105 protein-coding genes and 2 pseudogenes (2 of these 107 only partly in view) are annotated in these 114145 nt (G+C 65.6%); 63 read left to right on the top strand and 44 right to left on the bottom strand.

Annotation, left to right across the window (positions count from 1 at the left end):
• Positions 1–619, bottom strand: the 5' portion of a protein-coding gene (locus tag M3465_RS13385; RefSeq protein WP_249502268.1) for an HrpJ domain-containing protein. Its footprint begins 554 nt before the window's first position; the window shows 619 of its 1173 coding nt (coding positions 1–619); its start codon is at positions 617–619; the stop codon falls past the left edge of the window.
• Between the two features lie 129 nt (positions 620–748).
• Here M3465_RS13385 and sctT point away from each other — a divergent pair, with 129 nt between their 5' ends.
• Entirely contained in the window at positions 749–1606 is an 858-nt protein-coding gene (gene sctT, locus M3465_RS13380; protein ID WP_249502267.1) for a type III secretion system export apparatus subunit SctT, read from the top strand.
• On the opposite strand, the pseudogene M3465_RS13375 reads toward sctT, so the two are convergent.
• The 9 genes and pseudogenes from M3465_RS13375 to M3465_RS13335 all read right to left on the bottom strand — a co-directional run.
• Positions 1603–1842 (bottom strand): annotated as a pseudogene (locus M3465_RS13375) (helix-turn-helix domain-containing protein); the annotation flags it as partial. The gene sctT and the pseudogene M3465_RS13375 sit on opposite strands and share 4 nt — an antisense overlap.
• A gap of 12 nt (positions 1843–1854) precedes the next feature.
• Positions 1855–2427, bottom strand: coding sequence for a Crp/Fnr family transcriptional regulator (locus M3465_RS13370; protein WP_249502265.1), 573 nt, complete (start codon positions 2425–2427; stop codon positions 1855–1857).
• Between the two features lie 183 nt (positions 2428–2610).
• Positions 2611–4413: a sensor histidine kinase gene (locus tag M3465_RS13365; protein ID WP_249502264.1), complete on the bottom strand. Its 1803-nt coding sequence runs from the start codon at positions 4411–4413 to the stop codon at positions 2611–2613.
• A complete protein-coding gene (locus tag M3465_RS13360) occupies positions 4410–5084 on the bottom strand; it encodes a LuxR C-terminal-related transcriptional regulator (RefSeq protein ID WP_249502263.1) in 675 nt (224 codons plus the stop codon). The genes M3465_RS13365 and M3465_RS13360 overlap by 4 nt, the downstream gene beginning before the upstream one ends.
• Before the next feature lie 184 nt (positions 5085–5268).
• Positions 5269–5868: a DedA family protein gene (locus M3465_RS13355; protein ID WP_249502262.1), complete on the bottom strand. Its 600-nt coding sequence runs from the start codon at positions 5866–5868 to the stop codon at positions 5269–5271.
• 56 nt (positions 5869–5924) lie between these two features.
• Positions 5925–7754, bottom strand: a complete 1830-nt coding sequence (locus tag M3465_RS13350; protein WP_249502261.1) for an acetyl-CoA hydrolase/transferase C-terminal domain-containing protein — start codon at positions 7752–7754, stop codon at positions 5925–5927.
• Positions 7747–9819 carry a 3-hydroxyacyl-CoA dehydrogenase NAD-binding domain-containing protein gene (locus M3465_RS13345; RefSeq protein ID WP_249502260.1) on the bottom strand — a complete coding sequence of 691 codons (2073 nt, stop codon included), beginning with the start codon at positions 9817–9819 and terminating at the stop codon, positions 7747–7749. The genes M3465_RS13350 and M3465_RS13345 overlap by 8 nt, the downstream gene beginning before the upstream one ends.
• Positions 9819–11114 carry an acetyl-CoA C-acetyltransferase gene (locus M3465_RS13340; protein WP_249502259.1) on the bottom strand — a complete coding sequence of 432 codons (1296 nt, stop codon included), beginning with the start codon at positions 11112–11114 and terminating at the stop codon, positions 9819–9821. Before M3465_RS13340 ends, M3465_RS13345 begins: the two co-directional genes overlap by 1 nt.
• Complete coding sequence (locus M3465_RS13335) at positions 11111–13375, bottom strand: acyl-CoA dehydrogenase (protein ID WP_249502258.1); 2265 nt, start codon at positions 13373–13375, stop codon at positions 11111–11113. Before M3465_RS13335 ends, M3465_RS13340 begins: the two co-directional genes overlap by 4 nt.
• A gap of 213 nt (positions 13376–13588) precedes the next feature.
• On the opposite strand from M3465_RS13335, the gene M3465_RS13330 reads away from it, so the two are divergent.
• From M3465_RS13330 to M3465_RS13320, 3 genes are all read left to right on the top strand, one after another.
• On the top strand, positions 13589–13849 hold the full coding sequence (locus M3465_RS13330) for a DUF1289 domain-containing protein (protein WP_249502257.1): 261 nt from the start codon (positions 13589–13591) through the stop codon (positions 13847–13849).
• A gap of 25 nt (positions 13850–13874) precedes the next feature.
• Positions 13875–14297, top strand: a complete 423-nt coding sequence (locus M3465_RS13325; protein WP_249502256.1) for a hypothetical protein — start codon at positions 13875–13877, stop codon at positions 14295–14297.
• Positions 14298–14404: 107 nt separating this feature from the next.
• Positions 14405–14875: a Dps family protein gene (locus M3465_RS13320; protein ID WP_249502255.1), complete on the top strand. Its 471-nt coding sequence runs from the start codon at positions 14405–14407 to the stop codon at positions 14873–14875.
• A 42-nt stretch (positions 14876–14917) separates the two neighbouring features.
• On the opposite strand, the gene M3465_RS13315 is transcribed toward M3465_RS13320, so the two are convergent.
• Both M3465_RS13315 and M3465_RS13310 read right to left on the bottom strand, forming a co-directional pair.
• Entirely contained in the window at positions 14918–16075 is a 1158-nt protein-coding gene (locus tag M3465_RS13315) for a CaiB/BaiF CoA transferase family protein (protein WP_249502254.1), read from the bottom strand.
• Between the two features lie 3 nt (positions 16076–16078).
• On the bottom strand, positions 16079–17005 hold the full coding sequence (locus M3465_RS13310; RefSeq protein WP_249502253.1) for a hydroxymethylglutaryl-CoA lyase: 927 nt from the start codon (positions 17003–17005) through the stop codon (positions 16079–16081).
• Positions 17006–17175: 170 nt separating this feature from the next.
• Between M3465_RS13310 and M3465_RS13305 the strand changes: the two genes are divergently transcribed.
• The 3 genes from M3465_RS13305 to M3465_RS13295 are packed head-to-tail and all read left to right on the top strand — an operon-like array spanning position 17176 to position 20101.
• A complete protein-coding gene (locus M3465_RS13305; RefSeq protein WP_249502252.1) occupies positions 17176–18150 on the top strand; it encodes a Bug family tripartite tricarboxylate transporter substrate binding protein in 975 nt (324 codons plus the stop codon).
• Positions 18150–18587: a tripartite tricarboxylate transporter TctB family protein gene (locus M3465_RS13300; protein ID WP_249502251.1), complete on the top strand. Its 438-nt coding sequence runs from the start codon at positions 18150–18152 to the stop codon at positions 18585–18587. The genes M3465_RS13305 and M3465_RS13300 overlap by 1 nt, the downstream gene beginning before the upstream one ends.
• Positions 18587–20101: a tripartite tricarboxylate transporter permease gene (locus M3465_RS13295; RefSeq protein ID WP_249502250.1), complete on the top strand. Its 1515-nt coding sequence runs from the start codon at positions 18587–18589 to the stop codon at positions 20099–20101. The genes M3465_RS13300 and M3465_RS13295 overlap by 1 nt, the downstream gene beginning before the upstream one ends.
• Here the strand turns inward: M3465_RS13295 and tdh are convergent.
• Positions 20098–21126: an L-threonine 3-dehydrogenase gene (gene tdh, locus M3465_RS13290; RefSeq protein ID WP_249502377.1), complete on the bottom strand. Its 1029-nt coding sequence runs from the start codon at positions 21124–21126 to the stop codon at positions 20098–20100. The two genes, M3465_RS13295 and tdh, sit on opposite strands and share 4 nt — an antisense overlap.
• Positions 21127–21140: 14 nt before the next feature.
• A complete protein-coding gene (locus M3465_RS13285; RefSeq protein WP_249502249.1) occupies positions 21141–22328 on the bottom strand; it encodes a glycine C-acetyltransferase in 1188 nt (395 codons plus the stop codon).
• A gap of 222 nt (positions 22329–22550) precedes the next feature.
• Between M3465_RS13285 and M3465_RS13280 the strand changes: the two genes are divergently transcribed.
• Positions 22551–23420, top strand: coding sequence for a bifunctional allantoicase/(S)-ureidoglycine aminohydrolase (locus M3465_RS13280; RefSeq protein WP_249502248.1), 870 nt, complete (start codon positions 22551–22553; stop codon positions 23418–23420).
• Here M3465_RS13280 and bhcR read toward each other — a convergent pair.
• The gene (bhcR, locus tag M3465_RS13275) at positions 23401–24246 is read right to left on the bottom strand and encodes an HTH-type transcriptional regulator BhcR (RefSeq protein WP_249502247.1); all 846 of its coding nucleotides are present in this window, start codon (positions 24244–24246) and stop codon (positions 23401–23403) included. The genes M3465_RS13280 and bhcR overlap by 20 nt on opposite strands.
• Positions 24247–24414: 168 nt before the next feature.
• Between bhcR and bhcA the strand changes: the two genes are divergently transcribed.
• The 8 genes from bhcA to M3465_RS13235 all read left to right on the top strand — a co-directional run bounded on the left by bhcA (position 24415) and on the right by M3465_RS13235 (position 34323).
• A complete protein-coding gene (gene bhcA, locus M3465_RS13270) occupies positions 24415–25581 on the top strand; it encodes an L-aspartate--glyoxylate aminotransferase BhcA (protein WP_249502246.1) in 1167 nt (388 codons plus the stop codon).
• A 34-nt stretch (positions 25582–25615) separates the two neighbouring features.
• Entirely contained in the window at positions 25616–26566 is a 951-nt protein-coding gene (gene bhcB / locus M3465_RS13265) for a beta-hydroxyaspartate dehydratase BhcB (protein WP_249502245.1), read from the top strand.
• A gap of 23 nt (positions 26567–26589) precedes the next feature.
• On the top strand, positions 26590–27756 hold the full coding sequence (bhcC, locus tag M3465_RS13260; protein WP_249502244.1) for a 3-hydroxy-D-aspartate aldolase BhcC: 1167 nt from the start codon (positions 26590–26592) through the stop codon (positions 27754–27756).
• A 123-nt stretch (positions 27757–27879) separates the two neighbouring features.
• Positions 27880–28845 carry an iminosuccinate reductase BhcD gene (bhcD, locus tag M3465_RS13255; protein ID WP_249502243.1) on the top strand — a complete coding sequence of 322 codons (966 nt, stop codon included), beginning with the start codon at positions 27880–27882 and terminating at the stop codon, positions 28843–28845.
• Positions 28846–28908: 63 nt separating this feature from the next.
• The gene (locus M3465_RS13250; protein ID WP_249502242.1) at positions 28909–29421 is read left to right on the top strand and encodes an AmiS/UreI family transporter; all 513 of its coding nucleotides are present in this window, start codon (positions 28909–28911) and stop codon (positions 29419–29421) included.
• Positions 29418–30431: a type I glyceraldehyde-3-phosphate dehydrogenase gene (locus tag M3465_RS13245; protein WP_249502241.1), complete on the top strand. Its 1014-nt coding sequence runs from the start codon at positions 29418–29420 to the stop codon at positions 30429–30431. Before M3465_RS13250 ends, M3465_RS13245 begins: the two co-directional genes overlap by 4 nt.
• A 16-nt stretch (positions 30432–30447) precedes the next feature.
• Positions 30448–32727 (top strand): NADP-dependent malic enzyme, encoded by a 2280-nt coding sequence (locus M3465_RS13240; protein ID WP_249502240.1) that lies wholly within the window; start codon positions 30448–30450, stop codon positions 32725–32727.
• Between the two features lie 93 nt (positions 32728–32820).
• A complete protein-coding gene (locus M3465_RS13235; RefSeq protein WP_249502239.1) occupies positions 32821–34323 on the top strand; it encodes a nucleobase:cation symporter-2 family protein in 1503 nt (500 codons plus the stop codon).
• 35 nt (positions 34324–34358) lie between these two features.
• Here M3465_RS13235 and M3465_RS13230 read toward each other — a convergent pair whose 3' ends face one another.
• Together M3465_RS13230 and M3465_RS13225 are read right to left on the bottom strand one after the other, a co-directional pair.
• On the bottom strand, positions 34359–35393 hold the full coding sequence (locus M3465_RS13230) for an FUSC family protein (RefSeq protein WP_249502238.1): 1035 nt from the start codon (positions 35391–35393) through the stop codon (positions 34359–34361).
• A 9-nt stretch (positions 35394–35402) separates the two neighbouring features.
• Positions 35403–36500 carry an HlyD family secretion protein gene (locus M3465_RS13225; RefSeq protein WP_249502237.1) on the bottom strand — a complete coding sequence of 366 codons (1098 nt, stop codon included), beginning with the start codon at positions 36498–36500 and terminating at the stop codon, positions 35403–35405.
• A 128-nt stretch (positions 36501–36628) separates the two neighbouring features.
• Here M3465_RS13225 and M3465_RS13220 point away from each other — a divergent pair, with 128 nt between their 5' ends.
• From M3465_RS13220 to M3465_RS13175, 10 genes are all read left to right on the top strand, one after another.
• Complete coding sequence (locus M3465_RS13220) at positions 36629–37639, top strand: ABC transporter ATP-binding protein (protein ID WP_249502236.1); 1011 nt, start codon at positions 36629–36631, stop codon at positions 37637–37639.
• Entirely contained in the window at positions 37636–38733 is a 1098-nt protein-coding gene (locus M3465_RS13215; protein WP_249502235.1) for an ABC transporter ATP-binding protein, read from the top strand. Before M3465_RS13220 ends, M3465_RS13215 begins: the two co-directional genes overlap by 4 nt.
• Positions 38734–38789: 56 nt before the next feature.
• Positions 38790–40301 carry an ABC transporter substrate-binding protein gene (locus M3465_RS13210; protein ID WP_249502234.1) on the top strand — a complete coding sequence of 504 codons (1512 nt, stop codon included), beginning with the start codon at positions 38790–38792 and terminating at the stop codon, positions 40299–40301.
• 63 nt (positions 40302–40364) lie between these two features.
• Positions 40365–41312 carry an ABC transporter permease gene (locus M3465_RS13205; protein WP_249502233.1) on the top strand — a complete coding sequence of 316 codons (948 nt, stop codon included), beginning with the start codon at positions 40365–40367 and terminating at the stop codon, positions 41310–41312.
• Positions 41309–42208: an ABC transporter permease gene (locus M3465_RS13200; protein ID WP_249502232.1), complete on the top strand. Its 900-nt coding sequence runs from the start codon at positions 41309–41311 to the stop codon at positions 42206–42208. Before M3465_RS13205 ends, M3465_RS13200 begins: the two co-directional genes overlap by 4 nt.
• A 10-nt stretch (positions 42209–42218) precedes the next feature.
• Positions 42219–44006 carry a gamma-glutamyltransferase family protein gene (locus M3465_RS13195; RefSeq protein WP_249502231.1) on the top strand — a complete coding sequence of 596 codons (1788 nt, stop codon included), beginning with the start codon at positions 42219–42221 and terminating at the stop codon, positions 44004–44006.
• A gap of 1 nt (position 44007) precedes the next feature.
• Positions 44008–44760, top strand: coding sequence for a DUF1028 domain-containing protein (locus M3465_RS13190; RefSeq protein WP_249502230.1), 753 nt, complete (start codon positions 44008–44010; stop codon positions 44758–44760).
• 3 nt (positions 44761–44763) lie between these two features.
• On the top strand, positions 44764–45600 hold the full coding sequence (locus tag M3465_RS13185; RefSeq protein WP_249502229.1) for a sulfite exporter TauE/SafE family protein: 837 nt from the start codon (positions 44764–44766) through the stop codon (positions 45598–45600).
• Complete coding sequence (locus M3465_RS13180; protein ID WP_249502228.1) at positions 45597–46271, top strand: FadR/GntR family transcriptional regulator; 675 nt, start codon at positions 45597–45599, stop codon at positions 46269–46271. The genes M3465_RS13185 and M3465_RS13180 overlap by 4 nt, the downstream gene beginning before the upstream one ends.
• Before the next feature lie 73 nt (positions 46272–46344).
• Positions 46345–46887 carry an inner membrane-spanning protein YciB gene (locus M3465_RS13175; protein WP_249502227.1) on the top strand — a complete coding sequence of 181 codons (543 nt, stop codon included), beginning with the start codon at positions 46345–46347 and terminating at the stop codon, positions 46885–46887.
• A gap of 87 nt (positions 46888–46974) precedes the next feature.
• On the opposite strand, the gene M3465_RS13170 is transcribed toward M3465_RS13175, so the two are convergent.
• Entirely contained in the window at positions 46975–47925 is a 951-nt protein-coding gene (locus tag M3465_RS13170; RefSeq protein WP_249502226.1) for a DMT family transporter, read from the bottom strand.
• Positions 47926–48247: 322 nt separating this feature from the next.
• Between M3465_RS13170 and M3465_RS13165 the strand changes: the two genes are divergently transcribed.
• Positions 48248–48895, top strand: coding sequence for a DUF8692 domain-containing protein (locus M3465_RS13165; RefSeq protein ID WP_249502225.1), 648 nt, complete (start codon positions 48248–48250; stop codon positions 48893–48895).
• Here M3465_RS13165 and M3465_RS13160 read toward each other — a convergent pair.
• From M3465_RS13160 to M3465_RS13125, 8 genes are all read right to left on the bottom strand, one after another.
• Positions 48876–50522 (bottom strand): serine hydrolase, encoded by a 1647-nt coding sequence (locus M3465_RS13160; RefSeq protein ID WP_249502224.1) that lies wholly within the window; start codon positions 50520–50522, stop codon positions 48876–48878. The two genes, M3465_RS13165 and M3465_RS13160, sit on opposite strands and share 20 nt — an antisense overlap.
• Positions 50523–50815: 293 nt before the next feature.
• The gene (locus M3465_RS13155) at positions 50816–51859 is read right to left on the bottom strand and encodes a glycosyltransferase family 4 protein (protein WP_249502223.1); all 1044 of its coding nucleotides are present in this window, start codon (positions 51857–51859) and stop codon (positions 50816–50818) included.
• On the bottom strand, positions 51856–53424 hold the full coding sequence (locus M3465_RS13150; protein ID WP_249502222.1) for an ABC transporter permease: 1569 nt from the start codon (positions 53422–53424) through the stop codon (positions 51856–51858). Before M3465_RS13150 ends, M3465_RS13155 begins: the two co-directional genes overlap by 4 nt.
• Positions 53421–54221, bottom strand: a complete 801-nt coding sequence (locus M3465_RS13145) for an ABC transporter ATP-binding protein (protein ID WP_249502221.1) — start codon at positions 54219–54221, stop codon at positions 53421–53423. Before M3465_RS13145 ends, M3465_RS13150 begins: the two co-directional genes overlap by 4 nt.
• Entirely contained in the window at positions 54211–55206 is a 996-nt protein-coding gene (locus M3465_RS13140) for an ABC transporter substrate-binding protein (RefSeq protein ID WP_249502220.1), read from the bottom strand. Before M3465_RS13140 ends, M3465_RS13145 begins: the two co-directional genes overlap by 11 nt.
• 71 nt (positions 55207–55277) lie before the next feature.
• On the bottom strand, positions 55278–56249 hold the full coding sequence (locus M3465_RS13135; RefSeq protein WP_249502219.1) for a lysylphosphatidylglycerol synthase transmembrane domain-containing protein: 972 nt from the start codon (positions 56247–56249) through the stop codon (positions 55278–55280).
• Positions 56249–57859, bottom strand: coding sequence for a sulfatase-like hydrolase/transferase (locus tag M3465_RS13130; protein WP_249502218.1), 1611 nt, complete (start codon positions 57857–57859; stop codon positions 56249–56251). The genes M3465_RS13135 and M3465_RS13130 overlap by 1 nt, the downstream gene beginning before the upstream one ends.
• Positions 57856–58596, bottom strand: a complete 741-nt coding sequence (locus tag M3465_RS13125; protein ID WP_249502217.1) for a CDP-alcohol phosphatidyltransferase family protein — start codon at positions 58594–58596, stop codon at positions 57856–57858. Before M3465_RS13125 ends, M3465_RS13130 begins: the two co-directional genes overlap by 4 nt.
• Before the next feature lie 91 nt (positions 58597–58687).
• Between M3465_RS13125 and M3465_RS13120 the strand changes: the two genes are divergently transcribed.
• From M3465_RS13120 to M3465_RS13110, 3 genes are all read left to right on the top strand, one after another.
• Positions 58688–59245, top strand: coding sequence for a cytochrome b (locus tag M3465_RS13120; protein WP_249502216.1), 558 nt, complete (start codon positions 58688–58690; stop codon positions 59243–59245).
• A 72-nt stretch (positions 59246–59317) separates the two neighbouring features.
• Complete coding sequence (mdoH, locus tag M3465_RS13115) at positions 59318–60877, top strand: glucans biosynthesis glucosyltransferase MdoH (protein WP_249502215.1); 1560 nt, start codon at positions 59318–59320, stop codon at positions 60875–60877.
• Complete coding sequence (locus tag M3465_RS13110; RefSeq protein ID WP_249502214.1) at positions 60877–62364, top strand: OpgD/OpgG family glucan biosynthesis protein; 1488 nt, start codon at positions 60877–60879, stop codon at positions 62362–62364. Before mdoH ends, M3465_RS13110 begins: the two co-directional genes overlap by 1 nt.
• Here the strand turns inward: M3465_RS13110 and M3465_RS13105 are convergent.
• Complete coding sequence (locus M3465_RS13105) at positions 62361–63089, bottom strand: endonuclease/exonuclease/phosphatase family protein (RefSeq protein WP_249502213.1); 729 nt, start codon at positions 63087–63089, stop codon at positions 62361–62363. The two genes, M3465_RS13110 and M3465_RS13105, sit on opposite strands and share 4 nt — an antisense overlap.
• A gap of 98 nt (positions 63090–63187) precedes the next feature.
• Here M3465_RS13105 and M3465_RS13100 point away from each other — a divergent pair, with 98 nt between their 5' ends.
• The 4 genes from M3465_RS13100 to M3465_RS13085 all read left to right on the top strand — a co-directional run bounded on the left by M3465_RS13100 (position 63188) and on the right by M3465_RS13085 (position 67188).
• Positions 63188–64066: a DMT family transporter gene (locus M3465_RS13100; RefSeq protein ID WP_249502212.1), complete on the top strand. Its 879-nt coding sequence runs from the start codon at positions 63188–63190 to the stop codon at positions 64064–64066.
• A 27-nt stretch (positions 64067–64093) separates the two neighbouring features.
• The gene (locus M3465_RS13095; RefSeq protein WP_249502211.1) at positions 64094–65368 is read left to right on the top strand and encodes an NAD(P)/FAD-dependent oxidoreductase; all 1275 of its coding nucleotides are present in this window, start codon (positions 64094–64096) and stop codon (positions 65366–65368) included.
• A gap of 78 nt (positions 65369–65446) precedes the next feature.
• Entirely contained in the window at positions 65447–66385 is a 939-nt protein-coding gene (locus M3465_RS13090; protein ID WP_249502210.1) for a diacylglycerol/lipid kinase family protein, read from the top strand.
• Positions 66382–67188, top strand: coding sequence for a metallophosphoesterase family protein (locus M3465_RS13085; protein WP_249502209.1), 807 nt, complete (start codon positions 66382–66384; stop codon positions 67186–67188). The genes M3465_RS13090 and M3465_RS13085 overlap by 4 nt, the downstream gene beginning before the upstream one ends.
• 3 nt (positions 67189–67191) lie before the next feature.
• Here the strand turns inward: M3465_RS13085 and M3465_RS13080 are convergent, their stop codons facing one another.
• The 5 genes from M3465_RS13080 to M3465_RS13060 form a co-directional block, all read right to left on the bottom strand.
• Positions 67192–67926 carry an ABC transporter permease gene (locus M3465_RS13080; protein WP_249502208.1) on the bottom strand — a complete coding sequence of 245 codons (735 nt, stop codon included), beginning with the start codon at positions 67924–67926 and terminating at the stop codon, positions 67192–67194.
• Complete coding sequence (locus M3465_RS13075; RefSeq protein WP_249502207.1) at positions 67923–68858, bottom strand: ABC transporter ATP-binding protein; 936 nt, start codon at positions 68856–68858, stop codon at positions 67923–67925. The genes M3465_RS13080 and M3465_RS13075 overlap by 4 nt, the downstream gene beginning before the upstream one ends.
• Complete coding sequence (locus tag M3465_RS13070; RefSeq protein ID WP_249502206.1) at positions 68855–70018, bottom strand: ABC transporter permease; 1164 nt, start codon at positions 70016–70018, stop codon at positions 68855–68857. The genes M3465_RS13075 and M3465_RS13070 overlap by 4 nt, the downstream gene beginning before the upstream one ends.
• A 17-nt stretch (positions 70019–70035) precedes the next feature.
• A complete protein-coding gene (osmF, locus tag M3465_RS13065) occupies positions 70036–70950 on the bottom strand; it encodes a glycine betaine ABC transporter substrate-binding protein OsmF (RefSeq protein WP_249502205.1) in 915 nt (304 codons plus the stop codon).
• Positions 70951–71129: 179 nt separating this feature from the next.
• Positions 71130–71816: a helix-turn-helix domain-containing protein gene (locus tag M3465_RS13060; RefSeq protein ID WP_249502204.1), complete on the bottom strand. Its 687-nt coding sequence runs from the start codon at positions 71814–71816 to the stop codon at positions 71130–71132.
• 497 nt (positions 71817–72313) lie between these two features.
• On the opposite strand from M3465_RS13060, the gene M3465_RS13055 reads away from it, so the two are divergent.
• Both M3465_RS13055 and M3465_RS13050 read left to right on the top strand, forming a co-directional pair.
• Positions 72314–73642: an AAA family ATPase gene (locus tag M3465_RS13055; RefSeq protein ID WP_249502203.1), complete on the top strand. Its 1329-nt coding sequence runs from the start codon at positions 72314–72316 to the stop codon at positions 73640–73642.
• A 46-nt stretch (positions 73643–73688) separates the two neighbouring features.
• Positions 73689–74804 (top strand): ParB/RepB/Spo0J family partition protein, encoded by a 1116-nt coding sequence (locus M3465_RS13050; protein WP_249502202.1) that lies wholly within the window; start codon positions 73689–73691, stop codon positions 74802–74804.
• Positions 74805–75198: 394 nt separating this feature from the next.
• Here the strand turns inward: M3465_RS13050 and cas2 are convergent, their stop codons facing one another.
• The 3 genes and pseudogenes from cas2 to M3465_RS13035 all read right to left on the bottom strand — a co-directional run bounded on the left by cas2 (position 75199) and on the right by M3465_RS13035 (position 78393).
• Positions 75199–75543, bottom strand: a complete 345-nt coding sequence (gene cas2, locus M3465_RS13045) for a CRISPR-associated endonuclease Cas2 (RefSeq protein WP_249502201.1) — start codon at positions 75541–75543, stop codon at positions 75199–75201.
• A pseudogene (gene cas1, locus M3465_RS13040) lies at positions 75536–76267 on the bottom strand (type II CRISPR-associated endonuclease Cas1); the annotation flags it as partial. The gene cas2 and the pseudogene cas1, both read right to left, overlap by 8 nt.
• Before the next feature lie 215 nt (positions 76268–76482).
• The gene (locus M3465_RS13035) at positions 76483–78393 is read right to left on the bottom strand and encodes a hypothetical protein (protein ID WP_249502199.1); all 1911 of its coding nucleotides are present in this window, start codon (positions 78391–78393) and stop codon (positions 76483–76485) included.
• A gap of 582 nt (positions 78394–78975) precedes the next feature.
• On the opposite strand from M3465_RS13035, the gene M3465_RS13030 reads away from it, so the two are divergent.
• The 10 genes from M3465_RS13030 to phoB all read left to right on the top strand — a co-directional run bounded on the left by M3465_RS13030 (position 78976) and on the right by phoB (position 86927).
• Positions 78976–79407, top strand: coding sequence for a putative toxin-antitoxin system toxin component, PIN family (locus M3465_RS13030; protein WP_249502198.1), 432 nt, complete (start codon positions 78976–78978; stop codon positions 79405–79407).
• Positions 79404–79631: a ribbon-helix-helix protein, CopG family gene (locus M3465_RS13025; protein ID WP_249502197.1), complete on the top strand. Its 228-nt coding sequence runs from the start codon at positions 79404–79406 to the stop codon at positions 79629–79631. The genes M3465_RS13030 and M3465_RS13025 overlap by 4 nt, the downstream gene beginning before the upstream one ends.
• The gene (locus M3465_RS13020) at positions 79628–79846 is read left to right on the top strand and encodes a hypothetical protein (protein ID WP_249502196.1); all 219 of its coding nucleotides are present in this window, start codon (positions 79628–79630) and stop codon (positions 79844–79846) included. The genes M3465_RS13025 and M3465_RS13020 overlap by 4 nt, the downstream gene beginning before the upstream one ends.
• A 66-nt stretch (positions 79847–79912) precedes the next feature.
• Positions 79913–80971 (top strand): ATP-binding protein, encoded by a 1059-nt coding sequence (locus tag M3465_RS13010; RefSeq protein WP_249502195.1) that lies wholly within the window; start codon positions 79913–79915, stop codon positions 80969–80971.
• Between the two features lie 122 nt (positions 80972–81093).
• A complete protein-coding gene (locus tag M3465_RS13005) occupies positions 81094–82113 on the top strand; it encodes a substrate-binding domain-containing protein (RefSeq protein WP_249502194.1) in 1020 nt (339 codons plus the stop codon).
• 67 nt (positions 82114–82180) lie between these two features.
• Positions 82181–83365 carry a phosphate ABC transporter permease subunit PstC gene (pstC, locus tag M3465_RS13000; protein ID WP_249502193.1) on the top strand — a complete coding sequence of 395 codons (1185 nt, stop codon included), beginning with the start codon at positions 82181–82183 and terminating at the stop codon, positions 83363–83365.
• The gene (pstA, locus tag M3465_RS12995) at positions 83362–84699 is read left to right on the top strand and encodes a phosphate ABC transporter permease PstA (protein ID WP_249502192.1); all 1338 of its coding nucleotides are present in this window, start codon (positions 83362–83364) and stop codon (positions 84697–84699) included. Before pstC ends, pstA begins: the two co-directional genes overlap by 4 nt.
• A gap of 10 nt (positions 84700–84709) precedes the next feature.
• Positions 84710–85504: a phosphate ABC transporter ATP-binding protein PstB gene (pstB, locus tag M3465_RS12990; RefSeq protein WP_249502191.1), complete on the top strand. Its 795-nt coding sequence runs from the start codon at positions 84710–84712 to the stop codon at positions 85502–85504.
• Between the two features lie 11 nt (positions 85505–85515).
• Positions 85516–86238 (top strand): phosphate signaling complex protein PhoU, encoded by a 723-nt coding sequence (gene phoU / locus M3465_RS12985; protein WP_249502190.1) that lies wholly within the window; start codon positions 85516–85518, stop codon positions 86236–86238.
• A 5-nt stretch (positions 86239–86243) separates the two neighbouring features.
• Positions 86244–86927, top strand: a complete 684-nt coding sequence (gene phoB / locus M3465_RS12980) for a phosphate regulon transcriptional regulator PhoB (RefSeq protein ID WP_249502376.1) — start codon at positions 86244–86246, stop codon at positions 86925–86927.
• 315 nt (positions 86928–87242) lie between these two features.
• On the opposite strand, the gene M3465_RS12975 is transcribed toward phoB, so the two are convergent.
• Both M3465_RS12975 and M3465_RS12970 read right to left on the bottom strand, forming a co-directional pair.
• Positions 87243–89813 (bottom strand): membrane-bound PQQ-dependent dehydrogenase, glucose/quinate/shikimate family, encoded by a 2571-nt coding sequence (locus tag M3465_RS12975; protein ID WP_249502189.1) that lies wholly within the window; start codon positions 89811–89813, stop codon positions 87243–87245.
• Positions 89814–89973: 160 nt separating this feature from the next.
• The gene (locus tag M3465_RS12970) at positions 89974–90348 is read right to left on the bottom strand and encodes a hypothetical protein (protein ID WP_249502188.1); all 375 of its coding nucleotides are present in this window, start codon (positions 90346–90348) and stop codon (positions 89974–89976) included.
• 218 nt (positions 90349–90566) lie between these two features.
• On the opposite strand from M3465_RS12970, the gene hdhA reads away from it, so the two are divergent.
• From hdhA to M3465_RS12955, 3 genes are all read left to right on the top strand, one after another.
• Positions 90567–91334, top strand: a complete 768-nt coding sequence (gene hdhA, locus M3465_RS12965) for a 7-alpha-hydroxysteroid dehydrogenase (protein ID WP_249502187.1) — start codon at positions 90567–90569, stop codon at positions 91332–91334.
• 54 nt (positions 91335–91388) lie between these two features.
• On the top strand, positions 91389–92189 hold the full coding sequence (locus tag M3465_RS12960) for an SDR family oxidoreductase (RefSeq protein ID WP_249502186.1): 801 nt from the start codon (positions 91389–91391) through the stop codon (positions 92187–92189).
• Positions 92190–92384: 195 nt separating this feature from the next.
• Entirely contained in the window at positions 92385–92600 is a 216-nt protein-coding gene (locus tag M3465_RS12955) for a hypothetical protein (protein ID WP_249502185.1), read from the top strand.
• A gap of 72 nt (positions 92601–92672) precedes the next feature.
• On the opposite strand, the gene M3465_RS12950 is transcribed toward M3465_RS12955, so the two are convergent.
• From M3465_RS12950 to M3465_RS12935, 4 genes are read right to left on the bottom strand one after another with little or no spacing between them, the layout of a single operon-like run.
• Positions 92673–93875: a CaiB/BaiF CoA transferase family protein gene (locus M3465_RS12950; protein ID WP_249502184.1), complete on the bottom strand. Its 1203-nt coding sequence runs from the start codon at positions 93873–93875 to the stop codon at positions 92673–92675.
• Positions 93872–94648 (bottom strand): enoyl-CoA hydratase/isomerase family protein, encoded by a 777-nt coding sequence (locus tag M3465_RS12945; RefSeq protein WP_249502183.1) that lies wholly within the window; start codon positions 94646–94648, stop codon positions 93872–93874. Before M3465_RS12945 ends, M3465_RS12950 begins: the two co-directional genes overlap by 4 nt.
• A 30-nt stretch (positions 94649–94678) precedes the next feature.
• Complete coding sequence (locus M3465_RS12940; RefSeq protein WP_249502182.1) at positions 94679–95362, bottom strand: GntR family transcriptional regulator; 684 nt, start codon at positions 95360–95362, stop codon at positions 94679–94681.
• Complete coding sequence (locus tag M3465_RS12935; protein ID WP_249502181.1) at positions 95363–98245, bottom strand: FAD-binding and (Fe-S)-binding domain-containing protein; 2883 nt, start codon at positions 98243–98245, stop codon at positions 95363–95365.
• Between the two features lie 133 nt (positions 98246–98378).
• Between M3465_RS12935 and M3465_RS12930 the strand changes: the two genes are divergently transcribed.
• The 11 genes from M3465_RS12930 (at position 98379) to M3465_RS12880 (ending at position 108288) form a co-directional block, all read left to right on the top strand.
• Complete coding sequence (locus M3465_RS12930) at positions 98379–99566, top strand: pyridoxal-phosphate-dependent aminotransferase family protein (protein ID WP_249502180.1); 1188 nt, start codon at positions 98379–98381, stop codon at positions 99564–99566.
• A 33-nt stretch (positions 99567–99599) separates the two neighbouring features.
• Positions 99600–100580 (top strand): TRAP transporter substrate-binding protein, encoded by a 981-nt coding sequence (locus M3465_RS12925; protein WP_249502179.1) that lies wholly within the window; start codon positions 99600–99602, stop codon positions 100578–100580.
• A 98-nt stretch (positions 100581–100678) separates the two neighbouring features.
• Positions 100679–101221 carry a TRAP transporter small permease gene (locus tag M3465_RS12920; protein ID WP_249502178.1) on the top strand — a complete coding sequence of 181 codons (543 nt, stop codon included), beginning with the start codon at positions 100679–100681 and terminating at the stop codon, positions 101219–101221.
• Positions 101221–102501 (top strand): TRAP transporter large permease, encoded by a 1281-nt coding sequence (locus tag M3465_RS12915; RefSeq protein WP_249502177.1) that lies wholly within the window; start codon positions 101221–101223, stop codon positions 102499–102501. The genes M3465_RS12920 and M3465_RS12915 overlap by 1 nt, the downstream gene beginning before the upstream one ends.
• Positions 102502–102558: 57 nt before the next feature.
• Positions 102559–102978: a GlcG/HbpS family heme-binding protein gene (locus M3465_RS12910; protein ID WP_249502176.1), complete on the top strand. Its 420-nt coding sequence runs from the start codon at positions 102559–102561 to the stop codon at positions 102976–102978.
• 46 nt (positions 102979–103024) lie between these two features.
• On the top strand, positions 103025–104536 hold the full coding sequence (locus M3465_RS12905; RefSeq protein ID WP_249502175.1) for a malonate--CoA ligase: 1512 nt from the start codon (positions 103025–103027) through the stop codon (positions 104534–104536).
• A gap of 394 nt (positions 104537–104930) precedes the next feature.
• Entirely contained in the window at positions 104931–106379 is a 1449-nt protein-coding gene (locus tag M3465_RS12900; protein WP_249502174.1) for a cytochrome ubiquinol oxidase subunit I, read from the top strand.
• A gap of 3 nt (positions 106380–106382) precedes the next feature.
• Positions 106383–107414 (top strand): cytochrome d ubiquinol oxidase subunit II, encoded by a 1032-nt coding sequence (gene cydB / locus M3465_RS12895; protein ID WP_249502173.1) that lies wholly within the window; start codon positions 106383–106385, stop codon positions 107412–107414.
• A complete protein-coding gene (locus M3465_RS12890; protein ID WP_249502172.1) occupies positions 107414–107563 on the top strand; it encodes a DUF2474 family protein in 150 nt (49 codons plus the stop codon). The genes cydB and M3465_RS12890 overlap by 1 nt, the downstream gene beginning before the upstream one ends.
• An 81-nt stretch (positions 107564–107644) precedes the next feature.
• Positions 107645–107887 (top strand): type II toxin-antitoxin system Phd/YefM family antitoxin, encoded by a 243-nt coding sequence (locus M3465_RS12885; RefSeq protein ID WP_249502171.1) that lies wholly within the window; start codon positions 107645–107647, stop codon positions 107885–107887.
• Positions 107887–108288, top strand: coding sequence for a type II toxin-antitoxin system VapC family toxin (locus M3465_RS12880; protein ID WP_249502170.1), 402 nt, complete (start codon positions 107887–107889; stop codon positions 108286–108288). The genes M3465_RS12885 and M3465_RS12880 overlap by 1 nt, the downstream gene beginning before the upstream one ends.
• Positions 108289–108294: 6 nt before the next feature.
• Here the strand turns inward: M3465_RS12880 and M3465_RS12875 are convergent, their stop codons facing one another.
• The 3 genes from M3465_RS12875 to M3465_RS12865 all read right to left on the bottom strand — a co-directional run bounded on the left by M3465_RS12875 (position 108295) and on the right by M3465_RS12865 (position 110140).
• The gene (locus M3465_RS12875) at positions 108295–108495 is read right to left on the bottom strand and encodes a hypothetical protein (protein WP_249502169.1); all 201 of its coding nucleotides are present in this window, start codon (positions 108493–108495) and stop codon (positions 108295–108297) included.
• 3 nt (positions 108496–108498) lie between these two features.
• Positions 108499–108939, bottom strand: a complete 441-nt coding sequence (rnk, locus tag M3465_RS12870) for a nucleoside diphosphate kinase regulator (RefSeq protein ID WP_502846118.1) — start codon at positions 108937–108939, stop codon at positions 108499–108501.
• 277 nt (positions 108940–109216) lie between these two features.
• The gene (locus tag M3465_RS12865) at positions 109217–110140 is read right to left on the bottom strand and encodes a LysR family transcriptional regulator (RefSeq protein WP_249502168.1); all 924 of its coding nucleotides are present in this window, start codon (positions 110138–110140) and stop codon (positions 109217–109219) included.
• A 122-nt stretch (positions 110141–110262) separates the two neighbouring features.
• On the opposite strand from M3465_RS12865, the gene xdhA reads away from it, so the two are divergent.
• The 3 genes in view from xdhA to xdhC are tightly spaced (at most 14 nt apart) and all read left to right on the top strand, a layout consistent with a single transcriptional unit that may run on beyond the window.
• Complete coding sequence (gene xdhA / locus M3465_RS12860) at positions 110263–111720, top strand: xanthine dehydrogenase small subunit (protein WP_249502167.1); 1458 nt, start codon at positions 110263–110265, stop codon at positions 111718–111720.
• Between the two features lie 14 nt (positions 111721–111734).
• Complete coding sequence (gene xdhB, locus M3465_RS12855; protein WP_249502166.1) at positions 111735–114134, top strand: xanthine dehydrogenase molybdopterin binding subunit; 2400 nt, start codon at positions 111735–111737, stop codon at positions 114132–114134.
• Positions 114135–114138: 4 nt separating this feature from the next.
• On the top strand, positions 114139–114145 hold the beginning of the coding sequence (xdhC, locus tag M3465_RS12850) for a xanthine dehydrogenase accessory protein XdhC (RefSeq protein ID WP_249502165.1). Its footprint extends 812 nt past the window's final position; only the first 7 of its 819 coding nucleotides appear in the window; it begins with the start codon at positions 114139–114141; its stop codon lies off the right edge, out of view.

Here is a 114145-nt window from a genome sequence, read left to right as displayed (position 1 = left end):
GCGGGGTCGCGCCCAGCCCTTCGGCGGCGCGGGCGGCCTCAGGGGCGGCGGCGAACCCGGCGGCAATGTCGCGCGCCAGATCGGGTTGGCGCATCTCGGCGCGCAATTCATCGAGCAGCGCCAGATAGGCGGCGGGCGCGCCCGAGGTCGCGGCCACGTCGCGCACCGTTTCGAGCGCGGCAAAGCGATGCGCGATATCGCCGTCATATTCGGCCAGCAACGCGCGCAGATCATCGGCGCTTGGCAGATCGTTGCCCTTGGCACCGCGGCGAAAGAATTCCTCGAACTTGCTGAATTTCGCCACCAGATCGCGCAGCGCCTGGTCCTTGGGCAGGTTCGGCAGCTTGTCGAGATAGTCGGCAATCCGCCCCAACGCATCAAGGTCGGTGCCCGCGCCCTTGCGCACCTTGACCTTGTCAAGGTCCACCTTGGCGCGGTTCGACGCGGCCATGCCCAGTTCTTCGAGCGCGTCGGTGATATCGGCAGCGGCGGTCGAGACCATCACCGCCTCGCCCGATCCGCGCGCGCGTCCCGCCATGATCTCGGCCCCGACCGGAGAGGCGGCGTTATGGGTGGCGATCTGGGTCTGGATAACCTCGCGCGGGGCGGTGATGGACATGGGCGTTCCTCGGGCAGCGATGACTCGAACGCCCCTACCCTGCCCGGCCCGGCCACGCGCGGCCGTGTCGGTTGGCACAGCGCGGCCCGCCCCACGCGCTATGAACGCCCTATTCCGCAGGAGCCGCGCTTGGACCCGACAACCGCCCCGAATGACCTCGCCGCCGCGATGTCCACCGCTGTGATGATGTTTCGCGGCTTCGAAGGCTGGCTTCTGGGCTTTCTTCTGTGCCTGCCGCGCGCCTATGCGTTCATCGCCGCCTCGCAGCTTTTGCCGCCCACCGCCGTGCCGCGCCTTGCGCGCACCGCGTCGATCCTTGTGATCGCGCTGCCCATCACGCCCGTCGTAGCCCCGCAGGCGCAATCGCTGATCGAAGGCGAGGTGGCGCGGCTGCTGCTTTTCTTCGCCAAGGAATTCGCCATCGGCTTTGTCATGGGGTTCTTCGTGACATGGGTGTTCTGGGCGGTGCAGGCGGCGGGCGCCTTCATCGACAACCAGCGCGGCGCGGCCATCGCGGCGTCGATCGATCCGCTTCAGGGGCATGAAAGTTCACCCCTCGGGCTGCTGTTCAGCCAAGGGTTCATCACCTATTTCTTTGCCGTGGGCGGGTTTACCGTGATCGTCGGGCTGCTTTACCAGTCGTTTCAGGTCTGGCCCGTCACGCGCATGCTGCCCGTCTTTGCCGAGGATTTCCCGGCGACGATCTTTGCCCTGCTCGATCTGGGGATGCGGCTGATGTTCATCTATGCCGCGCCGATCATCGCGGTGATGTTTCTGGCGGAATTCGCGCTTGCGCTGGTGTCGCGTTTCGCGCCGCAGATGCAGGTGTTCATCCTCGCCATGCCGATCAAATCGGGCATCGCGGTGTTCCTGCTGATCTTCTATCTGCCGATCCTGATGCGCCACACGCTTGGCGAGGCAGGCGCGCTTGAAGGGTGGATGGCGCGGCTCTGGTCGATCCTGGAGGCGGGAACCGGCCTGCGTTAATCGAGGTTGATGGCGAGGTTATCCAGCCTCTCGCGATCCAGCACGATGATATGCCGATCCTCAAGAGCGAGGATGCCGTCCTTCTGCCAGCGGCGCAGGGTCTTGTTCACATTCTCCCGCGTGCCGCGCGCCATGACGCCCAGATCGCGCTGCGTCACTTCGGGGCCAAGGCACAGAACCCGCGATCCACGATAGGCCAGATCGTTGCCCATCGCATCGAGCAGACCGCCCAGAAGATAGGCGAGGCGCTAGCTCAGGCTGGGAAAATAGAGCGCGCGGGTGAATTGCATATGCTGGCGATAACGCTGCGCGACAAGCCGCGCGAGCGCCTGCCGCACCGCCGCCTGCGCCGCGCCCTCCTGCCGGATCCAATTCGCTTCGATCCCCATGACGCGCGCGGCGCCGATGGTGGCCGCGGTGTCGCAATGCGGCAGATCGTCGAGCAGGCCGGACTCGCCGAAGGTGCGCCCGGCGGAGATGATGTTGTAGAGCGTGACGAACCCATCCTCGCCAATATAGGTCAGCCGGATATGACCGCTCAGCAGGATATAAAGATATTCGGTCGCGTCTTCCTGAAAATAGACCACCGAATTGGCATCGAGATCGCGCATCCGCGCATTGGCCAGAAGCGCCGCGCCGACATCGTCGCCCAGACCGGAAAGATCGCCGAGATCGGTTCTTGCCAACACGTCCCGGTCACGCTCCTTGCGAAGCGATATGCAGGGCTGCGCAGGTGCGCTCTGGCAAGGCTCCCCGGCCCGCGCCTGAATGACGACCCCGCCATGCGGCGCGCTCCAGTCCCGTTTGCGTTCGCTGATCATATCCCGCCATTCCGCCCGTTCCCCGCGCGTGATCTTCCCGCCCGTCATCCGGGTCTTTTGGGTTCGCGCAAGTTCCGAGGATTATGCGATCGCGCTGCGGCGGTCTATCGATGGATCCATCGGGTTTCGGAAGAAAACATGCCGGGGATATTGATAATTATCATCAATCGGCGGCGCATATGCTCACCAACCCAAAAAGAGCCGGCTGCCGCGCCCGTCGCTTTCAAGCTGCAGCGTCGCGCCGATCGCCCTCGCCCGCACCCGCTGCGAGCGAAGCCCGTGCCCCCGCCGCCCGGCGGCGCTCACGTCGAACCCCTTGCCGTCATCGCACAGCAGGATATGCGAGCCGCCGGTGACGACGGTGATCCGCGTCGCGCCCGCATGTTTGACGACATTGGTGATGAACTCCTGCACGATGCGCAGAAGGTTGATATTGCAGGTCGGCGTCGGGTTCGGCAGGCGCGGGGTTTCCTCGACCTGCCAGTCGAAGCAGACCCCCTGCCGCTCCAGCATAGGCTCGATCCGCGCGCGCAGGGCGCCCAGCAGGCTGACCACATCGCCGGGATTGTAAAGACTGTCCACCATCAGCCCCAGATCGGTCTGTGCCTCTTCGAGAACCTCGCGCAGATGCGGATCGGAATGGGGCGATTGGCGCAGGCCTGCGAGCGCATTGGCCAGATGCCCGCCGACCCCGTCATGCAGGTCCATCATGATCCGCTGCCTTTCCTGCGCCAGAAGCGCCTCGCGCTCGCTGGCCTCCAATTGCCGGGCGGTCTGGCGCAGCGCACGGGTGCGTTCGATGATCCGCCCGCGCATCCGGTCCGACAGCGCCTCCTGATGGGCCAGCGCGGTGACAAGCTGCACCACGACGAGCCATCCGGTCACGAACATGAAGACCAGCGGCATGAACTGGCCCAACTGCATGTCCACGGGCGGCGGCGAGAGGTAGAGGAACATCGCGTCATGCACGGCTAGCGCCGCCGTGAAAGACGCCGCCCCGTAAAGCGTGGCGAAACGTCCACGCGTCGTGAACCGGCGGTCGCGGATCAGCGTTGCCAGAAGGTAAAGCGTGATCGCCAGCATCCCGCATTGCACCAGCCCCGACATGATGAGCAGATAGGGCTCCGGCGTCATCAGCATGACAGCAAGCGAGAGCACCGCATAGCCAAGCGTCACCTGCTCAGCCGTATCGGTGCGGCGCCGCAGGAAACGGCGGATGAAGCGATGCAGGCACGCGACGAGGAACGGAACCGTCGCTGTCCAGATCACCATCCACAGCGCGTCGGGGATCGGCGGGCTGGAGCCGAGATAGTGCAGGCTGAGCATCGCCGTCGCGGCACCGGCGAAGGCGGCCCAGTGATAGACCCGGTCGCGCCGCCGCACCACCGCCAAAACCGCCAGCCCGGCGGTGCACAGAAGCGCCAGCAACAGACCGAACCACGCGACATCCCCGGTCAACCGCGCCCGCAGCGCGTAGCGTTGCGCCAAGACCTGATCGGGACCGAACTGGAACGCTGCCAGCATCGGCGGAAACAGCGGCGCGCTATGAACGACGATGTCCAGCGTCGCGCGACCTTGCGGGAGTATTTCTTGCGGTAGGCGGGTATAGGCCGGCGTGCTCCAGTGCCAATAGGGGCCGCCCTCCGGGGCCGTCCGCAGCACCAGCGCGCCATCGAGATACACATCCAGCCCGTCGGCAAAGCGTGGAAAGTAGAGCGCCATCGGACCGGGACCGGGGTTCTGCGGTACCGGGGTTTCGACCCTGATCCGCAGTTTCGTCTCGACCGCGCCGGTCACCGGAAGCGCCACCGGCACGCCGTCGCACGGATCCTCCGGAAACGCGGTGCTGCACAGGATCGCGGTCTCGATGGACACCGCGCGGCGCGGTGCGTCCTCGTTCGGGCCGACCGCGATCAGCGCTGCGAGCATGATCGCGACCACCCCAAGCGACAGGGCAAGCCTGACGCAACAGGCAAGCGCTTTCATAACAGGCCCAACCGGGCTGCAATGGTGACAGCCTCGATATTGGAACGCACTTCGAGCTTGCGGTAGATCGCATTGATATGCGTGCCCACGGTGCTGACCGAAATACCCAGCCGCCCGGCCACTTCCTCGCGCTTGTAGCCGCGAGAAACGAGCCGCAGGATTTCCAGCTCGCGCCGCGTCAGGTCGGGCACCTCTCCCTCGGGCCTGGTGCCGGGCGCGCGCTCCACCAGCGCGAGCAGATGCCGCGCGACCTGGGGGCTGACCGGGCTGCCCCCCGCCAACACTGTGCGCACCACCTCGGCGGTGCGGTCCAACGCCTCGAACTTGAGCACATAGCCCCTTGCACCCAGACGGATCGCATCGACGACCTGCTGTTCCTCTCCGATCACGCTGATGACGATGGATTCGCAATCCCAATCGGCCGCCGCCACAGCGCGGACGATCTCCAAGCCCGACCCGTCGGGCAGGCCCATATCCGTCAGGACCACCCGCGGCCGCAGCCGCGCCAGAGCCTCCAGCCCCTCGGCCACGCCGCGCGCAGGCGGCGCGACAGCCATGTCGCCAGAGCCCTCGATCTGGCGATAGATCTGCTCGGCCGTCCGCTCGCGGTCCTCGACGATCAGGATCAAAGGCACGGCCCCGGACGTTCCGGGCGCTATCGCTTGAGACATGTTCGGACTCTGTCAGCCGGTTTCAACGGGGTCGAGTGTGATGCCTCTAGAAACCGGAAAGGTGGAGGGGATTCAAGCGGGAGATCGCTGCGCAGGACTCTAACCCGGCTTCAATTCGCTACCGAAGACGCGGGGTATGACGCCGGATCGCCCTGGGATAGCGGGCGGGCACCTTCGGTCGCGCCTAGCGCCGCCCTTTGCCGCGGATCAGACGAAGGACGTAAAGCCCGACGATGGCGATCAGGATGACATTCGTTACCGGGTTCAGCCAACCCGAAACCTTTTCGTATTGCGTGCCGAGGATATACCCCGCGCCGGTCAGGAAGCTGGTCCAGATCGCGGTTCCGGCGAGCGAAATCACCAGAAACCGCATGAGCGGCATGTTCGCGAAACCGGCCGGGACGGAGATGACCGTTCGGATCGCCGGCACCATGCGACCCCAGAAGACCGCCGAATCCTCGTGGCGCTTGAACTTGTCCTCGGCCTTCTCAAGGCTCTCGGTCGTCAGGGTGAGCCACCAGCCGTGCTTTTCGACGAATGCATAAATCCTGTCGCGGCTGAGCTTCTGGGCCGCGAAATACCACAGCCATGTGCCGGCCAGCGTGCCGATACTGCCGGCGATCACCGTCAGGATCGGGTTCAGCTCGCCGGTCTGCGACAGATACCCCCCGAGCGGCATGATGATCTCGGACGGGATCGGGGGAAAGACGTTCTCCAGGAGCATCAGAAAGGCAATGCCGAGATATCCGCCCGCTTCCACAATGCCGGTGAGCCAATCGAACATATCCCGCCTCTCGTCTTGTCCTGGCGGGATAACCTCTTGCGGCGGCGCGATGTTCCCTAGTCGCTTCGCCTCAGCGCGCCGCGTAGAGCGCGCGCGTCCAGGCTTTCGGAGACATGAGGCTTCGGGGCGAACCCCATGCGCTCCATCGCCTCGGCCTCGCGCGGATGGGGCCGTGCGGTCACCGATGCAGCGATAAGCCCCGCGAGTTGCCGTTTCGATCCCGAAGCGGCCTTGAGCCGCGACAGCGCCGGGAGCAGGAGCTGTTCGATCTCGTTGAAATCGGTGCCGAGCGGGAAAGACGGCAGGAGTTCCGTGAAAGGCCCAAGCCAGTCGCGCAGCGTTTCTGGCAGATTGTTGCGATGCGCCTCGGGGATACGATAGGACTGCGCGATCTTACCCGCGCGCTTTGCCTCGGCCAGAAGCTGCGGCTGGAACCGGCTGTCCGCGATGGCCAGAAGCCGGGCGATCACCGCCTCGTCGGTCTGGCCGCGCAGATCGGCGGCGCCGTATTCGGTGACGACGATATCGCGCATATGGCGCGGCACGGTCGTGACCGGCACCTGCCAGACGATGTTCGACGTGACCTCGCCTCCCGCCTCGCGCGTAGCGGGAAGCGTCAGCACCGCGCGCCCGCCTTCGAGCGCGAAGGCCTGTTCGAAGAAATTGAACTGCCCGCCGACGCCGCTCACCACCTGTCCGGGTTTCGCGGAATCGGACATCGCATCGCCCAGCAGGCTGACCTGCATGGCACCGTTGACGAAACGCGCCTCGATGCGCGCCGCGCGCTTGGACGCCTCATCGCCGTAAAGCGCGTTGGTGAAGCTGACGGGCATCATGTGGATTTTCCCGCGCCGCTCCTCGGGCATGTCGCGCAGGCGTTCATACATGGCGCGTGCATCGACGAAGAACCCGGCATGGATCGCCGCGCCATCCACCTCGCGCCGCAGGATACCTTCGTCTAGCAGCGCAACGAGGCCGCCGACGAGCATTTCGGTAACAGCGTAAAGCCCCGTTTTGAACGGCGCGACAGCCTCTCCGGTCAGCGGAAAGGGCGCGCTGTCCCAGACCGGGTTCAGCGCCGCCCGGTCGCGCAGTCGGAGCGCGTGGGCCACCGCATCGCCGATCGCACCGATGCCGATCTGCAGCGTTCCGCCATCCTCGATCAGCCGCGAGACATGCAGCGCGATGGCGTGGTTGCGCGGCGATACGGGCCGGCGCACCGCCGAGAAGAGTTCGAACTCATGTGGCGGCTCGAGCAGCATCTCGAACTCGCCGATATCGAGAACGGCGGTCCCGTCGAGGAACGGGAGGCGGTTGTTCACCTCTCCAACCGCCATGAAATCGAGCGCGCCATCGCTGCGCATATCGAACAGATCGGCGGAAATATCGGTGTTGCAGCTGAGCGAAATCTCGTCCCCCTGCCGGGGCATGAGCTGCGACAGCACGTTCGGCCGCTGCGCGATCAGCACGTCCCGCGCATGGGTGTAGTTGGCCGCGATATAGTTGCGCTGCGCATAGTCCACACCGAGCCATTCGCCGGCCTGAAAGAAGAACTCCGACACGCGGATATTTTCCGGCAACTCGCCCGATTTGATCAGATCGGCATAAAGCAGCGCGGGATAGGCGCCGAAGAGCCGGTCCATCGCCGGTTCGAGAAAGCGCCGTTCGAGATCGGACGAAGGGTCCGGCCGCATCAGCGTCAGCGCGGTGAAGATCGACAGGTCGAGCGACGCATCGTCCAGCGCGGCGCGCGTCAGCGCATTGACGAGCGTGACCGGCTTGCCCAGACCCAGCGGAAGGGCGAGCCGGACGGTGCCATCCATCCGCTCGAAAATCCGAGCCGCCATGTCGTCGGGGTCAGAGAATATCTGCGGCCTGTCAACCAAGTGCCCCCCATCCGTCATCCGGGGCAAACCGATCACCATACTTACCCTGCAACTCTTTCAACCTGCGAGGGATTTCGTCAACCCCCCGCGCATGAGCATAGTGCATCGGTCCGCCCCGGAACGGAGCCCAGCCGGTCGCGAAGATCATCGCGGCATCCACCTGGTCCTCGTCTTGCGCCACATCCTTGCGCAGCACCTCGACACATGCGTCGAGCATGGGCAGGATCAGACGGTCGGTGATGTCCTCGGGCAAGTCGCGATCCGTTTGGGGATGCGGTGTGCCGTCCGACCAGTCATAGAAGCCCTGCCCGCTTTTCTTACCAAGCTTTCCGGCATCGACCTTGTGCCGCAGATCACTTGAAATCTCTGCCATCGGCTTGTCGAGTGTCTCGCGGAGCGATTCCGCCACGTGCAAACAGATATCCAGCCCGACCTGGTCGGCGAGCGTGACCGGTCCCATGGGCATGCCGAACCGTAGCGCGGCGCTATCGATGACCTCCTTGGGAACGCCCTCGTCCATCAGCACCATCGCCTCCATGAGATAGGGCGTAAGCGCACGGTTGACGACGAAGCCGGGGTAGTCGGCGACCTTGGCAGGCAGCTTGCCTATGGCACCGCAAAAGGCGGCGAGCCGGTCTGCGGTGTTCTTGTCGGTTTTGGTGCCGCCCACCACTTCGACCAGATCGATCTGCGAAACCGGATTGAAGAAATGCAAGCCCGCAAAGCGCGTTTTTACCGGAGCGTGGGCGGCCAGTTCATCGACCGAAAGGCTCGACGTGTTGGTTGCCAAAATCGCGCCTTTCTTCATACGGTCCTTGAGCCCGTCATAGATCTTGCGCTTGATCTCGACGGTTTCCGGCGCGGCCTCGATCACCAGATCGGCGCGGGCGATGCCGTAGCCTTTCGGGTCGGGCATCAGCCGATCGAGTGCATCGCGCGTCTCAATGCGGCTGAGGTGTTTCTTTTCGCAAATATTGCCGGCCTGCTTGACCGCCTTGCCGAGCGGTTCGGTCTCCACATCGCCAAGCGTGACTGTCTTGCCCTTGATCGCCGCCATCGCCGCGATCTCGCCGCCCATCGCGCCGGCACCGATGACATGGACATGGGAAATCCCGTCCTCGCCGCGCCCGGCTTCCTTGAGCTTTTGCTGAAGGAAGAACACCCTGCGCAGGTTCTCCGATGTATCCGTCTTGAGCAGGGCGGCGAAACTCTCGATCTCGGCGCGCTGCATTTCCTTGCGGTCGTCGCCATGCTCTTCCCAAAGATCGATGAGCGCGTGCGGAGCCGGATAATGCTCTTTCGGAGCCTTCTTTTCGGTCTCGCTGCGCATCTTGCGGGCGACAAGCCCGCGCGCCTGATCGAAGGACAGCGCCTGCGCCTTGAGCCCCTGCGATTGCCTTTCGATCTCCCCATTCGCGGCCGCCCGGACCGCGGCGGCGACATGACGCTCGCGCACCACCGCATCGGCAATGCCGAGCGATTTGGCCTTCTTGGTATGTGCGGTCTTGCCCGTCAGCATCAGCGTCATCGCCTCTGTCGGATCGATCAGCGCGGGCAGGCGGAAGGTGCCGCCAAGGCCGGGATGCAGGCCAAGCTGCACTTCGGGAAAACCGAAGGACGCGCCATCGACCGCGATGCGGTAATCGCAGGCCAGCGCCAGTTCGAACCCCGCGCCAAGCGCCGCGCCGTGAACGACGCAGATCGTCGGGCAATTCAGCGCCTCGATCCGGTCGAGCACATCATGCCCCTGCCGCAGCAGATCCGCCGCGCCCTCATCCGACATCGCGTCGAAAGAGGTGATATCGGCCCCGGCGGCAAAGCCCTTCGGCTTGGCCGAGCGGATCACCAGCGCCTTGGGCAGATCGCTCTCCGCCGCGGCGACATGGGTTTCCAGCTCGCGGATCACCCCTTGGGAAATGGTGTTCGTGCCGGTCCCGGTCTTGTCGAGCACAAGCCAGAGGATGCCGTCCTCATCGGTGCCGCTGCGCCAGTTGCCTTCCGCCTCGCCCACCGGGCCAAGCTCGATCATACCGTCTTCGAGATAGCTCAGAACAGGTCCCGTCATCACACAGCCTCCAGCAACATTGCACCGCCCAGACCGCCGCCGATACATTCGGTCGCGATCCCGCGCTTTGCCCCGCGCTGCTTCATCGCGTTGGCCAGATGCAGCACGATGCGGTTGCCGCTCGTGCCGACGGGATGGCCCAGCGAAATAGCCCCGCCATCGACATTGAGCCGGTCGCGGTCGATCCGCCCGAAGGCGCCATCGAGCCCGAGCACCTCGCGGCAGAAACCCTCGTCGTTCCACGCGGCGAGGCAGGCGAGCACTTGCGCCGCGAAGGCTTCGTTGAGCTCCCAGAGATCCACATCCTCGACGCCCAGACCATTGCGTTTGGCGAGCGGGGTGGAGCACAGGACCGGCCCCAGCCCCATCACCGCCGGGTCGAGCCCGGCCCATTCGCTGTCCTTGATCTCGGCGATTGGCGTCAGCCCATGCTCCTCAACCGCCTGTTCGGAAGCGAGGATGCACCAGCTTGCCCCGTCGGTGATCTGGCTGGAATTGCCCGCCGTGACCTTGCCATAGGGCGGCTCGAAGACCGGCTTGGGCTTGGCGAGCCCCTCCATATCGCTATCGGGCCGCACGCCGTCGTCGTGCTCGTAAACCGTGCCGTCCCGCGCGAAGGCGGGCATGACCTCATTATCGAGCGTGCCATCCTCCTGCGCCGTGGCGAGCCGGTGATGGCTTTCCATCGCGTAGGCATCGGCGGTGCGCCGGTCGATCCCGAAGCGATGCGCCAGCACCTCGGCGGTCTGGCCCATGCTGAGTTCGGTGATCGGATCGGTCAACCCGCGCTCCAACCCGACGACGGGCTTGAAGAATTCCGGCTTGATCCCGGTCAGCATCTTCGCCTGCGCCATCGGCCCCTTTGCATTGTTCAACCGCCCGAACCATTCGACCGCCGATTGACGAAGCGTCAGCGGCGCATGGCTCAGCGCCTCCGCGCCGCCGGCAAGGATCATCTGGTGCGATCCCGAACGGATGTAGCGATAGGCGGTGTCGATGCTCTGCATCCCAGAGCCGCAATTGATCTGCACTGAAAACGCGACCGTTGTCTCCGGCAGCCCGAGCCGCAGCGCGGCGACGCGCGCCGGGTTCATCTCGTCCGCAATGACGTTGACGCAGCCGAGGATCACCAGATCGAAGGCCGCTTTGTCGAATGTCTGCCTTGCCAGCAGGGGCCGGCCCGCCTGCACCGCCAGATCGACGGGGGTGAAGGGGCCGGGCTTGCCCTGCGCCTTGAGAAACGGCGTGCGCGCGCCATCGACAAGGAACACGCGCTGCTCTTTCACATCGGTCATTCCGCGGCCTCCTTCGGATCGGTCTCGTAGGACGTGCGGTCATGCAGCGTGTAGTTCGGGAAATAGCGCAAGAGCTCTTCCTGATCGTAATCGTCCACCGCGACGACTTCGGCGACGAGACGGTTCATCGCCTGAATATCGTCCCATTCCGCATCGCTCAGGATACCGGCCTCGCACGCTTCCTGCGGGGTCTTGCGCGCCTCCCGCAGGCGCTTCATCACCGGTGCCATCTCGATCACCTTGGCATAGCATTCGTTGAGCACCATCACCCCGTCGCGGTTGCACCCATCGGCCAGCCGCCCGGTGATCCGGTCGCGCGTTGGCGATGGCTCGTAGATCAGATCGCTGCATTCTTCGGTCAACTCATCGCTCGGCGCGGGCTGCACATCGCCCGGCCATGTGAAAAAGCGCAGCACCCAGGCGGCGGGGCGGTTCGGCAGATTGGCGATCACATCGTTGAGCGAGGATTGAATCCGCGTGAACGCATCCTGCGCCGTGTATTCGAGCACCGGCAGATCGGCGCGCTGGCGACCCTCGTCCTCCCACCGCTTGAGCGCCGCCGACAGGATATACATCTCCGACAGGATGTCGCCCATCCGGCCCGAGATCATCTCCTTGCGCTTGAGCGCGCCGCCCAGCGTCAGGAAGAGGAAATCAGCCGTCAGCGCGTAGGCCGCCGACCATCGCGCAAGCTGCCGGTAGATCGGCGTCGCCTTGCCCGCAGGGGGCGCGGGCGCGAACCGTCCGCCGGTGATCGCCCGACCCCAGGAACGGAACAGCGTTTTCGTCGCGTGGCCGACATGCGCCCAGAAAGACTTGTCGAACATATCGAGCGATTTGTCCGGGTCGTCTTCCTGCAGCGCCAGCATGTTGTCGAGCATGTGAGGATGCGCGCGGATCGAGCCTTGCCCGAAGATGATGAGCGAGCGCGTAACGATATTCGCGCCCTCCACCGTGATCCCGATGGGCACGGCGCGGTAGAGCGGCAGAAGGTAGTTCGACGGCCCGTCGATCACCGCCTTGCCGGAATGCACATCCATTGCATCGTTGAGCGCCTCGCGCATCCGGTAGGTCGCATGGGCCTTCATGATCGCGGAAATCACGCTCAGCGCGCGGCCTTCATCCAGCCCCGCACAGGTCAGATGGCGCGCGGCATCCATCGCGTAGGCATCGGCCGCCAGCCGCCCCATGCGCGCTTGCACGCCGCCGAATTTGCCGATCGGCAGGTTGAATTGCTGGCGGATGCGCGCATAGGCACCGGTCGTATGGGCAGAAAGCGCAATTGCGGCGCAGCCCATCGAGGGCAGCGAAATCCCCCGCCCTGCGGCCAACGCACTCATCAGCATCATCCAGCCGCGCCCGGCATAATCCGGCCCGCCGATGATGTGATCGAGCGGGATGAACACGTCCTTGCCGGTGGTCGGCCCGTTCATGAACATGGTCGAGGACGGCAGATGCCGCCGCCCGGTTTCCACCCCGTCCAGATGCGTCGGCACCAGCGCGCAGGTGATGCCGATATCCTCTTCGCCGCCCAAAAGCCCGTCAGGGTCGCGCAGCTTGAAGGCCAGCCCCAGAACGGTGCAGAGCGGCGAGAGCGTGATATAGCGCTTGGCCCAGTTGAGCCGGATGCCCAGCACCTCCTCGCCGTCCCACTGTCCTTTGCAGACGATGCCCTCATCCACCATCGCGCTCGCGTCCGATCCGGCCTCGGCGCTGGTGAGGCCGAAGGCGGGCAATTCGGTCCCCTCGGCCAGACGCGGCAGCCAGTAATCCTTTTGCGCGTCCGTGCCGAACTGGTGCAGCAATTCCCCCGGCCCGAGCGAGTTGGGCACCATCACCGTCACCGCCGTGGCGACCGACCGGGTCGAGATGTAGCGCACGATCTCGGAGTGGGCGAAGGCCGAGAACCCGAGCCCGCCGTGGGATTTCGGAATGATCATCCCGAAGAATTTCTTCTCGCGCAGGAATTTCCAGACCTCGGCCGGGAGATCGCCATCCTCGTGATTGATCTTCCAGTCATCGACCATGCCGCACAATTCCTTGCACGGCCCGTCGAAGAACGCCTGTTCCTCCGCGCTCATCTGCGGCGCTTTCACGGCGCGCAATTTGGACCAGTCGGGGTTGCCCGAGAAAAGCTCGGCCTCCCACCAGACCTCCCCGGCATTGAGCGCCTCGCTCTCGGTCGAGGACAGCGAGGGCAACGCGCCCTTGGCCCATTTGTGAATCGGTTTCGTCAGGTATTTCTTGCGAAAATCGTTCATGGCATCCCCCTGATCGCAGAAACCCGTCAAAGGCAGTACAAGTTCCCGCTTTCAGTAGGGCGCAGGCCATAACGTCACGTCAAGCGCGCTATGCTTGGTTTCGGGCGTGGCGATGCGACCATTTGGCCTTGCGCGAAGGGGCATCGTTGCCGGAATGATCTTGACTATTTCTGTAGGATAACGATATTCGCCTTGAAACGTGGCGAGGTTTTCATGCCCAAGGTTCCCAGCCCCTGTATCGATGTCTGCAAGTTCAAGCGCAACGGGCACTGCATCGGCTGTTCGATGACCAAGGCGCAGAAATCCGCGTTCAAGGCGCTCGACAAGAACAAGCATCGCGCGGCTTTCGTGGAGCTTGTGATGGCGCAGCAAAGCGCGATGGGCCGCTATGCGCATTGGCCCGGCGCCTATGCCAAGAAATGCCGAAAAAAGGGCGCGGCCCTTCCCGGCGCGATGAAAGACGAGGCCGCGTGACCGGCGCGGCGAGAGGACCACTACGATGACGACAGCGCTCCGCAAACCCGAAACGCCGCTCGCGCTTCCCGATTATACCCCGGAGTTCGGCCGGCCGATTCTCGCCCATCTGCGCCATGTGGCGCGCGACGCACGGTGCAAATCCTATGTCGATCTTTTCGGAGCCTGCGCCGCGCTGTCGGGCAATCGCCAGATTGCGGCCAATGCCGCCTCCGAGGTGCTGATGCGCTGCCTGTCGCAGGCACTTGGCCGTCGGCCGGTGCTGTTCCGCGAGGGGGAGCGGGACACGTCTTTCGACGAGAAATGGCTGCTCGCCCTTGCGCGCGCTCTGAAACACGAGGACACGGCGAGCGCGACTTTCCTTCTCAATTCCCGCGTTCCCAAACATGCGCGGCGCAATCTGGTCTTTTTGCTGCGGAATGTGATCGACGGTTTCGAACAAGTTTAGAAAGATTCTAAATTGGCTTGCGTTGGGCGGCTGCGATGCCTAGATTGGCGTCAAGCCAGCCAGCTGCCGTGCCAGCCAGCCTCTAACTTAGATCATAGGAGCCGGACATGACCCAGACCGCACAATCGCTTTCCACCGATGCCGCCACCGCCATCGCCGATGCGCTTAACCAATGCGTCGCCGAAACGGCCGTGACGACGATGCTTGCACATAATTTCCATTGGAACGTGACGGGCATGGCTTTCGGGCCGTTGCACGAGCTGTTCCAGACGATTTACGAGGATCATTTCGTCGGGCAGGACGATCTGGCCGAGCGCGTCAAGGCGCTCGAAGCGCATGCCGAGGGCACGCTGGCCGGGATGCTCAAGCGCTCCAAGGTGGCCGAGGCCGAGGGAACGCCATCCGCGGAAGAAATGATCCGTCTTCTCAAGGAAGCGCAGGAAACGCTGGCCGAGACACTCGGCGGTGCCGGCGAGCTTGCCGCCAAGCATGGCGACACGCTGACCGAAGACCTTTGCATCGAGCGTGGCCGCACGCACGAGAAATTCGCCTGGATGCTGCGCGCGCATCTGCGCTGAGGCCCGCCTCCGGCACCGGACTGAAGGGTGATCGCCACGCGGTCACCCTTTTTTGTTTCGGCGCGCCTCTTCCAGTTCCCGCAGAATGGCATCGGTATGCTCCCCAAGCCGGGGCGCGATGCGGCGCAATTCGGGGCCGTTCCCGGATTGCTTGATCGGAAAGCCGAGGATTTTCATCGGCTCCCCATCGGGCGTTTCGGTTGCCAGCGCCATGTCGCGATGCGCGATCTGCGGATCGCTCAACAGCGCCTGTTCGACGGTCTGAACCGGCCCTGCCGGAACCCCGGCGGAGTTGAGCCGGGCGATCCAATCGTCGGTCGTTCCCGCGCGCAGGCGCGCCTCGACTTCCGCATTGATCGCAGCGCGGTGGCGCATCCGCGCGGCATTGCCTGCAAAGCGCGGATCGTCCAGCAAATCGCGGCATCCCAGGGTGGCGAAAAGTCGCTCCACCATCACGTCATTCGACGGGGCGATGGCGATATGCCCGTCCGAGGTTTCGAAAAGCCCGTAAGGCGCGACCAGAGGATGATCGTTGCCCGCACGCGGCAAGGGCTGGCCGGTGGCGAACACTTCGGTCGCCATATAGGCCAGAAGGCTCACCATGCTGTCGGCCATAGCCACATCGATGCTCTTGAACCGGCGCGTCTCGCGCGGCACGGCCAGCGCGGCGGCGATCCCGAGTGCGGCGTAAAGCCCGGCGGCCAGATCGCTGATCGGAATCCCCGAGCGCAGCGGCGGACCATCCGGATCGCCATTGGTCCACATGAAGCCGCTCATCGCCTGCGCGACGAAATCGAAGGCGGGGCGGTCGGCATAGGGGCCGCTCTGGCCGAAGCCCGAGATATGGCACGCGATCAGACGCGGATTGAGCGCCGCCAGCGCCGCGTCCGAAAGCCCCATCCGCGCCATCGTGCCGGGTTTGAAATTATCGACCAGCACATCGGCCCCGGCGATCAGCTCGCGCAGCACCGCCATGCCATCCTCGCTGCGCAGATCGAGCACGATGGAGCGTTTGTTGCGGTTGAAGGACGCGAAATAGGCGCTGGTCTCGCCGACCATGCTGCCCTGCCCGCGCAGCGTATCGCCTGCCGGTGTCTCGACCTTGATGACATCCGCGCCCAGATCGGCAAGCTGCTGCGTGCAGAACGGGCCGGAAATGACCCGCGTGAGGTCGATGACGCGAAAGCCGTGCAGCGACATGGATCAGCCGACCGCCCGTTCGATACCGTCCAGCGGTTGCGTGGCGCCGATGGGCGGCGCCTTGAGCAGGCGGCCCGGAAGTTCCCGGCCCAGCTGCTCCGACAGCCAGCGGCCATGTTCGACCAGCTTGCCCAGATCGAAGCCGGTCTCGTGGCCCTCGGCGTGCAGGAAATGCACCAGATCCTCGGTGGCGACATTGCCCGTTGCGCCGGGCGCGAAGGGGCAGCCGCCGATCCCGCCGAGCGAGCTTTCGTAGCGCGTGATGCCGAGCGACAGCCCGGCCATCACATTGGCCAGCGAAAGACCGCGTGTGTCGTGCAGATGCAGCACCAGCCCGACCTGCGGCAGCGCCTTTTGCAGCGACGAGACGGTGACGCTCACCTGGCTGGGAATGGCGGTGCCGATCGTATCGCCGAGCTTCATCTCCTCGAAGCCAAGATCGTGCAGGCCCCGCGCCACACGCAAGACTTGATCCAGCGGCGTGATCCCCTCGAACGGACAGCCGAAGGAGGCGGCCAGCGCTGCAACCGGCTTGCGCCCTTCGGTGCGGGCCAATTCGACGACCGGCTCCAGCCGCGCGATGGCCTCGTCTACCGAACAATTGCTGTTCGCCTGGCTATGGCTCTCGGTGACCGACAGGAAACAGACCCATTCCTGCGCGCGCGTCTTCGCTGCCCGCTCCGCGCCGCGCAGATTGGGCACCAGCGCCTGGAGAACCACATCCTCCGGGACATCGAGCCCGGCCAGCACCGCCTCGGCATCGGCCATCTGTGGCACGGCACGCGGGGAGACGAAACTCGTCACCTCGAACCGCCGCGCACCGGCATCGACAGCGCGGTGAATGAGTTCGATCTTGGTCTCCGTCGGCACCGGCACCGGCTCGTTCTGCAGCCCGTCCCGCGAGCCGACCTCGGTGATCTCGATCTTCATCTGGCGCCCCTCCCCGTTCGCGCGATCCTCGTTCCTGCGCCATAGCACAGCACGGGCGGCGCGGGAACTGCCCCGATAAATCCTTGCGAATGAACGCGCCCTCGCGCATTGTCCGGCCAGCCCCGCGCCAGACGGGGCGCCCATCGAAAGCGCAACCGGGAGGAAACACGATGCGCCTCATACCCCTCGCCTCTACCAGCCTCGGCCTGATCGCCGGCGCGTTCATCTCCGTCTCCGCAAGCACCGCCACTGCGGCCGAGTGCATTGCCCCCTCGAACCCCGGCGGCGGCTGGGATTTCACCTGCCGCACCATCGGGCGCATCCTGACCGAGCTGGACCTCGTCGAGGGCAATGTGCAGATCACCAACATGCCGGGCGGCGTTGGCGCGGTGACTTACGCGATGGTCGCCTCCGAACGGGCCGACGATCCCGAACTGATCGTCGCCACCTCGACCGTGGGCATCACGCAGATCGCGCAGGGCCGCTACCCGGCGCCGCTCGACGCGATGCGCTATCTTGCCATGCTGGGCGCGGATGTGGGCGTGATCGCCGTCGATAACGACAGCGAGATCCAGTCGCTCGAAGATCTGAACGAGATCATGGTGAACGATCCCGGCTCGATCACAACCGCCGGCTCGTCCTCCGCGGGCGGCTGGGACCATTTGCGCCTGCTGATGGTCGCTCGCGAGGCGGGACTGGAGAACCTCGGCGATCTGCGCTGGGTGCAGTTCGATGGCGGCACCGATGCCGTCACGCAGATGATGGGCGGGCAGATCGATGTCGTCTCCACCGATATCGGCGAAATTGCGGGCTTCATCGAATCGGGCGATATCCGCATCCTCGCCGCGCTTTCGGACGAGCCGATCCCGGCCTTCCCGGACATTCCCACCGCCAAGAGCCAGGGCATCGACGTGACCGGCTACAACTGGCGCGGGCTCTATACCGGCGGAGAGGTTTCGGACGAGGAATACCAGGAATGGGTCTCCGATCTCGAAACGCTCTACAATTCCGATCAATGGCAGCAGGCGGCAGTCGATTTCGGCCTGGTGCCGATCTGGCGCGGCGGCGATGAATTCGAAGCCTATGTGCGCGAGCAGCGCGATATCATGGAAGAGCTGTCACGCGATATCGGCGTCATCGAATAATGAGCATCAGACTGGCGGGCGCCGCGATCTTCATGGTCGCGGCGGTCTATACGTGGTTCGGCTCCGGCTATAGCGCGCCTTTCGGCGATGTGCTGGGGCCAAGCGTCTTTACCTTGATCGTCGGCATCCCCACGATGCTGCTCTCTGCATCGCTCGTGGCCTTCCCGTCGGGCCAGACCGATTGGCCGGACAAGAGCGGCTGGCTGCGGCAGGGCGCGGCACTGGCGATCCTCTTCGGCTATGCCGCGACGCTCAAGGGGCTGGGCTTTCCCATCGCCACCTTCTTTCTCATTGCGCTTCTGGGCATCACGCTCGGCGGCAAGCCGGTCAAATCGCTGATCCTCGGCGCGGTTATGTCGCTCTTTCTCTGGGCTCTGTTCGATCAGGTGCTGGGCCTACCGCTCGCCTTTCTCGGCGCGTATTTCGGAGGGCGCTGATGGAAACGCTCAACCTTCTGGCGGTCGGTTTTTCCGTCGCGCTGACGCCGCTGAATATCGCGCTTTTGCTGCTCGGCTGCTTTTCCGGCACGCTGATCGGCGCGCTTCCGGGGCTCGGGCCGGTCAATGGCGTGGCGATCCTCATTCCGCTCACATTCGCCTTCGGCTTCGATGCCACCTCCTCGCTGATTCTGCTCTCGGCGGTCTATTTCGGCTGCATGTATGGCGGGCGCATCTCCTCCATCCTGCTCAATATTCCGGGCGACGAGCCTGCGGTGATGACCACCCTCGACGGCTTTCCGATGAGCCAACAGGGCCGCGCAGCCGATGCGCTGGCGATCTCGGGCGTCGCCTCCTTTGTCGGCGCCACCATCGCGGTGATCGGCCTGTCGATGTTCGCGCCCCTGCTGGCGCGCGCGGCGATCTATTTCGGCCCGGCGGATTACTTCGCGCTTTATATCATGGCGTTCGCCACCATCGGCGGGGTCGCCGGCGTGGACCCGCGCAAGACGCTGCTGTCGGCGCTGATCGGGCTGATGATCGCGACTGTCGGGATCGATCCGATCTCGGGCATACCGCGTTTCACCGATGGCAATTACCATCTATATGACGGGATCGAACCTATCGTTGCACTGGTCGGGCTCTTCGCGATTTCCGAGATCCTGATGATGCTCGGCTCCCGCGCCGGAGAGGCGACGCGCGCGGTGCGGATCGATTCGTGGCTGCCGGATTTCCGGTCCATCCTCGCGACGCGGTGGGCAATGCTGCGCGGCTCGCTGATCGGTTTCGTCGCCGGGGTGCTGCCCGGCGCGGGCGCATCGCTCGGTTCGGTCATGTCCTATTCGATGGAGAAACAGGCCAGCGACAAGCACGGCACCTTCGGCAAGGGCGATCCGCGCGGCGTGGCGGCACCCGAGGCGGGCAACAACGCGGCATCGGGCGGCGCGCTGATCCCGATGCTGTCGCTCGGCGTGCCGGGATCGGGCACCACCGCCGTGATGCTGGCGATGCTGATATCGCTCAACGTGCAGCCCGGCCCGCTGCTGTTCGAACGCCAGCCGGAGCTTGTCTGGGGGCTGGTCGCCTCGCTCTACATGGCAAATATCGCGCTTCTGGTGCTCAACCTGCCGATGATCGGCCTGTTCACCCGGCTGATGGCGGTGCCGACATGGGCGCTCATGCCCATCGTCGCGGCGGTCAGTTTCGTCGGCGTCTTCTCGATCTCCAACTCGACCTTCGATCTGCAGGTGATGATCGCCTTCGGCATCCTCGGCTACCTGCTGCGCAAGTTCGACATCAGCCTCGTTCCGCTGGTGCTGGGCCTGCTTCTGGGCGGCGACATGGAGCGCAATCTGCGCCGTGCCATGTCGATCTCGGATGGCGATTGGAGCATCTTGATCGCCAGCCCGATCTCGGTCACGCTCTACGTGCTGACGGCAGGGTTCCTCGCGCTATCGGTCTGGCTCGCCCTGCGCGACCACCGGCGCGAGAAGGAACGGGCCTTGCTGGACTAGCGCCAGTTCAGCACGACCTTGCCCGATTGCCCCGACTTCATCGCGGCGAAGCCCTGTTCGAAATCCGCCATGTCGAACCGGTGGGTAATGACGCGGCTCACATCCAGCCCGTTCTGCAGCATGGCGATCATCTTGTACCACGTCTCGAACATCTCGCGACCATAGACGCCCTTTATCGTGATCGCCCTGAACACGATGCGCGACCAGTCCACCGGGGATTTGCCCGGCGGGATGCCCAGCAGCGCGATCTTGCCACCCATGATGAGCGCCTCGACCATCTGATCGAGCGCCTGCTGGCTGCCGGACATCTCCAGCCCCACATCGAAGCCCTGTTTCATGCCAAGCTCGCGGATCACATCGCGCAGATCCTCGCGGCTCGGATCGACGGTGCGGGCGCTAGGGCAGACCTCCGCCGCGAGCTGCAAGCGGCTCGGGTTGATATCGGTGATAACAATGTGCCGCGCGCCGGCATGGCGGGCGACGGCGGCGGCCATGATGCCGATTGGGCCGGCGCCGGTGATGAGCACATCTTCCCCCAGCAGATCGAAGCTGAGCGCGGTGTGCACGGCGTTGCCCAAAGGATCGAGGATCGCGCCGATCTCGTCGGGAATGTCGTCGGGCAGAGGCACGACGTTGAAGGCGGGAAGCCGCAGATATTGCGCGAAGGCGCCCTGCACGTTCACCCCAATCCCCCGCGTGCCCGGATCGAGATGGAACTTGCCCGACCGGCTCTGCCGGCTCTCGCTGCCGACCACATGCCCCTCGCCGGAACAGCGCTGCCCGATCTGAAGCCCGGTCACATTGCGCCCGATCTCCACGATCTCCCCGGCGAATTCATGTCCGGTGATGAGCGGCACCGGTACCGTCGCGGCGGCCCAGTCGTCCCAGTTCCAGATATGGATATCGGTGCCGCAGATGCCGGTTGCGTTGATGCGGATGAGCACATCGTCAGGTCCGATCTCGGGCACCGGCGCCTGCACCTTCCAAAGCCCCTCTTCGGGGCGCGATTTCTCCAGCGCGGTCATGGTGTTCGGAAGGCTCATGCGATCACCCCCAGGCCCTTGCCCGCGGTTTCGGACGCCGCCAAAGCGCGGTCAAGCTGATCGCGCGTCAGCGCGGCGTTCATCTGCGTGCGAATGCGCGCCTGCCCGTGCGGGACGACCGGGTAGAAGAAGCCCGAGACATAGACGCCTTCGTCGAACAATCGCGCCGCCATGTCCTGCGCCAGCTGCGCCTCGCCCAGCATCACGGGGATGATGGGATGCTCTCCGGGCAGCAGATCGAAGCCGAGCGCGGCCAGCCCGTCGCGCCAATAGCGCGCGTTGTCGAAAAGCCTCTCGCGCAGATCGGCCCCCTCCTCCACCAGCCGCAACGCCTCGATCCCGGCGGCGAGGATCGCGGGCGGCAGGGCGTTGGAGAAAAGATAGGGCCGCGAGCGTTGGCGCAGCAGGTCGATCACCGGCTGCGGCCCGGCGGTAAAGCCCCCGAGCGCACCGCCAAGCGCCTTGCCGAGCGTGCCGGTGACGATATCGGCGCGGGTGCCGAAATGATCGGGCGTGCCGCCGCCCTTCGGCCCCATGAAGCCCGTGGCATGGCAATCATCGACCATCAGAATGGCGTCATATTCGTCGGCCAAACGGCGCAATTCGGGCAGGTTGGCAAGCGTGCCATCCATCGAGAAGACGCCATCGGTCGCGATCATCACATGCCGCGCGCCCGCCTGCCGCGCTTCTTTCAGCCGCGCCTCCAGGGCCTCCATGTCGTTGTTGTCATAGCGATACCGCTTCGCCTTGCAGAGCCGGATACCGTCGATGATCGATGCGTGATTGAGCGCATCGGACACCACCGCATCCTCCGGCCCCAGAAGCGGCTCGAACAGCCCGCCATTGGCGTCGAAACAGGCGGCATAGAGGATCGCGTCCTCCATCCCCAGAAACGCCGCCAGCCGCTCTTCCAACGCACGGTGCAGATCCTGCGTGCCGCAAATGAACCGAACCGAGGCCATGCCGAAGCCCTTGTCCTCCATCGCATCGCGAGCGGCGCGGATAAGATCGGGGTGATCGGCCAGACCGAGATAATTGTTGGCGCACAGATTGATGACCTCGCGCCCCGCCACCGCGATTTCGGCCCCTTGCGGGGAGGTGATGAGCCTTTCGCGCTTCATCAGCCCGTCCTTATCGATTTGCGAGAGCGTGTCTTGAAGACGGCGCAGAAATGGGGCGGACACGGCGATTCTCCTTATGCGGCGCGCATCTTGTGTAACACGCGGCGCGGCGGTTTCCAGACGGGGCGAAACCCGCCGCCGGTGCGCTGAAATTATGCAGGAAATCCCATAAGCCGAACCTCAATTATCAAAGAAACCGATAAAGAGCTGTCGCGGCAATGAGGGTGGTCTGATCGCGCCGGCGCGCACATAGTCTGGACAACCCGTGAAACGATAGGATTCCCCATGTCCAAGACCTATTACGCCCCGACCGGCGGGCATCCCGGCCAGGATCAGCTTTTGACAGATCGCGCGATCTTTACCGATGCCTATGCGGTGATCCCCAAAGGCACGATGCGCGACATCGTCACCAGCTTCCTGCCTTTCTGGGACAAGACCCGTCTTTGGGTCATCGCCCGCCCCCTCAGCGGTTTCGCGGAAACGTTTTCGCAATATATCATGGAAGTCTCGCCCGGCGGCGGCTCTGACCAGCCGGAAAGCGATCCGGGTGCCGAGGGCGTGCTCTTCGTGGTCGAGGGCAGCGCCACGCTGACCGTCAACGGGCAGGAACATACGCTCGAAGAGGGCGGCTATGCCTTCATCCCGCCCAGCAGCGACTGGACGCTATACAACCGCACCGATGCCATGCTGCGCTTTCACTGGATTCGAAAGGCCTATGAGGAAGTGCCGGGCCTGCCGCATCCCGATGTGGTGATCTCCAGCGACAAGGAGATCGAGCCGACCGTCATGCCCGACACCGACGGCAAATGGGCGACGACGCGTTTCGTGGACCCGAACGATCTTCGCCACGACATGCACGTCACCGTCGTGACCTTCGAGCCGGGCGCGGTGATCCCGTTCCTGGAAACCCATGTGATGGAGCACGGGCTTTACGTTCTCGAAGGCAAGGCAGTCTACAAGCTCAACAACGATTGGGTCGAGGTCGAGGCAGGCGATTACATGTGGCTCCGCGCCTTCTGCCCGCAGGCCTGCTATGCGGGCGGTCCGGGCAAGTTCCGGTATCTGCTCTACAAGGACGTCAACCGGCACATGAACCTGCGCGCGCTTTCGGCGCCCGCGCGCGCTAGCGCATCGTTCAAGACTGCGGCGGAGTAACCTCACCGCCGATGGCATGCGACAATGCCCCTGCGGCCTCGCGCACATGGGCGCTCAGGCTTTCGATATTCTCCGGGCTGACACGGCTTGTCGGCCCGGATACGGAAATCCCCGCAACCGCGACCTGGCTCAGATCGAAGACCGGCGCCGCGATGCAGCGCATTCCGAGGTTCCGTTCCTGTTCATCCACCGAATAGCCTCGGGCCCGGATCGCCGCCAGGTCGGCCATCAGCGCGGTCGGGTCGGTGATCGTATGTTCGGTGAACGCCTCCAGCCTCCCGCCCGTCATCCGGCGCAGACGTGGCGCGTCCATCTCGGCCAGAAGCGCCTTGCCGATGCCCGAGGCGTGCAACGGCGACAGCGTGCCGGGCGGAAAAAAGGCGCGGATGCTGGCATGGGTTTCCACTTGGCTCAGGAACAGCACGGCGCCTTCCTTCTCGACGCCCAGATTGGCGGTCTCGCCCGTCGCCTCCATCAGTTGCCGCAGGATCGGCTGCGCGCGCTCCACAAGGCTCGACCGTCGCAGGAAACGCGCCCCGATGACAAAGGCGCGCGGCCCGATATGCCAAATCTGCTCGACAGGGTCGAACTCCACCAACCCGCGCCCTTCGAGCGTGACAAGGATGCGGTAGACCGTGGCGGGCGATTGGCCCATCTCGGCGGAAATCGCGCCGAGCGCCTTGCCCTGCGCTTCGCTCAGGTATTCGAACACCTCCATCGCGCGATCGAGCGATTTGATCGTGTTCTGGGCTGTCTTGTCGTCCCAATCCCGCGGTCTGCCCCGCGCGCGGCGCGGCGCCGCTCTGCCATTTTCTTGGGATTCCATAAGATGCCTGCGGTAATTTGTGAAAGACAAATTCATACTATGAAAAATATAAGAGCATGACAACGCGGGATTTTTCCAAACGGGGTAAAAATGAAAAACGATTTCAAAAAAATGTCCCTGTTCAGTGCCATCCGCTAGAAAGATGCCAACGACTTCAAGGAGATGGTCATGAGCTTCCAAAACCCCGTTTTCATTCCCGGCCCCACCAACATGCCCGAGCCGATCCGTCAGGCGTGCTACATGCCGACGATCGATCACCGCTCGCCCATGTTCGGCAAGATCCTGCATCCGGTGCTGGACGGCGTGCGCCGCATCCTGAAATCGGACAAGGCGCATATCTTCATCTTTCCCTCGACCGGCACGGGCGGCTGGGAAACCGCGCTGACCAACACGCTGTCCAAGGGCGACAAGGTCCTGGCTGCGCGCAACGGCATGTTCAGCCACCGCTGGATCGACATGTGCCAGCGCCACGGGCTTGACGTTCAGGTCGTCGAAACCCCCTGGGGTCACGGGCTGCCGGCGGACAAGTATGAGGAAATCCTCAAGGCCGACACGAACCACGAGATCAAGGTCGTTCTGGCCACGCATAACGAAACCGCGACCGGCGTGAAATCCGACATCGCGGCCGTGCGCAAGGCTCTGGATGCGGCGGATCACCCGGCGATGCTGTTCGTCGATGGCGTCTCCTCCATCGGGTCGATGGATTTCCGTTTCGACGAATGGGGCGTCGATGTTGCCGTGACCGGGAGCCAAAAGGGCTTCATGCTGCCCGCCGGCCTCGCCATCGTGGGTTTCTCCGAAAAGGCCCGCGCCGCGACCGAAACCGCCGATCTGCCGCGCACCTTCTTCGACATCCGCGACATGGAAAAGGGCTATGCCAACAACGCTTATCCCTACACGCCGCCCGTCGGGCTGATGCGCGGGCTGAAGCTGTCGATCGAGATGATCGAGGATGAAGGGCTGGAAAACGTCTTTGCCCGCCATCACCGCATTGCCACCGGCGTGCGCAAGGCCGTCGATGCCTGGGGTCTGGAGCTTTGTGCCGTCTCGCCCGAGGTCTATTCCGACAGCGTTTCCGCGATCAAGACGCCCGAGGGGTTCAACGCGACGGATATCGTCACCCGCGCTGCCGAGAAATACGGCATGGCCTTCGGTGTCGGTCTTGGCGAAGTTGCCGGCAAGGTGTTCCGCATCGGGCATCTGGGTTCGCTCACCGACGCGATGATGCTGTCCGGGCTGGGCGTTGCCGAAATGGTGATGGTCGATCTCGGTCTCGACATTAAGTTGGGCTCCGGGGTGGCCGCCGCGCAGGAATTCTACCGCCACGGCTCCTGAGCCCCGCAACGCACGCATCAAAGGACATTCGACAGTGTATATTCCCACCTACGATGACATGCTTGCCGCGCATGAGCGGATCAAGCCTCATATCAACCGCACGCCGATCCGCACCTCTGCCTATCTGAACGATCTGGTCGGCGCGGAACTGTTCTTCAAATGCGAGAACTTTCAGGAGCCGGGCGCCTTCAAGGTGCGTGGCGCCACCAACGCGGTGTTCGGCTTGGACGACGAACAGGCGAAAAAAGGCGTGGCGACCCATTCGTCGGGCAACCATGCCTCCTGCCTCAGCTATGCGGCGATGAAGCGGGGCATCCCCTGCAACGTGGTCATGCCGCGCACCGCGCCGCAGGCCAAGAAGGACACCGTGCGCCGCTATGGCGGCAACATCACCGAATGTGATCCTTCCACATCCTCGCGCGAGGAAACCTTCGCCAAGGTGCAGGCCGAAACGGGGGGCGATTTCGTCCATCCCTATAACGACCCGCGCGTGATCGCCGGGCAAGGCACCTGCTCCAAGGAATTCATCGAGCAGGTCGAGGGGCTCGACATGATGGTCGCGCCCATTGGCGGCGGCGGGATGATCTCGGGCACCTGCCTGACGCTCTCCAACGCCGCGCCGGAAATCGAGATCATCGCCGCAGAGCCCGAGCAGGCCGACGATGCCTATCGCAGCTTCAAGGCGGGGCATATCATCGCCGATGATGCACCCAAGACCATCGCCGACGGGCTGCTCGTGCCGCTGAAAGAGTTGACATGGCATTTCGTTTCGAACCATGTGACCGACATTCTGACGGTTTCGGAAGACGAGATCATCGACGCGATGAAACTCTCGTGGAAGCACCTTCGGATCGTGATGGAGGCAAGCTGCGCCGTGCCGCTCGCCGTCATTCTCAAGAACAAGGACCGGTTCGCGGGCAAGCGCGTCGGCGTCATCGTCACCGGGGGCAATGTCGATCTCGACAAGCTGCCCTGGATCAAGTGAACACAGATACGGGAGTCATTCCAATGAACGCACCTGCAAAATTCGACGACTACGAAGTCGGCTTCGACATCCCCGCCGTTCCCGGCATGGACGAGAAGGACATCCAGACGCCCTGCCTGATCCTCGATCTGGACGCGCTGGAATACAACATCAAGAAGATGGGCGATTACGCCAAGGCCCACGGGATGCGCCACCGCGCCCATGGCAAGATGCACAAATCCGTCGATGTGCTGAAGCTTCAGATGGAGCTGGGCGGCGCGGTTGGCGTGTGCTGTCAGAAAGTGTCCGAGGCCGAGGTCTTCGCGCGTGCCGGAATCAAGGAAATCCTCGTTTCCAACCAGGTCCGCGATCCCAAGAAGATCGACCGTCTGGCGCAAATGCCGAAGATCAGCGGCGGCGAAGTGATCGTCTGCGTCGATGACGTGGCGAATGTCTCGGATCTGTCCGAGGCAGCGCAGAAGCATGGCACCGAACTGGGCGTATTTATCGAGATCGACTGCGGCGCGGGCCGTTGCGGCGTGACCACGACGGAGGCGGTCGTCGAGATCGGCAAGGCCGTGCGCGACGCCAAGAACCTGAACTTCCGCGGCATCCAGGCCTATCAGGGCGCGATGCAGCACATGGACAGCTTCGAGGACCGTCAGGCCAAGCTCGACGCCGCGATTGCACAGGTCAAGGACGGCATCGAGGGCCTCAAGGCCGAGGGAATCGAGGTCGATCTGGTCTCCGGCGGAGGCACCGGCTCTTACTATTTCGAGAGCAATTCCGGCGTCTATAACGAACTTCAGTGCGGCTCCTATGCCTTCATGGATGCCGATTACGGTCGCATCCTCGACAAGGACGGCAACCGGATCGACGAGGGCGAGTGGAAGAACGCGTTCTTCATTCTCACCTCGGTGATGAGCCACGCCAAGGAAGACAAGGCCATTGTCGATGCGGGCCTCAAGGCGCAGTCGGTCGATAGCGGCCTGCCCTTCATCTATGGGCGCGACGATGTTGAATACATCAAGTGCTCCGACGAGCACGGCGTCGTGTCCGACCCCAAGGGTGTCCTGAAGGTCAACGACAAGCTCAAGCTGGTGCCGGGCCACTGCGATCCGACCGCCAACGTGCATGACTGGTATGTCGGCGTTCGCAACGGCAAGGTCGAAACCGTCTGGCCGGTTTCGGCGCGCGGCAAGGCCTACTGATCGGGCCGGGGCACGCGGCGTCGCGGCCCCATCCTGTATAGCGAAATCACGACACGCCGCCGTTTGGGCGGCGTGCCCGCCCCACCCGGTTCGGGGCGCATGGAACACCTATGGGAGAGAGAAATGCTGATAGTCCCCGAGCGCGAGATCGCCGATCTGATGACCCGCGAAGCCGCGTTTGACGCGGTGGAAAAAGTGTTCGCCGCGATGGCCGCGGGCGATGCCTACAACTTCCCCGTCGTGCGCGAGGCCATCGGCCACGAAGACGCGCTCTACGGCTTCAAGGGCGGGTTCGACCGCGCCGGTCTGACGCTGGGGCTCAAGGCAGGGGGCTACTGGCCCAACAACCTCGAAAAGCGCGATCTGATCAACCATCAGTCCACCGTGTTCCTGTTCGATCCCGACACCGGCCGCGCCAAGGCGATGGTCGGCGGCAACCTCCTGACCGCGCTGCGCACCGCCGCCGCATCGTCCGTGTCAATCAAGCATCTGGCCCGCAAGGATGCCAAGGTGATCGGCATGATCGGCGCGGGCCATCAGGCCACGTTCCAGCTTCGCGCCGCGTTGGAGCAGCGCGATTTCGAGAAGGTCATCGGCTGGAACTATCACCCCGAGATGCTGCCCAATATCGAGAAGGTCGCCGCCGAGGCCGGCCTGCCCTTCGAGGCGGTCGAGCTGGACGGGATGCAGGAGGCCGATGTCATCATCTCGATCACGTCCGCCTTCGCGCCCTCGCTGATGGCCGATCACGTCGCGCCCGGCACGCATGTCGCCTGCATGGGCACCGACACCAAGGGCAAGCAGGAAGTGGAGGCCGACCTCCTGGCCCGCGCCGCTGTCTTCACCGACGAGGTCGCGCAGTCGATCTCCATCGGCGAGGCGCAGCACGCGATCGAGCAAGGTCTGATAAAGGAAGCCGACATCGCCCAGCTTGGCGCTGTCATCAACGGCACCCACAAGGGGCGCACGTCCGACGACCAGATCACCCTGTTCGACGGCACCGGCGTCGGCCTGCAAGACCTCGCGGTCGCGGCTTCGGTCGTCGACCTGGCGGTGCAGAAGGGCATCGCGATCGAGGTGGATTTCTGAACACCCCGCCGCCCGGCGCGAACATCGCCGGGCCGCCTCACCGCATTTGGAATGTAACCCGAGATGATGCTACCGCTTTCCCTCCTGTTCGTCGGCGCCGTTCTGGTGCTCAACGGGCTTTGGATGACAGGCCGCATCGCGGATCGCGAGATCATCGTCATCAACCTTGTTACCGCCACCGTGACCGGCTGCGTCGCGCTCGTCACCCTGATCCGGGCGGAAACCGCGTCCGACATCCGCTCGGTCGCGCTGACGCTTCTGTTCACCGTCACATACCTTTGGGTCGCCGTGAACCGGATGAACGGGGCCGACGGGCGCGGGCTGGGCTGGTTCAGCCTCTTCGTCGCCATCTCCGTCCTGCCCGAAGCGGTGCAGACACTGGCATCGGCGCAAACCGCGATGCAGCTCTGGCTGGGCCTGTGCTGGCTGGCATGGTCTGCGCTTTGGCTTTTGTTCTTCCTCACGCTGGTGCCCAAATGGGTGCCCGAGCGGCCCACCGCATTGGCGACCCTGGCCAGCGGTATCCTGACGGCGTGGCTTCCGGCCATGTTCCTACTGAACGGAGCGGTGCTATGACCCGGCCCATCCGCATCGCCATCAACGGCTTTGGCCGCATCGGGCGCACGGTGCTGCGCCAACTGGCGACCGATCCCGCTCATGCCGATATCGAGATCGCCGCGATCAACGATATCGCGCCGCTCGACAGCTGCGCCTATCTCTTCCGCTACGACAGCGCCTTCGGCCCCTTTCCCGGCACCGTCACCACCGGGCGCGAGGTGCTGAACGTCGCCGGGCGGGCGATCCCGTTCTGGCACCGCGCCGATCTGCGGGGTGCCGATCTGCGGGGTGCCGATCTGCGCGATGTGGATGTGGTGCTGGAATGCACCGGGCGGGCCAAGACGCATGACATCGCCAGCGCCGGGCTCGATGCCGGGGCGCGCCGCGTGCTGATTTCCGGCCCGTCCAAGGCGGCCGAGGCGACCATCGTGATGGGCGCGAACGATCACGAGATCGGCGGCGCGCGCATCGTGTCGAACTCCTCCTGCACAACCAATGCCATCGTGCCGCTTCTGCGCAGCATCGATCTGGGGCTGGGAGTGGAGCGCGCGCATATCACCACCGTGCATTGCTACACCGGCAGCCAGCCGACCGTCGACAAACCCGGCCCCAATCTCGAACGCAGCCGCGCCGCCGCGGTGTCCATCGTGCCGACGACCACCAGCGCCGCCAGCGAGACGATCGAGATCCTGCCCGAGTTTCAGGGCCGCCTCAGCGTCGCGGCCGTGCGGGTGCCGGTGCTGTCGGTCTCGGCCATCGACGCGGTGTTCCAGATCTCCGAATCCCCCGACGAGCGGCTCGACGAATTCATCCGCGAGGCGTTTCAGGATTGCCACCTGATCGGGCTCAGCGACGAGCCGAACGTGTCCACCGACATGCGCGCGCGGCCGGAATCGCTGGTGATCGCGCTGCGCGAGACAAGGATCGTCGGCCACAAGCAGCTGCGCGTGTTCGGCTGGTATGACAATGAATGGGGCTTTTCGGCCCGTATGATCGAAATGGCCCGGCGGCTCGCCGGACGGCCTTAACGAGGAGGAGGACGTCATGGCCCTCGATGACGGAAAGAAAGAAACCGAACGACAGGCGGCGTTGAACTATCACGAATTTCCACGCCCCGGAAAGCTGGAGATCCGGCCGACCAAGCCGATGGCAACGGGCCGCGATCTGGCCCGCGCCTACAGCCCCGGCGTGGCCGAAGCCTGCACCGAAATCGCGGCCGATCCGGCGGCGATCACCCGCTACACCGCCAAGCGCAACCTCGTCGCCGTCATCACCAACGGCACGGCCGTCCTGGGGCTCGGCAATATCGGCGCAGCGGCCTCCAAGCCGGTGATGGAGGGCAAGGCCGTCCTCTTCAAGAAATTCGCCGGGATCGATTGCTTCGACATCGAGGTCGATGAACTGGACCCCGAGGAACTGGCAAAGGTGGTGTGCCGCCTTGAGCCCACATTCGGCGCGGTGAACCTTGAGGACATCAAGGCGCCCGATTGCTTCATCGTGGAGCGCTATTGCCGCGAGAAGATGAACATCCCGGTCTTTCACGACGATCAGCACGGCACCGCCATCGTGGTCGCCGCCGCCGCCACGAACGCGCTGCGCATCGCCGGCAAGAAACCGCAGGATATCCGCGTCGTCGGCATGGGCGCAGGTGCGGCCGGCGTGGCCTGCCACACGATGCTGCACAAGATGGGCGTTCCGGCCGAAAACATCGCCATCTTCGACAAGGACGGCGTTCTGCATCCGGGCCGCACCGATCTTTGCGCCGAACAGATGTTCTTTGCCAATGCCGACAAGGATCTGACCATCACCGAGGCGCTGAACGGCGCCGATATGTTCCTCGGCCTGTCCGGCCCCGGCCTGCTCAAACCCGAGAGCGTGCGCAACATGGCCGAGAACCCGATCATCTTCGCGCTGGCAAATCCCGTGCCCGAGATCATGCCCGATCTTGCGCGCGAGGCATCCCCCGGCGCGATGATCGCCACGGGGCGCAGCGATTATCCAAATCAGGTCAACAACGTGCTGTGCTTTCCGTTCATCTTCCGCGGGGCGCTGGATGTCGAGGCCAAGGACATCAACGACGAGATGAAGCTCGCCTGTGTCGAGGCGATCGCGGCGCTGGCCCGTCAGACCACCAGCGCCGAGGTCGGCGAGGCCTACAAGGGCGAGCGGCTGACTTTCGGCCCGGACTACCTGATCCCCCGCCCCTTCGATCCGCGCCTCTTGCCGACCATCGCGGTCGCGGTGGCGCGCGCGGCGATGGACTCCGGCGCGGCTGGCCGGCAGATCGATCTCGACGCCTATCGCCAGAGCCTCGAAGCGCAGGTGTTCAAATCCTCGCTCATCATGCGGGGCGTCTATGACGCGGCCCGCCAGTCCAAGCGCCGCATCGTCTTTGCCGAGGGCGAGGACGAGCGCGTGCTGCGCGCCGCGCAGGCGATGATCGAGGAATCGAGCGATACGCCCATCCTCGTCGGACGCCCCGACGTGATCCGCCAGCGGCTCGACCGCGAGGGGCTGTCGATTCAGCCGGGGCGCGATTTCGAAGTGGTGAACCCCGAAAGCGACGAGCGGTATCGCGAGTATTGGCAGAGCTATCACGCGCAGATGCAGCGCCGCGGCGTCACCCCCGATCTGGCCAAGGCGGTGCTGCGCACCAACACCACCGCGATTGCATCGGTCATGGTGCATCGCGGCGATGCCGATAGCCTGATCTGCGGCACCGTGGGCCAGTATCACTGGCATCTGAACTATGTCCGCCAGATGCTGGAGACGAAGACCGAAACGCCGGTTGCCGCGCTCTCGCTGATGATCCTCGACGAAGGCCCTCTTTTCGTCGCGGACACGCATGTCAATATCGAGCAGACCGCCGAGAGCCTGGCCGCGACGGTGATCGCCGCCGCGCGGCATGTCCGGCGTTTCGGTCTCGATCCGAAGATCGGGCTCTGCTCGGGCTCGCAATTCGGCAACAACGCCTGCAAATCCGGTCAGGTCATGCGCGGGGCGCTGGACATCCTCGATAGCGAAACGCGCAACTTTCAATACGAGGGCGAAATGCACACCGATGCCGCGCTCGATCCGGACCTGCGCGAGAGGCTGTTGCCGAACAACCGGCTGGAGGGGCGCGCAAATGTGCTCGTCTACGCCAATACCGATGCCGCCGGTGCGGCGCGGAACCTTCTGAAATGCGCCGCGGGCGGGCTGGAAGTCGGCCCGATCCTGATGGGCATGGGCAACAAGGCCCATATCGTCACCCCCGGCGTCACACCACGCGGACTTCTGAACATCGCGGCGCTCGCCGGCTCGGATGTCTCCAGCTACGGCTGACACGAAAATCCGGCGGGCGGCTCCCCCTGCCCGCCACCAACAACCCGCCATTCCGGAGCGTCAATCCGGGCCTCGAGGAGGAGGACTTATTGAATGACAACTGCAACAACCAACGTAAAAACCCGACATTCCGTCGATGAAATACTGCCACCGGCACGGCTGTTTACCCTCGGGCTGCAGCACGTCCTGGTGATGTATGCCGGCGCCATCGCGGTGCCTCTCATCGTCGGCCGTGTTCTGGGCCTCAACCCTGAACAGGTTGCGTTCCTGATTTCGGCCGACCTTTTCGTTTGCGGCATCGTGACGATGATCCAGTCGCTCGGCATGTCCAAATGGTTCGGCATCAAGCTGCCGGTGATGATGGGCGTGACCTTCGCCTCCGTCGGACCGATGGTGTCGATCGCGGCGTCCAACCCCGGCCTTGAAGGCGCGCGGATGATCTTCGGCGCGATCATCGGCGCAGGCATCATCGCCATGCTCATCGCCCCCATCGTCAGCCGGATGCTGCGCTTCTTTCCGCCCGTCGTGACCGGCACGATCATCCTCGTGATCGGCGTGACGCTCATGCGCGTCGGCATCAACTGGATCTTCGGCCTGCCCGTCGGCCCGACCGCGCCGACCGTGGTGGACCCGGCCCATGCCGAATGGCTCGATCAGGTCAAGGCGCTCGGCGGCGGTGTCGTTCCCGAAGTGCCGCGCGGGCTGAGCGTTGCGCCCACGCTCGAGAACGAGAATTACGCCACCGTCAAGAACATGGCGATCTCGGGCATCGTGCTGCTCACGATCATCCTGATCATGAAGTTCTTCACCGGCTTTCTGGCCAATATCTCGGTGCTTTGCGGCATTGTCGTCGGCGGCGTGCTGGCCGCGATCATGGGCGTGATGCATTTCGACCATGTCGGCACGGCCTCGTGGTTCGCCTTTATCACGCCGCTGCGCTGGGGCGTGCCGATCTTCGATCCGATCATGATCCTGACCATGACGCTGGTGATGATCGTCGTGATGATCGAATCCACCGGCATGTTCCTCGCCCTCAGCGAGATGTGCGAAAAGAAGGTCGAGCGCCCGTCGCTCTCCGCCGGTCTGCGCACCGATGGTCTGGGCACGGTGATCGGCGGTCTGTTCAACACCTTTCCCTATACCTCGTTCAGCCAGAACGTCGGCCTTGTCGGCGTCACCGGCATCCGCAGCCGCTATGTCTGCGTCGCGGGCGGCGCGATCATGATCGTGCTGGGCCTCGTGCCGAAAATGGGCGCGCTGGTCGAAGCGCTCCCGGTCGCTGTTCTGGGCGGCGCGGGTCTGGTGATGTTCGGCATGGTCGCCGCGACGGGCGTGCGCATCCTCGGTGCGGTGGATTTCAAGACCAACCGCTTCAACGGTCTGATCGTGGCGATCTCGCTCGGCATGGGGATGATCCCGCTGATCGCGCCGCGCTTCTCCATGCACCTGCCGCATGCCATCGAGCCGTTGATCGACTCCGGCATCCTGCTCGCCGCGATCTCTGCCGTGGCGCTGAACATCGTGTTCAACGGCGCGCGGGAGATGAGCGAGGAAGAGCTGCGTCACGCGGCGGAGCAATCCGATGGCGGCCACTGAGCCAGCCATTGCCTGACACATGCGAGCGCCCCGGCTTACACGGCCGGGGCGTTTTGCGTTTCATGCGCCTCGAACCAGCGCGTCCACAGATCGAGCAATGCCACCAGCGCGGCGGCGGAAAATGCCCCGGCAATGGTCAATGCGATGCGGGTGAAGCTGGAATAGGCCGCATCCTGCGTCGACAGCGCGCCGGCGACGAGCGACAGGACCACCGAATAGGCGTATTGATAGACCATGCTGGGATGGCGGCCGTAAAACATCTTCTGCCCCAGATAGAGGCCCGCCAGAAAGAGCATGCAAAGCACCGGCAGCAGATGTTGCGAAAAGGTGAAGGCAAAGAGGATCAGCGCCGCGATTCCGACGCCGTAGAAGGTGGCGCGGACGCGCTGCATCGCCTCGTCCCAGACGCGGGTGCGGGTGGGAAAGACGATCACCATCGCGGCCACCATCGCCATCATCATGTCAGCCGGCTGCATCACGGCATAAAGCCAGAAGCTCAGCAATAGCAGCACGCTGGCACGGATGCCCGCGCCGATATTGATGTTGCCGGGGCTCGGCACAGGCTCATCGATGTGCTTCTCCGCCGTGCGCGCGGGCAACACCAGATAGACGATCGGCCCCACCACGAAAGCGACGATGGCGGCCATCATGAAATTGTCGCGCATCGCCTCGACCGTGGCGCTGCCATGCATTCCCATCACCGACATCAGCACCGCCACGATGATGATGAGCATCCCCAGCGGCGCGCCGGTGCGCAGGATCTCGCGGAAGGCCATGAAATAGATCAGCCACATCGCCCCGACATAGACGGCGGGCATCGGGCGCATCTGCTCGACCAGCCAGGTCATGAGCGCCGTCAACACGATCATCACGATGGGCGCGGCGATCATCTTGGCCGGGTTGAACGCCTTGCGCTGCGCCGCGATCAGACCCACGGGCAGCGCAGCGATGATCGGCGGCAGCGCCGGGTTGAGGATCGGGATCGCCAGATAGGCCAGCGTCCCGGTCAGACCGAGCCGCATCGCATAGAGCGGATCGTCAACAGGGCTGGGGCGCGGCGTGACATACATGGCGCGGCCCTAATGCAGGAAACTGGTGTAGGCGCGCAGCCGTTGCAGCGCCTGCCCGATCCACGCGATCGGCCCGCCGCCGCCCGCGAGGATGAGCGCGTGAACCTTGCCGCCGACGCGCGCCTGCTCCGGCCACGCATCCAGCCCGCCGGCCAGCTCGACCCTGACGGGAATCCGCCGCGCCGGCTCGAACCAGCGGTTCGTCGGCTGGTTCACCACCAGCCCGCCCTGCACATTGCGACCCGGATTGATGCCCCAGGCGATGCTCTGCACGCGCCCGTCGTAAATCCGGCCCGGCGCGGCATCGAATAGAAGTTTCACCGGATCGCCCGGCTCGACCAGCTGCAACTGGTTCTCGCGCAGATCGACGGTAACCCACGCGGCATCGGCGTCGATGAAGGTCAGCGCCGCCTGCCCCGCCCCGAGGAACTGGCCTTCGGACAACATGACATTCGTGACCACCCCGCGATGCGGCGCGGTGACGGTGGTGGACGCCAGATCGTATTGCGCACGCTCCAGCTGCGTCTGCGCGGCCTCGATGGCCGGGTTATCCTCGCCCTGCGCGCCAAGCTGCTTGCGCGCGCTTTCCAGATTCGCCTCCGCCGTCGCCAGCCGCGCCTCGGCCTCCGCGACCTGCTGGCGCGCGGTATCGCCCTGCGCTGAAGACGCGATGCCGCGTTCCTCGAGCCGCAAGGTGCGCTCGGCCTGCGCGCGCGTTGTCTCCAGTGCGGTGCGCGCCTGCGTCACCGCCGCCTGCGCCGCCAGAAGCGAGGCACCCGAGGCGTCGATATTCTGCACCGTCGTCGTCAGGTTCGCTTCCGCCTGCGCCACGGACAGCTCGAACGGGCGCGGATCGAGCGAGAAGAGCGGATCGCCCGCCTCGACAAGCGCGTCATCTTCGACATGCACCGCGATCACCTCGCCCGACACGCGCGGCGCGATCTGCACGACATGCGCCGACACGATCCCACGCGAGGAGGCCGGCGCGCGACGGTCGGCCAGCGCATAAAGCACGACCCCGATCACGAGCAGCGCGATCACGAAAAGGGCCACCGGCCCGGCAGGGTTGCGCGGCGTCTTTCCCGTGTCGGTCTGCAAATCGCTCATCTGGCCCTCTTTTTCGCTTATCCCACCGGCTCAACTTACAGAAACCGGCCAATCCTGAAAGCCCGGCACGTCACAAAACCGGCCTTGACGTGCGATTCAGGCTTCCCTAACGTCCAACCAATTCACGATTGGTTGGACTATTGGTTGAAAACGACACATCCCCGCTTCTCGATGTCCGGCGGCTGAGCCTGCGGTTCCGGGGCACCGAACGCGACCTGCTGAAGGACGTGAGCTATTCCGTCCGTCCGGGCGAAACGCTGTGCATCGTCGGAGAATCGGGCTGCGGCAAGAGCGTCAGCTCGCTTGCGCTGATGGGGCTTCTGCCGCCGCATCTGGCAGAAACGCGGGCGGAGGCGATCACCTTCCGGGGCGCACCGCTCGATCTGGAGGACCGCGAGCGGCTACGCGACTTGCGCGGCGCCTCGATGGCGATGATCTTTCAGGAACCGATGACCTCTCTCAACCCGGCCTTCCGCATCGGCGACCAGATCGCGGAGACCGTGATCGCCCATAACAACGTCACCAAGTCCGAGGCGCAGGGCCGCGCTTTGGCAATGTTGCGCAAGGTCGGCATCCCGGCGCCCGAAGCGCGGATGAAGGAATACCCGCATCAGCTTTCGGGCGGGATGCGCCAGCGCGTGATGATCGCGATGGCGCTGGTCAACGATCCCGCGCTGCTCATCGCGGACGAGCCGACAACCGCGCTCGACGTGACCATTCAGGCGCAGATCCTCGATCTGATCCGCGAGTTGCAGGCAGAGGCGCGCATGGCGACCATCATGATCACGCATGATCTGGGCGTCGTGGCCGAAATCGCGACCGATGTGGCGGTGATGTATGCCGGCACGATCATCGAATCCGGCCCGGTGGAGCGTATCTTCAACGACCCGCAACATCCCTACACGATCGGGCTCATGTCGTCCGTGCCGCGCCTGACCGGGCCGCGCCGGCGGTTGACGACCGTTCCCGGCACAGTGCCCACGGTCGAGACGATGCCCGAAGGCTGCCGCTTTTCCACCCGCTGCCCCTTTGCGCAACCCGTCTGCGCCACCGCCCCGCCCGAGCGCACGTTCGGGATGGGCCACAGCGCCCTGTGCCATTTCGCGCCGCTCGACCGGATGCTGGAGATCCCCGCATGAGCGATCCCATTCTCGAAGCGCGCAACGTGTCCCGCCATTTCAGCGTCGGCGGCACGCTTTTTCGCAAACCCGACACGCTGCGCGCGGTGCAGGACGTGTCGCTTTCCGTCCAGCCGGGCGAAACGCTGGCCATCGTCGGCGAATCGGGCTGCGGGAAATCCACGCTGGCGCGGATGCTCATGCGGCTCATCACCCCCACCAGCGGCGAGCTGTTCTTCGAAGGCCGCCATATCGAAAGCATCTCCGGCGACGATCTGACCAAACTGCGCGGCGAGATGCAGTTCATCTTTCAAGACCCCTTTTCCTCGCTCAACCCGCGCATGAGCGTCGGCAAGCTGGTCGGTGAGCCGCTTGAGACGCAACGCCCCGATCTGTCCGCCAAGGACCGCCGCGCCAAGGTATCCGAGCTTTTGGCGCAGGTCGGGCTGCGCCCGGAACACGCGAACCGCTATCCGCACGAATTTTCCGGCGGCCAGCGCCAGCGCATCGGCATCGCCCGCGCGCTTGCCTCCGGGCCGAAACTCATCATTGGCGACGAGCCGGTCTCCGCGCTCGATGTGAGCGTGCAGGCGCAGGTGGTGAACCTGCTGGCCGACCTGAAGGAACAGCTGGGCCTGACGCTGGTGGTGATCGCGCATGATCTGGCCGTCATCCGCCACATGAGCGACCGCGTGGCGGTGATGTATCTCGGCGGCATTGTCGAGGAAGGCCCCTGCGACCGCATCTTCGAGACGCCGCAGCACCCCTATACGATGGCGCTCCTCTCCGCGATTCCCGAAGCGGAATACGGCATCGAACGCCAGCAGATCGAGCTGAGCGGCGAAACCCCTTCGCCCATCGATCCGCCCCCCGGCTGCCGGTTTCACACCCGCTGCCCCTTCGCGCGCGAGCGTTGCCGAACCGAGGTGCCGGCCTTGCGCGATGCGGGGCCGCATCACCGCGCCGCGTGCCATTTCTTCGAAGAGATCGCCAGCGAGACCGGCGCCCCGGCCCGCCTGCCCGAGCCGCGCAGCGCCGCGGCCGAAAGCCGCTTTTCGCTTTACGCGGACGCTCTGGCCGGTGCGCCGGTCCGCCCGCGCGAGCCCGAGACGTAAACCACGAACAAGGCCGCGTGAAAGCGGCCGGCGCATCAACAAAGGAGAGAGACAACATGAAACTTCGCATCACCCTCGCCGCCGCCCTTCTGGGCGCCACGGCCCTGGGCGCACAGGCACAGGATCTGCGCATCGGCCTTGCATCCGACGCCGACGTGCTCGACCCGGACCAGTCGCGCACCTTCGTCGGCCGCATCGTCTACGCCGCGCTCTGCGACAAGCTGGTGGATATCACGCCCGAACTTGAAATCATCCCGCAACTGGCGACGGATTGGAGCTTTTCGGACGACAACACCGCCCTGACCATGCAACTGCGCGAAGGCGTGACCTTCCATGACGGCACCCCCTTCAACGCCGAAGCGGTCGCGCGCAATATCGAACGCAGCCGCACGCTGGAGGAAAGCCGCCGCAAGTCCGAGCTGTCCTCTGTCTCCGGCACCGAGGTGCTGGGCGAGTATGAGATCAAGATCAACCTCGCGCAGCCCGATGCCACCATCCTCGCGCAGCTTGCCGACCGCGCGGGCATGATGATCTCGCCCGATGCCGCCGATGAGGCGGGCGCGGATTTCGGCCTCAACCCCGTCTGCTCCGGCCCGTTCAAATTCGAAGAGCGCGTCGCGCAGGACCGGATCGTCCTGAGCAAGTTCGACGGCTACTGGAACGCGGACGAAATCAACCTCGATAGCGTGACCTATCTGCCGATCCCCGACACGACGGTGCGGCTTGCCAACCTGCAATCGGGCGACATTCACATCCTCGACCGCCTTGCCGCGACAGACCTGAAACAGATCAGCGACGATCCGTCGATCGACGTGAAAGAGGCGGTCTCCCTTGGCTATCAGGGCATCACCTTCAACGTCGGTAATGGCGAGCGCGGCGACAACCCGTGGGGCAACGACAAGCGGCTGCGCCAGGCGTTCAGCCTCGCCATCGGGCGCGACATCATCAACCAGGTGGTGTTCGACGGCAATTTCCGCCCCGCGAACCAGCCCTATTCCACCGAATCCCCGTGGTATGACAGCGAATTCCCCATGCCGGAACGCGATGTCGAAGCGGCCAAGGCGCTGCTGGCCGAAGCGGGTTACGAGAACGGGCTCGATCTCGAAGTGCAGGTGCCGAACCGGCCCGAGAACCTGCAACTGATGCAGGTGATCCAGTCGATGGCCTCCGAGGCGGGGATCAACGTCAAGATCACCTCCAAGGAATTCGCCACGATGCTCGACGATCAATCGGCGGGCAAGTTCACCGGCAGCCAGGTCGGCTGGTCCGGCCGGATCGACCCGGACGGCAACCTGCACCAGTTCGTCACCACCGGCGCGGGGCTGAACGATGCGGGCTATTCCAATGCCGAGGTGGACCGCCTTCTGAACGAGGCGCGCACCATCAGCGATACCGCCGAGCGCAAGAAGCTCTATGACGAGGCGCGCGCGATCCTGAACGACGAATTGCCCATCGTTTACCTCTATCACCAGACCTGGCTGACCGCGCTGGCCGATGGGGTGGACGGGTTCGTCGCCTATCCCGACGGCATGATGCGCCTCGAAGGCGTCACGCTGAACGCCGAATAACGCCACCGGGCCGCGCGGGCGCTCCCCGCGCGGCCGACCCTGCCCTAGGCCGAAAGCACGCCCATGCTCTCTTTCATCCTGCGCCGTGTCCTGATCGCGATACCGACGATCCTGCTGATCTCGGTCTTCGTCTTCTCGCTGCAAAAGCTGCTGCCGGGCGATCCGATCCTCGCCATGGCGGGCGAAGAGCGCGACCCCGAAGTCATCGAATTCCTGCGCGAGAAATACCGCCTGAACGATCCGGTGCCGGTGCAATATCTCAACTGGGTCGGCAATGCGCTGCAGGGCGATCTGGGCATATCGCTGCGCACCAACCAGCCGGTGCTGGAACTGATCGGGGAAAAACTGCCCGTCACCATCCAGCTTGCCGCGATGGCGATGATCTTCGCGATGGGCATCGGCATCCCCGCCGGGATCTTGTCGGCGGTGCGCAAGGGCACGATGACCGATTACATCGCCAATATCGTGGCATTGTCCGGCCTTTCGATTCCGAATTTCTGGCTCGGCATCATGCTGATCCTTCTGGTGTCGGTGAAATGGCAACTGCTGCCCGCCTCGGGCTATGTGCCCTTTGCCGAAGACCCGTGGCGCTCCATCCAGGTCATGCTCATGCCCGCCTTCGTGCTAGGCACCGCGCTCGCGGCGACGCTGATGCGGCACACCCGCTCGGCCATGCTCACCGTGCTGACCTCGGACTATGTGCGCACCGCGCGCGCCAAGGGGCTGAGCGAGCGCAAGGTGATCCTCAAACACGCCTTCCGCAACGCGCTGACGCCCATCGTCACGCTGTCGGCGCTGCTCTTTGGCGAACTCATTGCCGGCGCGGTGCTGACCGAGCAGATCTTCACCATTCCCGGTTTCGGCAAGATGGTCGTCGATGCCGTCTTCAACCGCGATTACGCCGTGGTTCAGGGCATCGTGCTCGTCACTGCCGTGGGCTTCATCGTGATGAACCTGCTGGCCGATGTGGCCTATGTGCTGCTGAACCCCCGTCTGAGGAATGAGGCATGAGCCAACCTGCCACCCCCATCACCATCGACGCGCAAAGCATGAACGATCCGGTGCTCGACCACCGCCCGGAAAACCGCGTCTGGAAGAAGTTTCGCGCCCATCGCAGCGCTATGCTGGGCGGTGTGCTGGTAGCGTTCTTCGTCGCGGTCGCCATCCTTGCGCCGCTCCTGCCGATCCCCGATCCGGCGGCGACCGATTGGGGCGCGGTGCGGCAAGCCCCCTCTGCCGCGCATTGGCTCGGCACCGACGAGATCGGGCGCGATGTGCTCTCGCGCATGATCTGGGGCGCGCAGGCGTCGCTTTTGGCCGGTGTCGTCTCGGTGCTGATCGCCGTGGCGCTCGGCGTGCCGTTCGGCATCATGGCGGGCTATTTCGGCGGCTGGACCGATGCGGTGATCTCCCGCTGCACCGAAGCGCTGCTGGCCGCGCCCTTCCTGATCCTCGCCATCGCGCTCGCGGCCTTCCTCGGCCCATCGCTGACCAATGCGATGATCGCCATCGGCATTTCGGCCACGCCGCTTTTCGTGCGGCTGACGCGCGGGCAGGTGCTGTCCGTCGCCGCCGAGGACTACGTGGACAGCGCCCGCGCCATCGGATTGCCGACGCGCAAGATCCTGTCGCGCTACATCCTGCCCAACGTGCTGCCCCCGGTGCTGGTGCAGGCCACGCTGACCATCGCCACCGCGATCATCGCCGAAGCCTCGCTCTCTTTCCTTGGCCTTGGCCAGCAGCCGCCCGCGCCAAGCTGGGGTTCGATGCTGAACACGGCGAAGAACTTTCTCAACCAGGCGCCCTGGATGGCGCTCTGGCCCGGCATCGCGATCTTCCTCGTGGTGCTTGGCTTCAACCTTTTGGGCGACGGGCTGCGCGATGCGCTCGACCCGCGCGAGCAGTAAGGAACCGCACATGACCGCTTTCACCACCCGTCCAGACATTCGCGGCACGTTCGGCGTCGTCACCTCGACGCATTGGATCGCCTCCAGCGTCGGCATGGCGATCCTCGAGAAGGTGGGCAACGCCTTCGATGCCGCCGTCGCCACCGGCCTTGTCCTGCAAGTGGTGGAGCCGCATCTGAACGGTCCGGCGGGCGATCTTCCGGCGGTTTATCATTCGGTGAAATCGGGCAAGGGCGTGATCGCCGCCCAAGGCCCGGCCCCGGCTGGTGCGACGATCGAACATTACCGCGCGCAGGGGCTGGACCTCATCCCCGGCTCCGGCCTTCTTGCCACTGTCATCCCCGGCGCGTTCGACGGCTGGATGCTGATGCTGCGCGAACACGGCACGATGCGCCTGCGCGAGGTGATGGAACCGGCGATCTACTACGCAGGTGAAGGCCACCCGATGCTGCCCCGCGTCGCCGATCAGATTGCCGGGCTGGCCGAGTATTTCGCCCGCGAATGGCCCAGCTCCGCCGAGGTCTGGACACCGGGCGGCGATACTCCCAAGGCGCAGGCGCTCTTCCGCAACCCAGCGCTGGCAGACACCTATCGCCGTTTGGTCGAGGCGGGCGAGGCCGCAGGCGAGGACCGCATCGCCCAGATCGACGCGGCGCGCGATGAATGGGCGTCGGGCTTCGTGGCCGAGGCGATCTTCGACTATCTCAAGGATGCCGAGGTGCATGATGTCTCCGAACGCCGCAACCGCGCGGTTCTGGCGCCCGAGGATATGGCCGATTGGCGCGCCCGGATCGAAGCGCCGCTAAGCTACGATTATCACGGCTGGACGCTCTACAAGACCGGACCATGGGGGCAAGGTCCGGTGCTGCTACAGGCGCTCGCGATCCTCAAGCATTTCGACCTCGCCGCGATGGACCCGATGGGCGCGGAGTTCGTGCATACCGTGATCGAGGCGATGAAACTCGCCTATGCCGACCGCGAGGCCTATTACGGCGATCCCGACCATAGCGAGATCCCGATGGAGCATCTGCTCTCGGACGCCTACAACGCCGAGCGCGCCAAGCTGATCGATGAGACCGCATCGCTCGACCAACGACCAGGCCGCGTTCCGGGCTTCGAGCATCTGGCCGATGCCTATATCGACCGCGCCGCGCGCGATTTCGGCGTGGCCGGGGTGGGCGCGCAAGAGCCGACGATGGCGCACCTGACCGACCGCAAGGGCGATACCGTCCATCTTGACGTGATCGACCGCTGGGGCAATTGCGTCGCGGCCACGCCCTCGGGCGGCTGGCTGCAATCGAACCCGGTGATCCCCGGCCTCGGCTTCCCGCTCAACAGCCGCGCGCAGATGTTCTGGCTCGAAGAGGGGCTGCCCACATCGCTCGCACCGGGCCGCCGCCCGCGCACGACGCTGACCCCGACGCTGGCCGAAAAGGACGGCGCGACGCTGGTCTTCGGCACGCCGGGCGGCGATCAGCAAGACCAGTGGCAACTCGTCTGGTTCCTGCGCTTCGTGCATCACGGCATGGGCCTTCAGGAAGGCATCGACGCGCCGCTCTTTCATTCGATGCATTTCCAGGGGTCTTTCTTCCCCCGCGCGGTCATGCCGGGCGCGATGATGATCGAGCCGAACGTGACAGACGGCACCATCGCGGCGCTGGAGGCCAAGGGCCACAAGGTCACCGTGGCCGATCCCTGGACCGTTGGGCGCCTGACGGCGGCGATGCGCGATGCGGGCGGCGTTCTGTCGGCGGCGGCAACCCCGCGCCTGATGCAGGCCTACGCGGTGGGGCGCTGACATGACCTATTCGCTTATCGCCCGCGACGAAACGACCGGAGAGATCGGCATCGCCGTTGCCTCGCGCTTCTTCGCCTGCGGCGCGCTGGTCCCCCATGTCGGGCGGCGCGCGGCGGTGGCGACGCAAGCCTTCGTCAACCCGCTCTGGGGTGTTGAGGGGCTCGCGCGGCTGGAGGCGGGCGAAGCGGCGGCGGATGTGCTGGCCGATATCACCGCCCGCGATGACGGCCGGCATCTCAGACAATGCCACATGATGGACGCGGCGGGCAATTTTGCAGCCCATACCGGCACGGAGTGCACCGAATGGTGCGGCCATATCACCGGCGCCGCCCATTCCGTCGCGGGCAATATGCTGGCGGGCGAAGCGGTGCTGCGCGCGACCTTTCAAGCCTTCGAGAAAGACGCCGATCTGCCCCTTCCCGACCGGATGCTCCGCGCCATGCGCGCGGGCGAGGAGGCGGGCGGCGACAAGCGCGGCAAACAGGCGGCGGGGCTGAAAATCCATCGCGGCGAGGCCTACGCGATCCTCGATCTGCGCGCCGACGACCATGCCGATCCGCTCACCGAGCTGGAGCGCCTGCTGGACGTGTCGCGCGAACGCTACGCGCATGTCGCGCAAACCTTCGCCACTACAGGCAATTTCTCCGGCACCGCCGATCGCGGCCCCATCGACCTCGCCATCGCCACAGAGGAAGCGCGGCGCGAACGCGAGGGCATCGTGAGCCGCTCCCACGCCACGACATCCGGGGGCTAGGGCGTGGACGGTCTGGTTCAGGAACTGCTCGTCAGCATCGCCGCCCCGGCGATCGCCGCCGGCATCTTCGGCGGCATCCTCGCCGGACTGCTGGGCGTCGGCGGCGGCATCGTCATCGTTCCGGCGCTCTATTTCGCGCTCTCGCTGACCGATGCGAACCCGGCGCTGATGATGCAGGTCGCCGTCGGCACGTCGCTCGCCACCATCGTCTTCACCGCGCTCAGCTCCGCCTGGGGGCATCACCGCAAGGGGGCCATCGATTTCGCCCTGCTCAAGCTCTGGGGGCCGTCGATCCTTGTCGGCGTGGTGCTCGGCGGCATCCTCGGCGGCGTCGTGTCGGGCTTTGCGCTGATCGCCGTTTTCGCCACGGTCGCCCTGATCGTGGCCGCCGACATGATCCTGCGCCGCAAGGCAGAGGTGGAGACGCAGCGCAGTTTCTCCAAACCCGTCTGGGCGGGGCTCGGCGTTCTGGCCGGCACGATCTCTGCCATGATGGGCATCGGCGGCGGCACGGTCTGCGTGCCGCTGCTGAACTTCCTCGGCTATGACATCCGCCGCGCGGTCGGCACATCGGCGGCCATCGGCTTCATCATCGGCGTGCCGGGGGCGATCACCTACATGATCACCGGGCTGGGGCAGGAGAACCTGCCGCCGCTCTCGCTCGGCTATGTCAACCTCGTGGCCGCCGCGATCATCATTCCGCTCACCGTCGTCTTCGCCCGCGTCGGGGTGGCCATCGCGCACCGGATCGAACGGCGCACCTTGCGCCTTCTGTTCGGGGCGTTTCTGCTGATAACCTCGCTGCGGATGTTCGCCGATCTCTACGGAGCCCTGACATGACCCAGCCCGACGCGCTGACCGACCAGCTCGCCGATTTCGTCTCCTCCGGTGCCATCGCCGCCGATGGCCGCCTGCCGAGCGAACGCGAACTGGCCGAGCGGTTCAACGTCACCCGCACCCGCCTGCGCGGCGCGCTCGATGTGCTGGAGGATCGCGGCGTGATCTACCGCCGGCAAGGGCGCGGCACCTTCGCCGCCCCCCCGGTGATGAGCGGCCAGCCCGCGCTGACGCGCCTCGCGCGCGAGACGACGCCGCAGGACATGATGGAGGTCCGGCTTCAGATCGAACCCGCGCTCGCCGCCCATGCCGCCCGCCGCGCCCGGCGCGAGGATGTGCAGCGGCTCGAAGGCTTCATGCAGGCCACGCTCGATCACACCGAACGCGCGGCCTACGAGATGGCCGACGACACGTTCCATTACCAGATCGCCGTTCTGGCCCGAAACCCGCTTTTTTTGCAGATCTACGACGAAATCCGCACCGTGCGTAAGCTGAACGCCTGGGAAAGCGTGCGCGAGGAAAGCCACACCCCCGGCGTCATGACCCGCTTCGGAGACCAGCACCGCGCCCTCTTCGACGCCATCGCCTCCCGCGACAGCACCGAAGCCGCCCGGCGCATGGAACTGCATCTGCTCGACGTGAACCAGACGCTCCTGCGCCGGCCGCGGGTTTGAGGGGGCTTGCCGGCAGCGGATGAAGCCAAACAGCGGACTTGCAAAGCGATCGTAGCGACGTCTTATTGAACGCATGGATCGTCGTCTTCTACTCGAGTTTCTGCCCGCGATAGCTTTCCTGTTTGGAAACGCCGCTGGCGGTTTATTCGTAGGTGCCGGCGCGGCACTGGTGGCGACCACTCTGTCCGTCGCTGTTCGCTGGCGCTGGGACGGTTGCCTTCCGTGGCTTGCAGTCTCAACCCTTGTCCTTGCTCTCATTCTGACGGGTTTCGGTATCCTGCTGGATGATCCGAGTTACGTTCTTGTCCGTCCTACCGTAGGAGCGATTGCCTTCGCCACTATTCTCGCTGTCGGCACGGTTGCGAAGCCGAGCCTACTGGAACGAACGCTTGGCTACAGGCTTCGCATCGAAACGTCAGGTTGGCTTTCACTACACATCGCGTGGATCGCGTTGGCCCTTTTATCTGCCGTGGCGAACGAGGTGGCGCGAAGGGCGTTATCAAACGATCAATGGGTGTTCTACAACTTCGTTTCGGACTTTGCGTTGTTTGCTCTATTTTGGGTATCGACGCGTCTGATCGCCGAGAGATACTGGATCGTCCAAAGCGGCCCCTAGTCCATTCCGCTTCCTGCACATCTTTGGATTTTCCAGATCGCTCGCGCAAGAGCGTGGGTCTGAATACGCTCCAGACCCTGTCAAAACCTACCGCCCACCCCGCTTGCGGCGGGGGGCGGATGTCTCGGTCACCTGTTCGCGCTGGAAGATGTAGATGCCGGAGCCCAGGATCACCGCCAGCCCGGCCCAGGTGAAGGCGTCGGGGAAATCTCCGAAGACGAAGAAGCCCAGAGCAGTGGCCGCCAGGATCTCGAAATACTGGAACGGGGCGAGCACCGTTGCCTCCTCGCGGCGGAACGCTTCGGCGATGAGCACGAAGCTGAACGCCGCGACGGCGCCGAGCGCGGCGATGATGGCCCATGCGTGCCCCTGCCCTTCGGCGGGCAGAAGCAACAGATCGCCAGCAAGGGCCAGCGCCCCCGCGCCGAAGCAGACGAAGAGCGCGGCATATACCGTCGCGCCGCATTGCATCGTCAGCGCCGAGCGCCGGGCCGAGCCGCGTTTCAGGACGATCATGTTGAGCGCATAGGCAAAAGCCGACATGAGCGGCAGCAGCGTCGCCCAGCCATAAGCGGACCCGCCGGGGCGGATCACGATGAGCGCGCCGATCAGCCCGACGCCGACCGCGATCAGGCGCCGCGGACCGGCCTTTTCGCCCAGCAACGGCCCGGCCAGAACCGTCAGGATCAGCGGCTCGACAAAGAAGATCGCGATGGCCGTGGCGATGGGCATCACCGAAAAGGCGAAGATCAGCCCGGTCAGCGACACCGACAGCAGCGCGCCCGAGAGCGCCACGACAGGCGAGAACATCGGCCCGCGCAGCTGCCGCCGCAGCACGAACGCCACCGGCAGAAGGCACAGGCTCTGCGCGATCAGCCGCCACATCGCCACCGCGACCGGATCCATCGCGCCGGTCAGCAGCTTGGCGAACGTGTCGCCCACCGGCAGCAGAAGCATCGCCAGCGCCATGAAGATCATGCCGGAACGCTCCTGCAGCACGGCCCAGGGGGCGCTGCGAATATCGGTGTGCATCATCATGTCGAAACCTCACGAAACAAAACCCTCCGCAAAGCGAAGGGTGTGAAATCCGGGCGTGCAGGACGGGTTATGTCGGAAAAGGCGAAATCCGCCGACGCCATCGGCGCAGGTGCCTTGCCCGCCCTCTAGGACATGTTGCCCCGTTCGGTCAATCCCCCCGGCGGCAAGCCGGCCATGCCCCATGCGCAAGGCATCGAGTTGACCCCGCTTGCGCCCGCGCGTTTACAGGCGCGCTTTGCAATGCTACGACGAATTGCCCCGCGCATGTCGGGGGCCGCTATTGTAAACCTTTATGAGTTATACGTGTTTTGATCGTCTGGAGATGCGGACCCTGCGCCTTGCGCTTGGCCTCGACGCGGTATTGATCGGGGTTCATGTCGCCCTCGGCCTCATGGTGATGCGCGGCGCGGTCGGGCATTGGCCGGACCTCCTGAACATCACGCGCGACTGGGGAGCGGGGGAGATCTTCAACTACGTCAAATGGGCACTCATCCTCGTCGCCCTCATCGGCCATATCCGGCGAAGCCGCGATCCCGGCGCGGCCGGGCTGGCGCTGCTCTTCGCGCTCGCGCTGCTCGATGATGCGCTGCAACTGCACGAACGCGGTGCGACCGCGCTGATCGAAGGGCTCGCGCTCTACCGTTTTCTCGATCTTGAAACCAGCGTGATCCTCGGCGAATTCGCCGTCTGGGCCGCGCTCGGCATGATCGCGCTGGCCGGTCTCGTTGCAGGCTGGGCGCACGTGGACCCGCGCCGGCGCGAGCGCATGATCCCGGCGCTTCTCATCTTCGGCGCGGTTCTCATTTGTGCGGTCGTGATCGACGCACTGCACGGTCTGGCGGCCGATCGCAGCCTGCGCGCCGGGCTGATCGGCATTGCAGAGGATGGCGGGGAGATGGTCTTCCTCTCCCTGCTGCTGGCCTATATCCGCGGCACCTATGCGCCGCGCGCTATCGCCGCCGGGCCGTGATCGTCTGCCCCGCCTCGTCGAACAGCAACAGCGTGCCCATCTTGTCGATCTCGTAGCGCGTCAGGCGGGGGAGCATCTGCAGAAGGCTGAGTTCCTGCGTCATCATCGCTTCGGGGCAGACCATCATCGTCGCGCCGCCCGGCTTGATGTCGAGGCTGCCATCCTCCCCGGCGGTGTATTCCGCGATCAGCCGGTTGCAGGTCAGGTTCCCGGCCAGCTTGCCATCGGGCAGAAAGTGCAGCGACGGCGCGCTGTCGTCGATCACGCCGCGCGCCGCGATATCCTCGATGAACCATTCGCGGCCCACCAGTTCGGGCGCGCCGTCCTGCGCAATGAGGTAATCGGCCACCGCGCGATAGGCTGGCAGCGATGTCGGATCGTTCGCCGCATTCGCCGCCATCGGGTTCGAGGCGAAGCGCACGATGACCATATCGGCTTCGGGGTCGATCCAGATCGTCTGCCCATGCACCCCGCGCGCGGCAAAGGCGCCGTGATCGTCATGGGTGTTCCACCACATGCTGCCATAGCTCCAGCCATCGAGGCTGTCATAGCCGGATCTGGCGAACGCGGCCTTGTCGCCGCCCTCCGCGATGGCGGCGATCGCCTCCTCGGGGATCACCTGCACACCGCGCCACTGGCCCTTGTCGAGCACCAGTTGCCCGAGCCGCGCCATGTCGCGCAGCGTCGCGTTGAACCCGCCGCCGGCAAAGGGCGTGCCGATGGAATCCACAGTGTAGAACGCCTCCCGGTCGGTGCCGAGCCGCTGCCAGATGCGGTTCGAGAAATAGTCGGCGACCGACACGCCGGTAATCCGCGCGATCAGCCAGCCGGCGGCATCGGCATTGACGGTCTTGTATCCGAAGGCCTCGCCATGCGTGCCGTCCTTCTCGACCGTTTGCAGATAACCGAAATACGACCGCGGCCCGTCATAGCCTTCGGGCTTGGGCAGGGGGCTGCCCGCTTCGGCATAGGTCCAGACCTCGGCCTCGGGATCGGAGTAATCCTCCGAATAATCGAGCGCCGTCGTCATATCGAGCACCTGCCGCACGGTCGCATCTGAGAAGGCGCTGCCGTCGAGTTCGGGGATGATCGCCGCCATGAGCGCGGTGTCATCGAGCTTGCCTTCGGCGATCAGGATCTCGGCCAGAAGCCCGGTCAGGCTTTTCGTGACCGACATCGCGCCGTGCAGGGTATGCTCGTCAAGGCAGCCGTCATAGCGTTCATAGACGATCCGGCCCTTGTGCATGACAAGCAGCCCGTCAGTGTAATTGGCATCGAACGCCTCGGCCCATGTCATTTCCGTGCCGCTGCCGAGCGGCGTGAAGCTCACCTGATCGAGACCGGGATCGAGATCGACAGGCAGGATGCTCGCCGCGCCCGCGCCTTGCCGCACGGCGGTCGTGGGCATGAGTTCGCGGAAATGGCACACAGTCCAGCGCAGCTTGGGAAAGGCGAAGTAATCGGGATCGGTGAATCGGATCGTCTTGTCCTCGGGCGGCGGAAAGCCCTGCATCCAACCCATTTCCTCGGGATCGGACTGCACCGCCGAAAGCGGCGTCTCCTGCGCATGAGCCGCGCCTGCCGCGCCCATGAGCGCCGCGAAAATCACCCCGAACATCTGTTTCATTCGAAAATCCCTCAATCCAATTCCTGCACGCCGCCGCCCGCACTGCCGGCAGGTTGCGTCACCTTACCAATTCCCGCGCCCGGTCTCAGGGCGACCGCCCTCTCCGATCGGAACGTCCTGGGCGAAAACATATCCTCACCTCGTCAACATCCGGGCGTTCAGGATGACCAACAATGTGCTGCAAAGCCCCCGCTTCGCACCCGGCGACGCCATCGCCAAGCGTGCGGCAAGTCTATTCTGCATCGCAGCGGATACAACCACCGATTTACCCTGCATAGCGGGTTTTCGTCTTTCTAAAGCCGATCCAGCACCGCTCCGGCCCGCCGCGCCGTGTTAGACCAGCCGGGAAGCGCCGCGCCCGCCTGCCGTGCCGCTTCGGCCTGTCGTGTGCGCAACGCGGGATCGCGCAGCAAGGTTTCGAGCGCCGTCGCGAAATGCACGGGGTCGTCCGGCGGCACCAGTCGCCCCGCCCCGTCCGGCACCGTCTCCGGCACCGCGCCCGCAGCGCAGCTGACGATGGGCAGGCCATGCGCCAGCGCCTCGTCGAAGACCAGCCCATAGCCTTCGAACCGCGTTGCCAGCGCGAAGATCGACGCCTGAGCATAGAGCGCGGCCAGCCGTTCGGGCGCGACATATCCGGCGATGTCCACCCGTTCGGCGAGCGCCAGATCATCCCGCAATCGCATCAGGTCGGCGGCGTGCGCCTCGTCATGCACCTTGCCCGCGATCACCGCCTGCCAGTCGAGATGCCCAAGCCGCGCCAGCGCGCGCAGAAGCACGTCATGCCCCTTGCGCGGATGCTGGATCCCGACCGACAGGATCAGCGGCGGCGTGACCGGCTCTGCCGCGCGGGCGGGCCGTTCCGTGCCGGGGCGAAGAACGGTGATGCGATCCGGTGTCACGCCATAGCGGCTTTGCAGCGTGCGCGCGGTGCTGGGGCTGGGCACGAAGACATGCGCCATATGCACCAGATTGGCGCGCTCCAGCCGGTAAAGACGATCCCGCCGCGCCGCGTCCAGCCCGGTCTCCAGCGCCAGCGGATGATGCACCATCGCAACGCAAGGCACATGCAGCCGCGCCAGCGCCTCGGTGTCCAGCGTGGCCGAAACGAACCCGTCGAGGATCACCGCGCGGTCCGGCTCCAGCGCGCGCAGCTGCTCCAAGGCATCGGCCATGTCCGCCTCGCTCGGATCAGGAAAGGAGCCGCCGAGCTTCAGATGCAGCACATCGCGCCCTTTGGCCCGCAGCCCCTCCAGCAACTTGCGCTCGTAGATATAGCCGCCCGTCGGGGTGGCGATATTGCCCGGAATGGCAAAGGCGGCGCGGCGCGGGCTCATGCCAGCTGCTCGGGCGCATAGCGCGCCAGCACCCGCCGCTCCACCGCGCCGACGAGCGCATAGCCAAGCGCCGACAGCGCGGCGACGAGGACGACCGAACTCCACAGGATATCGTAATCCGACAGCGAGGCCGAGAGCGCCATCAGGCTGCCGATCCCCGCCCCGGTGGCGAGCCACTCCACCACCGTCACGGCCAGAACCGACGCGGGCACCGCCATGCGGGCGGCGGCAAAGAAGCTCGGCAGCATCGCCGGGATGCGCACGCGCACGAGCCGCGCGAGCGGCCCGGCGGCGTAGCTGTCGAGCACGTCCATCACCTGCCCTGGCGCTTGCCGCAACCCGTGCAGGCAGGCCACGAATGTCGGGAAGAACACCATGACCGCCACCAGAACGATGGTCCCCGCCGCTCCGCGGCCGAGGATCAGCACCACCAGCGGCGCGGTCGTCACGATGGGCACCGAGCGCAGCGCGATGGCCAGCGGCATCGCGGTGCCTGCAAGCGCAGGCACCAGAACCAGCAGGATCGCCAGCCCCGCCCCGGCGGCCAGCCCGGCGAGGTATCCCGGCAGCAGGAACACCGCCGTCTCCGCCAGCGCCGCGCCGATGACCCCGCGCGTGGCGGCGGCATCCGGCGCGGTGACAAGCGCGGCCCAGACATCCCCCGGCCCCTTGGCAAAGAACGGGTTGAGCCCGAAGGCCCAGATCGTCCAGCCCCAGAGCCCGATTGCCAGCGCCAGCACGACAAGCGCATCGACCCATCCCCGACCCCGGTTCGCTGCCGCCGGTGCGGCGAGGATCACGGGCGGCGCATCGAGCAGGACGCGCCGCGCCAGCGCGCCGATGGCGAGATAGGCGAGGATCGCCACCGCCGTCGCCACAGTCGCCAGCCCCCATGTCATCTCCACATCGAGCGCCCGTATCGCGCGGACCGTCAGAACGCCCATGCCGCGCTCCGCGCCGGTGAACTCGCCCACCATCGCGCCAAGGAACGCGGCGGGCGCGGCGATTTGCAGGCCCGCGAACAGGTAAGGCAGCGCCGCCATCAGCCGCACATGCACCAGCGCCGCGATCCGCCCGCGCCCGTAGCTGCGCACCAGATCGAACCAGCTGTCGGGCGCGGCGCGCAGGCCCACGAGCAACGGGATCAGCGTCGTGTAGTAAACCGCCAGCGCCGCCAGCGTGATCTGAGGGCCGGGGCCGGGCCCGAAGAACACCCGCAGGATCGGCCCGGTGGCGACCAGCGGCAGGCAAAAGACCAGCAGCGCAAGCCCCGTCACGATCCGTTGCGAGCGCGGCCAGAGCAGCGCGATGCCGGCGAGCGCCACGGCGGCGAGATTGCCGATCACGAACCCGGCGGCGGCATTGGCCAGCGTCACGCCAAGCGCGCGCGCCATGAGCCGCCAATCCTCGGCCAGATAGGCCAGAACCTCGCTCGGCGCGGCAAGAACGAACGCCTCGGTGAGGCCTCGCCCCGCCAGTTCCCAAAGCGCGATGATGACGGCAACGCCGATCCACGCGCCATGGGCGCGGCCCCGGCGCGGGGCGGGACTCGCGGCGTCGGTCACTGCGCGGCCAGCGGCCTGTCCTGCGCCGCCATCGCCTCGGTCAGTTCGGCAAAGACCCGTTCGATCAGCACCTTCGCCGCCTCGCTCCGGCCGATCCCTTCGGGGCGCGGGCGCGGCAGGTCGATCTCGATATCGGCCGCCACCTGCGCGGGGCGCGGCGTCAGCACGATCACCCGGTCCGACAGCGTGACCGCCTCGGTCACCGAATGGGTGACAAGCAGCGTCGTCGTGCCGCGCGCTTCCCAGATGCGCGGCAGATCCTGCGCCAACTGCCGCCGCGTCAGCTCATCGACCGCGCCGAACGGCTCATCGAGCAGCAAAAGCCCCGGCTGCGTCGCCAGCGCCCGCGCGATGGCCGCGCGCTGGCGCATCCCGCCCGACAGCTCCGCCGGGCGCGTATCGGCGAACCCGTCAAGCCCGACCAGCGCGATCAATTCGTCCACCTCGGAGCCGCGCGCGGGCCGACGCGCAAGGCTCAGCGCCAGTTCGATATTGCCCCGCACACTGCGCCAGGGCAGCAACGAGGGATCCTGAAACGCAATCGACAGTCCCGCCTGCCGCAAGGTCTCCGAAGGCGGCGCACCGGCGATTTCGATCCGCCCGGCGCTCGGGCTTTCCAGCCCGGCGATCATGCGCAAAAGCGTGGACTTGCCGCATCCCGACGGGCCGACCAGCGCCGTGGTCTGCCCCGCCGCAAAGGTCAGGCTCACGTCCCGCACGGCCTCCGTGCCGCCGTCGAAAACCTTGCCCACAGCGTCGCAGACGATGCGGGGCGGGGGTGTCGGGTCAGCCGCCATGGACCTCTTCCAGGACCGAGCGGTCCCAGAGATCGGGCGTCACCGTCCGGCCCAGAAGCGCGAGGGTTTCGATATTCGCCTCGACGGCCTCGTCCGTCCACCATCCGAAGCCCTCGGCCTCGGTCAGATCCGAGAACATCAGCGGCACCTGCCGCGCCGCCTGCAATTTCTGCGTCTCCAGATCGAGCCCGGCATCGGGATGCATCCGCAGCGTCAGTTCGGCCGCTGCATCGGTGTCCTGACGGTAGATGTCCCACCCCTGCACCTCGCCGCGCAGCAACGCGACCAGATCGGCGCGGCGATTGGCAAGGCTGTCCTCGGTCGCGATATAGGTCTGCGAATGGACCGAATAGCCGTGATCGGCCAGCAGCATGGTCAGGCTCTCGACCCCCTGCATCGTCATCGCGACCGGCAGATCGGTTTCCCAGCAGAGCAGGCAATCGACCTCCCCGGCCAGAAGCGGCTGCGCGGAATATTGCGTCGGCACGATGGTGATGGCGTCGATATCCACATCGTTGAGCGTGCAGAGCGCCTGCAGCACCGGCGTATTGGCGAGCGCCATGCCGATCCGCTTGCCCTCCAGATCGGCGGGCGCGTTCACCGGGTTCTTCAGCAAGGACGCGATCACGAACGGGTTTTTCTGCATCGCAACGCCAAGGATACGGAACGGCGCGCCCTGCTCGACGGCGGCGGCGGTGTAATCGGCGGCAGAGATGCCCACCAGCGCCGTGCCGGAGACGACGGGCGGCTCCACCGGCGCGTTCGGCCCGCCGGGCAGCAGCGACACATCGAGCCCCGCATCGCGCCAGAAGCCGCGCTCCTGCGCGATGTAGCTGCCGGCGAATTGCGCCGAATGAAGCCAGGAGAGGTGCAGCGCCGCCGCAGTTTGCGCCGCCGCGTGCCGGGGCGTCAGCCCCAGACCGGCCGCGCCGAGCGCCGCCGCGCCAGTGCCGAGGAAACCGCGCCGTGTCAGATCTGATTGCATGGGAGCATCCTTTTTCGGTTCAACTCAAAGGCTAGTCCCTGCGTTCCCCAAAACAAGCGGAAATTCCACGCTCAACTTTCGCCCTGCACCGCGCCGCGCATGTCCGCCCCTTGGTTCGGCCTCGCCCGCAACAGGAAAACGAGCCCCGGCAGAACGGCGGCGATGAAGACCAGACCGAAGGCCACGCTGGCCGCCAGCGCCGCGCTCGCGCTCGCCCCCGCCAGCGGCAAGAGCGCCGCCGCAGCGCCTTCGCGCAGACCCCAGCCGGAGATCGAGATCGGGATCAGCATGGTAAAGAGAATGAGCGGCACCAGCGCCGCAATCGCCGCCGGATCGAGCGATATGCCCACCGCACGCGCGCAAAAGGCAAAGGCCGCAAGGTTGCACATCGCCGTGCCGATGCTCAGCCCGACCTGCCCCGGCAAGGCGCGCCGCGAGGCCAGCGCGACGCGCAGCGCCTGCCAAAGCCGCCCCGCGGCACGGCCCGCACCGCCGGGAAGACGCGTTGCGGCGTAAAAGACAAACGGCAAGGCCGCCCCGCCCGCAAGCAGCAGCGCCACCGGCACGGCCAGCCAGCGCGGCCAGTCGAACCCGCCCGGCAGCAGCAGCGTCGCGCCGAACCCCAGCGCCAGCGCGGCGAACATCGCGATCTGCCCGGCCAGCCGTTCGAACACCACCGCCTGCCCCGAGGCGATCAGCCCCGCTTGCCCGCGCGCGCGCACCGCGCGGCCCGCATCGCCCACCATGCCGCCCGGCAGCGATTGGTTGACGATCTGCGCGAGGTAATATTCGGCAATCGCATGGCCCGCCCCAAGCGTGATGCCAAGCTGCCGCGCGGTCAGCCGCCAGCGCAGCGCCGACAGCACCGTCTGCAGGCTGAGCGCCAGAAAGGCGAGGCCAAGCCAGCCCCAATGCGCCGCCGCCAGCGCGCGCGCCGCCTCCGGCCCGTCCGCCGCGTGCCAGAGCAGCGCCATGAGCCCGGCAGCCACCGCGATCTGCGCCAGCCGCTTCGCCCATTTGGGAACCGTGTCCAGAACCTGCATCAACTCGCGCCTCCGTCCGGCGCGGTATCCGAATACGCCTCCAGGATCAAATCGCGCATCCGGTCCATCGGGATCGGCACGGTGCCGCCTCCGGGCAAAAGCCCCTCGCCCCAGCCCCAGGCCGCCACCTTCGCGACAAGCCGCTCCGGCCCGATCACATGCACCGGCACATCGGGGCGCTCGTCCATCGCGACGAACTCCGCCGCCTGATGATCGCCGATCATGAAAATCAGCGGCGGATCGGCGGCATGGCGCGCGGCATAGCCTGTCACCACGCGCAGCGCGTAATCGACCGCCTCGCGATATTGCAAGCGCACCCGTTCGGTATCGCGCCAGACGACATCGGGCGGATCGCCCGCAACGGCCATCTCGTCAAACACATGCCCGTCGCCGATCTGCTCCCAGGGCACCAGCTCCGGCACCGGCACCCAGGGCGCGTGGGAGGAACCGAGCGCGATCTGCGCGAACACCGGCCTGTCGCTCGGCGCGCGCAGCAGCCGGTCGAGCGCGGCGAAGGTGAACTGGTCTGGCATCGTCACCCAGTTGAAGGGCTTGCCCTCGTAGCCCAGATCGCGCGCGGCCAGCACGGTCTCGAACCCCATCAGATCGGCCTCCGGCCAATCGAGCGTGATCTGCGGCATGACCGCCGCGCTGCGAAACCCCGCCTCCTGCGCGATGTGAAAGAGCGTCTGCCGCCCGCTCGCAAGCGCCGCGCCGTGGCTCGCCTGATCGGCGATCCAGAGCCCGTTGGCGAAACTCGCATGGCTGAGCCAGCTTTGCCCGCCCCGCGTCGGCGCGACGAGCAAGCCGGAGCGCATGGAGAGCCCCGCCTTCGCCAACCGCGTCTCGGCCTCAGCCAGCGTGGCGCGATGGATCTGCGCATAGAACGGCACATCGAGGCTCGCGCGGCCATAGCTTTCGACGAACACCACCAGCACATCGCGGTCGATCCCGCGCAGCAGCCCGGCTCGCCCGGCATAGGCGTCGCGCGCCGCCGCCGCCTCGAAGGCGCGCAGATCGGCCCATGTCTCGCGCGCCATGGCGATCCGCTCCAGCCCGACCCGCGCGGTGAAGGCCGCGCCCGGCGGCGAGACCGGCAGCGTCCAGCGCCCCATCGCCTGCCCGGCCTCCAGCGCCGCCGCGCCCGCTCCGGCAAGCGCCAGCGCCGTGCTCGTCACGGCCATGCGCGGCGCGAGGCGCAGCCCGGCCCAGACCCCGCTCGCCCACCAGAGCGCCGCGCCCACGGCGACGATCGCGGCGAGCGCGGTCAGAACCGCAAGCACGGTAAGCACCGGGCCGACCGCGCCGGTGGCGAGCCGCAGCCCTGCCTCGATCAGCGCCAGATCGGCCACCGGGTTGAACCCCCGCGCCAGCGCGGTGAACATCGCGTAATCGGCGGCCTTGAGCACCGACAGGAGCAAAAGCACCGCCGTCAGCGCAGCGCGCAGCCAGAGCGCCGCGCGACCCGGCGGCAGCGCTGCGAGGCCCAGCAGGATCACCGGCAATTCAAGCGGAAAAAGCGCCAGCGCGCCCCATGTCATCGCCGCCGGATGGTTCGGCTGCACGAGGACGAGATGAAACACCGAAGCGGCCAGCGCCAGCCGGATCATGCGCGCCGCCAGAGCCAGAGGATATCGCGCCCGAAGGACAAGAGCAGCGCCAGCGCCACCGCGCTTTCGAGCGCCCAGGCAAGAGCCTGCGGCAGGATCGGCGCCTGAAGCGCGATCAGCGCGCCGAGCTGCGCCACGCAAATTGCCTTGCGGCTGAACCGTTCCGGCAGATCGCGGCGCATCCACGGCAGAACGGCCCCGGCAGCGATGAAGAGATAGCGCGGCAGGCCCAGCACCAGCACCGCCCATCCCGCCGCGCCGCCGGTAAACGCGTTGAGCGCCAGCACCAGCGCCAGCGCCGAATCGACCTCCATGTCGAACCGCGCACCGAAGCGCGAGACAAGCCCCTGCCGCCGCGCCAGCCAGCCATCGACCCCGTCGAGCGACAGCGCGATCACCGCGAGCGCGAAGACCGGCCAGCTTGCGCCGACCCCCGCCAGCATCGGCGCGATCAGCGCAGAGGTCATGGCGAGCCGCGCGAAGGTGACGAGATTGCCGCCGCCGAGGCGGGCGTGAGGATAGCCGCGATGCAGCCCGTGCCATGTCAGCGCGGCACCCAGGGCAAACCCGGCCAGCGCACCGAGCGCGGTCCAGAACCCGCCGCCCGGCAGGATGACGGCAAGCGCCAACACCCCGGCCGCAAAATTCGGCACGGCGAGCGCGAAGGCCCGCTCCGGCGCTGGCAGATGCCCCCGGCGGACCCGGCGCATCACCGCGTTATGTTGCACATCCGTCATTCCTCTGAGTTTAGCCCTGCGGCGGCGGAGTCAAGGTGCCGGCCATGCGCCATGGCTTGATTTGCGGCGGGGCGGGGCTATCCTGCATGGCATGACCGGGGCCAGTTTTCAGTATCGGCTGCCCGCGCGCCTGCTGCATTGGGGCATGGCGCTTTTGGTGCTTGCGACGATCCCGGCCGGATTCGTGATGATACAGGACGGCATCGGCCGCCCGCTTCAGAACGCGCTCTTCCTCTTTCACAAGAATGTCGGCGTGTTGCTTCTGCTGCTGGTCCTGATCCGCGCCGCCTACCGATTGCGCCATCCACCCGCCCCGCTGCCCGCAAATATTCCCGGCTGGCAGCGCATGGCCGCAAGCCTGTCTCACGTCGCGCTCTACGCGCTGCTGATCCTCATGCCGATCGCGGGCTATATCCGCGTGAAGGCCGGCGGGTTTCCGATCGAAAGCCTCGACGCGCTCGGCCTGCCGCCGCTCGTGCCGCGCTCCGATCCGCTGGCGGAGACCGCGAAGACGCTGCATTACTACGGCGGCATCGCCATCGCCGCGCTGCTCGCTGTGCATATCGGTGCCGCCGCGCAGCACGGGCTGCTGCGCCGCGACGGCGTCTTTTCGCGCATGTGGCCCCCCTTCGGCGCCCGAACGCGCTGATTCTGTTGCATCGCGCCGGGTTTGCCATAGCTGCTGGCGCATCCGTTCCGCAAAAAAGGCCGCCTGCCCGAAATGACGCTTGCCGAAACGCTCCAGCCACGCGCCATTGCCCGTCCGCGCCACGCGGCGCGGCTGGGCTTTCTGGCGCTGACCGCCGCAATCGCGCTCGCGCTCACGCTGGCTTTCGCCGCGTCCGTGACAGCCTGGAGCCTGCCCGCGCTGGCCGCGCTGGCGCTCGTCGGCTTGGCCGCGCTCTGGATCTCTGGCGGCGCGGCGACGGCGCTTGTCGGGCTGCTCGCGCCGCCCGCCGCGCGCGAAACGCCCCCCGCCGCATGGCGCCCCCAAGGCCGGGCGGCGATCCTCGTCACGCTCTGCAACGAGCCGCCCGAGCCGCTGGCGGCATGGCTTCCCCGGCTTGGCGAACGCCTCCGCGCCGCCGGGCTGGGCGCGCGAACGCATATCTTCGTCCTGTCGGACACGTCCGGCCCGCATGTCGCCGCCGAAGAGGCCGCCTTCGCCCCGCTTGCGGGCGATGGGCTGACCTATCGCAGGCGGGCGCGCAACGCCGGGCGCAAGCCGGGCAATATCGCCGATTGGCTGGCCGAGCACGGCGATGCGTTCCGCTACATGCTCGTGCTCGACGCCGACAGCCGCATGTCGGCGCGGCGCATCCGGCAGATGATCTGGACGATGGAACAGCGCCCCGCGCTCGGGCTTTTGCAAGCCGGAATCGCGCTCCGGCCGGGGCAAAGCCGTCTCGGGCGGCACCAGCGCCTCTCCGCGCGGCTGATGGGGCGCAATTTCGGGCGCGGGTTCGCCGCGTGGTCGGGCCGGAGCGGCAATTACTGGGGGCATAACGCGCTGCTGCGCACCGCCGCCTTCCGCAGCGCCGCCGATCTACCGAAGCTCTCCGGCCCTGCCCCCTTTGGCGGCGCGCCGCTCAGTCATGATTTCATCGAAGCCGCGTGGATACGCCGCGCCGGGTGGGATGTCAGGCTCGATCCCGACCCGGCGGGCAGCGCCGAGGACGCGCCGCAAACGCTCGCCGCCTTTCACAAGCGCGACCGGCGCTGGTGTCAGGGCAACCTTCAACATCTGCGCCTCATCGCCGAGCCGGGTCTGCATCCGCTCAGCCGTCTGCACCTCGCCTCCGGCATCCTCGGCTATCTCGCCGCGCCGGTCTGGCTGGCGCTGGTGGCGCTGATGGCCAGCGGCGCGGTGCAGACGGCGAGCCTCTGGCCGCTGGCGCTGGTCGCGTTTGTTCTGCTTCTGCCCAAGTTCTGCGCGCTGGCCTTCTGGCTGCCGCGCGCGCGGACATGGCGGCGCAGGGTGCGCGTGATGCGGGCGGCGGCGGGCGAATTGGCGTTGTCGAGCGTGATCGCGCCGCTGGTGATGCTGCGGCAGGCCGGTGCGGTGGCAGCGGTCTGCCTTGGGCGCGATTGCGGCTGGAAACGCGCAAGCGCCCCGCGCCGGGCGCTGCCGCGCGGCTTGCCCGAGGCGGCGGCAGGCGGCGCGCTTCTGGCGCTCGCCGCCTTCGGTTCCGGCGGCGCGGCGGCGCTCTGGACGCTGCCCTTGGCCGTGCCGCTTTGCGCCGCGCCCTGGCTGATCGGCGCGCTGGACGCGCCTGCGTGATGCGGCGGCGCGGGTTCCTGGCCGGTGCGGCAGCGCTCGCCGCCCTGCCCCGCACTGCGCGCGCCGAAACGCCCACGCTGCTGCAAGAGGCGCGCGCGCTGGCCGCCGCGCCCTACGCGCAAGCCTCCGCCCCGCTGCCGCCGCCCTTTGCCGGGCTGAGCTACAACGCCTATCGCGGCATCCGCCCGATCCCCGGCCGCGCCGCGATGCTGCCGCATGGCGCGCGCTTTGCCGTCGATCTGCTGCCGCCGGGGCTCTACTTCCCCGATCCCGTCATCATCGAACGCGATACCGGCAACGGCCCCGTCACCACCGCGTTCGATCCGGCGCTTTTCGCCTTCGATCCGCGCTATTTCAACGCTGTGCCTCGAACCGCCCCCGGCGCGGGGTTTTCCGGGCTGCGCCTGCGCCATGCGCTGAACGCCCCGGAGCGGATGGACGAGGTGCTGGTGATGCAGGGCGCAAGCTATTTCCGCGCCATCGGACAGGCAATGACCTACGGGCTATCGGCCCGCGCCGTCGCGCTTGGCACCGGCGGGGCGAAGCCCGAGGAATTTCCCCGCTTCACCCGCCTCCGCCTGCACCCGCCCGAGGGCGACCGCCTGCGGATCGAGGCGGTGATCGACAGCGCGTCGCTCGCCGGGCATCTCGACATGGTGCTGCACCCCGGCGCGAACACGGTCTGTGACGTCACCGTAACGATCCTGCCGCGCCGCGAGATCGCCGATATCGGCATCGCGCCGCTGACCTCGATGTATCTGCGCGGCCCGCTGCGCGCCTCGGTGAGCGATGATTTCCGCCCCCGCGTGCATGACAGCGACGTGCTGATGATCCGCAACGGCGCGGGCGAGACGCTCTGGCGGCCGATCGGCAATCCGGCGCGGCTGCAACAGTCGGCCTTCGTCGATGACGGCCCGTCGGGTTTCGGCCTGCTCCAGAGCGCACGGCGCTTTGCCGATTACGAGGATCCCGAAGCGCTCTACCACGCCCGCCCGAACGCCATCGTGCGGCCCAAGGGCGACTGGGGGCACGGCGCGGTGATGCTGGTGGAGATCCCGACGGGCGATGAATTCATGGACAATATCGTTGCCTTCTGGCGTCCTGACGCGCCGCTCTCCGCTGGCGGCGAATACCGCTTCGCCTATGAGCTGACCTTCACGCTGGAGGTGCCAGAGACAGGGCCGCACCCGATCCTGCAAACCCGCAGCGGGCGCGAGCATCATCGCCCCGGAACGCGCCGCTACGTGATCGACTATGCCGGCGCGGCGCAGGACATGCGGCCCGAGATCTCGGCCACGGACGCGCGGATCACCGGCGCGAGCCTCTTCGCCCTGCCCGAGGGGCGCGGCACGCGGCTCAGTTTCCTGCTGACCCCCGATGGCGCAGAGAGCACCGAGCTGCGCGCGCAGCTACGGGGCGATGATGGCACGCCCGTTAGCCCCGTCTGGCTGCACCGCTGGACGCGGGCGCGCGATGGCGGCGTCTAGCCCGGCAATTCGACGACCGCCGCAAGGGGCCGGTGATCGGAGGCGATGCGGATGCCCGTCCCGTCCAGCACGCGCGTCTCGCGCACCCGCGCGCCGCCCGCGCCCAGCACCCGGTCGAGCGGCAGGACCGGCCAGCGCACCGGGAAGGTGGCCCGCGCCGGGCCGCTGAACGCCTGCCCCGTCACCGCGCGCGAAAAGGCCAGCCCGCCCCAGGGCCGCCATTCGTTGAGATCGCCGCACAGCACCAACGGGCGCGCCGCACAACGGAAAAGATACTGCCCCAGCGTGCGCGTCTGCGCCGCCCGAAGCCATTGCGCCAGCGACAGATGCGTGCCGATCACCCGCACCGGCGCGCCCGCCTTGCGAAGATCGGCCACCACCGCGCCGCGATGGCAATGGCCCGGCATGTCCACCAGCGCCATGCGCTCCATCTCCAGCCCCGGCGCGGCCAGCATCACCGTGCCGAGAAACCCGTGGCTTTCGCCGCCCCAGCGCCCATCCGCGCCATGCAGATGCCGCAGGCCCGTTTGCGCCTCGATGCGCCCGAGATCGAGCAGGCCGCGATGCGGGGGTTGTTCCTCGTCGGCTTCCTGCAGGATCAGCAGATCGGTGCCGGGCCTCAGCACCTCGCGGATAAGCACATCCGCCGTGCGCGCCGGATCGATCCGCCCGTCCTCGCCCCGCCCGCGATGAATGTTCCAGCTTATGCAGGACAGTTCGATCATTCCCGCCAAGCTAACGCATGGCCCGGCGCAGGCAACCGGCCCGCGCTTGCCTTTCGGCGCGCCGGGTGATCTGAGCAAGACGAGGGAGGACGCAACGCATGACGATGCCCCAGATCGAGACCGGCCCGAACGCGCTGCGCGGGATCGCGCTGATGTGCGCGGGCGCGTCCTTTCTGGCGATCAACGATGCCTTCGCCAAATACCTGACCGACGATTATTCCCCGGTGCAGATCCTCTTCCTGCGAAACCTCATCGCCATGCCCTTCGCCGCCGCAATGGCGGTTCGGCTCGGCGGGCGCGGCGCGCTCAGAACGCGCAGGCCCGGCATCCATTTCGCGCGCGGCGCGCTCTGGCTGCTGGCGGCGGTCCTCTTTTTCACCGGGCTGAAATTCCTTGGCCTCGCCGAAGCCACGGTTCTGGTCTTCGCCGCCCCCGTCATCATCACCGCGATCTCCGCGCTCTTTCTGCGCGAACGGGTCGGCCCGCGCCGATGGGCGGCGGTGCTGATCGGGCTGATGGGCGTCATCGTCGTCGTGCGCCCCGGCACCGGCACGTTCCAGCCCGCTTCGCTCTTTCCGGTGGCAACGGCGGTTCTCTACGCGATCCTGATGATCTCAGCGCGCTGGATTCCGAGGGAGGAAAGCGTCTGGACGACGATGTTCTTCCAGACCGCCACCGCGGGCGTGCTTGCCGGGATCGCGAGTGTGTGGATCTGGGTGCCTGTCGCGCCCGGCGATCTGTGGCTCTTCATCGGCATCGCCGCCGCCGGCACGCTCGGCATCACGCTCATCACCGAGGCGTTCCGCTTTTCCGAAGCGGTGGTCGTCGCGCCTTTCGATTATACCGCGCTGATCTGGGCCACGTTGCTGGGCTATCTGGTCTGGAACGAGGTGCCCGACGCGCTGACATGGGTCGGCGCTGCGATCATCATCGGCAGCGGCATCTACATCATCTGGCGCGAAAGCCGGGTGCGGTAGCCCGACAGTCAGGGGAGCAGTTCTCGCATGGCTCGCAAAGACCGATCCTCAACCAGTGCCGCGCCCGTCGATGTGGCCGTGCTCGGCGCGGGGATCGTGGGGATCTGCGCGGCGCTGTCGCTGGCCGAACGGGGCATGCGCGTGCGGCTGGTGGATCGGGGCGATCCGGCGCAGGCCACCTCTTTCGGCAATGCAGGGGTGATCTCTCCGGGTTCGATCCTGCCCAACTCCATGCCGGGGCTGTGGAAGAAGGTGCCGGGCTGGCTCATCGATCCGCTGGGGCCGGTGTCGGTGCGCCCCGGCCATCTGCCGCGCCTTGCCGGCTGGGGGCTGCGCTTTCTGGCCGCCGGGCGCGAAAGCCGCGTGCGCGCCATCTCGGCGGCAATGGAGCATCTTACGCGCGACGGCATCACCCTCTACCGCCAGCATCTCGCCGGCACGGGGCATGAGGGGCTGATCCGGGACGCCAGTTTCATCCACGCCTTCCGGCGCGCGCGCGATGCGCGGATGGACGGGCTCGACACCGCCCTGCCCCGCGCCGCCGGGGCCGATATCGAACGGATCGACGGCGCGGCCCTGCGCGCGATGGAGCCCGCGCTCTCGCCCGAGTTCGAAGCGGCCATCGTCCTGCATGGGCAGGCGCGCACGCTCTCGCCGGGGCGGCTCGGTCAGGTGCTGGCGAAAAAGTTCCTCCGCATGGGCGGCGAGATCGAACGCGGCACGGTGCGCAGCATCCGCCCGCAAGAGGAAGGCGGCTGGGCCTATCTCACGGAAAGCGGCCCACATGCCGCGCCGCAGCTCGTTCTGGCGATGGGCGTCTGGTCCGCCGCGCTTTTGCGCCCGCTCGGCATCCGCCTGCCGCTTGAGGCCGAACACGGCTATCACGTCAGCTTCACCGATCCGGGGGTGACACTGCACAACTCGGTCATGGATATGGACATGAAATTCGTCGCCTCCTCGATGGCAGAGGGGCTGCGCGTCGCCGGCACGGCGGAGTTCGCCGGGCTCGATGCGCCGGTCAACGACAAACGCCTTGCCGGTCTGGTCACGCTGGCCGGCAGGCTGGCGCCGGGGCTGAACCGGCAGGCATATTCCACATGGTCCGGCCAGCGGCCCAGCCTGCCTGACAGCCTGCCCTGTCTCGGTAGGTTCGATGGGTTTCCCGGACTCACCGCCGCCTTCGGGCATAGCCATCACGGGTTGATGATGGCCCCGAAGACCGGGCGGATCGTCGCCGATCTGGTCACCGGGCAGCCCGTGAATGTCGATCTTGCGCCCTATCGCCCGAGCCGGTTCCGATGAGCGCCGCCCGCGTCTTGGAACGGCCCGCCCGCTGCCACGTTGGACGATGAGACGGCAACCTCAAGGCGCAGGACAGCGATGGACAGTCACACCTCAACCGGCATGGGCGCGGCGCGCATCTGCGTGCTGTTCAATGCCGGATCGGGCAAGCAGGGCGACGACGAAGCGCGCGCCATCCGCGAGGCGATGGACGACACCGGCCTTGCCGCCGAGATCCGTGTGATCGAGAAAGGATCGCAGATCGCCCCGGAGACCAGGCGTGCCTTGCGGGGCGGGTTCGAGATGATCGTCGCGGCGGGCGGGGATGGCACGATTTCCGCCGTCGCCGGGGTGTTGCGCGGGCAAGGCACGCCGCTCGGCATCCTGCCGCTCGGCACGTTCAACTATTTCGCCCGCTCGCTCGACATTCCAACGGAGATTCCCGGCGCGGTGCGGCTTCTGGCCGATGGCGTCCGCCGCCCGGTGCGCGTCGGCACGATCAATGACCGGGTGTTTCTCAACAATGCCAGCCTCGGCGCCTACCCGGCGATCCTCAAGACGCGCGAGGACACCTATGCGCGGTGGGGGCGCAGCCGGCTCGCGGCCTATTGGTCGGTGCTGCTCACCCTGATGCGCCTGCGCCGCCCGATGCGGCTTCGCATCACCGCCGACGGCACGCGCCACGACATCCGCACACCGCTCGTCTTTGCCCTGAACAACGCCTTCCAGCTCGACCGGATCGGCCTGCAAGGCGCGCAGGAGATCGCATCCGGGCGGCTCGCGCTTTTCGCGGCGCCCGATCACGGGCGCTGGGGCATCATCCGCGATGCGCTCGAACTGGCGATGGGGCGCGCGCAGCGCGAGGTCGACTTCAAAATGATCGCGGCGCGGCACATCACCATCGAAACGCAAGGCCGGGTGCATGACGTCGCCGGGGACGGCGAACGCACGCGGATGCAGCCGCCCTTCGATCTGAAGGTCGTGGAGGATGCCCTTCAGGTCATCGTGCCGCATGACCGTCAGGGGGATACGCGATGAGACGACTTGTGCACCTGTCCGATCTGCATTTCGGCCGCGCCCGGCCCGAATTGCTGGCCCCGCTCGTCTCGCGCGTCAACGCGCTGGCGCCCGATCTGGTGGCGATTTCCGGCGATCTGACGCAGCGTGCGCGCCGCTCGCAATTCGCCGAAGCGCGCGATTTCCTCGCCCGGATCGAGGCGCCGCAGCTTGCCGTGCCCGGCAATCACGACGTGCCGCTGGAAAACCTCGCCGCGCGGCTGCTCTGGCCCTTTCGGCAATACAAGCGCGCGATCGGGCGCGATCTGAACCCGCAATTCGCCGATGACGAGATCGTCGTTCAGGGGGTCAACACCGTCAATCCGCTGGCGCATCAATCGGGCAAGTTCGGCGCGGCGGCGCTGGCGCGCGTCAAGCTGGCCTTTGCCGGGGCGGATGACGAACGCACGCGGATCGTCGTGGCCCATCACCCGCTGGAGCATGGGCCGAACGATAGCAAGAAGCCGATGCGGGGCGCCGAGCGCGCGATGACCGAGCTGGCGCTGCTGGAAACCGATGCGATCCTCTCGGGCCATCTGCACAGCTGGCGCGCGGAGCCTTTCGCGGAAAAGGCGGGCCGGCTGGCGGTGTTGCAGGTGCATGCCGGAACGGGGCTTTCCACCCGCCAGCGGGGGGAGCCCAACGATTTCAACCTTCTAGAGATCGAACGCGGCACGATCCGGGTCACGCGTTATGCCGCGACCGAGGATGGCACCGATTTCACCGCCATCGACGCGCGAACCTTCCGCGCCGATGCCTCCGGTTGGTCGGAGCATGCCGAGTGAGCCTCACGCCCCCATCCGCCGGGCAAGCCGCTGTTCGATCTGGACCATCCCGTCATAGATCAGCACCGCGAACAGCCCGACAATCAGCCCGCCTTGCAGCACATAGGCGGTGTTGTTGGTCAAAAGCCCCGCGATGATGACCTCTCCCAGCGTGCGCGCCGCGACGGTCGAGCCGATGGTTGCCGTGCCGAGCGCGATCACCACCGAAAGGCGGATGCCGGTCAGCGTCACTGGCAGGGCAAGCGGAAGCTCCACCCGCAACAGCCGTTGCCAGCGGCTCAGCCCGATGCCGCGCGCCGCTTCGGTGACGGCAGGCGGCAGGGTCGAGAGGCCGGTGAGCGCGTTCTCGAAGATCGGCAGCAGCCCGTAGAGAAAGAGCGCGACCAGCGTCGGCCCCGCCCCGAAGCCAAGCGCCGGCACAGCGAGCGCCAGAACCGCGACGGGCGGGAAGGTCTGGCCGATATTGGCGATGGTGCGCGAGAGCGGGCGAAAGGCGGCCCCCGCCGGGCGCGTAACGAAGATCGCCAGCCCCACGGCAACGATGGTGGCCACCAGCGACGCGGCGGCGACAAGCCCCAGATGGCTGAGCGAGAGCGACAGCAGCGAGGCGCGCTCGTAGATCACCGGCCCGCCCTCGGGCGCGAGCGGCGCGAAGACCGGCTCGAACCAACCGGGGCGCAGCACGAGCGCCAGCAGCAGCGCGATCAGCGCCGGGCGCAGAACCCGCCCCACGCTCACCGATGCGCCTCCGCCCGCGCGCGGATCGCGGCGAGCGTGGCGCATCCCACAGCGCTGCCATCCTGCACCACCGGCACTGCCTCGCGCCCCGTCCAGAGACAGGCCGAAAGCGCATCGCGCAGGCTGGCATCGGCGGGCAGCGCCTCGCCCTCCGCCGCGCCGTCCTCGACGATCTCCGACAGCGGAATGAGCGACAGGAGCCGCAGCGGGCGTTCCACATTGCCCACCATGTCGGCCACGAACTCCGTCGCCGGGTTGGCGATGATCTCGGCCGGGCTGGCATGTTGCACCAGCCTGCCCGCATCCATCACCGCCACGCGGTCGCCAAGGCGGATCGCCTCTTCCATGTCATGCGTGACCAGCATGATCGTCGATCCCAGCCGCCTCTGGATGCGCCGCAAATCTTCCTGCGCGCGCGTGCGGATGATCGGATCGAGCGCGCCGAAAGGCTCGTCCATCAGCAGAAGATCGGGCCGCGAGGCCAGCGCCCGCGCCACGCCGACGCGCTGCGCCTGCCCGCCAGACAATTCCGCCGGATAGCGGCCGCGGAACTGATCCGGCTCCATCGAAAAGAGATCGAGCAATTCATCGACGCGCTCGCGTATCTTGTCCTTCGGCCAATCCAGAAGCTCCGGCACCGCAGCGATGTTGCGCGCGACCGTGTGATGGGGGAAAAGCCCATGCCCCTGAATGGCGTAGCCGATCCGCCGGCGCAGGATATGCGGCTTTACATCGGCCGTGGAATCGCCGTTAATCCGCACCTCGCCGGAGCTTGGCTCCTCCAGCCGGTTTATCATGCGCAAGAGCGTCGTCTTGCCTGACCCGGACGTGCCGACGATGACGGTGATCGTCCCGGTCTCGGCCGTCATGGAAACGGAATCGACGGCCTTTTCCCCGTTATAAACCTTGGTGATGCTGTCGATCTCGATCATCGGCTATCCCTTGGTGTGCGGCGTGTCAGATCGACGAGGATATCCATCGCGATGGCCGCCGACAGCGCCAGCGCGACGGTCGGCAAGGCGCCGAGCAGGATCAGATCGGTCGCCGTCTGGTTCAGCCCCTGAAAGACGAAGGTGCCAAAGCCGCCGCCCCCGATCAGCCCGGCGATCACCGCCAGCCCGATATTCTGCACCAGCACGATCCGCAGACCCGTCAGGATGACAGGCAGACCCAGCGGAAGCTCGACCCGGATGAGGCGCTGCCCGGCGGTCATGCCCATCCCCCGCGCCGCCTCCAGCGCGGCGGGCGGCGTGGCGGCAAGCCCGGCCACGGTGTTCCCGACCACCGGCAGAAGCGAATAGAGCACCAGCGCCAGAAAGGCCGGGGCAAAGCCGATCCCGGCGATCCCGATGGCCTGCGCGCCCGGAACGGCATCGCCGACCCAGCCGAGAAGCGGGATCATCAGCCCGAACATCGCCAGCGAGGGGATCGTCTGCAGAAAGCTCAGAACCGGCAGGACCGTGCCGCGCAGCTCCGGGCGGCGATGGCACAGGACGCCCAGGGGAAAGCCGATCAGCGCCGCCGCGGCAAGCGAGCCGAAGGCGAGGCCCAGATGGCGGACCGCCTCGCGCATGAACGCATCGCGGCGCGCGGCATGTTCCTGCATGACCGACAGGTCCGACAAAGCGCCCGACCCGAGGATGAGCGCCAGCGCGCCGCCCACCGCAAGAAGCAGCACGCCGCGCATCGCCGCGCCGGGGGACATTTGCGCCAGCGCATCGGCCATCAGCAGCATCAGCACCACCAGAAGGCACCAGAACCCCGCCGCCGGGGAGACGCGCGCATACTCCCCTGCCCCGTCCAGCAAACCGGGCGCCCCCTGCACCAGCAGCCAGAGCAGCCCCGCAAGTCCCAGCATCGCGCCGATGAGCCGGAGCCACGCGGGGCGCAGCGGCAAGCCGAGCGCGAGCCCGGCGATCACCGCCAAAGCCCCGGCCCGGCCATCGAGCGACCAGACCATGACCCCCTCGCCCGCGACGATCCGGTTCGCCGCCAGCGTCATGAACGGCACGAGAAGCGCCCCGCAACCGAGCAGCGCGAAAAGCACGCCCGGCGCCGATAGACCGGCCCCGGCGCGCGCCCAACCTGTCACGGATGCCGTATCCGCGATCAGTCCAGAACCCCGGCTTGCGTCAGGTAATCGCGCGCCACCGCTTCGGCCGGCTCACCGCCCACCTGGATGCGCCCGTTGAGCTTTTGCAGCGTCGCCATATCGAGATTGCCGAAGATCGGGTTCAGCACATCGGGGATCGAGGGGTATTGCTCAAGAACCTCGGCGCGGACGATGGGGGCCGGCTCATAGACCGGCTGCACGCCCTTGTCGTCCTCCATCACGACGAGGCCGGTGGCCCCGACACCGCCATCGGTGCCATAGACCATCGCGGCATTCACGCCCGACGTGCCACGCGCCGCCGCCTGGATCGTCGCGGCGGTGTCGCCGCCCGAAAGGATCACCGTCTGATCGGGTGACAATTCGAAGCCGTAGGTTTCCTGCATCGCGGGAAGCACCGCTGGCGAGGAGACGAATTCCGTCGAGGCCGCCAGTGTCACATCGCCCCCACCCGCGATCCAGGCACCGAAATCGGACATCGTGGAAAGGCCGTTCTCCTCCGCCACCGGGCCGGTCACGGCGATCGCCCAGGTGTTGTTGGCCGGCGCGGATTTGAGCCACGCCACGTTGTTCTGCTCGAAATCGAGTTCGGCCGCGCGGGCATGTGCCGCTTCGGCGTCCTTCCAGGTGTCGCTGTCGGCCTCGTTGAAGAAGAAGGCGGCGTTGCCGGTATATTCGGGGTAAATGTCGATCTGCCCGGACAGCAGCGCTTCGCGGACGACCTGCGTGCCGCCCAGTTGCAAGCGCCGCTCCACCGGCAGGCCGGCATCCTCGAGCGCCAGCGCGATGATATTGCCGAGCAAACCGCCTTCGGTGTCGATCTTGGAGGATACGGTTATCTCGGCAGAGGCCGCCGAAGACAGGAAAGAGCCGAGACCGAGGGCCAATGCGGCAAGGGGAATACGAAATGTCATAGCGGATCAAGCTCCTTGAATGGCCGGGGCGGCTTTGCTTCGGAATGAAACCGAACGTAGCAAAGTTTGTTCCATTGACAACGTATCAGGAGATCGGGCCGATGGAGCCGGGCCGGACGGCCAGCCGAAACCCGCAGATGATATTCCCGCGGCGGCGCGCCGCACGCCGCAGGCGGCCCCTACCCCGTCACATCGACCCATGTGATGCCCGAATTCTCCGAGGACACCGCCGCCAACAGGCGACCGGCCAGATGCGTCTGGATGTAGCTTGCGGCGAATTTGCTCGGCGCCTTGAGCGTCAGCTTGCCGCCCTCACAGCCGGTTTCGACGAGCGGCGCGAACCAGGCGGCGTGCAGCGCGGGATCGGACCGGCCGAGCCGGGCAGAGGCCGAGGCCCAGAGACCGCCCCCCTGCCCTGCCGCGCCCGCGCGGAACGGCACGACATTGCCCGGCGCAGGCTCCGCGGGGGTTTCCTCGCGCCCCGCGCCCATCCGGGCGACGAAATCCGGGCCGACAGCGGCCCAATGCGCCCGCGTGGCGCGCAGAACCTCATCGAGGTCGATGGCATGTTCGGCCACCCGGCCCCGCGCCGCCGGACGGCGCAGCGTGATCCAGCCGCGCGCGCGCATCGCCGCCAGTTCGCGTTTCGCCGTGCGTTCGGTCACGCCCCACATCCGCGCGATCTCGCGCTGGCCGCAGGCGAAACTGCCGCGTTGCCAGTTGAACCGCGCCGTGATGAGCAGAACCAGTCGCGCCGCCAGCCGCCCATCGACATCGCGGTCGTTGCAGGCCAGCGCCATGAGCGCGGTCAGAATATCATATTTGACGGCGGCACCCGTCCTGCCCACCGGTCTGGCCTGTTGCATCCTCTCCACCTCGACGATTCGCCTCGCGGCGGTCACTCTACCTCAGGGTGCGGAGGTGTTGCGCTCGGGCTGTTGTTGCGGTCGCCCGATTCATCTTTTCACAACGCTCTTCCGAGCCCTGCCCGGATTAGCGTTGAAAACCGCCCCTCTGTCAAGGATTCGCGCCGCCGGAGCCATCTCCCGTCCCATTCCCGAAAAGAAAACCGGTATGGAGATGGTATTGGGGGTCATCCTGCATGTCCCCCTATCGGAGGGTGATGTCCCCTCAACGGCTTGTGGGGCGTCGGCGGATGTCCCCCCAAATGCGGCTCTGAAACACGGTGCCGTCCTCTGCGTCCGATTCGCGGGCAGTGCCGCCCAGAGCGCGCCGCCGGGCCTTGTATCGCTTGCGCATGGCCCCGCTCGTGCGTCCTTGCCCCGAGTGTATCATCACTGGACAGACACGCCAAATTCGGCGTAATTGAGAAAAAGCACAGAAATAGCGTCCGGTGATTTAGATGATTACGCATGAAGACCTTCGGGAGATACAGGCACGCTCGCTCAAGATGCAGGGCTGGATCAGGGAGCAGACCTTTTCGCCCGAGAAGGTGAAGAGCCTGCGCCGCTTTTCCTCTTGGGAGGTGAGCGAGCTGATCCTGGGCATGAACCAGTCCACCTTTCGCGGCCGGCTCGTCGCCGATCCGACCTTACCCGCGGGGAAGGTCGAACCCGAGGGGCGGCAGCGCTGGTTCTCGCTTGAGGAGGTGAACACGCTGCGCCGCAAGATCAAGGTGAAGGGCAAGACGCTCATGCCCGCCCGCCCCAAGGGCCGCGCCTTCCGCTCCGCCATCGCGAATTTCAAGGGCGGCGCCGGCAAATCCACCGTCGCGCTGCATTTCGCCCATGCCGCCGCGCTCGACGGCTACCGCGTTCTCGTCGTCGATTTCGACCCTCAGGCAACGCTGTCGCATTCCATGGGCCTCACCGATGTGAGCGAGGAGCAGACCGTCTGGGGCATCATGGCCCGCGATCTGGTGCGCGAGACGGACCGGATGAATGCCGCGCCCGTCGCCGCCGAATCGGGCACCGCCCTGCCCCGCCGCTCGATCCCCGACAGCGTGCGCGGCCTGGGCCTGCAGGAATTGCGCATCCTCGATTTCATCCGCCCGACCAACTGGCCGACCATCGACATCATCCCCTCCTGCGCCAATGCCGCCTTCGTCGAATTCGCTTCCGCGCAGTATCGGCACCTCAATCCCGAATGGTCCTTCTTCGCCGCCGTGTCGCGTTACCTCGACCAGCTGCCGGACGATGAATGGGACCTGATCTTCTTCGATTGCCCGCCGGCCATCGGTTACCAGTCCATGAACGCAGTCTTCGCCGCCGACATGCTCTGCATCCCGTCGGGGCCGGGTTACTGGGAATATGACAGCACCACCTCCTTCATCGGTCAGCTCTCCGAGGCGCTGGAGGATCTGTCCGCCGGGTTCGAGGGGGCCTTCCCCACGGGGAAGATGACGCTGCCCAAGACGTTCCAGGACATCCGCTTCCTGCTCACCCGCTTCGAGAGCGGCAACGATCTGCACCGCGCGATGTATGAAGCCTTTGGAAAGGTGTTCGGCGACAAGCTGGCCAAACATCCGATCGAATCCACACGGGCGGTCGAGCAATCCAACCGCTTCCTGAGTTCGGTCTACGAAATCGACTATCGCGACATGACGCGCGAGACATGGCGGCGGGCGCGGGCGACCTTCGATCAGGCCTGGGCGGAGTATCACGCAACGCTCCTGCCGGCCTGGCGCACGCTGTCCGAGGAAGAGGCGCAGGGCAACAGCCCGGCAGCATGAGACACGATCTTCCCCGCGGGGAAGGTCCGAAAACGAGGAGGCAGGCATGAGCCGCAAAAGACGCATTTTCGATATCGAGATGCCGGAGGAACCGGCCCCCGCAGAGGCACCCAAAGCGCCCGACACCGCGCCGCAGCGCCGGTCTCCGATGGCCAGCGCGATCGCCGAAAACGCGGGCGCGCTCAGCAGTCGGGCCGAGGCCGAGGCTCGCATCCGCGCCGAGAACGACGCGCTGGCGCATGAATATGTCGGGCTCAAGAGGGCGGGGCTGGTGTCCCGTCTGATCCCGTTGGGCGATGTCGTCACCGAAGCCCTTGTGCGCGATCGCGCGCCCGGCGCGGACCCGGACATGGGCGAGTTGATCGCATCGATCCGGGAGGTCGGGCTGTCGAATCCGATCCGCGTGGAGGAGCGCGAGGATGGCCGCTACGAGTTGATCCAGGGTTGGCGGCGGCTGAGCGCATATAAGGCTCTATACGCCGAAACAGGGTCTGATGAGTGGGCCGCGATCCCGGCGGGCATCCTTCCCCACGGGGAAGGCCTGGCCGGAATGTATCGCCGCATGGTCGATGAAAACCTCGTCCGCAGGGATCTGTCCTTCGCCGAAATGGCGACGGTCGCGCGCGCCTACGCCGCCGATCCCGACACCGCGCCGACGAGTGTTGACGATGCGGTCACGGAACTTTTCCGCTCTGCCGCCTACAACAAGCGCAGCTATATCCGCGCCTTCTCGCGCCTGCTCGATCTGCTCGGTCCGGCGCTGAAATTCTCGCAGGATATTCCGCGCAATCTAGGTCTCGCGGTTCTCAAGCGGCTGGAGGAAGATGCATCGCTCGTCGCAGAGCTCAGGGCGCGATTGCAAGACGGCGCGCCGCGCAGCGCCGGTGAGGAACTGGCGATCCTGCGCGCCTTCACTGCCCCGGACACACCGGAAGCGCCGAACGCGCCCAGGCCGGCCGCCGGGGCAGGGCAGGGGGGCAGCCAGCCCACCACCCCGCCGCGCCGTCCGCGCACCACGTTCGATCTTTCGCACGAGGGCGAGCGGGTGAAATGCACCGCCGGGGTGGGTCAGTTGACGCTGAAGCTCGACCGCGATCTGAGCCGCGTGGAGCGGCGCAAGCTGGAAGCGGGGATCGTGAAGCTGCTGAACGCCATCTCGTAAGCGGCGACCTTCCCCGTGGGGAAGGGCAGGGCGCTTGTGCCGGAAAGGACGATCTCAAGCTCGATGCCGATGTGGACGACACCGCGAGGTCTACGCTTCTAAAGCACTGATATAATTGACAAATTCTATCTTACTCGGCCGGACGGGGTGCAGCTTGTCGTCGATCTGCAAGCCGATCTGATCGGCATCGCGCCGCGACCATACTTATAGCGAAAACCTCAGGAACACAGGGCCGCGAGGCTTTTTCTGCTAGAACCGAGGCAATCGAGGTGTGGCAGGAAAAAATGTCCGGGTTTGGCTGCGAGGCTTTTTCTGCTAGAACTGGCCCTGCGTAACCTCTTGGTTCGCAGGGCATTTCCTTGTCGGGCGTGTCGAAAAAACGGGCCACGATCTGTTAAAATAACGTGAGTTGATCGGGTTTCTTTTGCTCGGGGCCGCTACGGGCGCGACCGTGGAAACTCTGTGTGAGCTGATATTGCCTGTCCGTGAAGAACAGTATCTGGACGTGACCGGCCGGGGGGACCAGCTCGCCGACCTTGGCGGCGATAACATCAGCTTTTTCCTTGGAGTAGGCATGGCGCAGATATACCGAAAACTGCACCATTCCGAAACCGAGATCGAGCAAGCCGTTCCGGAATCTCGTGGCGCGGCGGCGCTCCGTTTTCGTCAGGACGGGGAGGTCGAACAGGGTCCAAATCCACATGATCTTGTACTTCGAGAGGGCAGGAAGGTCAGGCATCGGCGGGGTCGTCTTCGGGGATCGGCTGTCGCGGGAAGGCGAGGTCGGCCTTTCGGGCGGTGAAACTTGCGGCGACGCCCTGGGCCAGCCGGAACAGCACCTGGGAGAGTGGCGAGCGACCCTGATCGGTTGAAAAGGGCGCGATGAGAGTTTCGACGAGGTCGGCGCGGCCGTCTTCGGCGGAGGTGACGCCGGACTGAAGCAGGGCGTGGACGGTCAAGTCGATGGTTGGTCGAAAGGGTTCCATCAGGTCATCGGCCAAGGCGAGCGCATCGCCGCCGCTGCGGTGATGGACCGAGAGCGAGGGGTGCAGGCCGGCGGAGACGATGGCGCGGGCGGTCGCGGCGCGCAGGACGGCATATCCATAGTTGAGAAGGGCATTGGTGCCTTCCGCCCTGGTATCGCGGCGAGAGCCCTTGCCCAGCAGCAGCGGCCAGTAGGCCTGTGCGGCCTGCGCCTCGCGGTTGGCGGGGTCGCCGGAGTGGACGGCGGCGGTCAGCCGGTGCAGCCGTTCCGAGGGCAGGTCGAGGCGGTCGAGCACGGCGGCCTGGGCGGCGATCTTGTGGCGGACGAGCCGCGCCCAGACCTGTTTGCGGAGCGGTTTGGGGGCGGCGGCCTGATCTGCCATGCGGTAGCCCTGTTCGCCATGGCCGTTCAGCGGCAGGACGACGGCGACCGGGGCGAAGTTCGGCCCCAGGATGGTGACGGGCACGTTCTGCGCGGCGAGATGGGCAAGCGGTGTTGGACCAGGTCAGGCCCTGGCCCGAGACCAGCACGGCGTCGATGTCGTCAAGCTCCGCCTTACCGATTTCCGCGCCGTCGTGGCGCACCGACAAAAATCCGCGTGACTTGTGAATGGCGGTGTTGTCCCGCGCCAGTTCCAGTATCCGTCCAACCATCGAACCCTCCGAACCGGGCCCGACAGGTCACCTGCAAACGTCACACCTTGCCATGCGGTATGGTGTGCACCTTCCCCAATTCGTCGATCCGCACGCGCCGGGCGCGCCGGAGCTTGAGCCTATTGAATGGCGGCCAATCCCATTCGAAATCGTCCTCCGGGTCTTTATGCCGCTTCTCCAAGTCTCCGGCTTCATTCGAGCCGAAGAGGACGACGTTCTTGTTATCCGGAGAATTATTCAGCTTTCGGACGACTTTGATAGAGTTGGCGCCGAAAACAATCTCTTTCCGTTCCTTGTCCCAGTCGAACAGTTGGATGGTATCGCCCTTATATAGACGCATGATGAATTTGGCATCGGGATAAGCGGTGCGCCAATCCCGAACCGTATCGAGATAAAGCCCCCAGACATCCACATCATGTGCGAACCACTTTCCGTCCGGTGCCTCCAGGATGTCCAGATAGGCGATTTCGGCACGGCGAAGATGGGTGAACACCTGACCTGAGCTGTCGTGGAGCGGTCGAAGACCCGATAAAGGTTCGATCAGGCGAACGCGTTTGACGCCGGTTTCGGTGCTCCACTCGGCGAGGTTGGTTGCGAGCGTGCCATCCTTTCCTGCAACCTCTTTGAGCTGCGCCCGTAGAGCAAGGTCGCGCACCACAGGGATCTGCGAAGCCGAAAGGTCGACTACGTTGGCACGCTTCACATAGGCGGTCTTGCCCTTTTTCGCGTGTAGCAGAGCCTCCTGATTTTCCGGCAGGTCACGGATAAGGCCATAGCGACCCGCCTTCTGCAATGCACCGGGCGTGTTCTGACTTGAAGGCCTCGACCCATTCGCGGTCGTCGAAGAATGCCGCGGACGATGGCTGACGCGGACATCGCGGATGGCGTCCATCACGACGTCACGAAAACCCGGGAACGGTTCGGGCGGGGCGGGCAGGACGCGGGGCAGGGCGTTGGCGCCGTGCTGTTTGGCGGCCTTCTGCAACCGGGCGATCATGCCGCGGTCGATCACGCCGACCGCCGCGGCGTCGATGGCGTGGTGGCGGTGATCATCGCGATTTTTGCGGTTGTGATCGCCCAGGTTCAGGCCCCAGCGGTGGCGCAGCAGGGCGGTCATGCGGCCCGGCAGCATCCAGACATGGCGGCGTTCCGTCCCATCGACGTCCTGTTTGTCGAAGAGGGTTTCGGCGTAGCCCCGCACGACCTTGGCCAGATAGCCGGTGGCGTGGAGCTGCCGGTCCTCGAAGCTTTTCTGTTCCTCGAAGACCTCCATCGCGTCGGGCAGGAAGCGCCAGGCCTTGTTGCGGGGCAGGTGTTTTGTCCGCTCGATCATGGCCTCCTGATCGAAGATGCCAAGCTCGGCGGCCTCGCCGGGTGACAGCATATGATCCAGCTCGTTGTCGTAGGGTAAGATGCAGACGCCTTTTTCCGGGCGACTGTCGGTGAAATCGATGCCGGAGAGGAGCGGGGCGCGGTCGACGGCTTCGTTGTAGGTGATGACGTCCGCGCGCATTTCGGCGACCATCGCATCGGTCGCCTCGCGGCAGAAGCGGAGATGGCCGTCGGGCAGGCGCACCTTTTCGGCGGCGGCGGTGTCGTCCTGCGATGTCAGGCCAAGCGTCTTGCGGACCTGCGTCCAGGTCATTTTCTGCCCGCCGTTCAGCGCGTCGAACAGGACGCGATGCTTGTCGGGGTCGAGACGTTCCTCGTGGGTTTCGCGGATGATCCGCAGGTGGCCGAGCTGTTGCAGGATCAGGAAGGCCTGTGCCGCCGGATGCCAGCGGGGCAGGCGGGGCTTTTGGGGAAAGAAGGTGCAGCGGCCGGGATCGACGGGGCGGAGTGGGCGTTGGTAGAAGATCGTTTCGCGCAGTCGGTCGCGGACCGCATCGGTCAACTCCGGGTGATGCCGGGCCTGCTCATTCCAGATCGCATCGAACTCGTTCTCCAGCATTCCGCGCGTCGGGTAGAACTCATAATGTTTCTCGGCTCCGTCACCATGCGGACGCACCCGCACGCCTTCTCCGGCCTTCAGACGGGACCAGAGATAGGCGCCATAGGTGGCGTGGCCGGTTTCGGTGAGCGTTTCAACAAGGGCGCGCGCGGCAGATTTGATGAGGCCGACGCAGGCCGGTCACCCTGGCCTTGTGAACGGTCTTCCAAAGCACAGGGTCGAGGTCGTAGACCGCCCAACCGATGGATGTCGTTCCCAGATCGAATGTAAACCGGACGGGCATGTCACAACCTCTTCAACCCCTTGACCCTTTGTGGAGAGTAGAGGAGGATCGGTACATCTTCTAGCAGAAGAAGCCTCGTGGTCTTTCCCGCGATAAGGTGAAATATCCACGACGTTGAGGCGGGCCGAGGCCCGCCTCGTTTCGTTTATGGAACGCGCGGTCCTAACACTATTGGTCATAATGTTAAGCGCCGAGGGGCCAAGGGCCGCGAAGAGCAGGACATCGCGGTCAGGATGTGGGCCTGACGCGGAACACAGGAGTACGCTAGAAATTAGATAGCATATGTGCTATCTAAAATCATGCGCGTTGTTCTGGACACCAATATCCTCGTTGCGGCTCTTTTGTCGGACGGCGGAGCATCACGGCGCATCTTGCGCCTCTGCCTCGAACGACAGGTGTCGCCGCTTGTCGGTGCGGCCCTGTTCGCGGAATACGAGAGCGTTCTGGCCCGCAACGAACTGTTCCAGCGTTCCGCGCTCGATGCCGCCGAGCGCGAGGCTCTGTTCGACGCCCTGATGTCGGTCAGCACCTGGACGCCGGTCTATTACCTCTGGCGGCAAAACCTGCCCGATCCGGGCAACGATCATCTGATCGAACTGGCGGTCGCCGGAGGCGCGGACTGGATCGTCACAACCATCCTGCGCGATCTGCGGCGCGCGGAGCTGCCTTTCGACGATATAGAGACCGGGACGGCGGGAGACTTCTTGAAAGCATGGGAGACACGAACATGAGCGTCATGACCATCAGATTGCCCGATGCGCAGCACGAACGGCTGCGCCAGCTCGCCAAGACGCGGGGCGTGAGCGTCAACAAGGTGATCGAGGAGCTGACGACCCGCGCCCTGACCGAGTTCGATCTTGAAACGCGGTTCCGGACGCGTGCCGCCAGAGGCGATCCCGAGGCGGGGCTGCGTCTTCTGGATCGACTCGACCAGGAAGATGCGCGCCAATCATGAGCGACGTCGAAGCAATCCTGGATGCGCGCGCCGAAGACCTGCGCGCGATCGATGACATGATCCTCGGCGACGCGGCCGGCGTGGCGCAAGCATCGGATCACCTGCGCGAAGCCTTGGATGCCATCCGCCCGGCACTTGATGAGCGCCAGTTCGAAGCCGCAGCGACGTTTGGTTACGGCGATATCTCATCCGGCTCTGCCGTCCGAGCGAGATGATGCTGAACCCGCTCGAGCGCCTCCCGCCCGGTCCGATGGCGAAAGAGGACGGCACACCGCTGATCGATGTGGGCGGAAACCGCGTTGGAGGCGGATAAATTGGATGCCCGGTTGATCCAGACAATCCTGTCCGGCATTCCGCTGCCCGTTATCCTCGTCGGTGCGGATGACAGGATTTTGGCCGCCAACGCGGCGGGCGAGGCGATCCTGGGGCCCGGGCAGGTCGGGCGCCATCACGCCCTGGCCCTACGCCAGCCCGCGCTTCTGGCTACGATCGAGGCGGCGCTCCGGGCGGGCACCCGCGCGGAGGCGCCTTACGTGATTCCCGGCCACTCGCACGAGGTGAGCTACCGGGTCACGGTCTCGCCGGTCCCATTGGGTGAGGCGCGCGGCGCGCTTTGTGCCTTCGAGGATATCACCGAGCAGGAGCTTGTCGGCCAGTTCCGCCGCGATTTCGTCGCCAATGTCAGCCATGAATTGCGCACGCCGCTGACCACGCTCGTCGGCTTCATCGAGACCCTGAAAGGCGCAGCGAGGGATGATCCGGCCGCCCGCGACCGCTTTCTATCGATCATGGAGCGTGAGGCAGGCCGGATGAGCCGGCTGGTCGACGATCTGTTGTCTCTGTCGAAGGTCGAGGCGCAGGAACGGCAGCGGCCTACCGCGCTTGTCAATGTGGCCGAGTTGGTTAATGCCGCTGCCGCCAGTTTTCGACCAGCCGCTGTGGATGCGGGGCTTGAACTCGAGATCCTGGGAACGGACCGTCAGGCGCGCATCCCCGGCGATGCCGACCAGTTGATGCAGGTATTGCAGAACCTGATCGAGAACGCGATCAAGTACGGCGCGGCGGGCAGCCGTGTCACGCTCGCCCTCCACGCCCCGAACGATGAGGCGATGCTGCGCATCGACGTGACCGACGATGGCGACGGGATCGAGCCGATGCACCTGCCGCGCCTGACCGAACGGTTCTACCGCGTCGACGATCACCGCTCGCGCGATAAGGGCGGCACGGGGCTGGGCCTTGCCATCGTCAAGCATATCGTCAGCCGCCATCGCGGCCGGCTCGACATCGGCAGCGCGCCGGGCACGGGCGCGCGCTTCTCGGTTTTCCTGCCGAGAAACTGACCTGCGCGGGCGGGTTTCATGGAACTGTTACATGAGTGTCGCAAAACCGTAGCAGCCGGCGCTTATAGCGGCGGTGCGGATCGTTCCCGGACGAGCCGCCGCGACACAACAGGAGAAGATCCATGTCCCGCATGACGCCTGCGACCTCTGCCCTTGCCATCCTGGCCGTCTCGGCCACCGCCGCCGCTGCGCGCGACCAGGTGCAGGTGGCCGGTTCGTCCACCGTGCTGCCCTATGCCACCATCGTCGCCGAACTGTTCGGCGAAAACACCGACTTTCCCACACCGGTGATCGAATCCGGTGGCTCTTCGGCCGGCCTCAAGAGGTTCTGCGAGGGCGTGGGCGAGAACAGCATCGATATCGCCAATGCCTCGCGCCGCATCAAGGACAGCGAGAAGGCGGTCTGCGCGGCTGCCGGTGTCACGGAGATCATCGAGGTGCGGATCGGCTATGACGGCATCGTGTTCGCCTCCGACATTGGTAGCGCCTCCTTCGCCTTCACCCCCGCCGATTGGTACAAGGCACTGGCGGCCGAGGTCGTCGTGGATGGCAAGCTGGTTCCGAACACCGCGACCAAGTGGAGCGACGTGAACCCCGATCTGCCCGCGCAGGAGATCATGGCCTTCGTTCCCGGCACCAAGCATGGCACGCGCGAGGTTTTCGACGAGCGCGTGATCGAACAGGGTTGCGAGGACAGCGGTGCCGCGGCCGCGCTGGAAAACCTTGGCGCGGATGCGGGCAAGCTCTGCACATCGCTGCGCACCGATGGCCGCGCGGTCGAGATCGACGGCGACTATACCGAGACGCTGGCCCGGATCGGCAGCAACGCAGACGGGATCGGCGTGTTCGGCCTGTCCTTCTACGAGAACAACACCGCGAAACTGCAGGTTGCGACCATGAACGATGTCGTCCCCTCGACCGAGACCATCGCGTCGGGCGAGTACCCGGTCTCGCGGCCGCTCTATTTCTACGTGAAACAGGCGCATCTCGGCATGGTTCCCGGCCTGAAAGACTATGCCGAATTCTTCGTGTCGGACGATATCGCCGGGCCGGGCGGGCCGCTGGCCGATTACGGGCTGGTGCCCGACCCGGAGCTGGCCGACACACAGGCCGGGCTGGCCGATGAAGCGCTGATGAACTGATCCGCCGCGCCAATCCGGGCGGCTCGGTTCCGGCCGGGTCGCCCGCACCCGCCGCACCGGAGGCCTCATGTCCGCAATCTGGACCCTGTTGACCCTGCTCATCCTCGCCGCCCTGGGCTTTGCGCTCGGCCGCGCGCGCGCCCTTGCCAGCGCCGGCGGCGACATCCGTGCGCTGCATTCCCTACCAGGCCACTACGGCTGGGCCACGGTTCTTTTCACGCTGGTCCCCGCGCTTTCGCTGCTTGCCCTGCTGACGATGGCGGCCCCGCTGACGCCTGCGGGCACCGTCGCCGTGGTGGCATTGGCGCTGGCGGCCCTTGCCTGGTCGCTGCGCCGGATCGCCCCCGATTTCCGCGCCCGCCGGACGGTGGAGCGCGGTGTGCTGGTGCTGCTCGTCCTCGCCGCCTGCGTCGCCATCGCCACCACGGCGGGCATCGTGCTGTCGATGCTGTTCGAGACGCAGAATTTCTTTGCCCAGTACGGCTGGCGGGATTTCTTTCTCTCCACCACCTGGGCACCGCGGTTCCAGGGCAATTCCGACCTGGGAATACTGCCGCTGCTTTGGGGTACGCTCTATGTCAGCTTCATCGCGCTCGTCTTCGCGGTGCCGGTCGGGCTTTTCGCCGCGATCTACATGGCCGAATATGCCAGCCGCCGCTTCCGCGCCATCGTCAAGCCGGGCATCGAGGTGCTCGCGGGCATCCCCACCATCGTCTACGGCCTGTTCGCGCTGATCACCGTCGGCCCGCTCTTGCGTGACTACTTCGCGCAGCCGCTCGGGGTGGGGTCGAGCGGCTCGTCGGTGATGACCGCGGGGCTCGTCATGGGGATCATGTTGATCCCGTTCGTGTCGTCGCTGTCGGACGACATCATCGCCCAGGTGCCGCAATCGCTGCGCGACGGCTCGCTCGGCCTTGGCGCGACGCGCTCCGAGACGATCTGCCAGGTGATCCTGCCCGCCGCGCTGCCCGGCATCGTCGGCGCGGTGCTGCTGGCCGCAAGCCGCGCCATCGGCGAGACCATGATCGTCGTGCTTGGCGCCGGGGCCGCCGCGAAGCTCAGCCTCAACCCGTTCGAGGCGATGACCACCATCACCGTCAAGATCGTCAGCCAGTTGACCGGCGACAGCGATTTCGCCGCGCCCGAGACCCTCGTGGCCTTCGCCCTCGGGCTGACGTTGTTCGCCATCACGCTTTGCCTGAACGTGCTGGCGCTGGCCATCGTGCGCAAATACCGGGAGCAATACGAATGAGCGACATCTCCTGTCCCGCACCGGCGCAATCGCTGCTGAAACGCGGCGACCGCACCGCGCGGCGCCATGCTGCCGAAGCCCGGTTCCGCGCCTGTGGCCTCGGCGCGATCCTGATCGGCCTCGCCGCGCTGGCGGTGCTGCTGGCCTCGGTCCTGACCTCCGGCCTCGGCGCGTTTCGCCAGAGCTACATCCATCTTCCTATTCATCTGAGCGAAGCGGAGCTGGACCAATCCGGCACCCGCGACACCGAGGTGATGAAGAAGGTCACGACCATCGGCTACGGCAAGGTGATCGACAAGGCCCTCGCCGAGGCCGTGGCTCAGGCGGGCATCGCCATCGACGGGCTGACCGACGACGACATATCCGGCATCATCTCACGCGAGGCGGCCGCGCAGGTGCGCGACATGGTGCTGTCCAACCCCGATCTGATCGGCGAGACAATCGATCTGTCGGTTCTCGCCAACGGCCGGATCGACGGCTATCTGAAAGGCCGGGTCACGGCGGAATCGGCCGCGCTCGACAGCAATGTATCCCCCGCGCAACTGCAGCTGGCCGATGCGATGATGGAACGGGGCCTCCTGTCGCTCGATTTCAACGCCGCGTTTCTGACCGCGCCGGATGCGTCCGACCAGAGGCCCGAGGCGGCGGGGCTGGGGGTCGCCATCCTCGGCTCGGCCTACATGATGCTGATCGTGCTGGCGCTGGCGCTGCCCATCGGCGTGGCGGCTTCGATCTATCTGGAAGAATTTGCGCCGAAGAACCGGCTGACCGATCTGATCGAGGTAAATATCGCCAACCTCGCCGCCGTCCCGTCGATCGTCTTCGGCATCCTGGGCCTGGCCATCTTCATCAATTTCGCGGGCCTGCCGCAATCGGCGCCCGTGGTGGGCGGGCTGGTCCTGACATTGATGACCCTGCCGACGATCATCATCGCCACCCGCGCCAGCCTCAAGGCGGTGCCGCCCTCGATCCGCGAAGCGGCGCTCGGGCTGGGCGCGTCGCGGATGCAGGCGGTGTTTCACCATGTCCTGCCGCTGGCCGCGCCCGGCATCCTGACCGGCACGATCCTCGGACTGGCGCAGGCGCTGGGGGAGACCGCGCCGCTCTTGCTGATCGGCATGGTCGCCTTCGTGCGCGAATATCCCGCCGCGCCGCCCGAAGGGCTTTTCGATCCCGCCTCGGCCCTGCCAGTGCAGATTTACAACTGGACCCAGCGCGCCGACCCGGCCTTTGTCGAACGCGCGTCGGGCGCGATCATCGTGCTGCTTGCCTTTCTACTTGTCATGAACGCCGCGGCCATCCTGCTGCGCCGCCGTTTCGAACGCCGTTGGTAAAGGAACCGCCATGAAAGACACGCTGACAGAAACGCCCGCCACCACCGACACCGCCAAGATCGCCGTTCGCGGCCTGCAGGTGCATTACGCCGATACACACGCGGTCCGCGACGTCGATGTCGATATCCCCGATAAGGCCGTCACCGCCCTCATCGGGCCGTCGGGCTGCGGGAAATCCACCTTCCTGCGCTGCCTCAACCGCATGAACGACACGATCCCGGCCGCCCGCGTCACGGGCGAGGTCCGCATCGACGGCGAAGACATCCACGACCCGCGCGTTGACCCGGTGCAATTGCGCGCCAAGGTCGGCATGGTTTTCCAGAAGCCAAACCCCTTCCCCAAGTCGATCCGCGACAACGTCGCCTACGGGCCGAAAATCCACGGCCTGACCCGCACGCGGGCCGAGCTGGACGAGGTGGTGGAAAAGTCCCTGCGCCGCGCCGCGCTCTGGGACGAGGTCAAGGATCGGCTCAATGCCCCCGGCACCGGGCTTTCGGGCGGGCAGCAGCAGCGCCTCTGCATCGCGCGGGCCATCGCCACCGCGCCCGAGATCCTGTTGATGGACGAGCCGTGCTCGGCGCTTGACCCGATTGCCACCGCGCAGATCGAGGAACTGATCGACGAATTGCGCAATCGATTCGCGGTCGTGATCGTCACCCATTCCATGCAGCAGGCCGCCCGCGTCAGCCAGCGCACGGCGTTTTTTCATTTGGGCCGCATGGTGGAATATGGCGATACGGGTGAGCTCTTTACAAACCCCGCCGACCCGCGCACGGAAAGCTATATCAGCGGCCGCATCGGCTGAAGGAAGACGAGATGACCAGCAAACATCACATCGCTACGGCCTTCGACCGCGACCTTGAGGCGATCGAGGCCATGATCACCCGCATGGGCGGGCTGGTCGAGGCCGCTATTCTGGACGCCGTTCGCGCCTTGGAGACCCGCGACAATGAACTTGCGGGCCAGGTGCGCCGCGGCGACGCCGAGATCGACGCGCTGGAAGAGCGGATCAATATCGAGGCCGCCCGCGTGATCGCGTTGCGCGCGCCCACCGCGGCCGATCTGCGCACGGTGCTGAGCGCGATGAAGATCGCCGCCGCGCTGGAACGCTGCGGCGATTATGCCAAGAACCTCGCCAAACGCTCGGACGTGCTGTCGCGCATGCCGCCGGTCGAGGGCGCGACAGGCTCGATCCGCCGCATGGGCAAGGCAGTGCAGCTGCAGTTGAAACAGGTGCTCGACGCCTATATCCACCGCGACGCGGAGCTGGCCGAGGAGGTGCGGCAGGGCGATCACGATGTGGACCAGATGTACAACACCCTTTTCCGCGAGTTCCTGACCCACATGATGGAGGATCCGCGCAACATCTCGGCCTGCATGCACCTTCATTTCATCGCCAAGAATATCGAACGCGTCGGCGATCACGCCACCGGCATTGCCGAGCAGGTGATCTATCTCGCGACCGGCGCGATGCCGGATGGTGAGCGCCCGAAAGCCGACTATACCGCCAGTGCAGCCAGCAAGGGCGGGGCCGCGTGACCGCCATGGACCGCCCCTTGATCCTGCTGGTTGAGGACGAGGCCGCACAGCGCGAGGTAATCAGCTACAACCTCGCCGCCGAAGGCTATCGCGTGCGCGAGGCGCATGACGGCGAAGAAGCGATGTTGCTGGTGGATGAGGATCCGCCCGACCTCATCATCCTTGACTGGATGATGCCGAGGCTGTCGGGGATCGAAGTCTGCCGACGCCTGAAGGTTCGGCGCGAGACGCAGGACATCCCCGTTATCATGCTTTCGGCCCGCTCGGACGAGCCAGACCTCGTCCGCGGGCTGGAAACCGGTGCCGACGACTATGTGGTCAAACCCTATTCCGTCGCCGAGCTCATGGCCCGCGTTCGCGCGGGCCTGCGGCGGGTGCGCCCTTTGGCGGCCGGGGCTGTTATGGAGTTCGGGGATATCCGGCTCGATGGCGAAACCCACCGCGTCACCCGCGCAGGCAAGGAAGTGACCCTCGGCCCGACCGAATTCCGCCTGCTGGCGAGCCTGATGGAAAAGCCCGGACGGGTGCTCAGCCGCGAGCAGCTGCTGGATCGGGTCTGGGGCCGCGGCATCCACGTCGAAACCCGCACCGTCGATGTCCATGTCGGCCGCTTGCGCAAGGCGCTGTGCCGGCATGGCGGCGACGACCCGCTGCGCACCGTGCGCGGCGTCGGCTATGCCCTGGGCTGACGCACGTCGGCTGCGCCGGATGGCGGAACGGGTGCCAAGACCGGAACATAAAGGCCACCATGAGGCAGCGGCGAACAAACATGACGAGGATGCAAGGCTCATCCAGCAGCTTATCCCGGACCGGCAACCTGTCCGACCGGACAACTGGCCAGTTACGCCATAGGGGGTTCTTCTCGAAAGTAGCCTGATGCGCGGATGTGGAAGCGCCCGTCCGGCGGCCGGTGACGGGCGTTCCAGGGTTGCCTCTGTATCGCCGCGACTACTGTGCTGATGGCCGCGATCGCCATCGTAGATCAAGGATTGCCGCCATGCCGCTCATGGCTCGGTCGATACTGTATCGGACAGCTCCTCCTCGGCGCTGGTAGCGATTTCGGGAAGCGCGTAGGCCATAACCGCATCGCCAAGCTTCGTGCCGATGTAGTTGTGCCCGCCCGCCACGACGACGAGATATTGCCGCCCGTCGCGGCCCATATAGGTCGACGGCGTTGCCTGGCCCCCAGCAGGCAGACGCGCGCGCCAGAGCGTCTCGCCTGTGGCCAGATCATAGCCGCGCACGTAGTAATCAGCCTGACCTGACAGGAACGCGAGCCCGCCGCCGGTGACGATCGGTCCGCCTATGCCGGGAATTCCCGTCTCGAAGGGCAGGGGAACGGGCGACATATCGCGCACGGTGCCGTTGACACGTTGATAGACCGTTTCGCCATTCGTCAGATCGACACCGGCGATATACCCCCATGGCGGCTGCTGACACGGCAGGCCAAGCGGCGACATGAAGGGTTTGAGCACCGCCGCATAGGGCGCGCCGAAATTCTCGTTGCCCATCGGCGCGCCTTCGCGCGAGACGATCTTGTCCAGCGTGTCGGGGCGGGGTTTTAGGGTCGAGGTGAAGGCCAGATAGACCGGCATGGCAAAGGCCAGTTGCCGCGCCGGATCGACCGCGACGCCGCCCCAGTTGAAGATCCCGAAGCTGCCAGGATGGGTCAGCGTGCCCTGAACGCTGGGCGGGGTAAAACGGCCCTCATAGTTGAGTTCGTGAAACGAGATGCGGCAGAGCATCTGGTCGAATGGCGACAGCCCCCACATCTGCGCGCCGGTGACATAGGGCGGCTCGAAGGAGATGGCCGAGACCGGCTGTGTCGGCGCCGGGCGTTCGCCGGGAACGGCGTTCTGGGATACCGGCACTTCGCTCACCGGAAGCACCGGCTCTCCCGTCTCGCGGTTGAGGACAAAGATCTCGCCCTGCTTGGTTGGCTGAACGAGTGCGCGAACGGTTTGCCCATCAACCGTCAGGTCCACAAGGCTTGGCTGCGCGGGCACATCGTAATCCCAGATGTCGTGGTGGACGGTCTGATAGACCCATGCGACCTCCCCTGTGGAGGCATCCAGAGCGAGCACCGAGTTCCCGAATTTCTCGTCGTTTTCGGTGCGAAAGCCGCCATATTGGTCGGGCGAGCCGATCCCCATTGGAAAATAGGCAAGGTTCAGTTCGGGATCGTAGCTGGCCACGCTCCAGCTGTTGGGCACGTTCTGGGTAAAGGTTTCGCCTTCGGGCAAGGGGGAGGGGCCATCCGGGTTGCCCGGATCGAAGTTCCAGACCATGCGCCCCGTGCGCAGATCGAAGGCGCGGATCGCGCCGGAGGGCAGTTCGGTCGAGAGGTTGTCATTCACGCTGCCGCCAACGATCACGACCTCGTCCGTCACCAGCGGCGGCGAGGTGGAGTAATACGCCGTCGGCGACACGTTCGGCATGCCGATCCAAAGGTTCACAGTGCCGTCCGCACCGCCGAAGCCGGGGCAGATTGTGCCTGTCTCGGCACTTACAGCGATCAGGCGCGCATCTCGCGTCGGCAGGAAAATGCGGCGCAGACAATCGGCACGGATGGGCGACGGATCGGTCGGGGCATCGTCGGAGATGACGGGATTGGGCGCGCCCGGCGCGGCGGTGCCGGCCACGACGTTCTGCGGCGCGCCGGACGCCTCGATGGTCACGCCGTCCATGCTGGCCTCGATCAGTTCGGCCTGCTCTTGCTGCGTGGGAACCGGATCGTCCGAGACCTCCCAGCCAAGGTCGGTGCCATCGTGATAGGCCAGACCCCGGCAGGTGGCATAGGTCGACAGTTCCTGCGTCAGACCGGCCAGAACGGGTGAAAATCGCCAGCGCTCTTCCCCCGTGACCGGATCGAGGGCGATGACCTCGCTTTTCGGCGTGCAAAGATACAGGGTGTCGTCCACGATCAGCGGGGTGGATTCCAGCGCCGTGCCGGGAAGGTCTACATGCACGTCGCCCGCGTGATATTCCCAGGCGAGTTCCAGCTGGTCGACATTGGCCGGCGTGATCTGGTCCAGCGGCGAATAGCGTTGACCGGCAAGAGTGCGCCCGTAGGCCGACCATTCGCCGTCCGGCACATCCGGCGCGGAAACGGGCGCCTGCGCCATGCGTTCGGGGGCGAACCGCCCGTCCAGATCGAAGGGCTGGGTGATCATCGACACCCCCGCGACAACGATCGTGACGGCGACGACCCCCGCCAGAATGACGCCCTCGATCCCGTAGCCGCGAAAGCCGTTGGTGCCGCGTGTGAGCGACCGCACGACCGGCGGCAGCAACAGCAGCAGTGCGAGAAGCACCAGAACCCCGCCGCGCGGCGCAAGGCCCCACCAGTAAAGACCGACCTCCCAAAGCCCCCAGACCAGCGCAAAGAGCAATGCCGCGCCGTAGACGACAAGACCGCCCTTGCGGTGCATCAGCAACAGCAGCCCCGACAGCGCCAAAAGCGCCCCGAGCGCGATATAGCCCCACGTCCCCCCAAGGGTTGCCAGCCTTATGCCTCCGCCGAAAAGGGCGGCGCCGAGCGCGAGTGTGACGATGGAGAGGATCGTGCGAAACATGGCAATATTCCTTCGAAAGGTGGCGGATCGGGTCGCGACAACGCCCCTTTCCCGTCAATTCGAAGTTCAACGATCCCGAGGGGATAACGTTCCCCCCGATAGCGACGTCCGAAGACGGTCAGGTGCGGCCCGTTTCGGCTTGCGGGACGTGCCGCTGCGTTCAGCGTGCGATGGCGCGGATGTAGTCCAGCGTCGCGGCGGTTCCGTCCTGCAGATCGCGCGCGGCCTGCTCCGTCGGGGTCAGATGCCCGCGCCCGTCACAATCGAGCCAGCCTTTCTCGACCAGAAGCTTCACCTTCCGCCGAACGGTCTCACGCGGAATATCGGTATAAAGCGCAACGGAATACGCGTTGATCCCCCTCGTCTCGGGCGGGTCGGTGCAGGGCGCCGCTTCGATGGCGGCGTAATAGCGTTCGGCCACCACGGCAAGGATGAGAACCTGATCGAGATCGTTGCCCAGTTCGGCGCGAAGCCGGATCAATAATCGGGAAAATGCCCGCACATGCGCTGGATATGCATCTGATTGGATCTTCATACTTTTCCCTTGTTCGAGTGCCGCCGGCATTGGCGCTTTGGCCGAACCCTACCCAAAATGGGGAACGGAGTCAGCGCGGCCTGTTGTTTCGCCGCCAAATGCTCACGACATCTTCGGCAGGCGAATGATTTGCCCCGAACCCGAAAGGCGCAAAGAAGCTTCGGGCTGCGGCGAGCGTTCGCCGGATGTGCCGAACCATATTTGAAAGGAACTGGCTTATGTATGATCCAAAAGATTTCGCGCTCGATGGCGCGGTTGCCATTGTCACCGGCGCGGGCGCCGGGATCGGGCGGGCCATCGCGGAAACCTTTGCCGCCGCGGGTGCGGCGGTGATGGTCAGCGATCTGAAGATCGAAACGGCCCAGGATGTGGCCGATGCGATAAAGGCGAATGGCGGCAAGGCGGCCGGCATGGCCTGCGACGTCACCAACGAGGACGATCTGACCGCGCTGGTCAGCGACACGGTCAAGGAATTCGGCAAGCTGACGCATGTGGTGGCCAATGCGGGCGGCGGTGGGCCCAAGCCCTTCGACATGCCGATGGAGGATTTTCGCCGGGCGTTCGAGTTGAACGTATTTTCCCTCTTCCGTCTGGCGCAGCTTGCCGCGCCCGAGATGGAAAAGGCGGGCGGCGGCGCGATCCTTGCCATCACCTCGATGTCGGCAGAGAACAAGAACAAGCGCATGGCGTCCTATGCCTCGTCCAAGGCCGCGACCAGCCATCTGGTGCGCAACATCGCGTTTGACCTAGGGCCCAAGGGCATCCGTGTGAACGCGGTCGCGCCGGGTGCGACGCGCACCGATGCGCTGAAATCGGTGCTGAACGACGATATCGAGAAGACGATGCTCAAGCACACGCCGATCAACCGGCTGGGCGAGCCCGAAGACATGGCCAACGCAGCGCTGTTCCTCTGCTCTCCGGCGGCCAGCTGGGTCAGCGGGCAGATCCTGACCGTGTCTGGCGGCGGCGTGCAGGAACTCGACTGACGTGAATTTCAACGCCTGCCACAGCGGGCGACCCCCTAGGAAAGGAGCCAGATCATGGCTGACACATTCAACGCATTTGCAGATTTCAGCATGGAGGGCCACAACGTCCTCATCACCGGCGGCGCGCAAAACATCGGCGCGGGCATCGCCAAGACGCTTTCAGGGGCCGGGGCCAATGTGATGATCGCCGACCTGCAGGGCGACAAGGCCCAGCAAACGGCGTCCGAGATTGAAAAGGAAACCGGCAACCGCTGCCTCGGCATGGCCTGCGACGTGACCAAGGCCGAAGACATCGACACGCTGGTCAAGGCAACCGTCGACGCGTTCGGCGGCATCTCGACCCTGGTGAACAACGTGGGCTGGGGCCCGCGCCACGACGATCCGACCGAGATCACCGAAGAGGAACTGGTGGACGCCTACAAGCTGAACACCATCAGCGCCTATCGCATGTCGATGGCCTGCCTGCCCTATCTGAAAGAGGCCGAAAACGGCAGCATCACCAATTCCGGCTCGTTCTCGTCTGCGGTGCCGGCCTATGACATTCTGGGCTACGGCACGGCCAAGGCGGCGTTGAACCAGATGATGATCTCGCTCGCGCATATGCTGGCGCAACAGGTCCGGGTGAACACAGTGCTGATCGGCACCGTGATGACAGAAGGTTACGGCGACGCGGGGCTTGACGAGGCGACGCAGGAACGCCTGAAGCACCCCGATAACCTGATCGGACGCACCGGCAAGCCGCAGGATATCGCCAACGCGATGCTCTGGCTCGCCTCGCCCGCCGCCGGTTGGGTCAGTGGTCAGATCGTCAAGGTCCATGGCGGCGGCTCTGTCGTGCGGCTTTTCGGGGAATAAGCGCATCGGACATGCCGGGAAGTCCTTGCGGCAGCCCTCGGAAGAAGAAGCCGTTGGTCGGCGTTCGATAAGCAAAGACTGGCTTCTTTGCAAAAAAGCTTTCTTTTATTGTAAGGATGGACATTTCCGGCAGAGCCAAGGCACAGGACGCGCCGCTTTCAGCGGCGCGGTCCGATCATCAAGCGCTTTGGCTGTATGCCCCGCCTTTTGGCAATCGGCAAACGACGTCGTCACGAATGTCGCTCCGGCCGATCCTGCTACCGCGAAGCGCAGGCCATCGGCAAGGAACAGGCGCCGATGATGAACATCGCCCATTCGATCGATTTCATGCCGATGTCGCGGGCGGTGAAAGGATACAAGATCCATCCGATGGGCACGCATATCTTCTACGGTGTCGATATCGAGGACTGACAAGACGGGGCGGCACTGGTCCGGTGCCGCTCCACCGGCTTGATCGTGAACTGCGTGTTCGTCAAATCCTCGTCACCGAACGATAATGGCGCCGGACCGTATCAGACCGGCAATGCTGTCTTCGGAATAACCGTATTCGCCCAGAACCTCGCGACCGTGCTGACCCAGCGTCGGGGCAGGGCGGGTGATGCCGCCGGGTGTATCGCCAAATTTGATCGGCAATCCGATGGTCTTGACGGGGCCGGCGGCGGGGTGTTCGGTTTCGACGATCATGTCCCGAGCAAGCGCCTGCGGATCGCGGTGCATTTCGGATACGTTCAGCACCGGTCCGGCGGGCAAGCCGGCCTCTTCCATTCGGCGCAGCCAGTCCTGAGTATCGCGGCGTTGCAGCAGCTCTTCGAGGATCGGCACGAGATCGGCGAGGTGGGTCATCCGGTCTGCATTGGTGCCGAAGCGCGGATCGTTCTGAAGCTCCGGCGCGCCGATGACGTCAAGCAGTCGCTGCCAGTTGCGCTGATTGGCGGCACCGATATTGATCCAGCCGTCCCGTGTGCGGAACGATTGGTAGGGCGCATTGAGCGGATGCGCGGAGCCGAGCGCGCCGGGTGCCGTGCCTGTCGCGAAGGCGATGGCCGATTGCCAATAGGTCAGGGAGATGCCGGCCTCGAAAAGCGAGGTGTCAACCATCTGTCCTTCGCCCGTCGCCTGTGCATGGGAATAGGCCGCAACGCAGCCCAGAGCGGCGAGGAACCCGGCGGTGATATCGGCGATCGGCGCGCCGGGCTTGACCGGCGGGCGGCCCGGCCCTTCGCCGGTGATCGACATGAGGCCCGACATGCCCTGCGCGATCAGATCGAACCCGCCGCGCTCCGCGTAGGGCCCCGTTCGGCCGAAGCCGCTGATGGCGCAATAGACCAGTTGGGGATTGCTCTGCCGCAGGGTCTCGTATCCCAGCCCGAGACGTTCCATCGTGTCGTGCCGGTAATTCTCGATCACCACGTCGGCGCTGTCCAGCAGCGTGCGCAGCACTTCCACCGCATCCGCGTCCTTGAGGTTGAGCGCAATGCCGCGCTTGTTGCGGTTCATCATCATGTAGGCGGCGCTCTCGCCTTCGATGTCGGGCGGCAGAAACCGGCGGCTGTCATCGCCATCTGGCTTTTCGACCTTGATGACATCGGCGCCCATATCGGCCAGCATCATACCGCAGGCCGGGCCGGCCATGATATGCGCCAGTTCGATGACTTTCAGTCCTGAGAGGGGGCCGCCGCCGTTCATGTTCCGCTCCACTCCGGTTTGGTCTTGTTGAGAAAGGCTTCGAGCCCATGTTTGAAATCGCGGCTCATGTAGCACATGGCGATCAGGTCAGTGTCCTCGGCGGCGAGCGCCGCGCGATTGCGGCGCATGGCCTCCTTGGTCGCGCGCAGCGTCAGCGGCGCCATGCCGGAAAGGTGATCGGCCAATTCGCCCGCACGGGCCATAAGCGCCTCTTCATCCGGCAGGATCTCTGACACCAGCCCCGCCGCCTGCGCCTCGTCAGCGCCGATCAGCCGCGCGGTGAAGATCATCTCGCGCACGCGCCCGGCGCCCATCAGTTCGCTCAGCCGCGCAAGGTTTCCGGCGTTCAGGCAATTGCCGAGCGTGCGGGCGATGGGAAAGCCGAATTTCAGCGCAGCGCTGGCGATGCGGATATCGCAGGCCGCCGCAATCGACGCGCCGCCGCCGGTGCAGGCGCCGTGGATCGCGGCGATCGTCGGGACGGGGCATTGCTCCACCGCCGTCAGCACGCGGTCGATCTCGGCCTCGTAATCGAGCGCATCCTGCGCTGTCTCGAACGCGCGGAACTGGACCATGTCCGTGCCCGACGCGAAGGCCTTGCCCCCCGCGCCGGAGATGATCAGTGCACGGATCGAGCCATCGGTCGGCATCTCGGCGCATCGCCGGGCGAGTTCCTCATACATTGCGAATGTCAGGGCATTGCGTGCCTCGGGGCGGTTGAAGGTCAGCCACACGGCAGAGCCGCGCTGTTCAAAAGTGATATCGCTGCTCATATTCGAAATCTCCGGCTCTTTGCCTGTGCGTCAGTTGTCGGTCTCATTGCCCGCACCCGCGTCGAGCGCGGCGAAATGGGCCTGACGTTTGTTCAGCATGTGGGTCTTCATCAACTGCCCGAGACCGACCGCATCCCGGTCGCGCAGCCTTGCAATCATCTGCTCGTGTTCTTCTATCGCCTGGACCCATCGCGCATCCGACAGGTTCGCCATGAAGCGCGCACGTCGAACGCGCACCGCGAGCATCCGGTGGTGCATCTCCAGAATATCGTTGTCCGCCGCTTCGATCAGCGCGTTGTGGATGTTCTGATTGGCAAGGAAATAGCTTTGCCGATCACCGGCGTGAAATGCCTTCATCATGGCGGCGTGTTCGGCTTCGATGCGTTCTATGCCCGCATCGTCAAGCCTTTGACATGCGAGTTCACCGGCAAGCTGCTCCAGCGCCGCGATCACCGGAAACGTCTTGTCCAGTTCTTCGCGCGTGACGCGCGTAACCCGCGCGCCGCGATTGGCTTGCAGCACGATCAGCCCTTCGGAGGCCAGCACCTTGAGCGCCTCGCGCAGCGGCGTGCGAGACACTCCGAAGGCTTCGCAAAGGTCTTTTTCCGGCACCTTTTCGCCGGGCTTGAGCGTGTTGTCGACCACGAGGTTGCGGACGCGCTCGACCAGTTCTTCATGCAGCGACTGACGCTTGATGCTTTCTGTCAAACTCATTCAGATGTCCTGTTTCTGAAGCGCCCGATCCATCAGGCGCGCCATGTGTATCGCGCGGCGCGGGGTTCCATCCGCGATCTGGTGCCGGCAGGAGGTTCCGTCGGCGACGACAATGGCATCCTGCGGCGCGGCCTCCAGCGCCGGGAACAGATCAAGATTTGCCATCTTCAACGAGATGTCGATGGTGCCGGGCGCATAGCCGAAAGCGCCTGCCATGCCGCAGCAGGAGCTTTCGATCATGACAACCTCGGCATCCGGTATGCGATTCAGCAAATCGAGCATCGGCGTGACCGCATCCTGTGCCTTCTGGTGGCAATGGCCATGCACGTAGATCGGCTTGCCCATAGGGTTCAGGGGCAGATCGGGGCGTTCGGCGAGAAATTCCTCGAAGGTATGGGTGGCCTGCGCCAGCGCTTCGGCATCGGGGCCGGGGCAGAGGGCGAGGAATTCGTCGCGGAAGGTCAGGATCGAGGAGGGTTCGAGCCCGACAATGGGGATGCCGTTGGAGACAGCGCTGCGCGTCGCATCGATCACGCGCTGCGCTTCGGCGCGCGCCTCCTCGACGCAGCCGATCGCCAGCAGCGTGCGCCCGCAATCCAGCGCCTTGCCCGAGCCATCGCGTGCGACCGCGACGCGCAGGCCGCTGGCGCGCAGAACACGGATCGCGGCGCGCAGGTTTTCCGGTTCGAAATAGCGGTTGAACACATCGGCGAAGAGCAGCAGATCGGGGTTCGCGTCCTGCGCCTCGGCATCGTCGAACGGGTTGGAAGACCATACGGGCAAGTCACGCTTGTGCGACACGCCGGTCAGCTTTTCCGTCAGCTTGCGGACCGGGCCGATCCTGTTGCGCAGGTTCATCAGCCAAGCGACTTTCGCGGCCTTGGGGGCGTAGCGCGGCAGGTAGCCGACCAGCTTGTCCGCCAGCGTGAGGCCGTTCTCGCGGCGGCGCGCGGCCAGCACCTCGATCTTCATCTTCGCCATGTCCACGCCGGTCGGGCACTCGCGGCGGCAGCCCTTGCACGACACGCAGTATTTCATCGTCTCGGCCATCGCATCCGAGGTCAGGCCGCCCGGCATCTGCCCGCTGATGGCAAAGCGCAAGGTGTTGGCTCGGCCGCGCGTCGCGTCGCGTTCGTTGCGGGTGGCGCGGAAGGACGGGCACATGACGCCGCCCTTGAGCTTGCGACACGCGCCGTTGTTGTTGCACATCTCGACCGCGCCCTGAAAGCCGCCGCCCGATCCCGGCCAGGCCGACCAGTCAAGCGCGGTCTCGAATTCCGGCACCTCGTAATTCGGGCCATAGCGGAACACGCGGCGGTCATCCATCGCGGGGGCGTGCACGATCCTGCCGGGGTTCATGAGGCCGTTGGGATCGAACCGCGCCTTGACCTCTTCGAACGCCGACACGATCCGTTTGCCGAACATCTTTTCGTGAAATTCCGACCGCACGATCCCGTCGCCATGTTCGCCCGAATGCGACCCCTTGTAGTGCTTGACGAGGTCGAAGATTTCCTCGGCCATGGCGCGCATGGTTTTGACGTCGGCATCCTGCCGCATGTTCAGCACGGGCCGCACATGCAGGCAGCCGACCGAGGCGTGGGCATACCACGTTCCCTTTTTGCCGTGTTTGGCGAACACGTCGGTGACGCCTTGGGTGTATTCGGCAAGATCGGGAAGGGCGACGGCACAATCCTCGACGAAGGAGATGGGTTTGCCTGCCTCCTTCATCGACATCATCACGTTGAGACCCGCCTTGCGGTATTCGGCGATCGCGCCTTGCAAGCCTTTGTCCGTGACGGGCACGACGCCGCCCCAGCGCTGGCCGGTGCCGGTGAAGGCGAACCCGAGATCGCCCATCAGATCGGAAAGCTCCGCCAGCTTGGCGGCGTTCGCCTCCGCGCTGCCCTCGGCGAACTCCACGAGCAAGAGCGCCGCCGGAGCGCCCTCGACGAAGCTCTCGATGGTTCTGCGGAACAAAGGGATGTCGCGTCCCAAGGCGATCATCGTATCGTCGATCAGTTCGACCGCTTGAGGATTCAGCGTGACCAGATGCTGCGCCGCGTCCATCGCGGCGTAGAATGTGGGGAAGTGGCACACGCCCGTGACCTTCTCGCCCGGCAGATGCGCAAGGCTCAACTCCAGTTCGGTGAAATAGGCCAACGTGCCTTCGGAGCCAACCAGCAGATGCGCCATGTTCACATCGTTGCCGATGAGCGCGTCGATATTGTAGCCGCCGACGCGGCGCTGCACCTTGGGAAAGCGCGCTTCGATCTCGTCTGCCTCGCTCCGCCCAAGGGCGCGCATGTCGGACACCAGATCAGCGTAGGGCCCCGGTTCGGGATCGCTGCCGTTGAACCGCGCCTTTGCGCCGTCCGGCAGGATGGCCGTTATAGATCGCACGTTGTCGCGCGTGATGCCGTAGCGCAGCGATTTGCCGCCCGAGGAATTGTTCGCCGCCATTCCGCCGAGCGTGCAGCGCGATGCGGTGGAGGGATCGACGGGGAACCAGAGCCCGTACGGCTCCAGCGCGCGGTTCAGCTCGTCCAGCACCAGACCGGGCTGCACGCGCGCGGTCAGGTTTTCGGTGTCGATATCGAGTATGCCGTTCAAATGCCGGGTGTTGTCGAGCACCACCGCCCGGTTCACCGTTTGGCCGCATTGCGAGGTACCGCCGCCGCGCGGCAGGATCGGCACTTCTTCTTCGCGGGCCACCTGCATCGCAACCATGACGTCTTCTTCGCTGCGCGGAATCACCACGGCCTCGGGCATCATCTGGTAGATCGATGCGTCGGTCGCATAACGCGCGCGCGACGCACGATCGTTCAGCACCTCGCCGGACAGTTCGGCGGTCAAGCGGCTTGATAAGCGGGAATTCTTTCGCATGGGGCGGCTCTTCGTGCGGATCGTGCTGGGCGGGTGGAGCAAAATTCTGTTGACTGAATTATGAATTCATAATTAACTTTTGACAATATCTAATCGCGCCGACGCTACGGCGCAGGGTGGGGGGACCGACGCGATGCGCCAGGCTGGCAGACATTTCTTGCAGATACCGGGGCCGAGCGCCGTGCCGGACCGTATCCTGAAGGCGATCGGACAACAGACCATCGACCATCGCGGTCCCGATTTCGCCAAGGTGGGCAAGGCCGCGCTTGACGGGATGAAGACGATCTTCAAGACGGATCAGAACGTCTTCATCTACCCATCCTCCGGCACCGGTGCGTGGGAGGCCGCCCTGGTCAATACCTGTTCGCCCGGCGATAAGGTGCTGATGTTCGAGACCGGCCATTTCGCAACGCTCTGGAAGAAGATGGCAACCCGGCTCGGGCTGCAAACGGAGTTCATCGAAGGCGATTGGCGCGGCGGGGCCGAGCCGGACCGGATCGAGGCGCGGCTGCGCGAGGATACGGACCACGAGATCAGGGCCGTTTGCATCGTGCACAACGAGACCTCCACCGGATCGGTGTCTCCCGTGGCCGAAGTGCGCAAGGCGATCGATGCGGCGGGGCATCCGGCGCTTTTGATGGTGGATTCGATTTCGGGGCTCGGGTCCATAGACTTTCGGTTCGACGAATGGGGCGTGGATGTCTGCGTTGCCGGCTCGCAAAAGGGGCTGATGCTTCCGCCCGGTCTGGGGTTCAACGCGGTCAGCGACAAGGCGTTGAAACAGGCCGATGACGTGACCATGCCGCGCAGCTATTGGGATTGGCGCGACATGGTCGGCCCGAACAAGACCGGGTATTTCCCCTACACGCCCGCTACCAACCTGCTCTACGGTCTGAACGAGGCCGTCGCAATGCTGCATGAGGAAGGGCTGGAGAATGTCTTTGCCCGCCATGATCGCCACGGGGCCGCCACCCGCGCGGCGGTGCGTGCCTGGGGGCTGGATGTGCTGTGCGCCCGGCAGGGGCAGGAATCGGGCGTTCTGACTGCTGTGGTCGTGCCGGAGGGCCACTCCGCCGACGCGTTCCGCGCCACGACGCTCAAGCATTACGACATCTCGCTCGGCAACGGCCTGTCCAAGGTCGCGGACAAGGTCTTCCGCATCGGGCATCTGGGCGATTTCAACGATCTGATGCTGATGGCTACGCTGTCCGGCGTGGAGATGGGTCTGGCGCAGGCGAAAATTCCCCATCAGACGGGGGGCGCGCAAGCCGCCATGGAACACCTGAAGGAAACGACAAGGGAGCGGATAGCCGCTGAATAACGCTCGCAAACGGGCATCAAGGGAGGAAGACATATGAAACTCAAGGCAACAATTCTGACCGGCGTCGCGGCGCTCGCGCTGCCGCTCTCCGCAAGCGCGGCGGACATGACGTTGCGCTTCGGCCATGTCGGCAATCCGGGCTCGCTCTTCGAAGCATCGGCCAACGCCTTTGCCGAATGCGCGAACGAGAAGCTCGGCGACAAGGCCGAAGTGCAGACCTTCGGCGCCAGCCAGCTGGGCAAGGACCGCGAGCTCTTGCAGAAGCTCAAGCTCGGGCAGGTCGATTTTTCGCTGCCATCATCGGTCATGTCTTCGGTCGCGCCGGAATTCGGCGTGTTCGAAATGCCCTATATCGTGAAAGATCGCGAGCATATGAAGCGCATCCAGGACGAGCTTGGCGATGTGTTCCAGGAGGCCGCGCTAGGCGAGGGCTACAGGATCATCGGCTATTTCGAAAATGGCTTTCGCCACATCACCAACAATATCCGCCCGATCAACACGCCGGACGATCTTGAAGGGATCAAGCTCCGCACGCCGAACGGCGAATGGCGCGTGAAGATGTTCCAGCTTTATGGCGCGAACCCGACGCCCATGGCGTTCTCCGAAGTCTTCACCGCGTTGCAGACAAATGTGATCGACGGGCAGGAAAACCCCTATGCGCAAATCGCCTCGGCCAAGTTCCAGGAAGTGCAGGATTACCTGTCGATCACCGGCCACGTCTATACGCCCGGTTATGTGCTGGTCGCGGAAAACCAGTGGCAGAAGCTGTCCGAAGACGTGCGCGCGGGTCTGGAGGCTTGCGGCTCGGAGACGCAGGATTTCGTCTATGAGCATGCAGCCAAGCTGGAGACCGAGTTGCTGGAGGTGATCCGCGACGCGGGTGTCGAGATCAACGAGGCCGACAACCAAGCGTTCATCGACGCCTCCGCCCCGATCTACGAGGAGTTTTCGAACAGCGTGGATGGCGGGGCCGAGTTGATCGAGCGGATCCAGAAGCTGGCATCGGACTCCTGATGGCACAAGGGCCGATCCGGCCCCTTGTTCGTTTCGGAACAACCCATATGACGTCGTCTTTCCGCGTCACCGAGCCGGGCTCCCGGCGGGGATATGCAATGCTCCATTCACTGCGCAAGACGTTCGAAATCGTGCTCGAATATTTCGTGGTCTTTCTGATGGTGATCCTGACGATCATCGTGGTCGTTGCGGTCATTTATCGCCTGCTCGGTTCGAGCCTGGCCTGGTATGACGAGGTTGCGGCGATCCTGCTGGCCTGGATCACATATTACGGCTCCGCGCTTGCCGCGCTCCGGCGGCGTCATATCGGGTTCGACAGCGTTCTGCTGGCCATCCCGATGCCGGCGCGGCTTTGGGCGGTGATGCTGGCGGAGGCGATCACCGCCGGGTTCTTCATCCTGCTGGCCTGGGCCGGGTTCGTCGTCATGTCGATCCTGGGAGGCATGTCGCTCACGTCGCTGACCTGGGTGCCGATCAGCTTTACGCAGTCGGTCATTCCCATCGGCGCGATCCTGTTTCTGATCTGCCAAGCGCTGAGCCTGCCCGAATACTGGCGCAAGACGTCCTACGGCGTGTCGCTCGAACATGCCGAGATCGAGGAAGAAGTGGAAACCGAGATGAAAAAGGCGGGGAACGCCTGATGCTGATGCTGGGTATCTTCATCGCGATGGTGGCGATGATCTGTCTGAACGTGCCCATCGGCGTTGCCTTGGCCGTCTCGGCCATCGGCGGGCTGTTGGTGCTCGAGGGGACCGGATCGCTCGTGAATGTGGCGCTGGATATGTATGGCGGCGCGACAAAGTTCTCGCTCATCGCGATCCCGATGTTCGTTCTGGCGGGCGCGATCATGAACGCGGGCGGCATTACCGACCGGCTCATCAATTTCGTTGCCGCGCTGATCGGGTTCATCCGGGGCGGGCTGGCGCATGTGAATATCGGCGTGTCTCTCTTCTTTGCCGAGATCTCCGGCTCCGCCGTGGCGGATGTGGCGGCGATGGGGTCGGTGATGATCCCGCAGATGAAAAAGCGCGGCTATTCCGGCGCTTTGTCGGCGGCGGTCACGTCGTCTTCGGCCTCGCTCGCCATCATCATCCCGCCGTCGATCCCGATGATCCTCTATGCGACCTCGGCCAATGTCTCGGTCGAGCAGCTCTTCGTCGCGGGTGTCGTTCCCGGCGTGATCGGGGCGGCCGGGCTGATGGGTGTCGCCTATTACTTCGCCCGCAAATACGACCTGCCGCGCGAGGATGCGTTTTCCGGCCGCGTGCTGTGGAAAGCGTTCGTCGATGCGCTGCCCACTTTTGCGCTGCCGGTCATCATCCTGGGCGGCATCTTCGGCGGCTACGTCACCGCGACCGAAGCGGCGGGGCTTGCCGTGCTGGCCGCCATCGCGATCAGCCTCTGGTATCGTCAGGTCGATCTTAAGCACCTGCAACGTTCGATGCTGGATGGCGGGATGCAGACGGCGGTGGTGATGCTGTTGGTGGCGGCGTCGGTCGTTATGGGCGGCTTCCTGACCCGCGCGCAATATCCGCAGGAGCTGGCCGCCGGGATCCTCAGCATCACCGAGAACAAATGGCTGATCCTGCTGATCCTGAACTTCTTTTTCCTGGTGATCGGGTTTTTCCTGCACTCTGCTGCAGCAATCATCCTCGTCGTGCCCATCGTGATCCCGCTGATCGACGCGGTCGGGATCAATCCGATCCATTTTGGGCTGGTGGTGACGCTCAACCTTGCGATCGGACAGCAAACGCCGCCCGTGGCAAGCGTGCTCATTACGGCTTGCGCGGTGGCGCGGGCGAATATCTGGGATGTGACCAAGGTGAATATTTATTTTATCGCGGTGCTGCTGACGGTGCTCTTGATGTGCACCTACATCCCGGCGATCCCGCTCTTTCTGGTGGATTACTTCTACGGCTAGGAACCGGGGCCGCTGTCGCTATGCTGACGGGGCAACCCATTCGGAAAGAGACCGCGTATGAACCTCGATCTTGCCAATGCCCTGATCTCCGCCGCGCTCGATTATCGCCGGGCGTATGATCTCAAGCCCCTGACCATCGCGGTGATCGATGCCGGTGGGCATCTCGTCGCGCTGCAACGCGAGGACGGAACGAGCAACCTTCGCGCCGAGATCGCGCAGGGCAAGGCCAAGGGCGCGGTCGCGATGGGGCTCGGATCGCGCGCTCTGTTCAACCGCGCGCAGGAACAGCCCTATTTCATCAGCGCGATGAACGCGCTGAGCGGCGGCGCGCTGGTGCCGGTGCCCGGCGGCGTTCTGATCCGGCGCGACGGCGTGCTGATCGGCGCGATCGGCATCACCGGCGACAGTTCCGACAATGACGAAACCTGTGCCGTCGCCGTGATCGAGGCGCAGGGGCTGACCGCGGAAACCGGGTGAGGCCGCCCCGCCTATTTCTGTGTCCAGGTTCAGGAATTTCAAACATATGACCAACCCGCTCCATGACGCTCTTTTCGCCCCGCATGAGGGCCGGCCCACGCCGTTCCTCTATCTGCAAGGGGGCGGCACGATCTCCCATGACACGTTTTTGCAAGAGGCCGCGCGGATGGCGAATGCGCTTGGCGCGCTCGGGGTGGGTCCGGGCGACCGGGTGGCAGTGCATGTGCAGAAATCACCGCAGGCGCTGATGCTCTATGCGGCCTGCATCAGGGCGGGGGCGGTCTTCCTGCCGCTCAACACCGCCTATACGCCGCGCGAGCTGGAGTATTTCATCGCCGATAGCGGGGCGGCGTTATTGGTTTGCGATCCGGGCGAGGCGGACGTGCTGCGCGAGATCGCGCAGGACATCCGGGTCGAGACGCTCGGGCCGGACGGCGCGGGATCGTTCCGCGATCTGGCCAGCGGCCAGGGCGCCGCGTTCGCCCCGGTGCCGCGCGCCGATAACGATCTGGCCGCGCTGCTCTATACCTCCGGCACGACGGGCCGATCCAAGGGCGCGATGCTGACGCAAAAGAACCTGCTGTCGAATGCCGAAGCGTTGGTAGCGGCGTGGCGGTTCACCAGTGACGATGTGCTGTTGCACGCGCTGCCGATCTTCCACAGCCACGGGCTGTTCGTGGCAACCAACGTGATGCTGCTGGCTGGCGGAGCAATGATCTTCCTGCCGAAATTCGATCCGGACACGGTGCTTGCGCGCTTGCCGGACGCGACAACGATGATGGGCGTGCCGACCTTTTACACCCGGCTTCTGGACGATCCGCGCTTCGGGTCCGGCAGCGCGGCGCATATGCGGCTCTTCATCTCGGGCTCCGCGCCGCTTCTTGCCGAAACGCATCGCCAGTTCGAGGCGCGCACCGGACATCGCATCCTTGAACGCTATGGCATGACCGAAACCTCGATGAACACCTCGAACCCCTATGACGGGGAGCGCCGCGCAGGCACGGTCGGGTTTGCGCTGCCCGGCATCGAGGTCAAGGTCTGCGACCCGGACACCGGCGCGGACCTGCCGCAAGGCGAGATCGGCGTGCTTTGGGTGCGCGGGCCGAACGTGTTCGAGGGCTATTGGAACATGCCCGAGAAAACCCGCGAAGAGCTGCGCGAGGACGGGTTCTTCATCACTGGCGATCTGGCGCGGATCGATGCGGATGGCTACGTGCACATCGTCGGGCGCGGCAAGGATCTCATCATCTCGGGCGGGTTCAACGTCTATCCCAAGGAAATCGAGTTGTTCCTCGATACGTTGCCCGGCGTGAAGGAAAGCGCCGTGATCGGCGCGCCGCATCCCGATCTGGGCGAGAGCGTGATCGCCGTTCTGGTGCCGGAGGCCGGAGCAACGCTCGATCCAGCTGCGTTGGAGGCCGCGGCAAAGCGCGAGCTGGCCGGGTTCAAACGCCCGCGGCACATTGCGCTCCTGGACGCGCTGCCGCGCAATACGATGGGCAAGGTGCAGAAAAACCAGCTCCGCGACCGCTTTGCCAAGACGTTTCAGCCGCGCTGAGGCCCAATCCGCGGTGCGGGTTTCTGTCGCAGGGCGGGCGGGGAGCCGTGCGCCGGGGTGAGGCCGGGGCTGGGGCCAGAGGGGTTTCGGCGGCGCGTCTTGCGCATGGCATTGACGGCATTGCCTATTTCCCGCGCCGGGGATCGCGGCCGTAGCGGTCCTTTTTACCGGCCGGGTGCGGGCGGGGCCGCCGGTTTTGGCGGTGGTATGCGGACGATCGGCCCCGGCGTCCGGTCATGCGGCGGGGCAGGAGAGGCGGCGCGCGTTGAAATGCCGGCGGTCGTCGTTATCTGTCTGCAAACAGGACGCCGGCGCGGAGACTGGCCGAGTGCGGCGGTGCCGAGCGCATCGCGGCAGGCGGCGCGGCCGCTGGCGATAAACGGAAAGGCAACCCATGCTTGGATCTTTCGACGCTGTTCTTCTTGCCCGCATCCAGTTCGCGTTCACCGTCAGCTTTCACTTTCTCTTTCCGGCTTTCACCATCGGGCTGGCAAGCTATCTGGCGGTGCTCAACGGGCTGTGGCTCTGGACCAAGGATCGCAAATATCTCGATCTGTTCCGCTACTGGGTGAAAATCTTCGCACTGGCCTTCGCGATGGGCGTCGTGTCGGGGATCGTGATGTCGTATCAGTTCGGCACCAACTGGTCGGTCTTCTCGGACAGGGCCGGTCCGGTGATCGGCGCGCCGATGGCCTATGAGGTGCTGAGCGCCTTCTTCCTCGAAGCGGGGTTTCTCGGCATCATGCTCTTCGGGCGCGACAAGGTCGGCCCGACGCTGCACATGATCGCCTGTGCGGCGGTCGCCTTCGGGACGTTCTTTTCGGCCTTCTGGATCCTGTCGGTCAACAGCTGGATGCAGACGCCGGTGGGCTTTTCGATCGACCCGGAGACGGGCCAGTTCCTGCCCGAGGATTTCTGGCAGATCGTCTTCAACCCGTCCTTCCCCTACCGGCTCGTTCATACGGTGACGGCGGCCTATCTGACCACGGCCTTCATCGTCGGCGGCGTTGCGGCCTTTCACCTGCTGCGGCGCCGGCGGCGCGGGGAAGAGGCCAGCGCCGCGACGAAGACGATGTTCTCGATGGCGATGTGGATGGCGACCATCGTGGCGCCCGTCCAGATCTTCCTCGGGGACATGCACGGGCTCAACACGCTGGAGCATCAGCCGGTCAAGGTGATGGCGATGGAAGGCCATTACGAGAGCCACCCCGATGGCGCGCCGCTTTATCTCTTCGGGCTGCCCAATGACGAGACGCAGACGCTCGATTACGCGGTGGGGATACCGAAACTCAGCTCGCTGATCCTCAAGCACGATCTCGATGCGCCGCTCGACGGGCTCGACACCGTGCCCGACGAGGATCAGCCGCCCGTGGGGATCGTGTTCTGGGCCTTCCGCATCATGGTCGCGCTTGGCTTTGCGATGTTGGGGATCGGGCTGTGGTCGCTCTGGGCGCGTTGGAAGGGGCGGCTCCATGAGGCGCGGTGGCTGCACCGGGCGGCGCTTGTCATGGCGCCTTCGGGGTTGATCGCGGTGCTGGCGGGCTGGGTCACGACCGAGGTGGGCCGCCAGCCCTACACTGTCTATGGGATGCTGCGCACGGCCGACAGCGCCGCGCCGCTGGCCGCCCCGGCGGTGGGCGCATCGCTGGTGGCGTTCGTGGTGATCTATTTCGCCGTTTTCGGGGCCGGCACCTATTACATCCTGCGCCTGATGAACCGCCCGCCGGTCTTCGACGAGCCGCGGCTCAAGGATGTCAGCGACGGGCCGATCCGGACGGCGGGCATCACCCCCGCACCGGAGCACGCGACGCGCCGCCCCGAAGACATGCAACCGGGAGAATGACAGATGCCGCTCGTTGACGGATTTTCCTTCGATCTGACTTTCATCTGGGCGTTCCTGATCGCCTTCGCGGTGCTGGTCTATGTCATCCTCGACGGGTTCGACCTCGGGCTGGGGATGCTGTTTGCCGCAGAGCGCAAGCGCGGCGACCGGGATGTGATGATGAATTCGGTCGCCCCCGTCTGGGACGGCAACGAGACATGGCTGGTGCTGGGCGGCGGCGGCCTTTTCGCGGCCTTTCCGCTGGCCTATGCGCTGATCCTGCCGGCGATCTATGCGCCGATCATCGCCATGCTGCTGGCGCTGATCTTTCGCGGCGTCGCCTTCGAGTTCCGTTGGCGCACCGAGCGCCGCCGCTGGATCTGGGACATCGCCTTCATCGGCGGGTCGGGTGTGGCCGCGCTCAGCCAGGGGATCGCGCTTGGCGCGCTGTTGCAGGGCATCGAGATCGACAAGGCCGCGCGCGCCTATGCGGGCGGCTGGTGGGACTGGCTGACGCCGTTCTCGCTCACCGTCGGGGTCGCGGTGATGGTCGGCTACATGCTGCTCGGCGCGACGTGGCTGGTGATGAAGACCACCGGCGATCTGCAAGACCGGATGCGCCGCCGGGCATGGGTGCTGGGCATCGCGACCGTCGCCTTCATCGGCCTCGTCAGCCTGTGGACGCCGTTCCTGCAGGACGGCTATTACAGCCGCTGGTTCGGCGGCTGGCGGATCGGGCTTGCGGTGCTTGTGGGCCTCGCGGTGCTCGCGCTCGCCGCGATGATGTTCCGCGCGTTGCATGTTCACCGGCACGATTACTGGCCCTTCATCCTCGCGCTCGGCATGTTCGGGCTGTGTTTCGTGGGGCTGGGCGTGTCGATGTTCCCCTATATCGTGCCGACCGAGGTAACGATCTATGAGGCCGCCGCACCGCGCCGCGCGCAGATCTTCATGCTGGTGGGCGCGGGTATCCTCATCCCGATCATCCTCGCCTATACCGCCTATGCCTATTGGGTGTTCCGCGGCAAGGTCGATCCCGAAGCCGGGTATCACTGATGCCGCGCCCCATCCCGAACCGGCCCGCAGATCGCCGCCCTGCGCCCGGCAGCCTGCTGCGCCGTCTTGGCTGGTTCGTCCTGCTCTGGCTCGGCGGCGTGGCGGCGGTCGGCGCTGTGGCCTATATCCTTCGCCTCTGGATCGCCTGAGGCAGCGGCGGCAGGCCGTTGACAGGGGGCCGGCCGCTCCTATATAGCTAGACAGCTATCTAGCCAGTTCAGGAGGCCGATATGTGGACGGTTCAGGACGCGAAAAACAGGTTCAGCGCGGTGGTGGACGCCGCGCTTGCGGGCACGCCGCAGGAGGTCACGCGCCGGGGGCGTCCTGCGGTCGTCGTTCTGTCGACGGAGGAATACCGCAGGCTTCTGGCCGGGGCGGTGGAGACGCGCGAGAGTTTCGCCGAGCATCTGCTCGCCTTTCCGGGCGGCGATATCGAACGGGCGGAGGCTGCGCCGCGCGACGTGCAGTTCTGATGTATCTGCTCGACACGAACGTGATTTCCGCCGTGCGCCGCGCTGACAGGGCTCCGCAGGTTGCATCCTGGCTGCGCGCCCGGCCCGAAGGGGAGCTTTTCCTCAGTGTCATCACCATCGGCGAGATCGAGCGCGGCATACGACGGCAGGAGCCGCGCAACCCCGAGTTCGCGCGTGACCTGCGCGCCTGGCTGGATCGCACGGTGCTGCTTTTCTCTGACCGGCTACTGCCTTTCGAGGCCGAGGATGCGCGGATCTGGGGCGCGCTTTCGGCGCGAATCGGGCATAACGGCGCGGATCTGATGATCGCGGCAAGCGCCTTGCGTCACGCGGCCACGGTCGTCACCGGGAATGTCGATGATTTCGCGCCCACGGGCGTTGCCATCGAAAACCCGTTCTGAGCCCGCCTAATCGACGATCGGTGCCGCGCAGGACGGGCATTGTCCCGCATGGGCACGCGGAACGGGCATCTTGCACGCGGCGCAAAGCGCGTGGGCAACCGCGCCTTGCGAGATCGGCGCGAGACAGACCGGGCAGCGGCCCCGCGCGGCGCGGGGCAGGGTTTCATTGCAGTTGCCGCAGGTCTTGCGAACAGGATCGAGCCGCATGGCTCATGCCGCGCCGTCTGCGGGCGGAGCTTCCACCGCCGTCACGGTCAGCGTCCGGCGCTGGTTGCCGCGCGTGTCCCAGTAGAAGGCGGCCCCTTCGGCAAGACCCAGCAGGGCGACGCCGATCGGTGTCATCAGCGAAATCCGCCCGCGGGCGATATCCGCCTCCTCGGGATAGACGAGCGTGACCGTCCGTTCCTGCCCCGTGGCGTCGTCCTTGTAGGTGACGGTGCTGCCCATCTGCACGACATTGCCGGGGATCTTCTTTGCCGGCACGATGCGCGCGCGGCCGATCTCGTCGAGCAGGCGGTCGGCAAGCTCGGGGTGACGCTCCATCGCGCCGTTCGCCAGCGCCTCGATATGGTCGAGATCGTCTGCATTGATGACGATCTTGGGGCGGCGCGTGCTGCGCTTTTTCGGGGTTGTGGCCGTCTGGGTCATCATTCGGATCGCTTCCTTGTTGTGGCCGCAGGCCTGCCGGACGGGCAGGGGGGTAAAGGGTAAGTCTGGTGAGGGGATACAGAGCGCGGCAGATCCGGCGCATCAGGTCGGGCGGTTGGAAAAGCCCCGGCGGTCTATTGGGCGCACTGCGCCGCGACCGTCCGGGGAACCCGGCGGGTGAGCAGCACAAAGCGATAATGATCCGCGTGAACCAACATGCTATCGAAGCTAGGCACTGCGGCGGTGCAAGTCAATCGCGCCGATCATCTCCCGCGCCCGCTCAGGCCGATTCCGGCCGCCGGGCAGGCGAGGACAGGCTTTGCCGGCAGCGTTTGAGCATGAAATCGACCAGCAAGCGCACCTTGCTGTCCTGCAGGCGGCGATGCGGGTAGAGACAGCCGAACATCGCCGGCTCGGGCGGGGTTTCGGGCAGGATCTCGACCAGCCGCCCGGCATCGAGATGGGCGGCGACATCGAAGCGCGGCTTGTTGACGATACCGCGCCCGGCGAGCGCCCAGCCGGTCAGCACATCGCCATCATCCGAGTCGTAGCTGCCCGAGACATCGACGCGCCGCGCGCCTTCGGCGGTGCGCAGCGTCCAATACCATTCGGGCGAGCGCGGATAGCGCAGCAACAGGCAGTTGTGCCGCGCCAGATCGGCCGGCACCTGCGGTGTGCCGTGACGCTCCAGATAGTCCGGCGCGGCGCAGAGCAGGCGGGGCGTGTCCATGATCTTGCGCAGCTTGAGGTTCGAATCCGGCGGGCGCCCGACAAAGAACGCGACATCGAGATTGTCTTCCAACAGATCGACCTTGCGATCCGACAGGCGCAGGCGGACGGACACATCGGGATAGGTATCGACGAATTCGGGAATGAGCGGCGCGATCACCCGCTTGCCCACGCCGAGCGGCGCGCTGATATGCACGCTGCCATGCGGCTGGCTGGAGAAGGAAGAGGCTGCCGCTTCGGCATCTTCCAGGCTCTGGACGACCTTGCGGGCGTGATCGTAGAAGGCGCGCCCGACCTCGGTCGGTGAAAGCTTGCGGGTGGTTCGGTTGAAGAGCCGCACATCGAGCCGTTTTTCGAGTTCCTTGATACGGTTGCTGGCAACGGCCGGGGTCAGGCGCAGATCGCGCCCGCCAGCGGTGATGCTGCCAAGCTCGACAACACGGACAAAGACGCGCAGGCTTTCCAGATAGGGCATGTCGGGTTCCGATTATCTACGAATCGTTGAAAGAGTATGCGCGAACCCCCCTGTTTCGCTATAAGTTTCGCGGCGTGATACTCTGTTCAGCCTGGATGGCCCATCTGGCTTGGGAGGATGCGATGACGATCAGAACCAATATCCGCTTTCTGCTGAATGGCAGGGACGTGACGCTCGATGCCGTGTCGGCGACCGATACGGTGCTCGATTTCCTGCGCATCGACCGGCGGCTCACCGGCACCAAGGAAGGCTGCGCGGAAGGCGATTGCGGCGCGTGCACGGTGCTGGTCGGGCGGCTGAGGAATGGCGTGCTGCGCTATGAACCGGTCAATGCCTGCATCCGCTTTCTGGCGACGCTCGATGGCTGTCATGTCGTGACGGTCGAATATCTCTCCGGCCCGGACGGGCGGCTGCACCCCGTTCAACAGGCGATGGTCGAGCATCACGGCAGTCAATGCGGGTTCTGCACGCCGGGGTTCGTCATGTCGCTTTATGCGCTCTGGATGGAGAATGCCGATCCCACCGAGGCGGAGATCGAGACCGCGATCCAGGGCAACCTTTGCCGTTGCACCGGCTATGAGCCGATCATCCGCGCGGCGAAGGCGATGACCGCCTTGGGAAGCCCGGCCGAGGATGTGCTCAACACCGAGCGCGAGAGTGTCACGGACCGTCTGAAGGCGCTGGCCGATGGCGCGCGGGTGGAGCTGCAAAAAGGCGGCAGCCGGGCGATCCTGCCGGCCTCCGTCGATGATCTGGCGCAGGTTTATGCGGACAATCCGAAGGCCACGCTGGTTGCGGGGGCCACCGATGCGGGGCTCTGGGTCACGAAATTCCTGCGCGATATTTCCCCGGCGATCTTCCTCGGTCATCTGGACGGGTTGCGCCGGATCGAGGTGACGGGCGAGGCCATCGAGATGGGCGCCGGTGTCAGCTATAGCGGCGCGCAAGAGGTGCTGTGCGAGCATTTCCCGCATCTGGCGGACTACTGGAACCGCATCGCGGGTTGGCAGATCCGGGCGATGGGCACGATCGGCGGCAATGTCGCCAATGGCTCGCCCATCGGGGATACGCCGCCGGTGCTGATCGCGCTCGGGGCCGAGATCGTGCTGCGCAAGGGCGATGCGCGACGGACGCTGCCGGTGGAGGAGTTCTTCATCGATTACGGCAAGCAGGACCGTGCCGAAGGCGAGTTCGTCGAGACGATCCGCATCCCGCTGCCCCGCGCCGAAACGCGCCACGCAGCCTACAAGATTTCCAAGCGCCGGGACGAAGATATTTCCTCCGTCGCCGCCGGTTTTGCCGTCACGCTGGAGGGCGAGGCAATCACCGCGGCGCGGATCGCCTTTGGCGGCATGGCGGCAACTCCGAAACGCGCGGCGGCGGCGGAAGCCGCGCTTGTCGGCCAGCGCTGGAGCGAAGAGGCGTTGCAGGCGGCGGCGGGCAAGCTGCCGGAGGATTTCAAACCGCTCACCGATTGGCGTGCGTCCGCCGAATACCGGATGCGCGTGTCGCAAAACCTGTTCCGGCGTTTCTGGCTCGAAGCGCAGCAGGGCGATGCGCCCGTGCGGCTGAGCGCGTGAAGGGAGGATACCAGATGACAGATCAAACCGTCGATGCTCCGCTTGAGACCGACAAGCGCCGCGATCCGCCCGTCACGCAGGAGCTTGCCCGCGCGGAGCAGGGCAGAGGCCGGATCGAGGGTGCCGTTCATGTCGATTTGAAACATGACAGCGCCGTCAAGCACGTGACCGGGCGGGCGGAATATTGCGACGATATTCCCGAACCGGCGGGCACCGTTCATGCCTATCTGGGCCTTTCCACGCGCGCCCATGCACGGCTGAGCAACATCGATCTTTCGGCGGTGGAGGCGGCGCCGGGCGTGCTTGGCGTGCTGACCGTGCGCGATATTCCGGGCGTCAACGATGTCTCGCCCACCGGGCGCGATGACGAGCCGATCTTTGCCGAAGACAAGGTGGAGTTCTGGGGCCAGCCGATCTTTGCCGTGATCGCCGAGACGCGCGATGCCGCGCGGCGGGCCGCCAAGCTGGCGGATATCACCTACGAGGACCTGCCCCACGCGCTCGATCCCGATGCGGCGCGCGCCGCCGATATGGGTTACGTCACACCGCCCCTGACGCTGAGGCGCGGGGATGCGAAAGCCGCGATGGAGCGGGCGCCGCATCGCATCAAGAGCCGGATGAAGGTCGGCGGGCAGGATCACCTTTACCTCGAAGGGCATATCGCCTTTGCCATTCCGGGCGAGGATGAGGATGTGATCGTCCATTCCTCGACCCAGCACCCGAGCGAGGCGCAGCATATGGTGGCCCATGTGCTGGGCGTGCCGTCAAACGCCGTCACGGTGAACGTGCGGCGCATGGGCGGGGGGTTCGGCGGCAAGGAAACGCAGATGAACCTTTTCTGCGCGGTCGCTGCGGTGGCCGCGAAGAAATGGAACCGCCCGGTCAAGATCCGCCCCGACCGCGACGACGACATGACCGCGACGGGCAAGCGGCATGATTTCGTGATCGATTACGAGGTCGGCTTTGACGATGAGGGCCGTATCCTTGCCGTTTCGGGCGATTTCGCCGCACGCTGCGGGTTTTCCTCGGATCTGTCCGGCCCGGTGACGGATCGGGCGCTGTTTCATGCCGACAACGCGTATTTCTACCCCGATGTGCTGCTCAACTCGCATCCGATGAAGACGAACACCGTGTCGAACACCGCCTTTCGCGGCTTCGGCGGCCCGCAAGGCGTGATCGCGGCGGAGCGGATGATCGAGGAGATCGCCTATACCCTCGGGCTCGACACGCTCGATGTGCGCAAGCGCAATTTCTACGGCACCGAAGATCGCAATGTCACGCCCTATCACCAGACGGTCGAGGACAATATCGTGGGCCGCGTTGTCGAGGAACTGGAGGCCGGTGCGGAATACCGCGCGCGCCGGCAGGCCATTCTTGATTGGAACGCGAAAGGCGGGATCATCCGCAAGGGGATCGCGCTGACGCCGGTGAAATTCGGCATCTCCTTCACCGCGACCTGGTATAACCAGGCCGGCGCGCTGCTGCATATCTACTCGGACGGCTCCATCCATCTGAACCACGGCGGTACCGAGATGGGGCAGGGGCTCAACACCAAGGTCGCGCAGGTGGTGGCGGACGAGCTTCAGGTCGATGTCGGCAAGATCAAGATCACGAAGACGACGACCGAGAAAGTGCCGAACACCTCGGCCACCGCGGCCTCGTCCGGTTCGGATCTCAACGGGATGGCGGCGCAGGACGCGGCGCTTCAGATCAAGGAGCGGCTGATCGAATTCGCCGCCGAGCGTTGGCAGACGGAACCGTCCAAGGTGCGGTTCGTGCCCAATGCCATCGAGATCGGAACGGAGACAATCCCCTTCGCCGATTTCATCCGCGAGGCCTATATGGCGCGGGTGCATCTGTCGGCGGCGGGGTTCTACAAGACGCCCAAGATCCACTGGGATCGCGCGACCGGGAAGGGGCGGCCCTTCTACTATTACGCCTATGGCGCGGCCTGTTCGGAAGTGTCTGTCGATACGCTGACGGGCGAATACCGGGTGGAGCGCACGGATATTCTGCACGATGTCGGCCGTTCGCTGAACCCGGCCATTGACCGCGGGCAGGTGGAAGGCGCGTTCATCCAGGGGATGGGCTGGCTGACCACCGAGGAACTGTGGTGGGACGAAAAAGGCCAGCTGCGCACCCATGCGCCCTCGACCTACAAGATCCCGCTCGCCTCCGACCGGCCACGCGTTTTCAACGTCGAACTGGCCAGTTGGTCCGAGAACCGCGAGAAGACGATCAAACGCTCCAAGGCGGTGGGCGAGCCGCCTTTCATGCTCGGCATTTCAGTCTTCGAAGCGCTGAGTCATGCCGTGGCCAGCGTCGCCGATTACCGCATATGTCCGCGTCTCGATGCGCCGGCGACGCCGGAGCGTGTGCTCATGGCCGTGCAGCGGCTGCGCGGCGAGGATTGAGCCGGTGGAGC

The sequence above is a fragment of the Marivita sp. GX14005 genome, assembly GCF_023370775.1.
Classification (GTDB): Bacteria; Pseudomonadota; Alphaproteobacteria; order Rhodobacterales; family Rhodobacteraceae; genus Marivita.
The sequence above is the reverse complement of the archived record's forward strand: the minus strand, read 5'-3'. Positions and strand labels throughout refer to the sequence as shown.

Coding starts and splice junctions, on each gene's coding strand:
- M3465_RS13370 (WP_249502265.1), bottom strand. CDS start 2,427: ATGATCAGCGAACGCAAACGGGACTGGAGCGCGCCGCATGGCGGGGTC.
- M3465_RS13365 (WP_249502264.1), bottom strand. CDS start 4,413: ATGAAAGCGCTTGCCTGTTGCGTCAGGCTTGCCCTGTCGCTTGGGGTG.
- M3465_RS13360 (WP_249502263.1), bottom strand. CDS start 5,084: ATGTCTCAAGCGATAGCGCCCGGAACGTCCGGGGCCGTGCCTTTGATC.
- M3465_RS13355 (WP_249502262.1), bottom strand. CDS start 5,868: ATGTTCGATTGGCTCACCGGCATTGTGGAAGCGGGCGGATATCTCGGC.
- M3465_RS13345 (WP_249502260.1), bottom strand. CDS start 9,819: ATGACGGGACCTGTTCTGAGCTATCTCGAAGACGGTATGATCGAGCTT.
- M3465_RS13340 (WP_249502259.1), bottom strand. CDS start 11,114: ATGACCGATGTGAAAGAGCAGCGCGTGTTCCTTGTCGATGGCGCGCGC.
- M3465_RS13335 (WP_249502258.1), bottom strand. CDS start 13,375: ATGAACGATTTTCGCAAGAAATACCTGACGAAACCGATTCACAAATGG.
- M3465_RS13330 (WP_249502257.1), top strand. CDS start 13,589: ATGCCCAAGGTTCCCAGCCCCTGTATCGATGTCTGCAAGTTCAAGCGC.
- M3465_RS13325 (WP_249502256.1), top strand. CDS start 13,875: ATGACGACAGCGCTCCGCAAACCCGAAACGCCGCTCGCGCTTCCCGAT.
- M3465_RS13320 (WP_249502255.1), top strand. CDS start 14,405: ATGACCCAGACCGCACAATCGCTTTCCACCGATGCCGCCACCGCCATC.
- M3465_RS13315 (WP_249502254.1), bottom strand. CDS start 16,075: ATGTCGCTGCACGGCTTTCGCGTCATCGACCTCACGCGGGTCATTTCC.
- M3465_RS13310 (WP_249502253.1), bottom strand. CDS start 17,005: ATGAAGATCGAGATCACCGAGGTCGGCTCGCGGGACGGGCTGCAGAAC.
- M3465_RS13305 (WP_249502252.1), top strand. CDS start 17,176: ATGCGCCTCATACCCCTCGCCTCTACCAGCCTCGGCCTGATCGCCGGC.
- M3465_RS13300 (WP_249502251.1), top strand. CDS start 18,150: ATGAGCATCAGACTGGCGGGCGCCGCGATCTTCATGGTCGCGGCGGTC.
- M3465_RS13295 (WP_249502250.1), top strand. CDS start 18,587: ATGGAAACGCTCAACCTTCTGGCGGTCGGTTTTTCCGTCGCGCTGACG.
- tdh (WP_249502377.1), bottom strand. CDS start 21,126: ATGACCGCGCTGGAGAAATCGCGCCCCGAAGAGGGGCTTTGGAAGGTG.
- M3465_RS13280 (WP_249502248.1), top strand. CDS start 22,551: ATGTCCAAGACCTATTACGCCCCGACCGGCGGGCATCCCGGCCAGGAT.
- bhcR (WP_249502247.1), bottom strand. CDS start 24,246: ATGGAATCCCAAGAAAATGGCAGAGCGGCGCCGCGCCGCGCGCGGGGC.
- bhcA (WP_249502246.1), top strand. CDS start 24,415: ATGAGCTTCCAAAACCCCGTTTTCATTCCCGGCCCCACCAACATGCCC.
- bhcC (WP_249502244.1), top strand. CDS start 26,590: ATGAACGCACCTGCAAAATTCGACGACTACGAAGTCGGCTTCGACATC.
- bhcD (WP_249502243.1), top strand. CDS start 27,880: ATGCTGATAGTCCCCGAGCGCGAGATCGCCGATCTGATGACCCGCGAA.
- M3465_RS13250 (WP_249502242.1), top strand. CDS start 28,909: ATGATGCTACCGCTTTCCCTCCTGTTCGTCGGCGCCGTTCTGGTGCTC.
- M3465_RS13245 (WP_249502241.1), top strand. CDS start 29,418: ATGACCCGGCCCATCCGCATCGCCATCAACGGCTTTGGCCGCATCGGG.
- M3465_RS13240 (WP_249502240.1), top strand. CDS start 30,448: ATGGCCCTCGATGACGGAAAGAAAGAAACCGAACGACAGGCGGCGTTG.
- M3465_RS13235 (WP_249502239.1), top strand. CDS start 32,821: ATGACAACTGCAACAACCAACGTAAAAACCCGACATTCCGTCGATGAA.
- M3465_RS13230 (WP_249502238.1), bottom strand. CDS start 35,393: ATGTATGTCACGCCGCGCCCCAGCCCTGTTGACGATCCGCTCTATGCG.
- M3465_RS13225 (WP_249502237.1), bottom strand. CDS start 36,500: ATGAGCGATTTGCAGACCGACACGGGAAAGACGCCGCGCAACCCTGCC.
- M3465_RS13215 (WP_249502235.1), top strand. CDS start 37,636: ATGAGCGATCCCATTCTCGAAGCGCGCAACGTGTCCCGCCATTTCAGC.
- M3465_RS13210 (WP_249502234.1), top strand. CDS start 38,790: ATGAAACTTCGCATCACCCTCGCCGCCGCCCTTCTGGGCGCCACGGCC.
- M3465_RS13205 (WP_249502233.1), top strand. CDS start 40,365: ATGCTCTCTTTCATCCTGCGCCGTGTCCTGATCGCGATACCGACGATC.
- M3465_RS13200 (WP_249502232.1), top strand. CDS start 41,309: ATGAGCCAACCTGCCACCCCCATCACCATCGACGCGCAAAGCATGAAC.
- M3465_RS13195 (WP_249502231.1), top strand. CDS start 42,219: ATGACCGCTTTCACCACCCGTCCAGACATTCGCGGCACGTTCGGCGTC.
- M3465_RS13190 (WP_249502230.1), top strand. CDS start 44,008: ATGACCTATTCGCTTATCGCCCGCGACGAAACGACCGGAGAGATCGGC.
- M3465_RS13180 (WP_249502228.1), top strand. CDS start 45,597: ATGACCCAGCCCGACGCGCTGACCGACCAGCTCGCCGATTTCGTCTCC.
- M3465_RS13175 (WP_249502227.1), top strand. CDS start 46,345: ATGGATCGTCGTCTTCTACTCGAGTTTCTGCCCGCGATAGCTTTCCTG.
- M3465_RS13170 (WP_249502226.1), bottom strand. CDS start 47,925: ATGATGATGCACACCGATATTCGCAGCGCCCCCTGGGCCGTGCTGCAG.
- M3465_RS13165 (WP_249502225.1), top strand. CDS start 48,248: ATGCGGACCCTGCGCCTTGCGCTTGGCCTCGACGCGGTATTGATCGGG.
- M3465_RS13160 (WP_249502224.1), bottom strand. CDS start 50,522: ATGAAACAGATGTTCGGGGTGATTTTCGCGGCGCTCATGGGCGCGGCA.
- M3465_RS13155 (WP_249502223.1), bottom strand. CDS start 51,859: ATGAGCCCGCGCCGCGCCGCCTTTGCCATTCCGGGCAATATCGCCACC.
- M3465_RS13145 (WP_249502221.1), bottom strand. CDS start 54,221: ATGGCGGCTGACCCGACACCCCCGCCCCGCATCGTCTGCGACGCTGTG.
- M3465_RS13140 (WP_249502220.1), bottom strand. CDS start 55,206: ATGCAATCAGATCTGACACGGCGCGGTTTCCTCGGCACTGGCGCGGCG.
- M3465_RS13135 (WP_249502219.1), bottom strand. CDS start 56,249: ATGCAGGTTCTGGACACGGTTCCCAAATGGGCGAAGCGGCTGGCGCAG.
- M3465_RS13130 (WP_249502218.1), bottom strand. CDS start 57,859: ATGATCCGGCTGGCGCTGGCCGCTTCGGTGTTTCATCTCGTCCTCGTG.
- M3465_RS13125 (WP_249502217.1), bottom strand. CDS start 58,596: ATGACGGATGTGCAACATAACGCGGTGATGCGCCGGGTCCGCCGGGGG.
- M3465_RS13120 (WP_249502216.1), top strand. CDS start 58,688: ATGACCGGGGCCAGTTTTCAGTATCGGCTGCCCGCGCGCCTGCTGCAT.
- mdoH (WP_249502215.1), top strand. CDS start 59,318: ATGACGCTTGCCGAAACGCTCCAGCCACGCGCCATTGCCCGTCCGCGC.
- M3465_RS13110 (WP_249502214.1), top strand. CDS start 60,877: ATGCGGCGGCGCGGGTTCCTGGCCGGTGCGGCAGCGCTCGCCGCCCTG.
- M3465_RS13105 (WP_249502213.1), bottom strand. CDS start 63,089: ATGATCGAACTGTCCTGCATAAGCTGGAACATTCATCGCGGGCGGGGC.
- M3465_RS13100 (WP_249502212.1), top strand. CDS start 63,188: ATGACGATGCCCCAGATCGAGACCGGCCCGAACGCGCTGCGCGGGATC.
- M3465_RS13095 (WP_249502211.1), top strand. CDS start 64,094: ATGGCTCGCAAAGACCGATCCTCAACCAGTGCCGCGCCCGTCGATGTG.
- M3465_RS13090 (WP_249502210.1), top strand. CDS start 65,447: ATGGACAGTCACACCTCAACCGGCATGGGCGCGGCGCGCATCTGCGTG.
- M3465_RS13085 (WP_249502209.1), top strand. CDS start 66,382: ATGAGACGACTTGTGCACCTGTCCGATCTGCATTTCGGCCGCGCCCGG.
- M3465_RS13075 (WP_249502207.1), bottom strand. CDS start 68,858: ATGATCGAGATCGACAGCATCACCAAGGTTTATAACGGGGAAAAGGCC.
- osmF (WP_249502205.1), bottom strand. CDS start 70,950: ATGACATTTCGTATTCCCCTTGCCGCATTGGCCCTCGGTCTCGGCTCT.
- M3465_RS13060 (WP_249502204.1), bottom strand. CDS start 71,816: ATGCAACAGGCCAGACCGGTGGGCAGGACGGGTGCCGCCGTCAAATAT.
- M3465_RS13055 (WP_249502203.1), top strand. CDS start 72,314: ATGATTACGCATGAAGACCTTCGGGAGATACAGGCACGCTCGCTCAAG.
- M3465_RS13050 (WP_249502202.1), top strand. CDS start 73,689: ATGAGCCGCAAAAGACGCATTTTCGATATCGAGATGCCGGAGGAACCG.
- cas2 (WP_249502201.1), bottom strand. CDS start 75,543: ATGCCTGACCTTCCTGCCCTCTCGAAGTACAAGATCATGTGGATTTGG.
- M3465_RS13035 (WP_249502199.1), bottom strand. CDS start 78,393: ATGCTGGAGAACGAGTTCGATGCGATCTGGAATGAGCAGGCCCGGCAT.
- M3465_RS13030 (WP_249502198.1), top strand. CDS start 78,976: ATGCGCGTTGTTCTGGACACCAATATCCTCGTTGCGGCTCTTTTGTCG.
- M3465_RS13025 (WP_249502197.1), top strand. CDS start 79,404: ATGAGCGTCATGACCATCAGATTGCCCGATGCGCAGCACGAACGGCTG.
- M3465_RS13020 (WP_249502196.1), top strand. CDS start 79,628: ATGAGCGACGTCGAAGCAATCCTGGATGCGCGCGCCGAAGACCTGCGC.
- M3465_RS13010 (WP_249502195.1), top strand. CDS start 79,913: ATGTGGGCGGAAACCGCGTTGGAGGCGGATAAATTGGATGCCCGGTTG.
- M3465_RS13005 (WP_249502194.1), top strand. CDS start 81,094: ATGTCCCGCATGACGCCTGCGACCTCTGCCCTTGCCATCCTGGCCGTC.
- pstC (WP_249502193.1), top strand. CDS start 82,181: ATGTCCGCAATCTGGACCCTGTTGACCCTGCTCATCCTCGCCGCCCTG.
- pstA (WP_249502192.1), top strand. CDS start 83,362: ATGAGCGACATCTCCTGTCCCGCACCGGCGCAATCGCTGCTGAAACGC.
- pstB (WP_249502191.1), top strand. CDS start 84,710: ATGAAAGACACGCTGACAGAAACGCCCGCCACCACCGACACCGCCAAG.
- phoU (WP_249502190.1), top strand. CDS start 85,516: ATGACCAGCAAACATCACATCGCTACGGCCTTCGACCGCGACCTTGAG.
- phoB (WP_249502376.1), top strand. CDS start 86,244: ATGGACCGCCCCTTGATCCTGCTGGTTGAGGACGAGGCCGCACAGCGC.
- M3465_RS12975 (WP_249502189.1), bottom strand. CDS start 89,813: ATGTTTCGCACGATCCTCTCCATCGTCACACTCGCGCTCGGCGCCGCC.
- M3465_RS12970 (WP_249502188.1), bottom strand. CDS start 90,348: ATGAAGATCCAATCAGATGCATATCCAGCGCATGTGCGGGCATTTTCC.
- hdhA (WP_249502187.1), top strand. CDS start 90,567: ATGTATGATCCAAAAGATTTCGCGCTCGATGGCGCGGTTGCCATTGTC.
- M3465_RS12960 (WP_249502186.1), top strand. CDS start 91,389: ATGGCTGACACATTCAACGCATTTGCAGATTTCAGCATGGAGGGCCAC.
- M3465_RS12955 (WP_249502185.1), top strand. CDS start 92,385: ATGCCCCGCCTTTTGGCAATCGGCAAACGACGTCGTCACGAATGTCGC.
- M3465_RS12950 (WP_249502184.1), bottom strand. CDS start 93,875: ATGAACGGCGGCGGCCCCCTCTCAGGACTGAAAGTCATCGAACTGGCG.
- M3465_RS12945 (WP_249502183.1), bottom strand. CDS start 94,648: ATGAGCAGCGATATCACTTTTGAACAGCGCGGCTCTGCCGTGTGGCTG.
- M3465_RS12940 (WP_249502182.1), bottom strand. CDS start 95,362: ATGAGTTTGACAGAAAGCATCAAGCGTCAGTCGCTGCATGAAGAACTG.
- M3465_RS12935 (WP_249502181.1), bottom strand. CDS start 98,245: ATGCGAAAGAATTCCCGCTTATCAAGCCGCTTGACCGCCGAACTGTCC.
- M3465_RS12930 (WP_249502180.1), top strand. CDS start 98,379: ATGCGCCAGGCTGGCAGACATTTCTTGCAGATACCGGGGCCGAGCGCC.
- M3465_RS12925 (WP_249502179.1), top strand. CDS start 99,600: ATGAAACTCAAGGCAACAATTCTGACCGGCGTCGCGGCGCTCGCGCTG.
- M3465_RS12920 (WP_249502178.1), top strand. CDS start 100,679: ATGCTCCATTCACTGCGCAAGACGTTCGAAATCGTGCTCGAATATTTC.
- M3465_RS12915 (WP_249502177.1), top strand. CDS start 101,221: ATGCTGATGCTGGGTATCTTCATCGCGATGGTGGCGATGATCTGTCTG.
- M3465_RS12910 (WP_249502176.1), top strand. CDS start 102,559: ATGAACCTCGATCTTGCCAATGCCCTGATCTCCGCCGCGCTCGATTAT.
- M3465_RS12905 (WP_249502175.1), top strand. CDS start 103,025: ATGACCAACCCGCTCCATGACGCTCTTTTCGCCCCGCATGAGGGCCGG.
- M3465_RS12900 (WP_249502174.1), top strand. CDS start 104,931: ATGCTTGGATCTTTCGACGCTGTTCTTCTTGCCCGCATCCAGTTCGCG.
- cydB (WP_249502173.1), top strand. CDS start 106,383: ATGCCGCTCGTTGACGGATTTTCCTTCGATCTGACTTTCATCTGGGCG.
- M3465_RS12890 (WP_249502172.1), top strand. CDS start 107,414: ATGCCGCGCCCCATCCCGAACCGGCCCGCAGATCGCCGCCCTGCGCCC.
- M3465_RS12885 (WP_249502171.1), top strand. CDS start 107,645: ATGTGGACGGTTCAGGACGCGAAAAACAGGTTCAGCGCGGTGGTGGAC.
- M3465_RS12880 (WP_249502170.1), top strand. CDS start 107,887: ATGTATCTGCTCGACACGAACGTGATTTCCGCCGTGCGCCGCGCTGAC.
- M3465_RS12875 (WP_249502169.1), bottom strand. CDS start 108,495: ATGCGGCTCGATCCTGTTCGCAAGACCTGCGGCAACTGCAATGAAACC.
- rnk (WP_502846118.1), bottom strand. CDS start 108,939: ATGATGACCCAGACGGCCACAACCCCGAAAAAGCGCAGCACGCGCCGC.
- M3465_RS12865 (WP_249502168.1), bottom strand. CDS start 110,140: ATGCCCTATCTGGAAAGCCTGCGCGTCTTTGTCCGTGTTGTCGAGCTT.
- xdhA (WP_249502167.1), top strand. CDS start 110,263: ATGACGATCAGAACCAATATCCGCTTTCTGCTGAATGGCAGGGACGTG.
- xdhB (WP_249502166.1), top strand. CDS start 111,735: ATGACAGATCAAACCGTCGATGCTCCGCTTGAGACCGACAAGCGCCGC.